Consider the following 114,083-nt stretch of genomic DNA (forward strand, 5'->3'; position numbering starts at 1 on the left):
CCTGTGCATAGCTCGCGTCGAAGCGCCGCACGAAACCGACCATCGCGACCTGCCGCGGGTGCTCACGCGCCGCCGCCTCGACGCGTTCGCAGTCCGGCAGGTCGAGCGCCAGCGGCTTTTCGACGAAGACATGCTTGCCGGCCTGGAGCGCCGCGATGACCTGGTCGGCATGCAGCGAGGTCGGCGTGACCAGCACCACCGCATCGAGCCCCGGGTCGTTCACGAACCGCTCGAAGCTCTCATGCAGGCGGCCCACGCCCAATTGCGAGGCCGCCCGCTGCAGCTCCGCCGGCACCGGGCTGCAGGCCGCCGCCAGGTCGCAATGCCGGGTGCGCAGCGCCAGGTTCTCGGCATGCCGCCAGCCCAGCCGGCCCAGGCCGGCGATGCCGACCCTGAGGCGGGCGCCCATGTCAGCCCAGCCGCACCGGCTGGCCGGTGCGCATGGACTCGGCAGCCGCATCGGCCAGGCGCTGCGCGGCCACGCCGTCTTCCACCGTGGTGCGGAACGGCTTGCCGTCCTGCAGCCGCTCGAAGAAGTGGGTGACCTCGAGCCGGTAGGCCTCGCGGTAGCGCTGCAGGAAGAAATGCTCCGGGTTGTCGTGGCTCGTGCCGGCCGACGTGGCCAGCGTCACCTCGGTGGGCTTGTGGTTGCCGCAGGCGAGCAGGCCCTTGGAGCCCAGCACCTCGAAGCGCTGGTCGTAGCCGTAGGCGGCGCGCCGGGTGGTGTTGATCTGGCACAACCGCCCCTGCTTCGTGCGGATCGTCACCGCCGTGCTGTCCACGTCGCCCGCCTCGGCGATGGCAGGGTCGGTGAGGCACGAACCGGTGGCGCTGAGCCAAACCGCCTCGTCGCCCAGGATCCAGCGGAACACGTCGAAGTCATGGATCAGCATGTCGCGGAAGATGCCGCCGGACTGCCGGATGTAGTCCACCGGCGGCGCGCCGGGGTCGCGGCTGGTGATGACCAGCATCTCGGGCGTGCCGATCTCGCCGGCATCGAGCCTTTCCTTCGCGGCATTGAAGGTCGGGTCGAAGCGGCGCTGGAAGCCGATCATGCAGGCCACGCCGGCCTCGGCCACCGCGCGGGCGCAAGCCTGTGCGCGATCCACCGACAGGTCCACCGGCTTCTCGCAGAAGATGTGCTTGCGCGCCGCCGCGGCCCGGGTGATGAGCTCGCTGTGGGTGGTGGTGGGCGAGGCGATCGCCACCACGTCGATGCTGGCATCGGCGAACACCGCATCGATGCTCGAGGCGACCTGGGCCCCATGGCGGCCGGCGAGTTCGCGCGCGGCGTCGGCCATCGGGTCGCTCACCAGGGCGAGCTCCACCCCGGGCAGGGCGGCAAGGTTGGCGGCGTGGATGCGGCCGATGCGGCCGGCGCCGAAGAGGGCAACGCGTTTCATCTCAAGCGAGCTCCGAAGAAGAACGGGACGACGAGGACGAGCTGGGCTGGTAGTCCAGCTCGAGGTGGTAGGCCAGCGCAATGAACAGGCTCTGCGCCAGGCACATGGTGTTGGTGAGCGAGCGGAAGCCGAAGGTGCTGCTTTCCTGCACCAGCAGCACCGCGCTGGCGTCGCGCGCCACCGGGCTCATGCGGCTGTCGGTGATGGCGATGAGGCGCGCGCCGCGCGCGAGCGCCGTTTCACAGCAGAACTGCGTTTCCTCGGCATACGGCGCGAACGAGACGGCGATCACCACGTCGCCCGGCTTCACGCCGCGCATCTGCCCTTCATGCATGCTGCCGATCGCGGTGACCTGGTGGACCGGCTTGTCGGTGTGCTGCAGCGCATACGCCAGATAGGCGGCCACCGCATACGAACGCCGCGTGCCCAGGATCCACACCGAGGGCGCCTCGGCCAGCAGGTCCACCGCCGCGGTGAAGGCCGAGCTGTGCAGGTCGCGCTGCAGCTCCTGCATGCCGGCGATGCTGCCGCCGATGAATTCGTGCGCGATGTCGGCGCTCGACAGCCGCCCCTGTGCGGTGTCGATCACCTGGCGGATGCGCGCCTGGTAGTTGCGGCTGGGCGCGATCTGCTGCGCGATGCCCTCGCGGAAGATTTTTTGCATCTCGGAGTAGCCGGAGAAACCGAAATGCTTCGCGAAGCGGATCACCGCCGATGGCTGGACCTCGCAGCGCTCGGCCACGTCTTGGATGCGCTCGAGCGCCAGATGGTCGCGATGCCGCTCCACGTAGTTGGCTATCACTTTCAGCTGGCGGCTCAGTTTTTCGTAGTCGGCGCTGATCTTCTTCAGCAGCTCGTCGACCGTGGTGATGGCGGGAGGCGGGGTTCTCATGAGGGCACGCTTGTTCGACCTTGGGCGCCATTGGATCAGAAAAACAGAAAAAACTTTCTACGGGAAATCACGAAAGAACAAAAATTCTCTCGCTTCCTAGAATCCTCCACAGGGTCGCCAGTGCGTGCGTCCCGTGAGGCGAAGTACCCGACCCGACAGACCAGAACACAGGAGACGACATGACTTCGATGCTCTTCAAGCGGCCGGTGCGCACGGCGCTGGCCCTGGCCGTGCTGCTGGCCGCCGCGGGCGGCGCCCAGGCCGCCGGCAAGTACGTGCTGATCAGCCACGCGCCGGACTCGGACTCGTGGTGGAACACGATCAAGAACGCCATCAAGCAGGCCGGCGAGGACTACGGCGTGCAGGTGGACTACCGCAACCCGCCCAGCGGCGACCTCGCCGACATGGCCCGCCTCATCGAGCAGGCGGCCGCCGCCGGCTACGACGGCGTCATCACCACGATCGCCGACTACAACGTGCTGCAGGGCGCGATCAAGAAGGTGACCGACAAGAAGATCCCGCTCATCACCATCAACTCCGGCACCACCGAGCAGAGCGAGAAGCTCGGCGCGCTCATGCATGTGGGCCAGCCCGAATACGACGCCGGCAAGGGTGCCGGCGAGCGCGCCAAGGCCGCAGGCATCAAGAGCTTCCTGTGCGTGAACCACTACGCCACCAACCCGGCCTCGTTCGAGCGCTGCCGCGGCTTTGCAGAAGCCATCGGCGCCGACTACAAGAAGTCCACCCTCGACGCCGGCGACGACCCGACCACCATCGAGTCGAAGGTGTCGGCCTACCTGCGCCAGAACGCTGGCACCCAGGCGGTGCTCACGCTCGGCCCCACCTCGGCCCATCCGACGCTGAAGGTGATCGAGAAGGGCGGCCTGAAGGGCAAGCTCTGGATGGCGACCTTCGACCTTTCCGACGAGATCAGCAAGGGCATCAAGGACGGCACGGTGCAGTTCGCCATCGACCAGCAGCCCTACCTGCAGGGCTACATCCCGGTGGCGGTGCTGGCCACGATGAAGGAAATGAAAGGCGCCGACCAGAAGCGCGTGGCCGACGCGGTGAAGGGCAATGCCAAGGCGAAGAAGCGCTTCGACGAATACGGCCTCGCCCCGGCCTACGGCGCGCGCCACATCGGCTCCGGGCCGGGGTTCGTCACGAAAGACAACATCGGCAAGGTCGAGAAGTACGCGGGGCAGTACCGCTGAAAGTCCCTCAGCAAGCCACCGCTTCCCGTTCGGGCTGAGGTATCGAAGCCCTGCGACAAGCGTTGCGAGCCCTTCGATACGCCTTGGCGTACCTTGCCCTGAGGTATCGAAGGGGTCAGGGCGAACGGAAGTGGTGGTGCACGCGATGCCTGCAATGGCTCGCCCATGAACAGGAGATCCCAATGGCTGCGGTTCCGGCCCATCCTCACGTCGCCATGACGCCTCGCGACAACGCCCCACCCTCCGACGAACGCGTGCGCAGCATCGGCCCGCTGCGCCGCTTCCTGTCGCGCCCGGAGTTCGGCTCCATCTCCGGAGCGGTGCTGGTGTTCGCGCTGTTCGCGGTGACCGCCGGCGACTCCGGCATGTTCAGCGCCGAGGGCGCGATGAACTGGGCCACGGTGGCCGCCTTCCTGGGCCTCATCGCGGTGGGTGCGGCGCTCCTGATGATCGGCGGCGAGTTCGACCTGTCGATCGGTTCGATGATCGGCTTCGCCGGCATGATGCTCGCCATCCCGGCGCTCTACTGGGGCTGGCCGCTGTGGCTGGCCTGCCTGTTCGCCTTCGCGCTGGCCATGGCGCTGGGCTCGCTCAACGGCTACCTCGTCATGAAGACCGGGCTGCCGTCGTTCATCGTCACGCTCGCGTTCTATTTCATCCTGCGCGGCCTGTCGCTGGCCTTGTCGACCCTGCTCACCGGCAAGACCATCATCAGCACCAACGAAGGCGCCACGCTGCGCGAGCTGGCAGCCAACGACGCGGTGTTCTCGGCACTCTTCTCCGGCCATGTGCTCACCGGCCTCTTCAACGACCTGGCGCACTGGGGCTGGATCGCCGCGCGCGACGACGGCACTGCACTCGCGATCGGCGTGCCCAAGGTGGTGGTGTGGTGGGTGGCGCTCACCCTGGCAGGGGCCTTCCTGCTCGCCCGCACCCGCTTCGGCAACTGGATCCTCGCGGTGGGCGGCGACGCCAACGCCGCCAAGAACACCGGCATCCCGGTGGCGCGGGTGAAGATCACGCTGTTCGTGCTGATGGCCGTGTGCTCCACGCTGTTCGCCGTGCTGCAGGTGGCCGACGCGGGCTCCGCGGCCGCGGACCGCGGGCTGCAGAAGGAGTTCGAGGCCATCATCGCCGCGGTGATCGGCGGCTGCCTGCTCACCGGCGGCTACGGCTCGGTGGTGGGCGCCTCGATCGGCGCGCTGATCTTCGGCGTGGTGCAGATCGGCATCGGCTACACCAGCATCGACAACAACTGGTACCGCGTCTTCCTCGGCGCCATGCTGCTGGCTGCGGTGCTGTTCAACAACTTCATCCGCCGCCGCGTCGCGCTAGGCAAGCGTTGAGGACCCGCGATGAGCGAATACATCCTCCAGCTCGAAAACATCAGCAAGTTCTTCGGCTCGGTGATCGCGCTCAACGGCGTGACGCTGCGGCTCAGGCATGGTGAGGTGCACTGCCTGCTGGGCGACAACGGCGCCGGCAAGTCCACCCTCATCAAGACGCTGGCCGGCGTGCACCGCCCCGACAAGGGCGAGTACCTGGTGGACGGCGAGCGGGTGCGCTTCCGCTCGCCGCGCGAGGCGCTCGACCTGGGCATCGCCACCGTCTACCAGGACCTGGCGCTGGTGCCGATGATGAGCGTGGCACGCAACTTCTTCATGGGCCGCGAGCCGCAGAAGAAGCTCTTCGGCCTGCTGCCGGTGATGGACCATGCGCTGGCGGCACACACCGCGGTCGAGAAGCTGGGCGAGATGGGCATCCGGGTGCGTGACGCCGACCAGATGATCGGCACCATGTCCGGCGGCGAGAAGCAGTGCCTGGCCATCGCCCGCGCCATCCACTTCGGCGCGCGGGTGCTGATCCTCGACGAACCGACCGCCGCGCTGGGCGTGAAGCAGAGCGTCAACGTGCTCAAGCTCATCGGCAAGGCACGCGAGCGCGGCATCTCGGTGATCTTCATCACCCACAACGTGAACCACGCCTACCCGATCGGCGACAGCTTCACGCTGCTCAACCGCGGCAAGTCGCTGGGCACCTACGCCAAGGCCGCCATCGGCAAGGACGAGGTGCTCGACATGATGGCCGGCGGCGCCGAGATGCAGAAGCTGATGGGCGAACTGGAAGGGGTGACCATTTGACCTCGCTGAACTTTCCCTCGGGCCGCCGCTTCGACCTCGCCTGCCTCGGCCGGCTGGCGGTGGACCTGTATGCCGAGCAGGTGGGCTGCGGGCTGGAGGACGCCGCCAGCTTCGCCCGGTACCTGGGCGGCTCGTCGGCCAACGTGGCCTTCGGCACTGCCCGGCTGGGCCTTTCGAGCGCAATGATCTCGCGGGTGGGCAACGAGCAGATGGGCCGCTTCCTGCTGGCCACGCTGCAGCGTGAAGGCTGCGACACCTCGCAGGTGCAAGTGGATCCGCAACGCCTCACCGGCCTCGTGCTGCTGGGCCTGAAGGACCGCGACACCTTCCCGCTGCTCTTCTACCGCGAGAACTGCGCCGACATGGCGCTCGACGCCGCCGGCATCGACGAGGGCTTCATCGCGCAATGTCGCGCGCTGGCCGTCACCGGCACCCACCTGTCGACGCCGCAGGTCCGCAAAGCCGCGCACACCGCGCTCGACCATGCGGCGAAACACGGTGTCGTGCGCGTGCTCGACATCGACTACCGGCCGGTGCTGTGGGGCCTCACCGGGCGCGGCGCCGGCGACAACCGCTACGTGCCGGATGCCCGGGTGACGCAGCAGCTGCAGGCATCGCTGCCGCGCTTCGACCTGCTGGTGGGCACCGAGGAGGAATTCCTCATCGCCGGTGGCGTGCCGGGCGACCTGCTCGCCTCGCTGCAGGCGGTGCGGGCCGTCACCCCGGCGGTGCTGGTGGTCAAGCGCGGCGCGCTCGGCTGCAGCGTGATCGAAGGCGCGATTCCCGGGCGCATCGAGGACGCGCCCGCCTTTGCCGGCGAGCGGGTCGAAGTGCTCAACGTGCTGGGCGCGGGCGACGCCTTCCTCGCCGGCCTGCTGGCCGGCCTGCTGCGTGGCCGCGGCTGGGAAGAGTCGGCCCGCATCGCCAACGCCTGCGGCGCGATCGTGGTGTCGCGCCACGGCTGCGCGCCGGCCATGCCGACGCCGGCCGAGCTGGCGCACTGGTTCGGCGGACAGCGCCCGCCGCGGGTGGACAGCGACCGGCAGCTCGCCCACCTGCACCGCGTGACGGCACCACGCGCCAGATGGTCCGAGCTGCAGGTGATGGCCTTCGATCACCGCAGCCAGTTCCACGACCTGGCGCGCAGCCTGGGGGCGGCCGAGGCGCGCCTGCCTGCCCTCAAGCGCCTGCTGGTGCGCGCCGCCGAGCGGGCCGAGACCGAGCTGGGCCTGCAGGGCCGGCTGGGCGTGCTGGCCGACGGCCGCTACGGCGAGGCCGCGCTGCACGATGCCACCGGCCGCGGCTGGTGGGTCGGCCGCCCGATCGAGCTGCCCGGCTCGCGGCCGCTGCGCTTCGACGAGTCCGACTCGGTGGGCAGCGCGCTGCTGCACTGGCCGCGCGAGCAGGTGGTGAAGTGCCTGGTGCACTACCACCCTGACGATCCGGTGATGCTGCGCCTCGAACAGGAAGCGCAGTTGCTGCAGCTGTGGGCCGCCACGCGCGAGAGCGGGCATGAGCTGCTGCTGGAGGTGATTCCGCCACGCACCGGCAGCGGCGACGCCGACGATGCCGTGCTGCGTTCACTGCAGCGCCTGTACAACCTGGGCCTGAAGCCCGAGTGGTGGAAGCTCGCGCCCATGAGCGAAGCCGGCTGGGCCCGGCTCGGCGCGCTGGTCAAGGCCCGCGACCCCCACTGCCGCGGCGCGGTGATCCTGGGGCTCAACCAGCCGATTGCCGAGCTGGTGAAGAGCTTCGCTCTGGCACGCGATCCCGTCGTCAAGGGCTTCATGGTCGGCCGCAGCCTGTGGGCCGGACCCAGCCGCAGCTGGCTGGCCAACGAGATCGACGACGCCACGCTGATCGACGGCGTGCTGCAGAACTTCAGTCAACTGGTGGAAGGCTGGCGCACCAGCCGATCCCCCCTCGCGAGGGCCGCCTGATGAGCAAGACGGTACGAATCACGATGTCCCAGGCGCTGGTGCGGCACCTCGCCGCGCTGCGCGTGGAAACGGCCGACGGCCGGCTGCTGCCCTACTTCGGCGGCGTGTTCTCGATCTTCGGCCACGGCAACGTGGCCGGGATCGGCGAAGCGCTGTCGGCCGAGCGCGAACGGCTCGCCACCTACCGGGCCCACAACGAGCAGGCCATGGCGCATGCCGCCATCGCGTTCGCGAAGGCGCAGTTCCGGCAGCGTGCGATGGCGGTCACCACCTCCATCGGGCCGGGCGCCACCAACCTCGTCACCGCCGCCGCGCTGGCGCATGTGAACCGCCTGCCGGTGCTGCTGCTGCCGGGCGACGTGTTCGCCTCGCGAGCGCCCGACCCGGTGCTGCAGCAGCTCGAGGACTTCCACCACGGCGACCTGTCCGCCAACGACAGCCTGCGGCCGGTGGTGCGCTACTTCGACCGCCTGATGCGGCCCGAGCAGGTCCTGACCGCCCTGCCGCGCGCCCTCCAGGTGATGACCGACCCGGCCCTGTGCGGACCGGTGTGCCTGGCGCTGCCGCAGGACGTGCAGACCGAAGCCTTCGACTGCCCGGAGGACTTCCTGCGCCCGGAGCCGATCCGCCTGCGCCGCCCGCCGCCGGATGCACAGGAACTGGCGCGCGCCGTGCAGCGGCTGCGTGTGGCCCGCAAGCCCGTGGTGGTGGCCGGCGGCGGCGTGCTCTACAGCCAGGCCGGCGCCGCGCTGCGGGCCTTCTGCGAAGCGCACGGCGTGCCGGTGGCCGAGTCGCAGGCCGGCAAGGGCAGCCTGGCCTGGGACCATGCGCTGAACCTCGGCGCGCTCGGCGTCAGCGGTTCGCCCGCAGCCAACGCGATGGCGGCCGACGCCGACCTCGTGCTCGCGGTCGGCACCCGGCTGTCGGACTTCACGACCGGCTCGCATGCGCTGTTCGGCCAGGCTCGTCTGCTCGGCCTGAACGTGCAGCCGCTCGATGCCGGCAAATGGGGCGGCCAGGCGCTGGTGGCCGATGCGGCGGCGGGCCTGGCACAGCTCTCGTCGGCGCTGGGCGGCTGGCAGGCCGACTCGGCCTGGACCGCACGCGCCGAGGCCCTGGCCTCGCAGTGGCGCCAGCGGGTGGCCGCCCTCACCGGCGCTGCCCCTCCGCAGGGCAGCCTGCCCTACGACGCCGAGGTGATCGGCGCGGTGCAGGCCAGCGCCGCCGATTCGCCGCAGCGCGACGTGGTCGTCTGTGCCGCCGGCACGCTGCCGGCCGAGCTGCACAAGCTGTGGCGCACCGGCGCGCCGGGCGGCTACCACATGGAGTACGGCTACTCCTGCATGGGCTACGAGATCGCCGGCGGCCTGGGCGTGAAGCTGGCGCGACCCGAGGCCGAGGTGATCGTGATGGTGGGCGACGGCTCCTACCTCATGATGAACAGCGAGATCGCCACCTCGGTGATGCTGGGCGCCAAGCTCATCGTGGTGGTGCTCGACAACCGCGGCTACGGCTGCATCCACCGGCTGCAGCGCGCCTGCGGCGGCACGCGGTTCAACAACCTGCTGGCCGACTGCGCGGGCGAAGCCGGCGCCGACGTCGAGATCGACTTCGCGGCCCATGCCAGGAGCCTGGGCGCGGTGGCCGAACACGTGGCCGACGTCGCCGGCCTCCAGGCCGCGATGCAACGCGCCCGGGCGGCCGCGCGCACCCACGTGATCGTGATCGACACCTCGCCCGAGCGCACCACCGAAGACGGCGGCGCCTGGTGGGAGGTGGCCGTCCCGGAAGTCTCCGAACGCAGCGAAGTCCGAGCCGCTCGCGACAGCTACATCGCCAACAAGCGCCAGCAGCGCTTCTGAGGAAGCCTTCATGACCTGGAACGTCCGCATCGGCATCAACCCCATTTCCTGGAGCAACGACGACCTGCCCGAACTGGGCGGCGACACCCCGCTCGAGACGGCATTGAGCGAGGGCGCCGAGATCGGCTACGAAGGCTTCGAGCTTGGCAACAAGTTCCCGAAGGAGCCCGGTGCGCTGGCCGACAAGCTCGCCGAGTTCAAGGTGGCCTGCGTGTCGGGCTGGTATTCGGGCTGGCTCGCCGAAGGCGAGCTCGATGCCGAGATCGACCGCTGCGCCGCCCACATGAAGAAGCTGCAGTTCAACGGCTGCAGGGTGGCGGTGTACGGCGAAGTGGCCGGCTCCATCCAGGGGCGCATCGACACACCGCTCGCCAGGCGGCCGGTGTTCACGAGCGATGCCCAATGGCAGGGCTATGCGAAACGCCTCGACGCCTTCGGCGAGCACCTGCAGGCGGCCTACGGCCTCACGCTCGCCTACCACCACCACATGGGCGCCTACGTGCAGGCCCCCGAAGACGTGGACCGCCTGATGGCGGAGACCGACCCGGCGCTGGTCGGCCTGCTGTTCGACACCGGCCATGCCTACTTCGGCGGGGCCAGCGATCCGGTGGCCCTGTTGAAGAAACACGCGAAGCGGGTGGTGCATGCGCACTGCAAGGACGTGCGCGCCGAGGTGGTGGAGATGTCGCGCAACCGGCAGTGGAGCTTCCTGCAGTCGGTGCTCAACGGCGCCTTCACCGTGCCGGGCGACGGCGCGATCGACTTCGCCGCCGTGCTGCAGACGCTGCGGCATGCCGGCTATGAAGGCTGGCTGGTGGTCGAGGCCGAGCAGGACCCGGCGGTGGCGCCGAGCTACCAGTACGCGAAGAAGGGCTACGAGACGCTGCGCGCCTTGGTGGAGAAGCTCTCATGAGTTCGCTGTTGGTGAAAGCCGCGCCGCGGGACCGGCGCATCGTGGAGGTGACGCCGACCTCGGCAGGCTGGCGCTACGTGGGCTTCGAGGCGCTGCGGCTCGCGCCGGGCGAGGAGCACGCGATCGACACCGGCACGCGCGAGCTGTGCCTGGTGGTGCTCACCGGCCAGGTCGACGTGCAGGTGGGTGCCGAGCGCTACACGGCCCTGGGCACGCGCGACAGCGTGTTCGAGCCGGTGTCGCCCGCCGCGCTGTACCTGCCGCCCGGCCGCACGCTGAAGGTCACCGCCGGGCGCGCCAGCGAAGTGGCGCTGTGCACCGCGCCCGCCGAGGGCCGGCACGGGGCCCGGGCCATCGACCCGGCTGCCATGAAGCGCAGCGTGCGAGGCAGCGGCGCCAACACCCGCTACATCTGCGACATCCTGCCGGAGAGCGACCCGCTGGCCGAGCACCTGCTGGTGGTGGAGGTGCTCACGCCGGCCGGGCATTCGTCGAGCTACCCGCCGCACAAGCACGATGCCGACACCAGCGACGAGACCCAGCTCGAGGAAACCTACTACCACCGCCTGAACCCGCCGCAGGGCTTTGCCTTCCAGCGCGTCTACACCGACGACCGCAGCCTCGACGAAGCCATGGCGGTGGAGAACCACGACGTGGTGATGGTGCCCAGGGGTTACCACCCCGTCGTCGCCCCGCACGGCTACGACCTGTACTACCTGAACGTGATGGCCGGCCCGGGCCGGCGATGGCAGTTCAAGAACGACCCGGCGCACGAATGGATGCTGCGCTGAGGGCCGCGGCGCACCGCGGCGGCGCTACAGCTTCGGGATGCGGATGCGGCTCACCATCAGCGAGCCCGACAGCGCGAACAGCAGCACCAGCGGGTGCAGGGTGAAGCCGGCGATCCTGACCGCGCCGAACCACATCTGGTCGCCCAGGGCGCCCTGCCACGCCGCCACCGCCAGGACCATCACCAGCACCAGCGAGGTGGGGATGGGGGTGCCCTCGAAGTACTTCACCTTGTCGCCGCCTTCGGCAAGCTTTTCTGCCGTGACGTTGTAGCGCGCCAGGCGCGACACGCCGCAGGCCACGAAGAACACCAGCACGATGCGGTCGTACAGGCCCTGCATGCCACAGCCGTAGGCGATGGCCGCGGGCGCCACGCCGAAGGAGATGACGTCGGCCAGCGAGTCGAGCTCGCGCCCCATGGCCGAGCTGCGCTGGCGCCAGCGGGCGATGCGGCCGTCGAGCACGTCGAACACAAGCGCCACCGGAATGAGCGCGCAGGCGAAGTAGATGTGCAGCACGTCGCGCGACTGCAGGTACGACATGACCGAAAAGAGGGCGCCCACGCCGCAGAACGCGTTGGCGAGGGTGAACCAGTCCGCGAGGTGGAACTCGCGGATCATCGAGAAGGGTTTCGGGCGGCTGTTCATGGCGGCGAGCATAGTGCAGCAACCGCCGTGCCGCGCCGACCTGTTTCATCGGCGGCGACCTCGCGCAACATGGGACTGAGGGTACAGGGAACACGGCTTGCCGCCCGTGGCTGCCCATCCCTCTGGAGCCGCCATGAAGAAGCCTTCGATTTCGCGCACGCCCGTCGCCGCGGTTTGCGGCAGCTGCGTTGCCGGCCTGCTGCTCGCCCTGCCGCACGGCAGTGCGCAGAATGCCCCCCCGCGGCGCGATGCAGTGCAGGAGGCACAGGCGCCTGCCAGTGCGGTGCCGATCACCCGGCCCGAGCAGCAGAAGCAGCCGCAGGACCGTCCTGATCGCTTCACCGCGCCGAACGCCCAGCCTTCGTCGCCGGCCTTCGCGGCCCAGCCCGATGCCGGCAAGATCACCGGCTTCGACTTCTACCGCGACCCGCTCAACGCGAAGAAGCCGATGCAGACCTTCGAGGAGACAATGGCGGCCGACGTGCGCGACAAGCCGCGGGTGATGGACAGCCACCGGCGCCTGCTCGAAGCGCGCTATGACCTCAAGCCGCGGCTGGACGGCGAGGCCCGCATGTCGCGCGGCAAGCCGCTGCCGGTGGGCCCGACCGCGCGGCTGGCGGCCGGCATGAGCTGGGAGAAGCTCGCCGCCATGGCGCCGGAAGAAATGCGCCGCCAGGGCCTGTTCCCCTACCCTTCGCTGCCGCATCCCAAGCAGGTGACCGGCGGACAGGTGTTCCCGCAGATGCAGATCGACATGTTTCCGCGGCTGCAGCGCTTCGACGTGGACTTCGACCTGCCCGAGGCCTTCCTGCCGGAATTCCCGCCGGCGATCTTCTTGCAGAACCGCCCGGAGCTGGGCGACGTCTCGCGCGGGGAGGTGGTCTCGATCAACAACTTCTACCGGCTCTTCAAGGACCTGCTGACGCCGGTGCAGCTCAACGGCCTGCAATTCCTGCTGACGCCCCTGCCGCAGGAGGAGTTCAACCCGACCGACGACCGCAAGAGCGCACAGCCCAGCCTGGGCGTGGCCTGCTTCGACTGTCACGTCAACGGCCACACGACCGGGCAGTTCCACCTGAACCCCGACACGCGGCCGCAGGAGCGGCGGCTGCGGCTGGACACCACTAGCCTGCGCGGCCTGTTCGCCCAGCAGATCCACGGCTCCAAGCGCAGCCTGCGCTCGGTGGAGGACTTCACCGAGTTCGAATTCCGCACCGCCTACTTCAATGGCGACCCGATCCACGCCATGAAGAAGGGCTTCCCGATCATCGACCGCATCCATGTGAGCCACATGGCGCAGTTCCAGAACATGCTGGACTTCCCGCCCGCGCCCAAGCTGCTGCCGGACGGCCGGCTCGACAAGGCCAAGGCCACCGACCGCGAGGAACGCGGCGAGAAGATCTTCTTCGGCAAGGGACGCTGCGCCAGCTGCCACACGCCGCCGGCCTTCCTGGACCAGCAGATGCACGACCTGCACCTCGAGCGCTTCGTCAATGAACCCGGCGACGGGCCGATGAAGACCTTCACCCTGCGCGGCATCAAGGACAGCCCGCCCTACCTGCACGACGGCCGGCTGCTCACGCTCGAAGACACGGTGGAGTTCTTCAACCTCGTGCTGCAGCTGAAGCTCAGCACCGAGGAGAAGCGCGACCTGGTGGCCTACATGCGGCAGCTGTAGGGCCGGGCAGACCGGCCCGCGCCTTCGCCTTCCTCGTTCAGCCTTCGTCGTCGTTGGCCGCAGGCGCGGCGCCGCGCTCGCCGATGGTGGCGAAGCCGCCCTGCCCTTCGGCGGCGCCCAGGTTGGCCTGGCCCACCGCCCGGCGCAACAGCGTCTCGGCATCGCGCCCGTGCTCGGGGTACAGCGAAAAGCCGATGCTCACCGTGATGCCGACCTCGCGGCCGGTGATGCTGAACGGCCGATGCAGCGCCTGGGCCAGCTTGGCAGCGACGCGCTGGCCGTCGTCGGCGCTGTCGATCCAGGCCAGCAGCACGCCGAACGCGTCGCGTCCGATCGAGGCGACCACGTCGCTGGCGCGCAGCGCCGAGCGCAGGCGCACCGCCGCCTTGCGGCGCAGCACGTTGGCCGACTCGAGGCCCAGCATCGATTCGATGCGGGCCAGCCCGCCCACCCGCAAGGCCAGCAGCGCCATCGGCGCGGGTTCGCGTTCGCGCAGCGCGAACAGGTGGGTCATGTGGTCGAGCAGGCGGGTCTGATTGGGCAGGCCGGTCGACAGGTCGGTGAGCTGGGACTTCTGCGCAAGCTGCTCCAGCGCCTTGCGCTGCACCGCCAGCGCGAGCCGGCGCGAGAGCACCGCGGCGTCGGCCGCCTCGGCGCTCGACAGCAGGTCGGCCACGCCCAGCGGCATCAGCCGCGCGGCCATGGATGGGTCAGGCTCGCCCGCCGCCAAGGCCACGACGACCGCCGATTCGAGCACCGCCTGCGACAGCGCCGGCCAGGCGGCCAGGGCCTCGGCATGCTGTGCGGAAGGCAAGGCAACCAGCACGCAGTCGTGGCGACGCGCCTGCAGGTGTTGCGCCGCCTCGTCGAGCGTGGCGCAGGGCAGCGGGGTGAAGGCGCCCCAATCGGGAACGAGCGCGGGCGCGGCCATGCCGACACACAGGAGGCTCTGGGCAGGGGCGCTCATTCGCAGTCGTTCGGTTCGTGAAGCTACCCGCCGATTAAAGCGCAGCGGGGGCTTGGCGCGCCAGTGCGCGTTGCCGGATCTCCTCGAAATCGGCCGGCCGGCGATGCAGCTCGAGCCGGCTGCCGGCCTTGGCGATCTGGCTGGGGATGTCGTGACCGATCAGCGCCGGCAGCCGCTTCGCCGCGGCGGTGAGCCTGGCGAGGTCCACGCCGGTGTCGTAGCCCATCAGCTGCAGCGCATGCACGATCTCCTCGCTGCAGACGTTGCCGGTGGCGCCCGGCGCATAAGGGCAGCCGCCGATGCCGCCCACCGAGGCGTCGAAGCGGTCGGCGCCGGCGTCGATGGCGGCCAGCACGTTGGCCAGCCCCATGCCGCGGGTGTTGTGGAAGTGCAGCGTGAGCTCGGTGCCCGGCCAGCGTTCTCGGAACGCGGCGATGAGCGCCGCCACCTGCGGCGGGTAGGCCATGCCGGTGGTGTCGCACAGGGTCACGCCGGTGGCGCCCAGCCTTTCGATGTGGCGCGCGCACCAGTCGAGCACCGTGTTGGCCGGCACGTCGCCTTCCATCGGGCAGCCGAACGAACACGACAGCGACACGTTGACCGCCACGCCGGCCGGCCGGCCGAGGGCCGCCACCTCGGACAGCGCGGCGAACGACTGGTCGCGCGTCATGCGCAGGTTGGCCAGGTTGTGGGTTTCGCTGGCCGACATCACCAGGTTGAGCTCGTCGGCCTTCGATTCGATGGCGCGTTCGGCCCCGCGCAGGTTGGGCACCAGCGCGCTGTACACCACGCCCGGCAGGCGCCGGATCTCGCGCAGCACCACCTCCGCATCGCGCAGCGCCGGGATCGCCCTGGGCGAGACGAAGGCGGTGACCTCGATCTTCGCGAGGCCGGCGTCCGACAGCGCGTTCACCAGCGCGATCTTCTCGTCGGTGGGCACGAAGGCCTCCTCCACCTGCAGCCCGTCGCGCGGGCCGACCTCCTGCATGTGGATGCGCTGCCCAGCTCCCTGCCACCGGCCCATCATCCGACCACCTTCCTGCCGCGCAGCGCGGCGATGTCCTGCGCCGAAAAACCGATCTCGCCCAGCACCGCGTCGGTGTCGTCGCCCAGCTTCGGCGCCGGCGAACGCACGCTGCCGGGCGTGCCCATCAGCTTGGGCACGATGCCCGGCACCTCCAGCTCATGTCCGTCGCGCGTGGCCTGCGACAGGATCATGTCGCGCGCACGGTAGTGCGGGTCCTCGACGATGTCCTTGGCGGTGTACACGCGCCCGCAGGGCACCTTGGCTGCGCCGAGCTGCTGCAGCACCGCATCGACCGCTCGCGTGCGCGTCCAGTCCTCGATGGCCGCGTCGATCTCGGCCACCCGCTTCACCCGGCCGGCGTTGTTGGCCAGCCCCGGGTCGCTGCCCAGGTCGTCGCGGCCGATGGCCTGCATGAGCCGCCTGAAGATCGAGTCGCCGTTGCCCGCGACCAGCACCACGCCGTCGGTGCAGCGGTAGGCATTCGACGGCGCGATGCCCGGCAGCGCCGAGCCCGCCGGCTCGCGCACCGCGCCGAAGGCGCTGTATTCGGGGATCAGGCTTTCCATCACGTTGAGCACCGCTTCGGTGAGCGCCACGTCGATCACCTGCCCCTTGCCGCCGTTCACCTTGCGGTGATAGAGCGCGGTCAGCACGCCGATGGTGCCGTGCAGCGCGGCCAGCGTGTCGCCGATGGAGATGCCGCAGCGCACCGGCACCCGCCCCGGCTCGCCGGTCAGGTGGCGCAGGCCGCCCATCGCTTCGCCGATGGCGCCGAAGCCCGGCAGGTCGCGGTAGGGCCCGGTCTGGCCGTAGCCCGAGATGCGCAGCATCACCAGGCCGGGGTTGAGCCGCGAAAGCTCGTCCCAGCCCATGCCCCAGCCTTCGAGCGTGCCGGGGCGGAAGTTCTCGACCAGCACGTCGGCCTGCGCGATGAGCTTGCGTGCGATGTCCTGCCCGGCGCTTTCGCGCAGGTCCAGCGCGATGGAGCGCTTGTTGCGCGACTGCACCTGCCACCACACCGAGGTGCCGTCCTGCAGCATGCGCCAGTTGCGCAACGGGTCGCCGGCGCCCGGCGGCTCGATCTTGATGACCTCGGCGCCGAATTCGCCCAGCGTCTTGCCGACGAAGGGGCCGGCGATGAGCTGGCCCATCTCGACCACACGCAGGCCGGCCAGCGCGCCGGGGCTCAGGTTGGGAAGGTTCATGGTGCAGGGTCCCTGTCGATGACGTTGAGCCGGCTTTGTCTTGCGCGTGCCGGCTGTGCCGCGAATTCTCTGGAGCGGCGGCCCGTGGCGGAATGACCGTGTGGCGGCTGGAGCTTTCACCGAATGCGAAAGCCGTTTCCGGGAAAGCCCGGATGTCGCAGTCAGGGGGTGTCGGCGGCCCCGGAAACGAGGTGGTCGCGCAGCAGCCGCGCCGGCCGCGGCAGGGCCGCGAGGTCGCGCACGCCGATCAGCAGCTCGCGCTCGACCCACGCGTCGGTGAGCTCGATGCGCCGCAGGCCCATCGAGCGCAGGTGGGGCTGCACCGCCGCGTCGGGCAGCACCGCGATGCCCAGGCCGGCGGCCACCATCTGGCACATCGCATCGAAGCTGCGCACGTGAATGCGGATGCGCAGGCTGCGGCCGAGCTGCCCGGTCTCGAGGGCGAGCCGCTGTGCCAGCGAGGTGGCCTGCGACAGGCTCACGAAGTCGTGGTCGGTGGCCTCGGCGAAGGCGATGCGCTCGTGCGCGGCCAGCGGGTGCGAGGCCGGCACCACCAGCACCAGCCGGTCGCGCCGGTAGGTGACGGCCGAAAGGCCGGGCGCCGAGGTGCGCTCGGCAAAGATGCCCATCTCGGCGCGCCCGTCGAGCACCGCGGCCACCACGTCCTGGCTGTCCTGCTCGTGCATCTCGATGCGGATGCCCGGATGGCGCGCCACGAAACCGGCCAGGTCGCCAGGCAGGAACTGGGTGATCGCCGAGGTGTTGGCCCACAGCCGCACCACGCCGACGATGCCGCGCGCATGGTCGGACAGCTCGGCCGCGAGCTGGTCCACGTCGGACAGGATGCGCTGCGCATGCCGGTGCAACGCCTGGCCGGCCAGCGTGAGCGTGACGCCGCGCGAGTGCCGCTCGAGCAGCTCGGCACCCACCGCGGCCTCGAGGTCGGAGATGCGCTTGCTGGCCGCGCCCACCGCCAGGTGCGCGAGCTCGGCGCCCTTGCTGATGCTGCCGCTGCGCACCACCAGGTTGAACAGGTGCAGAGAGACCAGGTCGAGGCGGTGCAGGTTCATCTTGCGCGGGCGGGCATGGCAGGGGTGGTGGCCCCCAGGGGCGGGACGGCGGCGACTTTACGCCGTCGCCGGCTGTCCGGGCCCCGGTCTTGAAACGCCTTCCTCCATCCCTATAATTCCGCGGTGTTAGCACTCGACCAGGTTGAGTGCTAGTGACCCGGACCTGCCGGCCAGAGCACGGGTCAGTGAGCGCAAACAACCGCTCCAGCCACACGTTCCCAAGGATCCTCTACTCAAGGAGATGCAATGAAACTTCGTCCTTTGCACGATCGCGTGATCGTCAAGCGCCTGGAAAACGAAACCAAGACCGCTTCGGGCATCGTGATCCCGGACAACGCCGCCGAGAAGCCCGACCAGGGCGAAGTGCTCGCAGTCGGCCCCGGCAAGCGCAATGACAAGGGCGATTTCGTGGCCCTGAACGTCAAGGTGGGCGACCGCGTGCTGTTCGGCAAGTACAGCGGCCAGACCGTCAAGGTCGATGGCGACGAACTGCTGGTGATGCGCGAAGAGGACCTCTTCGCCGTGGTCGAGAAGTAAGCCCCAGGCGCTTCCTCTGCTCACTCACCAACCAACACTGAATTCGGAGAACTGAACATGGCAGCAAAAGACGTTGTCTTCGGCGGCGAAGCACGTGCCCGCATGGTCGAAGGCGTGAACATCCTGGCCAACGCGGTCAAGGTGACCCTGGGCCCCAAGGGCCGCAACGTGGTGCTCGAGCGCTCCTTCGGCGCCCCCACCGTGACCAAGGACGGCGTGTCCGTGGCCAAGGAAATCGAGCTGAAGGACAAGCTCCAGAACATGGGCGCCCAGATGGTCAAGGAAGTCGCTTCCAAGACCTCCGACAACGCCGGTGACGGCACCACCACCGCCACCGTGCTGGCCCAGGCCATCGTGCGCGAAGGCATGAAGTACGTGGCCGCCGGCATGAACCCGATGGACCTGAAGCGCGGCATCGACAAGGCGGTCACCGCCCTGGTCGAGCAGCTGAAGAAGGCCTCCAAGCCCACCACCACCTCGAAGGAAATCGCCCAGGTCGGCTCGATCTCGGCCAACTCCGACGAATCGATCGGCAAGATCATTGCCGACGCGATGGACAAGGTCGGCAAGGAAGGCGTGATCACGGTCGAAGACGGCAAGTCGCTCGACAACGAGCTCGACGTCGTCGAAGGCATGCAGTTCGACCGCGGCTACCTGTCGCCCTACTTCATCAACAACCCGGACAAGCAGTCGGCCATCCTCGACAACCCGTTCGTGCTGCTGTTCGACAAGAAGATCAGCAACATCCGCGACCTGCTGCCCACCCTGGAGCAGGTGGCCAAGGCCGGCCGCCCGCTGCTGATCGTGGCTGAGGAAGTCGAAGGCGAAGCGCTGGCGACCCTGGTGGTCAACACCATCCGCGGCATCCTGAAGGTCGTGGCCGTCAAGGCTCCGGGCTTCGGCGACCGTCGCAAGGCCATGCTCGAAGACATCGCCATCCTGACGGGCGGCAAGGTCATCGCCGAGGAAGTCGGCCTGACCCTCGAGAAGGTGACGCTGGCCGACCTGGGCCAGGCCAAGCGCGTCGAAGTGGGCAAGGAAAACACCACCATCATCGACGGCGCCGGCGCTGCTGCCGACATCGAGGCTCGCGTCAAGCAGATCCGCGTGCAGATCGAGGAAGCCACCTCCGACTACGACCGCGAGAAGCTGCAGGAACGCGTGGCCAAGCTGGCCGGCGGCGTGGCCGTCATCAAGGTCGGTGCCGCCACCGAAGTCGAGATGAAGGAAAAGAAGGCCCGCGTGGAAGACGCGCTGCACGCCACCCGCGCTGCGGTGGAAGAAGGCATCGTGGCCGGCGGCGGCGTGGCTCTGCTGCGTGCCCGCCAGGCTGCCGGCACCATCAAGGGCGACAACCCCGACCAGGACGCCGGCATCAAGCTGGTGCTCAAGGCCATCGAATCGCCGCTGCGCGAGATCGTGGCCAACGCCGGCGGCGAGCCGAGCGTGGTGGTCAACGCCGTGCTCGGTGGCAAGGGCAACTACGGCTTCAATGCCGCCAACGACACCTACGGCGACATGATCGAGATGGGCATCCTGGACCCGACCAAGGTGACCCGCACCGCGCTGCAGAACGCCGCGTCCGTGGCCTCGCTGATGCTCACCACCGAAGCGATGGTCGCCGAAGCGCCGAAGGACGAGGCCCCCGCAGCCGGCGGCATGCCCGGCGGCATGGGCGGCATGGGCATGGACATGTAAGTCCCGCCTGTCCGTAGCCGGTGTGAAATCCGGCACACGGGCAAGCCATGGAGGGCCGCAGCGATGCGGCCCTTTTCCTTTTCATGGCCACCCATAATTCACGGCATCCCGACGGCCCCCGACATGAACCAGCCCCAGCCCCTGCTGCAACGACATCTCGACGACAGCCTCGCGCACGCCCTGCAGTGGCTGCCGCTGGTCCTGCAGGACACCCAGCAGGCGCTCGTCGCCGGCAACGCGCCGGCCCTGCGCAGCGCCGGCAAGGGACAGCTGGCCGAGGTGGTGGGCGCGCTGCAGAAGCTGCAGCCGCAGCTGGTGCGCCGCACCGTCGACGAGCTGCGCGCCCGCGCCGTCGAGGCCGGCGGCGCAGCGATGGCGCCCAAGGCGCCCGGCGCGTTCTCGCTCGATTCGCTGCAGCTGGTGGACGAGAACCAGGCCGAGCAGGACATCGAGGTCATGCGCATGGTGCAGCTGGCCGAGCTGTCGGCCGAGTGGGAGCTGCGCGAGCTGCAGGCGCGCACCGCCACGCTGCGCGGCGAGCGCGACATCCGCGCTGAAGCGAACCCGCTGCGGCCCGAGATGGTGGCGCGCGCCTTCTGGGAGGCGAGCGGCGAGCTCGGGCTCGCGCCCGAGGCGCGGCTGCTGCTGGTGCGCGCTGCCGGCGAACCCATGGCGCGCGGCTTGCGGGAGGCCTACGCGCAGGGCCTGAAGCGCCTGGAAAGCTGGGGCGTGCAGCCCGCCGCCTACCGCGCCGTCCAGTTGCCCGGCCGCGCCGTACCGCCCAGTGCGGCACCGCCGAACTCCGGCTTCGACCTCACCCGCCCCGGCGCCCTCGACGAGCTGGCCGGCGGCCGCAGCCGCGGCGGCGACGCTGCCGGCGCAGTCCCGCTGTCCGCGGAAGCCGCGGCGCGCCTGAATGCCGCACTCGACCGCGTGCTGGCGCAACTGCCGGCCGGCGATGCCGGCGCAGCCAACCTGATCCGCGCCCACCAGGCGGCGCTCGACGGCGCCGCGCGCAACGATGGTGACCGGCACGTCGTCTCCCTGCTGGCACAGCTGTTCGAAAGCATCCTGAACGACGCCACGCTGCTGCCGGCGGTGCGCCAGCGGCTGGCACGCCTGCAGAAGCCGGTGCTGACCATCGCGTTGCACGACACCCGCCTGCTGGACGACCACAGCCAGCCCAGCTGGCGGCTGATGAACCGCATCGCCTCGCATGTGATGGGCTACAGCGACCCGGCCGACCCGCGGCTGGCGCCCTTCCTCACCGACCTCGACCAGCTGCTCGATCCGCTGGCTGCGGCACGCACGCCGGAAGCCGCGCAGCATGCCGAGGCGCTGGCGCAGCTCGAAGCGATGGCGCTCAAGCACCTGCGCATGGAGCAGCGCGCCGCAGGCTCGTCGATCGAGAAGCTGCGCGCGGCCGAGCGCCGCGAGGAGCTGCAGGCCGCCTACCGGGAGCAGCTGGGCGCGCAGCTCGCGAGCAGCCCGGCGGCGCTCGATGCGTCGCTGCGGCGCTTCCTCGTCGAGACCTGGAGCCTGGTGCTGGCAGAAAGCAGCTTGCGCGACGGCGCGGCTGCGGCCTCCACCGCCCAGTTCGCCCAGACGGTGGATCACCTGCTGGGCAGCCTGCAGCCGCCACGCGGCCCGGACGAACGCAGCCGCCTGGCCGCCTCGGTGGCACCGCTGGTGCAGCGGCTCAAGGACGGCATGGCGCTGATCCGCCTGCCCGATGCCGAGCGCGAAGCCGTGCTGCGGGCCCTGATGGCACGCCACGCCGAACTGCTGAAGGGCGACGCGCCGGCCCGCACGCGCGACCTCACGCCCGAGGAGATCGTGCAGCGCATGCGCGACGAGATGCTCGACGATGCGCCGAGCGGCAGCACGGTCGGCGGCGACTCGCTGCTCGACGTGAGCGCGCTCGAGACCGTGCCGGCCGAGCTGATGTCCGACCCGACCCCGGCCGCGGCCAGGCCCGGCGCCTGGCTCGACCGGGTGAACACCGGCACGTGGTGCCAGCTGGCCCTGCAGGGCGGCTGGACGCCGCTGCGGCTGCTGTGGGTGAGCGAGGCGCGCAACCACTGGCTGTTCAGCAGTGCGCCGGGCGTCATGCATTCGTACACCCGCCGCGCGCTGGAGCGGCTGGCCAGCGAACGGCTCGCGGTGCCGCTGGAAACCCGCAACCTGCTCGAACGCGCGGTCGACGCGCTGCTGGCCGGCGGCCGGGCTGTGTCGCCGCCAGCAAAGGCGTAGCAAGGGGTTACGCCCACATCGCCGAGGCGCGAGGCCTGTGGCAAGGTTGGCCGCTTTGCCGCTTGCTTCATGCCTGCCACCTTCGAGCCGCTGCGCCGCCTGGCGGCGGCGACCTTCATCGCCCTCTCCTGCGCCGCAGTCGCGCCGCTCGCTTGGTGCGGCAGCCCCGCATTGCTGGACCCCGGCAACGCGGCCCTGCGCGACGACCTCGCCTGGCTGGTCGATCGCGGCGCGCTGCAGCTGTCGCTCGGCACCTGGCCGATGACCGTGTCGCTGGTGGAGGACTCGATCGCTCGATGCGACTGCACCGGCCTGTACCCCGAGGACCTGGAAGCGCTGGCCCACGTGAAACGAGCGCTGCAGCGGGCGCGCGCGCGTTCCGTCACTCTCGGGACTCGGCTCAACAGCGCGCGCCATCCGGCGATCGACCCGCTGGTGCCGGCGCGCGGACGCGGGCAGGTGTCGGTGGCCGCGCAAGAGGGCGGCGATGACTGGGCGGTGCGACTGCAGGGCAACGCGGTGGCGCAGCCGCTGGCCGCTTCGGACAGCCGCGCCACGCTCGACGGCAGCTATGCCGCATTCAACGGCCCGGGTCTTGTCGTGGCCCTGGCGGCGGTGGACCGCTGGTGGGGCCCCGGCCAGCATGCCAGCCCCATGCTGTCCAACGCGGCGCCGGCCGTGCCCACGCTGCTGCTGCGGCGTGCGGCCGAAACGCCGTTCGAGTCGCCCTGGCTGAGCTGGGTCGGCCCATGGAGCTACGAGCTTTCGGTCGGGCGCCTGCAGCACTACCGGCCGTCCGGTACCCACACCCTCACGATGCGGCTGAGCGCGCGCCCCCTGTCGGGCCTCGAACTGGGTGCGAGCCGCTACGTCTACTGGGGCGGCGCAGGGCGGCCCACCAGCCTGGGCTCGCTGTGGCGTGCCTTGGCCGGCGACTCCAACGTCGACGATCCGGCCACCGAGACCGACCCCAGCAATGAACTCGCCGGCATCGACATGCGCTGGTCGCCGCCCATCCTGATGGGCCCCAGCCTCTCGATCTACGGCCAGGTCGTCGGCGAAGACGAGGCGAATGCGTCGCCGTCGCACCTGATCGGCACCTTCGGCGTGCAGGCCAAGCAGCCCGTCGCCGGGCACCGGCTCGAGTTCACGCTCGAAGCCAGCGACACCGAGCTTGGCCGCCTGTGGGGCATGGCCGACGGCCGGCACGCGGCGCCGGCCTACCGGCACAGCGCCTACCCCCGAGGCCACTACCACCAGGGCCTGCCGATCGGCGCCTTCTTCGGCGGCGGCGGCCGTTCGCTCGGCGCAGGACTGTCCTGGGTGCCGCCCGACAACGGCCATGGCCTGCGCTTCCATGTGCGCGGCTGGCGGGCCTGGCTGGGCGAGCGCGGCTTCGAGGCCATCAACGCCGCCTATGGCCACAGCGGGCGGCTCGACGGCGCCCTGCTGCGGGTGCAGGGCGACGCTGCGGCCTCGGGGCTGCGCTGGCATGCCGCCCTGTCGGTGCAGCGGTATGCCGCCGGGCCGCGTCGCAGCGTGGGGCTGCAGGCCGGCATCGAACTGCCGATCGACCCAGCCGACTGAAATCGCGCGCGCCCTCGGCAACGCAGAATGCGGGCCTATGCATCCTGCGACCTTCCTGCTTGGCGCCGCCGTCGCCGCCACCCTATGCCTGGCCGGCCCCACGTTTGCCCAACACGCCGCAACCGCCGGCCCCAGCGCCACGACGGCCGCCGCACCGGCGCGGCCGGTGGTGCCGCCGAACCGGCCTCGCATCGGCCTGGTGCTTTCGGGCGGCGGCGCGCGCGGCCTGGCCCATGTGGGCGTGCTCAAGGTGCTGGAGCGGCAGCGCGTGCCGATCGACGTGATCGCCGGCACGTCCATGGGCGCCATCATCGGCGGGCTGTATGCCAGCGGCATGAGCGCCGAGCAGATCGAGCATGAACTGCTCAAGGTGCACTGGGACGGCGTGTTCGCCAGCCGCGTGGAGCGGCAGGAGCTGTCGCAGCGCCGAAAGGAAGAGGACTTCGAAGTCTCGCCGGTGCTCGAGATCGGCATGCGCGACGGCGAGCTGCGCGTGCCGCTGGGCACGCTGTCGAGCCGCGGGCTGGAGGCGCTGCTGCGGCGCTACACGCTGCCGGTGCGCAACATCAGCGACTTCGATGCGCTGCCGATTCCGTTTCGCGCCGTGTCCACCGACATGGAGACCGGCGAAGCGCGGGTGCTGAACAGCGGTGACCTGGCGCTCGCGCTGCGCTCGTCGATGTCGGTGCCGGGCGTGTTCGCGCCCATCGAGGTCAACGAACGCATCCTGGGCGACGGCGGGCTGGTCAACAACCTGCCGGTGGACGTGGCGCGCCAGATGGGCGCCGACATCGTGATAGCGGTCAACATCGGCACGCCGCTGGCACCGCGCGAGACGCTCGGCTCGCTGCTGGGCGTGACCACCCAGATGATCAACATCCTCACCGAGCAGAACGTGCAGCGCAGCCTCAAGACGCTGACCCCGCGCGACGTGCTCCTGGCCCCCAAGCTGGGCGAGCTGACCTCGGGCGACTTCGCCCGCACGCGCGAGCTCATCGCGGCCGGGGAGACGCACACCGAGTCGCGCAGCGGCGAACTGGCGCGCCTGTCGCTGGACCCGGAGGCCTACCTGGCCTGGGCGGCTTCGCGGCCGGCCACCGGCCAGCCGGTGGCGATGTTGAACTTCATCGAGTTCAAGGGCAGCGAGACCACCAACCCGCAGCGTTTCGCCGGGCAGCTCGAAAGCAGGCCCGGCCAGCCCTTCGACACGGCCGCCGCCGAGCGTGACGCGCGCCGCCTGGCCGCCACCGGGGACTACGTGCGCGCCGACTACCACCTCGTCAGCACGCCCGAAGGCGATGGACTGCTGTTCGACCTGGAGGACAAGCCATGGGGCCCGAACTACTTCCGCATCGGCCTGGACATGTTCACCGACTTCCGTGGCCGCAGCGCGTTCAACCTCAAGATCGCCCACAACCGCCACTGGACCGATGCCAACGGCAGCGAGTGGCGCAACCGCATCCAGATCGGCGAGCGGCCACGCTGGTTCACCGAGTGGTACCACCCGATCGGGCAGACCAACGACTGGTTCGTGTCGACCTATGGTGACGCGAGCCGGCGCAGCTACCCGGTCTACACCGACGGCCGCGAGGACGGCCGCTACCGCCATACGGTGGGACGGCTCGGGATCGACCTCGGACAGCCCTGGGGTCGCTGGGGCGAGCTGCGCGGCGGGCTGGTGTACACAGCGCTGCGGGACTCACCCGAGCTGGTGTCATTCTCGAACCCGCAGGCCGACCAGGTGGTCACCAGCCGCGAAACCGGCGTGCGGCTCGCGCTGGCGGTGGACCAGCTCGACTATGCCTACTTCACCCAGAGCGGCTACCGGTTCACGCTGTCGACCGTGCTGGGCCGGCAGAAGCCGTCGAACGGCGAGGAAAAGCGGCTCGTCAACTTCGAAGGCGAAGGAAGCTATGCGCGCACCTTCGGCCGCCACACCTTCAATGTGCTGGGGCGCTGGCAGCAGGCCAACGTGCCCACTGCGGTGGGCCGCGGCCGCTATACCCTGGGCGGCTTCCAGCAGCTGTCGGGCTACCTGCCCGGCCAGGTGGAAGGCAACTACCTCGCCTTCGGACGCCTGAGCTACTACGCGAGGCTCACGCCGCCGGCACTGACGCGCGGTTTCTTTGCCGGCGCCACCGTGGAGGCCGGCAACGCCTGGAGCAGCCGCTCGAGCATGGACGTCGGCGACCTGCGCTACGGCAGCAGCATCTTCCTGGGCGCCGACACCGGCATCGGGCCGCTGTACCTCGGATTCGTGCATGCGCCGCGGGGCGACCACGGCGTGTACCTGTTCCTCGGCCGGCCCTGACCGGAAGAGAGGTCTTCAGCGCACCTTGTCGGTGGCCTGGTTGCGTTCGGCGACGGAACGGCGCAACCAGCGGCGCAGGTGGTCGGCCACGCGGTTGACGACCTCGGCGTCCCAGGCGACCGCGTCGTCGCGTTCGCCGTGGCGCATGAGCGCCTCGCGCAGCCAGCGTTGCAGCTGCTCCACCGGGCGGCCCGCGCTGCGCAGCTGCGTCAGATCGATGCTGGGCACGCTCAGCACCTTGGCCTCTTCTCCCAGCTCCACGTCGCTGGTGATCACGCAGGTGGCGGCGCGCAGCAGGCCCACCCGTTCGAGATAGCCCAGCGACGGCAGCACCACCACCTGCGCGTCGAGCAGCTGCCTGGTCCAGCCACCGCTGTCGATCTGCGCCTGCTCGGCCGCGCTCACCAGCCAGATCACCGGCACCTCGGCCGCCGCGGCACACACCACCTTCATGAGGCTGGTGGTGTCTTCGCCGCTGGCCTGCTGCGCCAGCACGCCGGGCGCGAGCAGCAGGAAACCGGCCGCCGACGGCATGGTCACGTTCTTCATGCCGGCGCGGCGCAGGGTCACTTCCGGCGGCACCAGGTGCTCGGCCAGCTGGCGCAGCACGTTGCCGGCCAGGTCGCCGACGAAATGGATGCGGTCCGACGGCACGCCTTCGCGGTACAGCGCGTAGTGCACGCTGAGGCGGTCGGTGTAGAGCACGTCGGCAATGCGGTCGAGCAGCACCGAGTTGAGCTCGGCACCGGCTTCGCTGCCGACGACCTGTTGCCGGGAGCCGGCGTCGAAACGCGCCAGCGGCAGGCCGCGCTTGCGCGCCACCAGGCTGCAGGCCAGCAGCGCATCGCTCGAGCCCATGGCCAGCACCGCGCGCGGCGCGTACTCGTCGATCACCTGCGAGAAGGCGCACAGCATGCTCGCCGCATGGTCGGCGAAACCATGGCGGCCTGTCGCCACGAACTGCAGGTCGAGGATCGGGAAGTTCAGCACCTCCATCACGTCCTCGACCGAATGCACGCCTTCCTCTGCGCCGGTGTGCACGATCAGGGTGGGCGGCAACGCGTACTGGCGCTTGGCCTCGAGCCCCTGCGCCAGCGCCACCGCCTTCAGGTAGTCGGCCGGCGTCTGGGTGAGCAGCAAGATCGGGTTGGCCAGCTCGGGCAGCGGGCCGCGCACCCGGCGGCGGATCATGTCTTCGGCACCCAGCAGTGCCGCAGCCGGCGGCAGCGCCGTGGCGGCGCTGCGTGCGGGGGCCGCCGGTGCGGCCGGCCCGTTGCTGCTGACCACGCGCGCCACCGGGTTGACCGACTCGCCCACCTCGCCGCGGATCTCGTTGGCGGCGGCGCGTACCGTGGCCTCGTCGACGTTGTTGTCGTTCGACAGGAACGCGCCGAGCAGCAGCCGGTTGCACAGCAGGTTGATGCGGCGTGGAACGCCGGCGGTCCAGCGATGGATCTCCTCGAAGGCGCCCTCGGCAAACGACGGCGTGTCGGTCCAGCCGGCGCGCTTGAGGCGGTGCTCGATGTAGGAGCGGGTCTCGCCCGCATCGAGCGGCCCCAGGTGGCAAGAGGCGATGACGCGCTGCCGGAACTGCTCCATCGACGGCGACTCGAGCATGCGCCGCAGTTCGGGCTGCCCGATCAGGAAGCTCTGCAGCAGCGCGTGCCGCTCGAGCTGGAAGTTCGACAGCATGCGCAGCTCTTCGATCGCCGCCAGGCTCAGGTTCTGCGCTTCGTCGACGATCAGCAGCGCCCGGCGGTTGCTCGCGGCCAGCGCGGTGAGGAAGCCCTCGAGCGAGGCGATCAGCTGCGCCTTCGATGCGCCCTGCGGAGCCGGCACGCCGAAGGCAGTGAGCACGGCCTGCAGCAGCTCGCTGGGGTCGAGCTGGGTGCTCACCACCTGCGCAGCGACGATGTCCTCGCTCTCCAGCCCGGCCAGCATGGTGCGCACCAGCGTGGTCTTGCCGGCGCCGATGTCGCCGGTCACCACGATGAAGCCCTCGCCCTGGTAGACGCCGAACTTCAGGTAGGCGAGTGCATTGCTGTGCCCGCGGCTGTCGAAATAGAAAGCCGGGTCAGGGTTCAGCTGGAAGGGGGGTTCCTTCAGCCCGAAATGAGCTTCGTACATGCGAAACGCCGAGGGAGTGACGGGTCCGCATGCGGGCGGGCCCAAGTTGCGCGAGCTTACCGCCAGCCCGCGACAAACTGCACCCCATCCCCCCGCGAATGAACGAGAAGGAGCCCCGGGCGACCGCCCCTCCGGTTGGGGGGTGGATTTCAGCCGTGGACCAGCCTCGGTGGCTTGCCGCTACGCCGCGGCGCTCGGCGGTGCCGGCACCCAGGCGCGCAGGGTCTGGGCCACGTCCTCGACGCCGGTCTTGTTGAGCGCCGAAAACAGCGTCACGCCCACGTCGGCCTCGTCGGTGGCCACCTCGCCCAGCACCGCCTGCGCATTGCGCAGCGCCTCGGCCGACTCCTTGCGGTTGAGCTTGTCGGCCTTGGTGAGCAGCACCAGGAGCTTCACCTCGCCGGTGCCCACGCGCGGGGCGATGAAGCCCAGCAGCTGGCGGTCCAGGTCGGTGAAGCCGTGGCGGGAATCGACCATCTGCACCACGCCGGCCAGATTGCGGCGCACTTCGAGGTATTCGGCCATCACTTCCTGCCAGCGCAGCTTGGCGGCGCGCTCCACCTTGGCATAGCCGTAGCCGGGCAGGTCGGCCAGCAGCGCCTGTGCGCCCTCCTTCGGCCCCAGCTCGAACAGGTTGACGTGCTGCGTGCGGCCCGGCGTCTTGGAAGCGAAGGCGAGCTGGCGCTGCTGGGTGAGCGTGTTGATCGCGGTGGACTTGCCGGCGTTGGAGCGCCCCACGAAGGCGATCTCGGGCAGCTCGGTGACCGGCAGGTGGTGCAGCTGCGAGCCGGTGGTCAGGAAGCGTGCGGTGTGCATCCAGGCCAGCGCGGCGCGGGCCTCCGGCGAGGGCGTGTGATGTCGGGGGAGCTGGGGGGAGGCGGGCGCGTTCATGGGGCATTGTAAAATCCGCGGGTTTTGCACAAGAACCGCCCAAGCCCACCATGATGAAGATCATCGCCTCCGTGCTCCTGGCTGCCGCCGTGGCGGCCCCGGCTTCTGCCGCCGAGACCAAGCCCGCTGCGAAGCCCGACCTGAAGAAAGGCGAGGCGATCTCCACGCAGGTCTGCGGGGCCTGCCACACCGCCGACGGCAATCGCGGCGCACCGGCCAACCCCATCATCGCGGGCCAGCATCCCGAATACATCGTCAAGCAGCTGTCCGAATTCAAGGCCGGCAAGCGCGTGAACCCGGTGATGCAGGGCTTCGCGGCGCAGCTCAGCGACGACGACATGAAAAACGTCGCCGCCTTCTATGCGAGCAAGAGCGCCAAGCCGGGCTTCGCCAAGAACAAGGACCTGGTGAAGCTCGGCGAGAAGATCTACCGCGGCGGCATCGCCGACAAGCACGTACCCGCCTGCGCCGGCTGCCACAGCCCCACCGGCGCCGGCATCCCGTCGCAATACCCGCGCCTGGCCGGCCAGCATGCCGACTACACCGAGGCCCAGCTGAATGCGTTCCGCCTGGGCGGCCGCAAGAACAACGCCCAGATGAGCACCATCGCCTATGCGATGAACGAACGCGAGATCAAGGCGGTGGCCGACTACATCGCCGGCCTGCGCTGATCGAACGACAAGCGGACCTCCCCCGACAAGAAGGCCGGTTGATTCAACCGGCCTTCTTTTTTTGGTCGCCTGCATGGCGCCTGCACCGCTTCGCTTTCTCGCAGGCCGTTTCGCATCGCAGCGCCAGCCTGCGCATGAGGCCCTTCACCATGCCGTCGGCTCGCCAGTGGGCGGGCCGTCCAGCATGCGGAGAAGGAAGCTTTGTCGAACTCTCTGGAAGGAATCGGCTGGCGTGCCCCTCCAGCACTGAACGCCCCGGGCGCTTCCGAGCGAGGGGCCGAAACGAATGGTGCGCAGGCTCCGCCCTCGAGCGCCTTCGCCGAATTGCGTCGCGCGCCGAAGGCTTCGGCCGACACGGCGGCAATGCGCCTGCGAAGCCCATTGCCTTCGACGTCGAAGCAGCAGGGCCTCACGGCGCCGCCGACCTTGCCTGCGCCGCTGCCGGCGCAGACCAACGATGCCTGGAGCCCCGCGCAGAAGCTGGCCTTCGACCATGCAGGCAAGGCCGGCATGGGCCCGTCGGACGCGATCCAGCTGACCCGGGTGGTGGCCATCAAGGAACAGGTCGACTCGCTGACCGCCAGGCTGCCGGAAATCCGGCTGACCCAGCCGGAGACCGCGAGCCGGATCGAGCAGTTGGCGGCGCTGTTCGACCAGGCGCTGCTGGCCCGCGACGTCTACTACAACGAATCCGTTCCCGGGCTCCTGCCGAAGGGCTGTTCACGCCTGTCCGAGGCAGAGCTTGCAGGGCTGAACCTGAGCCAGAAGGATCTCGTCAACGAGAAGTCGGGGTATTTCGCCGCGGTCTACAAGACCGGCGAAGGCCGCTACCTGCTGGTGAATCGGGGCACGGAGGCCGGCAAGGAGGGGCGCCGGGACTGGGGCGCCAACTTCAAGCAGGGCGTCGGCCTGGGCTCCCACCAGCACACCCAGGCCATGCACGCCGCCAGGCGGATCACGCAGGCAGCACCGGGACAGGTGTCTTTCGCGGGCCACTCGCTGGGCGGCGGCCTGGCCCAGGCGCAGGCGCTGGTCACCGGCCACAAGGCCACGGTGTTCAACGCAGCAGGCCTTCATTCGCGGACGGTGAAGCCCTTCGACACCGATCTGAGCAACGCCAGGAAACTGATCAGCGCCCACAACGTCCGGGGCGAGGTGCTGAGCACCATGCAGGACGCGGCCGGCAAGCTCATGCCTTCGGCCCGCGGAGAGCGCCAGCGGCTGTCCGCCGTGCGCACGCCGCAGGAGGCGGACGGCCTGCAATGGAGCGAAGGAAGGATGGGCCGGCTCAGCGCGGCCAAACACACCGTGGGGCTGCATTCGATGGACAGCGTGATCGCTTCGCTGGGCTGGCAGTTGAACCAGCTGCAGCATGCCACCACCCCATGAGGCCGGCTCACGGGCGTATAGTGGCCCGATCTCCCGAACGCCAGCCGCCATGCCCTACGCACTGCGCACCCGCGACGGCCTGATCGCCAGCCTGCACCGCGAACCCGAGCCGGGCGCCGAATTCCTGCCGCCGGACCATCCCGACGTGATGGCATTCCTGGGCCGCGAAGACCAGGCGAGCAGGTTCGCGAGCATGGACGCCGGGCTGGTGCGCGTGCTCGAAGACCTGGTGGACGTGCTGATCATGCGCAACGTGATCCGCATCACGGACCTGCCGCCCGAGGCGCAGCAGAAGCTGTTCGATCGCAAGCACTTCCGCGACCGCATGCACAAGCACTCGCTGAGGCTGTTCGAAGGCACCAACTTCGGCGCCGACGACGTGATCCACACCGACTTCGGCAACCTGTAAGGTCCGGGCGCTTCCGCACGACAGACGCGGAACCGCCTCGTGCGTCCCGCCTCGAACCGTGACCGTCCCGGAGACCTTGCATGCTGATCCGCCGCCACACCCGCACCGACAACGGCTTCGTCCATCCCGTCCCGTCCGAAATCACGCCCCGCGCCGCCTATGAGCAGCGGCGCGACTTCCTGCGGCTGGCCGCCGGCGGCGCGGCAGGCGCCGCACTGGCCGGCTGGGCCGCCCGCGATGCCTTCGCGCAGGCCACCGCCCGACCCAACAAGCTGGCCGCCCTGCCTGCCACCCGCAGCACGCTGCCCGGCGCCGTGGTGATGGACAAGCAGACCTCCTACCAGGACGTCACCGGCTACAACAACTTCTACGAGTTCGGCACCGGCAAGGAAGACCCGGCGCGCCATGCCGGCTCGCTGAAGCCGCGGCCCTGGACCGTGACCATCGAAGGCGCAGTGAAGAAACCGCAGACGCTCGACCTCGACGCGCTGCAGAAGCTGTCGGCCATGGAAGAGCGCATCTACCGGCTGCGCTGCGTCGAAGGCTGGTCGATGGTGGTGCCTTGGGTCGGGTATTCGCTGGCCGAGCTCATCCGGCGGGTGGAGCCCACCGGCAATGCGAAGTACGTTGAATTCGTGACGCTGGCCGACCGGGCCCAGATGCCCGGCCTGCGTTCCGGCGTGCTGGACTGGCCGTATGTCGAAGGCCTGCGCCTGGACGAGGCGATGAATCCGCTCGCGATGCTGGCCTTCGGCCTCTATGGCGAGGTGCTGCCCAACCAGAACGGTGCGCCGCTGCGGCTGGTGGTGCCCTGGAAATACGGCTTCAAGAGCGGCAAGTCGATCCAGAAGATCCGCTTCGTCGAGAAGGAGCCGCGCACCTCGTGGGCGGCGGCCGCGCCGCAGGAATACGGCTTCTATTCGAACGTGAACCCCAAGGTGGACCACCCGCGCTGGAGCCAGGCCACCGAGCGGCGCATCGGCGAAGACGGCATCTTCGCGCGCAAGCGCCCCACGCTCATGTTCAACGGCTACGAACCGCAGGTCGGCCAGCTCTATGCGGGCATGGACCTGGCCAGGTTCTTCTGAGCGCACGGTGACCAGCGCACCGTCGCGCGGGGCCGCGCCTCGCGCCGCCCCGAAAGGCTCGCTTTCCAAGGCCCTGTTGCATCCGGCGGCCAAGCCGGTGCTGTTCGCGGCGGCGCTGCTGCCTTTCGCCCACCTGCTGTGGGGTGCCTTCGCCGGCACGCTCGGCGCCAACCCGGCCGAGGCCCTGATCCGGGGCACCGGCGACTGGACCTTGCGCCTGCTGTGCGCCACGCTCGCGATCACGCCGCTGCGCCAGTGGACCGGGCTGCATGCGCTGGCGCGCTTTCGGCGCATGCTGGGCCTGTTCACCTTCTTCTACGGCTGCCTGCATTTCCTGGCCTACGGCTGGCTCGACATGGGGTTCGTGCCCTCGGACATCGCCCGCGACATTGCCAAGCGGCCGTTCATCCTGGTGGGCTTTTCCGCGCTCCTGCTGATGCTCCCGCTGGCGGCCACCTCGTTCAACCGGGCTGTGAAGGCGCTGGGCGCGCGGCGCTGGCAGTGGCTGCACCGGCTGGTCTACCTGATCGTGCTGCTGGGCCTGCTGCACTTCTTCTGGATGCGGGCCGGCAAGAACGACTTCGCCGAATGGTCGATCTATGCGGTCGTGGTGGCGGTGCTGCTGGGCTGGCGGCTGCACGCCAGCCGCAGGCGAAACCCTGTGGCGAGCCCCCCATGAGTGTGGTCTAGTGACGCGGGGTGCGTGCCCGCAGAATGCGCCGCTCGGGCACTCCCGCCCCCGCCGAGCATGAGCCAGCCCACGTCTTCACCGGTGCAGACGCCCGAACCACCCACGCCGCCGCCCGCCAACCCGCCTTGCGCCGCGCTGCTGGCCGAGGCCGAGCAGGCGCAGGAGCGGGGCGACCACCGCAGCGGTGTGCGCCTTGCAGAGGCGGCGCTGGCCGCCTGCCCTGCCGGAGATCACCCGCTGCGTGCCGCGGCCTTGCGGCAGCTGGCGCTGCACCGCTGGCGGCTCGGGCTGTTCGAAGACGCCATCCTGGCGGCCCGCGAAGCCCTGTCGCTGCTCGACGCCGGAGAAGACAGCGCCCCGCGCTGCGAGGTGCTGTGCCTCATGGCCATTTCCTACAGCGAGATCGGTCTGCAGGAAGAAGCGCTGAAGCAGGCCACCGCCGCCTTCGAACTGGCGCGCCAGCAGGGCGACCGGCTGTGGATGTCGTGGTCGCTCAACCGCATCGGCACCTGCTACGAAAGGCTGGGCGACCCCGCCCAGGGTGAACGCTTCCTGCTGCAGGCGCTGGGCGAGGCCCAGGCGCTGCAGGACGCGGACACCACCTTGACCGCGCTGAACAACCTGATGGCCACCATGGTGGGCTCGCACTACCTGTTTCGCCGGCGCGGCGACGAAGAGGCCGCGGCGGCCGCGCTCAAGAAGGCCCGCCTGTACGGCACCGAGGCGCTGGCACTGGCGCGCCAGACCGGCGACAGCTACCGGCAGGCGGTCACCGGCGGCAACCTGGGCGAAGTGCTCGGGCTGTCGGGCGACCGGCACGCGGCCTTCGAGCTGCTCGACGGCACCCTGGCGATCGCCCGCGCCCAGGGCTACCGCGCGGTGGAGCTGCGCACGCTGCACAGCTGCGGCGAGGTGCTGACCCGCTGCGGCGACCACGAGCCCGCCATCGAGCTGCTCGAGGCGGCGTTGCGCGAGCTCGAGAACAGCGAACATGAAGCCACCCGCATGCGGGTGCATTCGGCGCTGCACCGCAGCTACAAGGCGCTGGGCCGCTATCGCGAAGCGCTCGACCACTGCGAGACCTACCACGCGCTCGAGCTCAAGCGCGCGGCAGCGCAGCACCAGGCGCAGGCACGGCTGATGGTCAACCGCATCGAGGTCGAGCAGGCCCTGTTGCAAGGCGAACGCGCACGACTCGACGCCGAGCGCCAGCGCCTCAAGGCCACCGAGCTCGAGGCAGAGAAGCACCGGCTCGAGGCCAGCGCCCGCGAACTGCACCGCCACGCGCTGGAGGACCAGCTCACCGGCCTGGCCAACCGCCGCCGGGTCGATCGCGACCTGCCGCAGCTGTTCGGCCGCGCCCGGGAACTCGGCCGCCCGCTCAGCATGGCGGTGGCCGACCTCGACAACTTCAAGTCCATCAACGACACCCACGGCCACCTCGTGGGCGACGAGGTCCTGCGCGCGGCGGCGAAGATCTTCCGCGCCAACACCCGGGGCTCCGACGTGCTCGCGCGTTTCGGCGGCGAAGAGTTCCTGCTGCTGTTCGTCGACACGCCGCTCGCGGTGGCGCAGGAAGTCTGCGAGCGGCTGCGTTCCGAGTTCGAAAGCTACCCGTGGCACGAACTCGCGCCCGGCCTGTCGGTGACCATCAGCCTCGGCCTGTGCGACGCGACGCCGGACCCCGACGCAGCTCAGATGCTGGCACGTGCGGACGGGGCGCTCTATGACGCCAAGCGCGCCGGCCGCAATCGCGTGAAGGTCGACCCGACCTGAACCGGCGAGCCGCGCCGATCAAGCCCATGAACCCATCCGACCGATGACCGACATCAACGACCCGAACCTCGCGCGGCTGCGCAGCCGCCTTTCCCCCCGGACCATCGTGCTGGCCCTTTGTGTGGCCACCGCGGCCGCCTGCGGCAGCGGTGGCGGCGGGGCCGACGCAGGCAGCCCGGCGCCGGGCGGCAGCACCCCGACACCAGCCCCCACCCCCATCCCCACACCGCCCCCTGCGTCGGCCGACCTGGCGCTGTCCCTGCTCAGCGGCACCGGCGGCACTGCCGTGCCGTTCACCGTGGGCCAGGCACTGCGCCAGGGCGACGTGCCCCAGGGCTCGACCGTGCGGGCCGGCAACCTGGCCGGCTTCCAGGCGGCCATCCGGAACCGCTGGCCCGACGGCAGCGCGAAGTACGCGGTGCTGTCGGGCCGCGTCGACCTCACTGCCAACACCTGGCGCAGCCTGGCGCTCACCGTGGCCCCCGAGCCCGCGCCGCAGGCGGCCCTGGCCACCGCCGACCTCAAGGCCACCGGCATCACCGCCTCGGTGCAGTTTTCACCGTACGGCACTGCCGGCTGGAGCGGCGGCGACTGGGACACGCCGTTGCAGACACTGGTGTCGGGCCCAGAGATGTCGTCATGGACGTTCCGCAAGCCCATCGGCAGCGATGCGCACCTGGTCGCCTGGCTCGAAGTGCGCGCCTACAAAGGCGGCCAGGTGGAGGTGCTGCCATGGATCGAGAACGGCTACCTGCGGGTGACCGGCCCCACCGCCAAGCCGGGCACGGCGACCTTCACGCTGGGCGGCACGCAGCGCTTCTCGCAGCCGCTCGAGCTGCTCAACCACCAGCGGGCGGTACTCGCCTCCGGCATCACGCTCACGCACTGGCTGGGCACCGACCCGCAGCTCACCGCGCGCCATGGCACGGCCTACCTCATGGCGTCGAAGCTGGTGCCCAACTACCGCGGCGTCACCGCGGCCGGCAGCCCGCTGTTCAACCGCCAGGCCACCAGCTACACGCCGCTGGCGCAGGCCGACTTCCCCGACGCGATGGGCGCGGCCGGCTACGACCGCTCGATCGGCCTGCTGCCCGAATGGGACGTGGCCTACCTCACCAGCGGCGGCGACCCGCGCGCCTGGCGCACGGTGCTCATCAACGGCCATGCCGCCGGCCGCTACGGCATCCACTTCCGCGACGAAACCACCCACCGGCCGATGCGCTTCTCGAGTTACCCGACGCTGGTGCTGGGCAACGGTTCGGGCGTCAGCGCCATCGGCGGCTCCACCACCAACAGCTACACGCCCAACGCCACCGGCGCATCGCCGCCCAACTACACCAACTCGCACCACCCGTCGATGGGCTACATGGCCTACCTGCTGAGCGGCTGGCACTACTACCTCGAGGAAACCCAGTTCCTCGCCACCGTCCACTACCTGAAGCAGAGCGACAACATCCGCAAGACGACGCAGGGCGTGCTCGAGACCAGCACCGGCGCCAACACCACCCGCGGCGCCGCCTGGGCCTTGCGCACGCTCGCGCAGGCGGCCGCACTCACGCCCGACGGCGACCCGCTGCGCACCGAGTTCGTCAACAGCGTCACTGCCAACATCAACCACTACCACGGCCGCTACGTCGCCACCCCAGGCAACCAGCTCGGCCTCGTTCACCCCTACTCCGACTACGAACCCGGCAACGGCGCCTGGCAGTCGGCCATGTGGATGGACGATTTCTTCACCGGCGCCTTCGGCTACCTGAAGGAGCTGCAGGTGCATGACCCGTCGGTCACCGGCAAGCTCGACGCGTTCCTGGCGTGGAAGTACCACTCGGTGATCGGCCGGCTCGGCGGCAGCGGCGCCGCGGCCTTCAGCTACCGCCAGGCCGCGCAATACACGCTCAACTACGCACCCAGCGAATCGGCCGACTGGTCCGGCGGCGCTGGGCCCTGGTACGCCAGCTGGGGAGAGGTGGCGCGGTCGATGAACCTGCCTACCGAAGGCGAGCCCGGCCAATCGCTCGACACGGGCTACCCCACCGACCCGAGGGGCTACTGGGGCAACCTGATGCCAGCGCTGGCCTATGCGGTGGACCACGGCGCCGCCGGTTCGGCCGAGGCCTGGAACCGGGTGACCTCGGCGTCGAACTTCCCGACACAGGCGGCCGGCTACGACGACGACCCGGTGTGGGGCGTGAAGCCGCGCACGAGGTAGCCGCCCGCGCGCAGCTGCATCACTTGGCCGCCACCGGCTCGCGCCGGTCGCGCGAGGACGCCTTGCCTTCGCCCCGGTCCAGCACCGGCTTCAGGGCCACGCCGGTGTGGCTGCCGGCCTTCACCACGGCCTCGGGCGTGCCGCCCACCACCACCTGGCCGCCGCCGGTGCCGCCTTCGGGGCCAAGGTCGATGACCCAGTCGGCCTCGGCGATCACGTCGAGGTCGTGCTCGATCACCACCACGCTGTGGCCGCCGTCCACCAGGCGGTGCAGCACCCGGATGAGCTTTTCGACATCGGCCATGTGCAGGCCCACCGTCGGCTCGTCGAGCACGTAGAGGGTGTGCGGCGGCTTCTGGCCGCGGCGCGTCACGTCGTCGCGCACCTTCGAGAGCTCGGTGACCAGCTTGATGCGCTGCGCCTCGCCGCCGGACAGCGTGGGCGACGGCTGGCCGAGGGTCAGGTAGCCCAGGCCCACGTCCTTCAGCAGCTGCAGCGGGTGCGCGATGGAGGGCATGGACGCGAAGAACTCCACCGCCTCGTCCACCTCCATCTGCAGCACGTCGCCGATGCTCTTGCCGCGCCAGGTGACGGCCAGCGTCTCCGGATTGAAGCGCGCGCCGTGGCACAGGTCGCACGGCACCTTCACGTCGGGCAGGAAGGCCATCTCGATGGTGCGCATGCCCTGGCCCTCGCAGCCGGGGCAGCGGCCTTCGCCGGTGTTGAAGCTGAAGCGGCCGGCGGCATAGCCGCGGGCCTTGGCCTCCAGCGTTTCGGCGAACAGCTTGCGGATGGTGTCCCAGAAGCCTATGTAGGTGGCCGGGCAGGAGCGCGGCGTCTTGCCGATGGGCGTCTGGTCCACCTCGAGCACCCGGTCCACGCCGTCGAAGCCGGACAGCCGCGTGCAGCCGCTCCAGGCCGGCGCGGTGCCGGCGGCCAGCGCATCGCGGCCGGCCTTGCTGCCTTTCAGCGAAACGGCCGCCTGCACATTGGCCAGCAGCACGTCGCGCGCGAGGGTCGACTTGCCCGAGCCCGACACGCCGGTCACCGCGACCAGCCGCTGCAGCGGCACCCGCACGTCGATGCCGCGCAGGTTGTGCAGAGACGCACCGTGCACCACCAGCCAGGACAGCCCCCTCTCCCCTGCGGGGAGAGGGTTGGGGTGAGGGGGCGACACCTTGCGGCGCGGCTGCAGCGGATGCGTCAGCGGCGCCTGCAGGAAGCGCCCGGTCAGCGAGTCCTCATGGGCGGCCAGCTCCGCGGCCGTGCCCTGGGCGATGACCCGCCCGCCGCGTTTGCCCGCACCGGGCCCGATGTCGATGATGTGGTCGGCGCGGCGGATGGTGTCCTCGTCGTGTTCCACCACCACCAGCGTGTTGCCCTGGTCACCGAGCTTGTGCAGCGCATCGAGCAGGATCTGGTTGTCGCGCGGGTGCAGGCCGATGGTGGGCTCGTCGAGCACGTAGCACACGCCCTGCAGGTTCGACCCCAGCTGCGCTGCCAGTCGGATGCGCTGCGCCTCGCCGCCGCTGAGCGTGGGCGCGGCCCGGTCGAGCGTGAGGTAGCCCAGGCCCACCTCCTCGAGGAAGGACAGCCGGTTGCGGATCTCCGAGATCACGTCGCGGGCGATGGTCGCCTCGCGGCCGTCGAGCTTCTGGCCTTCGATCCAGCGGCGCGCCTCGATCACCGAGCGCGCGGCCACCTGTGCGATGGAATCGCCGCGGAAGCGCACAGCCAGCGACGTGGGGTTGAGCCGCGCGCCATGGCAGGTGTCGCAGGGCGCGTCGACCACGTCCTCGACTTCCGGCTCCCCGAAGGTCTTCTCGCGGCCCTTGTTGTCGTCGTCCTGGACCGAGTCGTCGTAGGCCTTGCGCTGCTCGCGGGTGAGCGTGAGGCCCGTGCCCACGCAGTCGGGACACCAGCCGTGCTTGGAGTTGTACGAGAACATGCGCGGGTCCAGCTCCGGGAAGCTGGTGCCGCATTGCGGACAGGCCCGCTTGGTCGAGAACACCTTGACCCGGCCGATGCGCGAGGTGGGCGCGCCGGCGACCATGGCGCCCTTCAGGCCGTCCAGCGGACCCAGCAGGTGCATCACGCCCTTGCCGTGTTCCAGCGTCTGGGCGAGCAGCTGCCGCAGCTCGGCTTCGTTGTCGGCGCTCACCACGATGTCGCCCACCGGCAGCTCGATGGTGTGCTCCTTGAAGCGGTCGATACGGGGCCACTTGTCGGTGGGCAGGAACTCGCCGTCCACCCGCAGGTGCGAATAGCCGCGCTGCCTGGCCCACTTGGCGAGGTCGGTGTACACGCCCTTGCGGTTGACCACCAGCGGCGCAAGCAGGCCGACATGCTGGCCCTTGTATTCGCGCAGCAGCTGCGCGGCGATGGATTCGGGCGTCTGCGGCTGCACCGGCACGCTCGCGTCAGAGGTGCAGTGCGGGCAGTACTGCACGCCCAGCTTCACGTAGAGCAGCCGCAGGAAGTGGTAGACCTCGGTGGTGGTGGCCACGGTGCTCTTGCGGCCGCCACGCGACAGGCGCTGCTCGATGGCCACCGTGGGCGGAATCCCGTACACCGCATCCACCTCCGGCCGCCCGGCCGGCTGCACGATGCTGCGCGCATAGGCGTTGAGCGACTCGAGGTAGCGACGCTGCCCTTCGTTGAACAGGATGTCGAAGGCGAGCGTGGACTTGCCCGAGCCCGAGACGCCGGTCACCACGCTGAACTTGCCGCGCGGGATGTCCACGCTCATGCCCTTGAGGTTGTGCTCGCGGGCATTGACGATCTGGATCAGCTCGTCGGTCGCACGCTTCGCCTCGTCGCGGCGCGACTTCACGATCGACTGCAGCGGCCGGCCTTCCTCGACGGCCCGGCCCTCGTCGCCCAGCGCCAGGGCATAGTCGCGCAGCGCTTCGCCGGTGAAGGAGGTCGGGTGCGCCTTCAGGTCGTCGGGCGTGCCGGTGGCCACGACCAGCCCGCCCGCTTCGCCGCCTTCGGGGCCCAGGTCGATCAGCCAGTCGCTCGCGCGGATCACGTCGAGGTTGTGCTCGATCACGATGAGCGAGTGGCCGGCATCGAGGAGCTTGCGGAAGGCCCGCATCAGCTTGGCGATGTCGTCGAAGTGCAGGCCGGTGGTCGGCTCGTCGAACAGGAACAGCGTGCCCTTCTTCGCCACTGCCTGCTTCGTCGCCGTGGCGGTCTTGGCCGCCTCGGCCAGGAAGCCGGCAAGCTTCAGGCGCTGCGCCTCGCCTCCCGAAAGCGTGGGCACCGGCTGGCCGAGCTTCACGTATTCGAGGCCCACGTCGGCCAGCGGCTGCAGTGCGCGCACCACCTCACGGTCGTTGGCGAACAGGCGCACCGCGTCGGCCACCGTCAGCTCGAGCACGTCGTTCACGTCGAGCGGCTTGCCGGCACGCTCGACCTTCACGTCGAGGATCTCGGCGCGGTAGCGCTTGCCGTCGCAGTCGGGGCAGCGCAGATACACGTCGGAGAGGAACTGCATCTCCACATGTTCGAAGCCGGAGCCGCCGCAGGTCGGGCAGCGGCCGTCACCGGCATTGAAGCTGAACATGCCGGGGCCGTAGCCGCGCTGCTTCGCAAGCGGCGCCTCGGCGAAAATGGCCCGCAGGGTGTCGAAGGCACCCACGTAGCTGGCCGGGTTGGACCGCGCGGTCTTGCCGATGGGCGACTGGTCCACGAACACCGCATCGCTCAGCCAGTCGGCACCCAGCAGCTGGTCGTGCTCGCCCGGCGACTCGGTGGCCTTGCCGAAATGCCGCGCCAGCGCCGGGAACAGCACGTCCTGCATCAGGGTGCTCTTGCCGGAGCCCGACACGCCGGTCACGCACACCAGGCGCTGCAGCGGGAACTCGACGCTCACGTCCTTCAGGTTGTGCTCGCGCACTCCCTGCAGCAGGAGCTTGGGCGTGTTGCCGTCCACCGGGCGCTGGAAGCCCAGGCCGATGTGGCGGCGGGCCCCCAGATAAGCGCCGGTCAGCGTCTCGGCCGCCTTCAGGTCCTCCGGCGTGCCGTCGAACACGATGCGCCCGCCTTGCGTGCCGGGCCCGGGGCCCAGGTCGAGCACCCGGTCGGCGGCCAGCATGACCGCCGGATCGTGTTCCACCACCACCAGGGTGTTGCCGGCGTCGCGCAGCCGGTGCATCGCCTCGACGATGCGGTTCATGTCGCGCGGGTGCAGGCCGATGCTGGGCTCGTCGAGCACGAACAGCGTGTTGACCAGCGAGGTGCCGAGCGCCGTCGTGAGGTTGATGCGCTGCACCTCCCCGCCCGACAGCGTGCGGCTCTGCCGGTCGAGGGTGAGATAGCCGATGCCCACGTCGCACAGGTACTTGAGCCGGGTGCGGATCTCGCCGAGCAGCAGGCTCAGGGCATCGTCGAGCAGCTTGCCGGGCAGCACGAGTTCGTCGAAGAAGCGCCGCAGCCTGTCGATGGGCAGCAGCATCAGGTCGTGCAGGCACAGGCCCGGCAGGGCCTCCAGCTGCTCGCGGCCGAAGCCCGTGCCCACCGGCGAAAAGCGCCTGGCCGGCGGCAGCACCGCATCGGCGGCCTCCTTCGTGCCCAGGCGCCACAGCAGCGACTCGAGCTTCAGCCGCGCGCCGCCGCAGGCGCCGCAGGGCGTGTAGCTGCGGTACTTGGACAAGAGCACGCGGATGTGCATCTTGTAGGCCTTGCTCTCCAGGTATTCGAAGAAGCGCTTGATGCCGTACCACTGCTTGTTCCACTGGCCCTTCCAGTGCGGCGAGCCGTTGATGACCCAGTCGCGCTGTGCGTCGCTCAGCTGGCTCCAGGCCGTGTCGCGCGGGATGCCGGCCTCGCCCGAATACTTGAGCAGGTCGTCCTGGCACTCCTTCCAGGCCGGCGTCTGCAGCGGCTTGACGGCGCCGGCACGCAGCGTCTTGCGATGGTCCGGAATCACCAGCCCCCAGTCCACGCCGATCACGCGGCCGAAGCCGCGGCAGATCTCGCAGGCTCCGAAGGCCGAGTTGAACGAGAACATCGCCGGCGTGGGCCGCGAATAGCGGGCCTCGCTGTCGGGGCTGTGCAGGCCCGACGAGAAGCGCCACAGCTCGGGCTCGCCCTCTTCCTGCAGCGCATACACGTTCACCCGGCCGCTGCCGCGCTTGAGCGACACCTCCAGCGCCTCGATCACGCGGGCCTTCTCGGTGCCTTCGAGGCGGAAGCGATCGGCCACCACGTCGAGCAGCTTGCGTGGCCCGGCCGGCGTGGCGATCTCGCGCTCGGCCTGCACCCGCGTGTAGCCGCTGGCGGACAGCCATTGCTCCAGTTCTTCGGCCGTGGTGTTGGCCGGCAGCTCGACCGGGAAGGTCACCACCAGCCGCCGGCCGCCGGCAGCACGTGATTGCAGCTCGGCGTAGATGCTCTCGGGGTTGTCCTCCCGCACCGGCTTTCCCGTCTCCTTGTCGTACAGCTGGGCGGCGCGGGCGAACAGCAGCTTCAGGTGGTCGTTCAGCTCGGTCATCGTGCCCACCGTCGAGCGCGAGGTGCGCACCGGGTTGGTCTGGTCGATGGCGATGGCCGGCGGCACACCGTCCACATGGTCGACCGCGGGCCGGTCCATGCGGTCGAGGAACTGGCGCGCATAGGCCGAGAAGGTCTCGACATAACGGCGCTGGCCTTCGGCATACAGGGTGTCGAACACGAGGCTCGACTTGCCCGAGCCGCTCGGGCCGGTGACCACGGTGAGCTCGCCGGTGGCGATGTCGAGGTCGAGGTTCTTGAGGTTGTGCTGGCGCGCGCCGCGGATGCGGATCAGGCCACTGCGGGAAGAGCCGTTAGCCATGGGGGTGCCGGTAGGGCTGGGCGAGGGAGGGGCAGGCATTTTAGGAACCGAAGCCAACCATCCGCTGGCTACGGAAAAGCGTGGAGACAAAACACGGCCGCGACGCGTAAAAACGCCGCCGCCCGTATCACGCCGCGCAAGGCTGTCTCGCGTATTCGTGATGAAAGCCCGCGATTCGGAGCGGAAACAGAGTGTTTCGGTCTTCCATGATGTTTGGCAGCGACAAGATACAAACACTTTTCACCCGGCGGCGCTACCCTGCGCCGTTTCGAAGGAGGGTCCATGCTTCCCCATCGACATGCCCGCGCAGCAGTGGTGATCCCGCTGCTGATCGGGCTGGCAGGATCAGCCACCGCGCAGATCGTCATCGGCCAGACCTCGGGCTTTACCGGCTCGGTCGCAACCGGCGTGAAGGAAAACACCGACGGCGCCAGGCTCTATTTCGATGCGGTGAACGAACGCGGCGGCGTGAACGGCCAGCGGGTGGAACTGGTGTCGCTGGACGACAAGTTCGACCCCAAGCTGGCGGTCGAGAACGCCAGGAAGCTCGTCACCGAAAAGAAGGCCATCGCCCTGTTCCTGAACCGCGGCACGCCGCACTCCGAGGCGATCATGCCGCTGCTCAAGGAGTTCAAGGTGCCGCTGATCGCCCCGTCCACCGGCGCGATGTCCCTGCACAAGCCGGTGCACCCTTACGTCTTCAACGTGCGCGCCACCTACCAGCGTGAATCCGAGAAGGCGGTGCAGCACCTGACCACCATCGGCATCACCCGCATCGGCATCCTGCAGACCGACGACTCCTTCGGCGGCGATGCGGTGCAAGGTGCGTTGAAGGGGCTCGAGAAGGCAAAGCTGGAACCCCTGTTCCTCGAGAAGTTCGACCGGGCGAAGCCCGACCTCGCCAGGATGACCCAGGTGGTCCAGCAGCGCGAGCCGCAGGCGGTGATCTTCATCGGCTCGGCCAACACGGTGGCCGAGGGCACGAAGGCGCTGCGCACGGCCGGCTCGCGGGCGCAGGTGGTCACGCTGTCGAACAATGCGTCCGGCGGTTTCGTGAAGCTGCTGGGCGAACACGGCCGCGGCACCATCGTCACGCAGGTCTTCCCCTACGAGCGGTCGCTGGCGGCGCCCATCGTGAAGGAGGCCGCCGACCTGGCCAAGGACAAGGGGCTCGACGAAGTCACGCCGGCCATGCTGGAAGGCTTTGCCGCGGCCAAGGTGGTGGTCGAAGGCCTGCGCCGCGCCGGCGCCAACCCGACGCCGGGCAAGCTGGTGCAGGCGCTCGAAACCTTCCGCCGCGTCGACATCGGCGGACTGGAAGTCAGCTTCAGCCCGAACGATCATTCAGGCCTGGACTACGCCGACCTGTCGATCATCGGGCCCGAAGGCAAGTTCAGGCGCTAGGGCCTGCGACGCCCGGCAGGGCCGAGGCATCACAACAAGCGAGGAGTACGGAATGAACGCAAGACAAGTGCTTTGGAGCGTGTCGGCAGCGGCCGCCCTGGCCAGCTTCGGCGCCTCGGCGCAGATCGTGGTCGGCCAGACGGCCGGCTTCTCCGGCGTGGTGGCCGCGGGCGTGAAGGAAACGACCGACGGCGCCAGGCTCTACCTCGACTCCGTCAACGAGCAGGGCGGCGTCAACGGCCAGAAGATCGAGCTGGTGTCGCTCGACGACAAGTTCGAGCCCAAGCTGGCCGCCGAGAACGCCAGGAAGCTGATCACCGAGCACAAGGTCATCACCCTCTTCCTGACCCGCGGCACGCCGCACACGCAGGCCATCGTGCCGCTGCTGGCCGAATACAAGGTCCCGCTGGTGGCGCCCTCCACCGGCGCCATGGTGCTGCACCAGCCGGTGAACCCGATGATCTTCAACGTGCGGGCCACCTACCAGCGCGAGGCCGAACGCGCCATCCGCCACCTGAGCCTGATCGGCCTGGAGCGCATCGCCATCCTGCAGGTGGACGACACCTTCGGTGCCGATGCGGTGCAGGGCGCGCAGAAGGGCTTCGAGGCGGTGGGCAAGCAGCCGCTTCTCCTCGAGAAGTTCGACCGGGCCAAGCCCGACTACAGCGTGGCCGCGCCCAAGATCGCCAAGGCCGATGCGCAGGCAGTGCTGTTCATCGGCTCCGGCGCCGCGGTCGCCGACGGCGCCAAGGCGCTGCGCGACGCCGGCTCGCGGGCCCAGATCGTCACGCTGTCGAACAACGCCTCGGGCGGCTTCATCAAGCAGCTGGGCGACAACGCCCGCGGCACCATCGTCACGCAGGTGTTCCCCTACGAGCGCTCGCTGTCGGCACCCATCGTGAAGGAAGCGGTGGACCTGATGCGCGCCAAGGGCGGCGCCGAGGTGTCGCCGGCCATGATGGAAGGCTTTGCTGCCGCCAAGGTGCTGGTCGAGGGGCTGCGCCGCGCCGGCGCCAACCCCACCCGCGAGAAGTTGGTCACGGCACTCAACGGAATCCGCAAGCTGGACATCGGCGGGATGGAAGTAAGCTTCAGCCCCGGCGATCACACCGGCCTGGACTACGCAGACCTTTCCATCATCGGACAGGACGGCAAGTTCCGACGCTAGGCTAGGCCTAGGGCCGCGGAGGTCGCCACCGGGCCGCGTCGCGGCCCGCAGGCTCCACTTCCCGGCATGAACCGATCATCCATCGCCAACAAGACGCAGCCGCTGTCCCTGGCCGGCGGCAGCGGTGGCCACGACAGCGATCACGACGACGCCCAGGCGCGGGCGCGGTACGAGCGTGCGCTGGCCGGTTCGCACGACGGCTTCTGGGAACGCGACCTGCGCACCGGCGTGAGCTGGTATTCGCCCAGCTTCCGGGCGCTGTTCGGCTTCGCGCCGCACGAGCTGCCCAACGACGAGCATGTGCGCGACAGCGTCAACTCGCGCATCCACCCCGACGACGTCGGCTCCTTCCTGGCCGCCAACCAGCATGCCATCGACACCCTCGGCAGCTTCAGCTACGAGGTGCGCTTTCGCGACCGGCACGACCGCTGGCGCTGGGTGCGCGGCAGCGGCAAGGTGTGGGCCGGCCCCGACGGCCGCGCCGCCGTGATCGCCGGCAACACGGCCGACGTGCACGAGGAAAAGATCGCGCAGCAGGCGCTGGCCGTGCTGTCGCGCCGCTTCGAGCGAGCCGTGCTGGCGGCCGACGAAGCCGTGTTCGAACGCACCGTGGGCTCCGACGAGCTGTACGTGTCGGACCGTTTCGCCGAGCTGCTGGGCCGGCTGCCCAGCCAGATGCCGCGCCAGCGCAGCCGGGTGCTCGAGTGGATCCACCCCGAGGACCGCCCGCGCTTCGATGCCGACAACGAAGCCGGCCTCGCGCGGCTGGGCCGCTGGACCATGAACTACCGGCTGCTGTGCAGCGACGGCGACTACCGCTGGTTCCGCGAGCATGCGGTGGCCGAGCGCGACGCAGCCGGGCAGGTGCGGGTGACCGGCGTGATCGCCGACATCCACGAGCAGGTGCTGGCGCATGAGCAGCTGGAGCACCACCAGGACCGGCTCGAGGGCCTGGTGCAGGAACGCACCGCGCGGCTGGAGGCGGCGCTCGCGCTGGCCGAGCAGCAGCGTGCCGAGGCCGACCGCGCCAACCAGGCCAAGTCGCTCTTCCTGGCCCACATGAGCCATGAGATCCGCACGCCGCTCAACGGCGTGCTGGGCCTTACCGAACTCGCGCTGAGCTCCTGCCACGACGACGTGCAGCGCCGCTACCTGCAGCTGGCGTTGCAGTCCGGGCGCTCGCTGCTGCACGTGATCAACGACGTGCTCGACTTTTCCCGCATCGAGGCCGGCAAGCTGGCGCTGCGGGAGCAGCCCTTCGACCTGGCCGACACGGTGGCCGAGGCGATGCGGGGCGTCACCTCCCTGCGCGCCAGCGACGTGCGCTTCATGTACGACTACATCGGCGAGCACACCGCCATGCTCGGCGACGAGACGCGCGTGCGGCAGGTGCTCACCAACCTGCTGGGCAATGCAGTCAAGTTCACGCAGGCCGGGCACGTCACGGTGTCCACGCTGCTGCGCGAGGAGGGCCCGGGCCTCGCGCGTGCCGAGATCGAGGTCAGCGACACCGGCATCGGCATGGACACGGCCACGCTGGGCCGCGTGTTCGACCCCTTCGTGCAGGGTGACGACAGCGTGTCGCGCCGGCACGGCGGCACCGGGCTGGGCCTGTCCATCGCACAGGGCCTGGCGCAGTCGATGGGTGGCTCGATCGAGGCGCGCAGCCAGCCGGGGGCCGGCTCCTGCTTCACCCTGTCGCTGCCGCTGCGGCTCGATCCGGCCGGCGTGCCGTTGCCGCGGCCGGCGCCCGGCGGCCATGCCTGGCTCGTCTATCCGGTCGAGGCCCAGGCCCGCTGGACGCAACGCCGCTTCGTGCGCCTGGGCTGGACCACCCGCACCATGACCAGCCTCGACGAGGCGCTGAACAGCTCCTGCCGCGAGCCGCTGCCCGACCTGGTGATGCTGCCCGGCCACCTGTCGCGCGACACCGAAGGCCTGGCCCGCCTGCGCGCTGCGCTGCCCGAGGTGCAGATCGTCATCGCGATGCGCGCCGACTGGCACCTCAAGACCCTGGAGCAGCTGGCCGGCTCGCTGGCCATCGACATCGCGCTGGCGCCGCTCACGCCGCACGACCTGTTGCGCATCACTGCGCCCAGGGCGGCCGCCCCGGTGCCGGCCGCTGCCGCCGCGGCACCCGAAGCCGGCGCGCCGGCCTGGACGGGCCGCACCGTGCTGCTGGTGGAAGACAACCCGGTGAACCGCCTCATCGGCGAGGAAATGCTCGCGAGCCTCGGCCTGACCGCCGAATCGGTCGACAGCGGCGCGCAGGCGCTGGCCCGCTGCCGCGCGCGCGCCCCCGACCTGATGCTGCTGGACGTGCAGATGCCCGAGATGGACGGCTACGAGACCTGCCGGCGCCTGCGGGCCTGGCAGGTCAGGGGCGAAGTGCGCCGCTTCCCCATCGTGGCGCTCACCGCCCATGCGATGCAGGCCGATCGCGACGCGGCGCGCCGCGCCGGCATGGACGGCTTCCTCACCAAGCCCATCGACCTCGCCACGCTGAGGGCCGAGCTGGAGCGGTGGCTGCAGCACCGATGAGGCCGCGATGAACAAGCTGCTGCTGGCCATCACCCACCTCGCCGCCGTCGGGCTCGGCTTCGCCGCCGGCATCTACCTGCTGCCCATCCTGTCGGCACCCGCAGCGCCTTCGGCCGCCGAACTGGCCCGCGAGTCGAGCGGCGCGCTCTACCAGGGCGAGTTCCGCCGCGACCTGAAGGACAGCGATGCGCTGCACTGGGGCGAAGGCAGGCTGTCGGTGGGCCGCACCAGCATCACCTTCGCCGGCCGGCTCGCACCGGGGCCGGCCTACCGGCTGTACCTGTCGCCCGAGTTCGTCGAGACCGAGGCCGACTTCCTGCGGCTCAAGCCGCGCATGGTGCAGGTGGGCGCCATCGACACCTTCGAGAACTTCATCGTCAGCGTGCCACCCTCGGTGGACGTGGCGCAGTACACCGCCGCCATCGTTTGGTGCGAAGCCTTTTCGCAGTTCATCACAGCGGCGAGGTATCGATGAACGGAAGATCCGTGCCTTTGCGTCATCCAGAAAAAGGAGTTCGTCCAATGCAGCGCCCCGCCCTCGCCTGGCTGGTGCTGGCCGCCGCCTGGTCCTGTGCCGCGTTTGCCCCGGCCGCCGCTCAGTCGCAAGCCACCCCACGCGCAGGCAAGCCGCTGCCTCGGCTGCTGTCGCGGGCCGAGCTGCGCGTCTGCCTGGGCCGCGAGCAGGAACTCAAGCGCCAGCAGGATGCGCTGCAGGCCGCCCACGATGCCCACAACGCCGAGATCGGCTTGCTCTCCGAAGAGGCCCGGCGGCTCGCCGACGAACTCAAGTTGCTGGACCTGGCCAGCGAGCATCAGGTGGACGACTACAACCGGCGCAACGAGGTGCGCAACAAGCAGGTCGAAAAGGCCAACGCCCGTGCCGACGCGCTGCGGCAGACCTCGATCGCCCTGCGCGGCGAGGAAGCCGACTACATGAAGGCTTGCGTCGCGCGACCCTACCTGCTCGATGACCGCGATGCGGTGCTGAAGGAACTGGGCCGCAACAACCGCAAGCGGGAACAGCATCCCGAGCCGGCCAGGACCGACGGCGCGGGCCGCACCGTGGGCGTCTGAGCACGAGCGCTGCTCATGGCTCCAGCACTCCCGTCGCGAAGAACTGCTCCACCAGCACCAGCTGCTCCGGCGTGTTCAGCGCCGGCGCGTGGCCACAGCCGGCGATGGTGACCACCGTCGCGCACGGCCCCCTGGTACGCATGCGCTCGGCCGTTTCGGCCAGCAGCAGGTCGCTGCTTTCGCCGCGCAGGCACAGCACCGGCAGGTCCAGGCTGTCGTAGGCCGGCCACTGGTCGTAGTCGCCGGGGTGGTGCACGAATTGCATCACCATGTTCGGGTCGTAATGCGGCGTCACGCGGCCGTCGGGCAGGCGGCGGGTCGAGGTTTCGGTGAGTCGCTGCCATTGCGCATCGCTCAGCCAGCCGTAGGGCTGGTACACCGTGCGGAAGTACTGCTCGAGCTCGCTCACCCGGTCGAAGGCCGCCGGGCGGCCGGCATAGCTGCGGATGCGTTCGACGGCAGGCGCGGCGAGCTCAGGCCCGATGTCGTTGAGCACCAGGCTGCGCATGCGCCCGCGCAGGTTGCCGGCCGCGCAGGCCAGGCCGATGGCGCCGCCCATCGACGTGCCCAGCCAGTGGAATCGGTCGATGCGCAGCTGGTCCACCAGCGACAGCGCGAGCCGGCTGTAGAACGCGATGCAGTACTCGTTGCGCGGATCGGGGCTCCATTGCGACAGGCCGCGGCCGATGGTGTCGGGACAGATGACGCGGTAGCCGAGCGCCGCCAGATGCTCGGCCGCCTCGTCCATGTCGCGCCCGGTGCGGGCGAGGCCGTGCCACGCCATCACCACCTCGTCCCGGTTGTCGCGCGAGCCCCATTCGGTGTAGTGGATCTCGCGGCCCTCGCAGACGAGGTAGTTGGAGGTGAAGCTCATGGGACCCTTCTTTCTCCTGCCGTTTCTGTGGTCCACGGCGAAGTGACACCCTCGACGTCTGAAACGGAATCACCGGCCTTCACCGCGCAGGCGCGGAGATTCGCGCGGTGAATGAGTTGGGGTTTCACTTCAGTCCGGGACCGCGATCACGCCGCCGGCCGAGACGCTGATGCGGTCGGCCGCGGCTGGCTGCAGGCTCCAGGCCGGCACGTTGGCCGCCGTGATGGCCGGTGCCGCGCCGGGCGTGCCGCCGCGCGGCACGGTGCGCACCACCTGGCTGGGCGGCAGCTTCGCGCCGTGGCGCAGGTGGGCATACATCGCGTCGAGTGCACGGTTGAGGTACACGTGCAGCGGCACGTAGCGCGTGTCGTAGCCCGGCAGCACCGCGGGCAGGCCGATGAAGCCGTCGAAGTGCTGGGCGTTGGTGACCTCGATGTACGACAGCCGGCTGCGCCAGCCCTCGACCTTCCTGTTGAGCGCGGTGTAGGGCCGCGAGGTGTGCGACACCGGCAGCAGCGCGTCGGCCCGGCCATGCACGATGAGCGCGGGCTTGCCGTTCAGGTCGCCCTTGCGGCGGGTTTCGTCGAGGCCGGCCTGCAGCGCGAGGGCCTGTGCACCCGTGCCGGTGAGCAGACCGCGCAGGCACAAGGCGCCGTCGAGGTTGAAGTCCTGCACGCCGGTGGACGCCGAGAACGAGAACAGGTCGCGCAGCGCGAAGCCGGGATTGGCGTTGTTGATGAGCTGCACGCCGGCCGACGGCGGCACGCCGTTGCCGGTGGCGGCCATGGGCGCGAGCTGGGCAGCGGTGACGGGCGTGACCAGCCCCTGCGGCGTGGTGGCCGCGAAGCTGTAGCCGCACAGGTGGTCGGCCACGCTCGCACGCGCCAGCGCGTTGGCGAAGGTCACGCTCACCGCAGGTGCCACCTCGAAGGCAGCGAGCGACGGGTGCAGCACCGCGGACTCCGGCTCCCAGCCGTAGTCGGCCAGCCTGGCCAGCGCATCGTCGGCCTGCGCGGCCAGCGTGTCGCCGGTGAGCAGCCCCTTCGCCTTGAGCGAGGCGCAACGGTTGGCGGCAAACGCGGCCACGACGAAGGCCGATCCGGGTGCGCCGGCCACCTGCGCCGACAAGGCAGCGCAGCTCTGGTAGAGGTTGGCATGGGTAGTGAAGTCGTACAGCGTCTTCGCGCTCACCGGCCGCTCCACCCCGCCGCGGCGCACGCTCACGCCGGGGTTGGCAGGCAGCTCCACCGCGGGCTCCGACACCGCCACGCCGTCGATGAGGTGCAGCCGGTCCTGTTCGGCGGCCGCGATGGCGGCGCCGCCGCCGTTGGAGATGCTCGAGGCGATGACCAGCGTGTTGGCCGGGTGCACGGTGCGCAGCACGAGGCCGGTGTGGCCCAGCGGCAGGCCGTGGCGCTCGTTGAGCACCCAGAACGCGAACTCCACCGCCTGCAGCGTGTAGCGGCCCCAGTCCTTTTCAGGGTTGCGCTGCGAATGCGCATGCTTGAAGGCCAGGCGGTTGGGCGTGGCCGCGTTCACCGCCGCCAGCTGCGCGGCATCGAGCGGCGCGCGGAACTGCGCCGCGTTGCCGGCCGCGGCCGCGCTGGTGCGCACTCCATCGATGAGCGGCACGGTGTCGCTGGCCAGGTCGTGCGGGGCGCTGCCGGTGCCCTTGTCGGTGTAGGCCACCGCGCAGCCGCGCTTCAAGCCCCATTCGCCGGTGCTGATGGCGCCATACACGCCGCGCGATCCGGAGGAGGTGGCTGTGATGATGCAGGGGCGCTTCGGGTCGAAGTGCGCCGGCACCTGCACCATCAGCACCACGTTCTCGCGACCCGATCCATCGTCGGTGAAGGCCAGCACTTCGGTACCGGCGATCCGGCCTTCGCCGGCCGTGGCCACGCCCTCGGCATCGACGTTGGGCCCGTAGAGCGAGCCGTAGCCGCCGGCGGCCGTCATGTCGAGGATGGCGCGGTGACTGCTGTAGATGGCCGCGCGGCGCAGCTCGGCCGCGGTGGGCGCGACCGCGTCGGCGAAGGGCGGCAAGGCGCCGGCCAGGCCGGTCTTGCCGAGGCCGGCAGTGAGCAGGTCGTCGCTCGTGCCGTCGTATTCGGTGCGGCGAACCTCTGCGCTCACGAAGGCGGGCTTGCGGTTGAAGAGGCCGGCCGGGCCGAACCAGTCGGGCCGCGCGGCGGCCAGCCGGTCGTTGCCGGCGGCCGCCTGCGCGGCCTTCAACGTGGCCTCGGGCACGCCGGCCTTCTGCGAAAGCGAAAGGGCTGCGCTGTCGTCGGCCCTTTCGCTGCCGCCGCCGCCACAAGCAGCCAGCAGCGCGCTGGCTGCCAGACCCAGGGCGCACCCCTGCGTTCGAATACCGTGCATCGTTGCCTCCTCGTTGGTTCGTTCGGGTAAGAAGCTCAGCGACCGACGCCGCGCAGCGCGCGCAGGCGGCCCACCACGCCGGTGGGGAAGTAGTAGACGGACAGCACGAACAGCACGCCCAGCCAGAGCAGCCAGCGGTCGGCCGACAGCAGCGCGCCGGCCACCGGCACGCCTTCGAAGGAGGCGCCCGCGAGCTTGAGCAGGTCCTGCAGGTAGCTCTGGGCCAGCACGAACAGCACGCTGCCCACCACCGCGCCATAGATGGTGCCCATGCCGCCGATCACGACGATGAGCAGGATGTCCAGCATGATCTCGAAGGACAGCGAGGTGTCCGGCCCGTTGTAGCGCAGCCAGATCGCCAGCAGCACGCCGCCGAGCGTGGCGAACAGGGCCGACAGCACGTTGCTCAGGGTGCGGTACACCACGGTGCGGTAGCCGATCGCTTCTGCGCGGAAGTCGTTCTCGCGAATGGCCTGCAGCACCCGGCCGAATGGCGAGTTGACGATGCGCAGCATCAGCAGCACCAGTGCCACGGCGACCACGAACAGCAGGTAGTAGCTGATGAGGCGCCCGTCGATCAGCACGCCGAACACCGGGTTCTCGAAGGGCTCGAAGCTCGGGCTCAGCACGGCCGGCAGCTTGAAGGTGAGGCCGTCCTCGCCGCCGGTGAACTCGCTCAGCTGCGAGGCCAGCGTCTGGAAGGCCGAGGCCACGGCGAGCGTGATCATGGCGTAGAAGATCGCCTTCACCCGCAGCGAGAACAGGCCGATCACCAGCGAGAGCACGAGCGACAGCAACAGCGCACCCAGCGTGCCGGCGGCAATGGCGCCCCAGCCCGCACCGAGCCGCGTGGAGGCGATGGCCACGCCGTAGGCGCCGATGCCGAAGAACATGGTGTGGGCGAAGCTCACGATGCCGGTGTAGCCCAGCAGCAGGTCGTAGCTGGCCACCAGCACGATGAAGGTGAGGATCTTGGCCGCGACGTTGAGCGACTTGCTGCCCGGGAAGACGAAGGGCGAAAGCAGCAGCGCGGCGACGATGAACACGAGCAGGACCGCAAGCAGGCGGCTCCTGGGCAGGTCGTGGGAGAGGAGGCGGTTCAGCATGGTCGTCGGCCCGCTCAGCGATTGGTCACGGGATACAGCCCCTGAGGCCGCCACAGCAGGATGGCGACCATGAGCCCGATGTTGGAGAACAGCGCCACCTTGGGCGCGAGGAAGCCGGTGTAGTTGGCCATCAGGCCCACCAGCAGCGCGCCGACGAAACAGCCGAGGGTGGAGCCCAACCCGCCGATGATGATGACGATGAACAGCAGCACGTTCACCTGCGCACCCATCTGCGGCACGACCATCTGCTGGTACAGGCCCCACAGCACGCCGCCCAGGCCGGCCAGCGCCGAGCCCGCCACGAACACACCCACGAACAGCTGGCGGATGCGGTAGCCGAGGCTTTCGACCATCTCGCGGTCCTGCACGCCGGCGCGGATGAGCAGGCCGATCTTGGTGCGGTTGAGCGTCCACAGCAGCGCGATGAGCACCGCCGCGCCGATCACCACCGCGATGAGGCGGTACTTCTCGATGGAGGCGTCGCCCAGCAGCACCGACCCGCGCAGCGCCTGCGGCAGCGGCAGCGGGATCTGCTGCGGCCCCCAGATCACCTTGATGAGCTCCTCGCCGATGATCATGCCGCCCATGGTGATGAGGATCTGCTTCAGGTGCTGGCCGTACACCGGCCGCACCATCAGCCGCTCGAACACCCAGCCGACGGCACCGGCCACCGCCATGGCGACCAGCATCACCGGCAGCAGCGCGGCGAGGTTGAGCCACAGCGACTCGGCTGCGGCCCACGGGCCCAGGAAGGCGAACACGCTGGTGGCGACGAAGGCGCCGAGGGCGATGAACACCCCATGGCCGAAGTTCAGCACGTCCATCAGGCCGAACACGAGCGTGAGGCCGGAGGCGATGATGAAGACGATCATGCCCATGGCCAGGCCGGCGATGGTGAGCGTGAGCCAGGTGGGCACCGAGCCGATGGCCGGCAGCGCCAGCAGCGCGAGCGCCGCCAGCAGCAGCAGCGGCCGGTAGTCGAAGCGGGCCTTGGGCACCGGCGCCGCGGCGGTGCCGCCGCCGGCGGAATCGGTGGGGGTGGTTGCAGCCACGGTGTTCAAGCCGCCTCCTTATTGATGGGCCGCGAGCGACAGCCCCAGCAGCTTGTGCTGCAGGGCTTCGTCCTGCGCCAGTTCGCGCATCGGTCCGCGGTGCACGACGCGGCCGTCGTCCATGACGGCCACGCTGTCGCCCAGCGCGCGCGCCATGGCGAAGTTCTGCTCGACCAGCAGGATGGTGGTCTGCTTGCTCTTGAGCTCGCGGAAGGCGGCGATGAGGTTCTGGATGATCGCGGGCGCGAGGCCCTTGCTCGGCTCGTCGATCAGCAGCAGCTTGCGCGGCTCGACGATGGCGCGCGCCACCGCGAGCATCTGCTTCTGCCCGCCCGAGAGCTTGCCCGCCGGATGGAGCCAGAACTTCTTCAGCGCCGGGAACAGGCTGAAGATCCATTCGAGCCGCCGGGTGTCCATGTCGTCCACCGAGCGCGCGCCGCGCGCGGCCAGCAGCAGGTTTTCCTTGACCGACAGGTCGCTGAAGATGCCCATGCTCTCGGGCACGTAGGCGATGCCGCGCTGCGCGATCTCGGGCGTGACGGCCCGCGCGCCTTCGCCGCCGATGGGCTGGTCGTCGAAGACGATGCTGCCCTGCCTCACCTTCCACAGGCCCATGATCGTGCGCAGCGTGGTGGTCTTGCCGGCGCCGTTGCGGCCCAGCAGCATGGTGACTTGGCCGCGCGGCACCTCGAAGTCGACGCCGTGGAGGATGTGGTACGCGCCGATGTGGGTGTGCACGCCCTGCAGCGTGAGGATCGCGGCGCTCATGCTGCCGCCTCTTCTTCGATCACGCCCATGTAGGCCTGTTGCACCACGGGCAGGGCCATCACGTCGGCCGGCAGGCCGTCGGCCAGCAGTTGCCCGTTGTGCAGCACGATGATGCGGTCGGCCAGCTCGCGCACCACGTCCATCTTGTGCTCGACCAGCAGGATGGTCTTCTCCTTGCGTTGCTTGAGTGCGCGGATGAGGTCCAGGATCACCGGCACCTCGTCCACGCTCATGCCGGCGGTGGGTTCGTCGAACATGTAGACCAGCGGGTCGAGCGCCATCATCAGCGCCACCTCGAGCTTGCGCTGGTCGCCGTGCGGCAGGCTCGACGCGGGTGCGTCGGCCTTGTCGGCCAGGCGAACCGCCTCGAGCACGGCGCGCGCCTCCTCGATCAGCAGCTTGTGGTCGAGCCACACGCTGAGCAGCTTGAGCACACCGCCGTGGCGCGACTGCACCGCCAGGCGCACGTTCTCGAGCACCGACAGGTTGGGGAACAGCTGGGTGAGCTGGAAGGCCCGGCCCAGGCCGCGGCGCGTGCGCAGCGGCGCCGGCAGGCCGGTGATGTCTTCGCCGCCCAGCAGCACACGGCCTTCGCTGGCCGGCAGCTGGCCCGAGACGAGGTTGAAATAGGTCGTCTTGCCTGCACCGTTGGGGCCGACGATGGCGGTGAGCGTGCCCGGGTGGAAGGCACAGCTCACGTGGTCCACCGCCACGTGGCCGCCGAAGCGGACGGTGAGGTCTCGTGTCTCGAGCATGTCAGTTGCAGTTGCCGATGACGTAGTGGTTGGGGCCCGTCTGCTTCAGCGTGGTGGTCGTGAAGGTGTTCCACAGCCCCATGTTCTGGTTCGATCCGTTGGCATAGGCGTAGCCGCCCGACTGGTAGGCCCGGCCGGCCGTGGTGTGCGCATAGTTGCTGGCCGTGTAGCAGATGGCAGCGCTGCCGGTGGTGGTGCCGGTGGCCGGCGCGGACTGCGCGCCTTCGACCCCGCTACCGTTCACGGCACTCACCGTCCAGCTGTAGGTGGTGCCGGCGGCGAGGCCGGTGTCGGTGTGGCTGGTGCCGCCGACCAGCGAGCCGTTGACCTTGCTGCCGCCGCGATAGACGTTGTAGCCGGCTGCGCCGCTCACGGAATTCCAGCTGACGACCATGCTGTTGTTCGTCGCGCCCGAAGTGGCCACGCCGGTGGGCGCCTGCAGCGCATCGCCCCCACCGCCGCCGGAGCCGGACGCGAGGCGATCGACCATGGCCTTGATGGCCGCCACCTGCGTGCCGGCCTTCTGCGCGAAGTTGTTGCCGTACCAGCCGACCCAGTCCCAGCAGCCGTTGGGGTTGGACAGCGAGCCGCTGGCCGTGGTGGGACGCGAGGTGTTGTCCACCCTCGCCTGCGGAAACAGCACGACGATGTTGTTGGTGTCGGCCCAGCGGGTATAGCCGGTGTTCCTGACGAACTGGTCGCCGATGGTGGCGTGGTTCTGCTTGCAGCCGTGCAGGGCCACGTGCAGCTTGCACAGCGTGCCGCTCGCGCAGCTCGAAGGCACGTAGACCCAGCCGGTGGGCGACATACCCGGGTTGCCGTTGATGAACGACGCCTGGTCGAACTCGATGTAGTTGCTCGCCGCCGGCGCGTTGTTGCGCGCGTTCAGCGTGCCGTAGATCCTGCTGAGCACGGCCTTGGCGCCGTCGTAGCCGCAGTTGGCGATGTAGGGAGACACGCTGCTGCCGCAGCTGTTGTTCCCACTCGCATCGAAGTCGGTCGGGAACACGTGCGCCGTGCCCTGGCGTGTGACGTACTCCAGGTTGGCCGCCGCCACGCCGTTGCCGGTGTACTGCGTGTGCAGCGCGTTCATCGGGTTGGGGCCGACGGTGTAGTCGGACGTGCCGACGAACATGTAGACCTTCTGGTTGGCGATGTTGGCCTTGTTGTCGACGGCCGTGCCGCTCCAGTTGTTGATGTCGGCCTGCATCGTGTTCAGCATGGCGCTGCTGATGCTGGCGTTGTACATGCACGCGGTGTAGTTGCTGTGCCCCGCGCACATGTAGGGTCCGGCCGCGAACACACCCACCCCCATGAAGGTGGACGAGTGCGCGATGCCCAGCTGGTTGGCCATGAAGCCGCCGGACGACAGGCCCGAGACGCTGATCCGGGACTTGTCGATGTTGAGCTGGGGCAGCGGCGAAGCGGCCCCGGCCGCCAGTTGCACGCACAGCAGTGCGGCGGCCGCCACGGACCAGGACATGGTTCCACGGAACATGGTTACCTCCTCATCGAGGTTCATGCGGGAACCCCCTCGCGGAGGGGGCTGCGAAGCGAAACGACCGCCGCGCTCAGCGCTGGTTGCGGATCGGCACGCTCATCTCTTCGGCCTTGATTTCGCGCACCAGCTCGGGCACGCCCCAGGGGAAGGCCGGGTCCACCTTGATCTTGAAGTGGTACATCGACTGCATGGCCTGGTGGTCTTCCTTGCGGAAGGTCATGCGTCCCTTCGGCGTGTCGAAGCTCATGCCTTCCATGGTGCTGATGAGCTTGTTGGTGCCGGTGTCGCCGTTGGTCTTCTTGAGTGCCTCGACGATGGCCATGGCGGCCGACATGCCGCCGGCGGTGAAGAAGTCCGGCGGCGACTGGAAGCGCTTGTAGTGCTCGGTGACCAGCCAGTTGTTGGCAGCGTTCTTCGGAATGGCGAAGTAGTAGTAGGTCGCGCCTTCCATGCCCGGGAACTGCTTGAAGTTCGACATCACCGGCAGGATGTTGCCGCCGGTGGCGATCTCGATGCCGTGGCGCTTGAGGTCCAGGTCGGCGATCTTGAACGGGTTGCCGGCACCGGCCCAGACGATCCAGATGACCTTGCGGCCCTGCTTGTCCTTCAGCGCATCGATGAGGCGCTGCGCCCCTGCGGTGAAGTCGGTGGTGTTGGTGGGCAGGTACTCCTCGTGCACGACCTTGGCCTTCCTGATCGACTCCTTGAAGGCCTTCACGCCGTCGCGGCCGAAGGCGTAGTCCTGGGCCAGCGTGGCGATGCTCACGTTGGGCTGGTCGAGGGCCACCGCGTTCGAGATGGCGTCCTGGGAGCTGTTGCGGCCGGTGCGGAAGATGTACTTGTTCCACTTGTCGCCGGTGATGGCGTCGGCGACCGCGGGCTCCACCAGCAGGATCTTCTTGTTCTCCTCGGCCACCGGCAGCAGCGCCAGCGCCACGCCCGAGGAGCTGGGGCCGACCGCGATGTCGGCCTTGTCGTCGGTGTAGGCAGCCTGCAGCAGCGACTTGCCCACGTCGGGCTTGCCCTGGTCGTCCTTTTCGATGACCAGCAGCTTCCTGCCGCCCACCATCATCGTGCCGCCGGTCGCGTATTCGAAGCCCAGCATCAGGCCGGTCTGCGTCTGCTTGCCGTAAGCCTCCAGCGGGCCGGTCTTGCTGTACACGTGGGCGATGCGGACTTCCTTGGCCTGGGCCCGGGCGGCCGGGGCTGCGAGCAATGCGGCGGACGTCGCGGCCGCAATCAATGCGGCCGCGCTGAACAAGCGCTTCATGCGTATGTCTCCTTGTTGGCCCCCGCACATGGCCGGCGGGGTGGTCCGGCTGCATTGCAAGGCGCATGCCCCGGCGCACCACGTCAGTGCAAACCCTGATTCAACGCACCGATCAGCGCTCCGACGCGGGGCCATGGCGCGTGCACCGCATCACGAGCCGCCTCGGACTGCCCGCACTCCAGACATTTGATGCCTTCGATTCAGACGACACATGACTGAATTCAAGACAGCTGGCGTCAGGCACCCAGGTCCGGCCAACGGGCCAGGCGGTCGTAGAGCGCAGCCCGGGAGATCTTCAGCAGCCGCGCTGCGGCGACACGGTTGCCTGCGGTGGCCGCCAGGGCGGCGCGGATGTTGGCGCGCTCGAGCTCCGCCACCTGGTCGGCCAGCGGCCGTACAGGCGCCGCACCGGCCGACTCGCGCGAGGGTGGAGGCGGCCTGGCTTCGTCACGTGCGTCGGCGTGGGGCCACGCCTGCGCCAGCTCGGGAAGAACGCCCGCGAAGTGCCGGGGCGCGAGCCGCAGGTCGTCGCTCATCATGCTGACCTGCTCGAGCACGTTGCGCAGCTCCCGGATGTTGCCGCGCCACGGGTGCAGCCGCAGCGCATCGAAGGCTTCGGCCGACAGCTCCCGGTGCACCAGCCCGCTGCGCCGCGAGATGTCGTCCAGCAGCGCCTCGGCCAGCGCCTCCAGGTCGGCCAACCGGTCGCGCAGTGCGGGCAGGCGGATAGGCACGACGTTGAGCCGGTAGTAGAGGTCTTCGCGGAAGCGCTCCTCGGCCACCAGGCGCGGCAGGTCGCGGCTGGTGGCGGCGATGACCCGCACGTCCACCTTGATGACCTGGTTGGAGCCCAGCGGCTCGACCTCCTGCTCCTGCAGCGCCCGCAGCAGCTTGGCCTGCAGCGCCGGCGGCATGTCGCCGATCTCGTCGAGGAACAGCGTGCCGCCGTCGGCCAGCTTGAACTTGCCGTCGCGGCCCTTGCGGTCGGCGCCGGTGTAGGCGCCGGGGGCCACGCCGAAGAACTCGGCCTCCAGCAGCGTCTCGGGCACGGCGGCGATGTTCACCGTGACGAACGGCCGCGCAGCGCGCGGCGACGCGGCATGGATGGCATGCGCCAGCAGCTCTTTGCCGGTGCCCGTCTCGCCCAGCAGCAGCACCGTGCTGTCGGTCTGCGCCACGCGGCGCGCCTGGCGCTTCACCTCGAGTGCGGCCGGACTCGCGCCGATGAAGCTCGCGATCGTGTACTTGGGCCGGCGCTGCTCGGCCAGCTGCTTGCGGGTTTCGTCGAGCTCGCGAGACAGCCGCGAGAACTTCTTCATCAGTGGCTGCATCGTGCTTTCGGGGTGGGCCATCAGCACCATGCCCAGCGCACCGATGACGTCGCCATGGTCGTCGCGCAGCGGGATGCGGCTCACGAGGAAGGTGCCGGCCTTGTTGGTGAGCAGGTCCACCAGGATGGGCTTGCCGGTGGCGATGACCTCGCGCATCAGCGTGTTGGGCACCACCTCCTCGACCGAGTGGCCGACGAAGTCGCTTTCGCGCTCGAAGCCCAGCGCCGGCAGGAACTGCTTGTAGCCGTCGCTGATCCACACCACCTTGCCGTCGCGGTCGACCAGCATCATGCCTTCGGCCGTGTCGGCGAAGAGCTGGAACATCGAGCGGGCAGCGAGCTGCAGGACGCTGTCGGCGTCCTGGGGTAGCTCGGGGTTGGTTCCGTGGGCTGAAGGCGTGCCGGGCTGCAGAGGCATCGCGCGATGATGCCAGCTGCCGAGCGATCGGCCGCGGCTCGCCCCGTTGTCGCTGCCTCAAGGCCGCAGCGTCTTCTCCAACAACCGTTCGGCGCGGCGCAGGAAGTCGGCTTCGTTGTCAGGATCAACGAAGCCGTGCGCCTCTTGATAGCTGACATCCTCGAGTGCAACACCCTCGCGTTTCGCGGCGCGAACAAATTTCGCGGCGTGATCATGGGGGACCCATTGGTCCAGCAAGCCATGGCCCAGCAGTACGGGCACCTTGATTTCACCGACCCGCTTCAACGGCGATGCGGCAGCCAGCCTCTGCGCATCCCCTTCGCGATCACCGATGAGCACAGGCATCGAATACCGGCGAGTCGCTTGCGTGTGCTTGCTCCACGAAATGCTGTACATCAAGTCAATGTCGGTGATGCCGGCGTAGCTGATGGCGCACTGATACGTGCCCGGATGCGCGATAGGCCCCATCAGAGAGGCGTAGCCTCCGTAGCCGGCCCCCATGATGCAGACCTTCGATGCGTCGGCCAGCTTCTGGCCTGCTGCCCACTGAACGACATCGGCGAGATCATCCTGCATGGCTCGCCCCCATTCCTTGAAGCCGGCTTTGAGATGCCCTTCGCCATAGCCGTCGCTGCCGCGGAATTCGGGCTCCAGCACGCGATAGCCTCGCGAAGCGAGGAACTGCGCCCAGGATTTCCAGTTCAGGCTGGAGCCGCGCTGCCAGGGGCCGCCATGCACAAGCACCACTGTGGGCAACGGTTCGTCGGCCTGCCGTCCTGCGGGGTGCGTCACATACACCGGCAGGGGGAGACCGTCTCGCGCCGAGACGCGATGCATGGTCCTGCGCCCTTGGGTGTTCTCGTCGATCCAGGGGTGCGAAGCACCTATGCGGCTCAAGGAACGCTTGGTCCGGTCATACAGGAAGTACTCACCGGGCTGACGATCCGAACTTGATCGAACCACGATGAATCGAGACCTTGCGCATTCGCCGCAATAGAGCCTGTTGTTGCGACCCGCCGGCAAGGCGGCGTCCACTCCGCGCTGAATGCCCTGCAGGTCAGGATCGAACCAGTAGCTCATCGGACGGTCGACACGAAAGTGGACGCCCAGCAGCCGCTTGGTGCGACTGTCAAGCTCCCCGACGGGTAGCAAGTCGAAGCCCTTGACGGACAACACCGGCTCCGGGTCCAGTTTGCGCGCAGCCTCGTCGAACCTGTAGATCGCTTCAGTGCCGGCGGGCCCTTTCGCCAAAACCAGCGCCCGTCCGTCGCCATCAACAAGCCATGGGTTGAAACCCGCCGGGTCGAAGGCGTCAAAGGCGGCAACTTCCACCCACTTGCTCTGCGCCCCCGGCTCGCGCCAGTAGACATACTGCTTGCCGGCTCGATAAGCCTGCACCATTCGCGGCTCAAGGCGGGCGTCGAGCACCCAGGTGTGCGTTCCCTCCGGCATGCCATGGCTGAGCATGCGCAACATCCCCGTGGAGGTGTTGAGCCTGCCCAGCGAAATCTGCTTGGGGTCGCCGGCGCTGTCGTTCATGACCTGGTAGACAAAGATGTCGTTGCTGCCGTCGCCCGCGATCGAATGCACAGCCCAGCCATAGGGCAAGACCCTCGAGGCGATCTGCGATCCGCCATCGCTGATGGACCAGCGCCACGCAATGAGGTTGCGCTCGTCGGTGCCGTCGTGGTCAACGGCAAAGGTTCCGGCGCGCCCTGACCGCACTTCGACGCTGTCCTCGATCGCTTCGAATATCAGACGATCGTCGGTCACCCAGGTCGCTGAAGTCACTCGTGCATCGGCAAACCCGGCCACGATGCGCGGCTCGCTGATCGGATCCAGATCCATGACGGCGAGCTTGTGCAGACCTTTTGCACCGGGCGCCAGGAAGGCCATGCGCTTGCCTGACGGAGAGAGCGTGACGTCGTCAATGCTGGCCCTTTGGGTGAAGTGCCCAATCGGCAACAGCTCCTCGCGCGCCCAAGCTCCCGTGGTTGCCATCAAAAGGAGCAGCCATGCGAGCCGCACCTTCACGCTACAGATCCAAGTCGCCCCCATTTGCATCCCCTCTTCATGCTGCCGCCACCAGCGAGGTCATCGCGAAACTCTTCAAGCTTCCCTCTTCGTCTTCGCCATTGAGTCACGACGCCGTCCGGCGGCGCGGCGGCAGCATACCGAAGGTCGCTTCCGCCCGCCCCCCCCAATGGGAGGTATCTCGCCGCGCAAGGCAAAAAGGGGCGGCGGTGTTTCCACCGCCGCCCCTGCTTCAGCCTGGACGTATGTGACTGTCGGGCTACTTCGAAGCCGCCGACGCCGCCGCGTCAGGCGCGTGCCCCGAGGCTTCGATGCCGTGCTTCTCACCGCCCATGTCGATGTCGCCGCCGCTCTTCATCAGCACGAACATCGCAAGTGCAGCGAAGGCAACGAATGCGACAAGAATCTTCCACATGGTCGGTGTTCCTTTCTCTTGGTTCTCAGATCAGTCGTGCTTGTAGATGTCCACGTCCTTCGTCTCGCGCACGAACAGCAGGCCGATCACGAAGGTGGCCGCGGCGATGACGATGGGATACCAGAGGCCGTGGTACATGTTGCCGTTGCTGGCCACCATCGCGAAGGCGATCGTGGGCATCAGGCCGCCGAACCAGCCGTTGCCGATGTGGTACGGCAGGCTCATCGAGGTGTAGCGGATGCGGGTCGGGAACAGTTCCACCAGCGCCGCGGCGATCGGGCCGTAGACCATGGTCACGTAGATCACCAGGATGGTGAGGATGGCCACCACCAGCGGCTTGTTGATCTTCGCCGGGTCGGCCTTGGCCGGATAGCCGGAAGCCTTCATCGTGGCAGCGACTTCCTTCTTGAAGGCGGCGATCGCGTCGGCGCTTTCCTTCTCGAACTTGTGGCCGCCGGCGGCGCGGGTGGCGTTGAGGGCCACGAGCTCCTTGTCGCCGATCTTCACGCTGGCCACGGTGCCGGGCGCCGCCGCCACCGAGCTGTAGCTGGCCGAGGCCTGCGCCAGCGTGCGCTTGACGATGTCGCACGAGGTGTGGAAGTCCACGTCACGACCCACCGGGTTGCCCTGGAAGGAGCACTGCGCCGGGTCGGCCGTCACCACGATGGGCACGCTGGCCTGGGCCTTGGCGAGGTCGGGGTTGGCGGCTTCGGTGAGCGCCTTGAACAGCGGGAAGTAGGTCAGCGCGGCCAGCAGCAGGCCGGCCAGGATGATGGGCTTGCGGCCGATCTTGTCCGACAGCGTGCCGAACACCACGAAGAACGGCGTGGCGATCAGCAGCGACAGCGCGACCAGGATGTTCGCGGTGGCCGGGTCGACCTTCAGCACGTTCTGCAGGAAGAACAGCGCATAGAACTGGCCCGAGTACCAGACCACGGCCTGGCCGGCCACGAGGCCCAGCAGCGCCAGGATCACGATCTTCAGGTTCTTCCACTGGCCGAACGACTCGGTCAGGGGCGCCTTGGAGGTCTTGCCCTCGGACTTCATCTTCTGGAAGGCCGGGGATTCGTTCATCGACAGGCGGATCCACACCGAGACAGCCAGCAGCAGGATCGACACGATGAACGGGACACGCCAGCCCCAGTCGGCGAAGGCTTCTTCGCCGAGCGCCGTGCGGGTGCCCAGGATCACCATCAGCGACAGGAACAGGCCCAGCGTCGCCGTGGTCTGGATCCAGGAGGTGTAGGCGCCGCGCTTGCCGTGCGGTGCGTGCTCGGCCACGTAGGTGGCGGCACCGCCGTACTCACCGCCGAGCGCCAGGCCCTGCAGGATGCGCAGGCCGATCAGGATGACCGGAGCGGCCACGCCGATGGAGGCATAGGCGGGCAGCACGCCGACGATGAAGGTCGACAGGCCCATGATCAGGATGGTGACCAGGAAGGTGTACTTGCGGCCGATCATGTCGCCCAGGCGGCCGAACACCAGCGCGCCGAACGGGCGCACGATGAAGCCGGCAGCGAAGGCAAGCAGCGCGAAGATGAATGCGGCGCTCGGATCGAGCGCGCTGAAGAACTGCTTGGCGATGATCGCCGCGAGCGAGCCGTACAGGTAGAAGTCGTACCACTCGAAAACGGTGCCCAGGCTGGAGGCGAAGATGACCTTCTTCTCCTCTGCGGTCATCGGTGCGGCCTTGCCGCCGGCCGATGCCAGGGTGGTTGTGGACATGAGCTTGTCTCCTCGATTTGCTGGCAGCCGCCTGAAGGTAGGGGCGCACGAGACACATACTCGGCGAGGGCTCTGACCTTCGTCTGACGTGAAACCAACGTTTGCTGACATCCAGCCAACAGAGGCTGACAAACTCAGTGCGAACCCTAGGCCGGCGTTTCTCGATGCGAGATGGGAGCGGCCTGGCGGTGACACCCCGGGTAAGTCCCGAGCACCGTGCCGTCAGCGTTTGACCGCCCGCTGCAGGCCCGGCACCGGGGCGCCGGCTTCCTGCCAGTGACGTTCGAACCAGGCATCGCCTCCCAGGCAGGCCGCCAGCATGTCGAGCGAGTCCTGGCCCCAGAACAGCCTGCCGTCGGAAAGCTCGAAGGTAGGCACACCGAACACGCCGCGGGCGATGGCGGCCTCGGTGTTGGCGCGCAGCTGCTGCTTCACTTCCGCACCCTGCGCATCGCGCACCGGCTGCAGCGCCTGCGCAAGCGACGCCAGGCGCTGGGCGTCGCCCGGGTCGGCCCCGCCGCGCCACACATGGCGCAGCACGGTCTCGCAGGCCAGGCGGCTCGGCTGCCCGTCGGCCGCAGCGGCCAGCAGCAGGCGCAGCAGCGGCAGGGGGTTGAAGGGGTGGACCGCCGGCATCTGCAGCGGCACGCCGTGGTGATGCGCGAGCCAGGCGATCTGGCGGAAGGTCCACTCGCGCTTGGGCGGCACTTCGGCCGGCCCGAGCTGGCCCCAGTGCTGCAGCAGCCCGGCAAACAGCACCGGCCGGTACTCGACCAGGTACGAGTGGCCCGCCAGCGCCTGCGGCAGCCGCTCGAACGCCAGGTAGGCGTACGGCGAGATGGGGTCGAAGTGGAAGGTGATGGGCGTCATGTGCGGGGCTTCGGCGGGTCCTCCGGCAGGGCGGCGCGAGCGCGCCGCTCATCGAGCCGCGCCCACACCGCCCGCTTGCCGTCGTCGCTCAGGGTGGACCAGGCCGCGATCTCGTCGAGCGTGCGCAGGCAGCCCTCGCACCAGCCGGTGAGCGGGCTCATGCGGCACACGTTGATGCAGGGCGACGGCACCGGCGGCGTCATTCGGCGACCACGTCGGCCGTGGGCGCGCCCGTCAGCCGCTCCAGGTCGGCCGGGGCCGCCTTGAACACGCCGTTGGGATGGCCGGCGGCCGCCCACACTTCCTCGAAGCGGTAGAGCTCGCGGTCGATCAGCGTCACCGGCGGCGTGGCATGGGCCACCGGCGACACGCCGCCGATGGTGAAGCCGGTGCGCGTCTTCACGAACTCGGGGTCGGCGCGGCCCAGCGCGCCGCCCACCAGTGCGGCGACCTTCTTCTCGTCCACCCGCTTGTCGCCCGAGGTCACCACCAGCACGGCGACGTCGTCGCTCTTGCGGCGGAAGATCACGCTCTTGGCGATCTGCCCGACCGCCACGCCCAGCGCGTCGGCCGCTTCCTGGCAGGTGCGCGCCGACACCTCCAGGTACACCGGTTCATGCGGATGCCCCAGTTCGGCCAGCGCGCGCGACACGCGCACGAAACCCTCGGGGCGGTTGGTCTCCTGCATCGTCTTGCCCTTCCTCGTTCTCGTCTCTTGTTCAGACAGCAGCGGCCGGCCGCTTGGCCAGCACCGCATTGGCCACCCGCGACACGGGCTTGCGGCCCAGCACGTCGGAGATGAACCGGCCGGCATCGACCAGCTTGTCGAGGTCGATGCCGGTCTCGATGCCCAGCCCCTGCATCAGGAACACCACGTCCTCGGTGGCCACGTTGCCGGTGGCGCCCTTGGCATAGGGGCAGCCGCCCAGGCCGGCCACGCTGGCGTCGAAGGTGGCGACGCCCATCTCGAGGCAGGCGTAGACGTTACCCACCGCCTGGCCGTAGGTGTCGTGGAAATGACCGCTCACTTCAGGCAGCGGGTAGTGGCGCAGCGCGCGCTCCATCGCGGCCTGCACCCGCCGCGGCGTGCCCACGCCGATGGTGTCGGCCACGCCCACGTGCTGCACGCCGATCTCCTTCATCAGGCGGGCGACCAGCTCCACGCGGTCGGGGTGGACGTCGCCTTCGTACGGGCAGCCCACCGAGCACGAGATGGCGCCGCGCACCTTGATGCCGGCGGCGCGCGCCGCCTCGACCACCGGCGCGAACCGCTCGATCGACTCGGCGATCGAGCAGTTGATGTTGCGCTGGCTGAAGGCCTCGCTGGCCGCGCCGAACACGACGATCTCGTCCGGCCTCGCGGCAGCCGCGGCCTCGAAGCCCTTCATGTTGGGCGTGAGCACCGAGTAGCGCACGCCGGGCTTGCGCTCGATGCCGGCCATCACCGCCGCGTTGTCGGCCATCTGCGGCACCCATTTCGGGCTCACGAAGCTGGTGGCCTCGATCTCGCGCAGGCCGGCCGCCTGCAGGCGGTGCACCAGCTCGATCTTGTGCACCGTGTCGACCGGCTGCTTCTCGTTTTGCAGGCCATCGCGCGGACCGACGTCGACGATGGTCACCCGGCTGGGTAGCGAAGACATGGATCACCTCTTGGAACTGTCATGTGCCGTGGCCGCTCCGGCGTTGTGCGCACTCTAGCAACCACCACCGAAGGGGCGTGCACCCCCCTCCGAATCCCCCCTCGCCTCCCCCTCGAATGGGGATGGCTGCGGGACGGGGACGCGCCGAAGATTCTCGTCGTTGAGAGAGGACCCCGCCGTGGACCACGCCGCAAACCGCCTTCGCATCGCCACCAAGATCCACTTTGCCGTGAGGCGCTACCTCGGCGAAGGGCTCGACGTGGGCGCCATGCTCAAGGACGCGTCGTACGCCACCGAGGTCCTGTACGTGTGCCGCGGCTCCCGCGACCCTGAACTCTGCGCGCTGGCCGACCAGTTCGAGGCCGCGCCGGCCTTCGAGCGCCCCGCCCCGCAGGACGCCGTCTGGGCGCAGAACACCACCGGCTTCGGCGTGACCCGCCCTGCCGGGCTGGAGCCGATGCGGCCGGTGGCCGCCGCCAGGGTCCATGGCGCGGCCGCCCGCTGGTACCAGGAAGCGCGCCGCTGGTTCGGCTGACACTTCGGCCCGGCCCGCTTCAGGCCGGGGCTGCCGCCTCGAAGTCCAGCAACGCATCGCCTTCGGCCACCTGGTCGCCCACGCCGTAGCGCAGCTCCTTCACCACGCCGTCGGCCGGCGCGGCCAGCGTGTGCTCCATCTTCATCGCCTCCATCACCGCCAGGGGCTGGCCGCGCTTGACGGCTTCGCCGGCCTTCACCAGCAGCGCGATCACCTTGCCCGGCATCGGCGCGGTGACCCGCCCGCCTTCGCTGCCCTCGCCGGCGTGGGCCAGCACGTCGACCTCGGTGACCGTGGCCGAGCCCTGCGGCGCGAACACCGACACGCTTTCGCCCTGCGCATACACGTCGAGCAGCCAGCGGCTGGCGCCGAGCGTCACGTCGTGGCGGCCGTTGCCGCGTGCGCGGGCCTCGAAGGCCTGGCGTTCGCCCCCGCCCACGCCAAGGAACATGCTGCCGTCATGGTGATGCTCCAGCACCACCGCGTGATGCGCGCCCTCGCACTCGATGTCGAACCGGCGGGTGGCGCCGCCGTGGATACGCCAGCCGTCGGTGCGCGACCACGGGTCAGCGGTTTCGCGGTGTCGCTCGGCAGCCAGCGTGTGCGCCACCGCACCCGCTGCGGCACAGGCCAGCGCCAGCGGCGGCTGGCCGAACAGCGCCGCCCGCTCGCGCTCGATCAGCGCGGTGTCGAGATCGGCCTGCGCGAATGAGCGGCTCGCCGCTGCCCGCCGCAGGAAGGCCACGTTGGTGTGCAGCCCGACGATGTGGGTCTGCGCCAGCGCCTGGTCGAGCCGCTGCAAGGCCTGCTCGCGGCTTTCGCCCCAGACGATGAGCTTGGCGATCATCGAGTCGTAGTAGGGCGAGATCGCATCGCCCTCGCGCACGCCGGCATCCACCCGCACAGGCGCCACTTCGAACGAAGCCGCACCGTCCGGCGTGCGATACACCGCGAGCGTCCCGGTGGCCGGCAGGAAGTTGGCCTCCGGGTTCTCGGCGCAGATGCGGGCCTCGATGGCATGGCCGCGGATCTGCAGCGCCTCCTGCTTCACGGGCAGCGGCTCGCCGGCCGCCACCCGCAGCTGCCACTCCACCAGGTCCTGCCCGGTGATCGCCTCGGTGACCGGGTGCTCCACCTGCAGGCGGGTGTTCATCTCCATGAAATAGAAGCGCCCGTCCTGCTCCGCGATGAACTCCACCGTGCCCGCCCCGACGTAGCCGACGGCACGCGCGGCCGCGACGGCGGCTTCGCCCATCTCGCGGCGGCGCTCGGGCGTCATGCCGGGCGCCGGCGCCTCCTCGAGCACCTTCTGGTGGCGGCGCTGCACGGAGCAGTCGCGCTCGAACAGGTAGACACCGTTGCCGTGGGTGTCGAAGAACACCTGGATCTCGATGTGCCTCGGGCGCTGCACATAGCGCTCCACCAGCACCGCGTCGTCGCCGAAGCTATTGATCGCCTCGCGCTTGCATGACGCCAGCGCGGCGGCGAAGTCCTCGGCCTTCTCGACCGCGCGCATGCCCTTGCCGCCGCCGCCGGCACTGGCCTTGATGAGCACCGGGTAGCCGATGCGGTCGGCCTCGCGCTGCAGCAGCGCCGGGTCCTGGTCGGCGCCGTGATAGCCCGGCACCAGCGGCACGCGCGCCTCCTGCATCAGCCGCTTCGACTCGGCCTTCAGGCCCATCGCGCGGATGGCCGAAGGCGGCGGGCCGATGAAGGCGATGCCGGCCTGCGCGCAGGCTTCGGCGAAGTCCTCGTTTTCGCTCAGGAAGCCGTAGCCGGGATGCACCGCCTCGGCGCCGGCGGCCCGGGCCGCCTCCAGGATGCGCTCGGCGCGCAGGTAGCTGTCGCGCGGTGCGGGGCCGCCGATCAGCACCGCCTCGTCGCAGGCCTGCACATGCTTGGCATGCGCATCGGCTTCGGAGTACACGGCCACGGTGCGGATGCCCAGGCGGCGCGCGGTCGCAGCGACGCGGCAGGCAATCTCTCCGCGATTGGCAATGAGGATCTTCTTGAACATCTGTTGTCTCCGCCTCAGGCCGAGGCCGTACCGAACAGCAGGCGCAGCCTGCCCGCCACCAGCTTCAGGAACTTCGCCAGCACCCAGATCAACGCGACCATCGCGACGACCGCGACCACGAGGAACACCAGGAAGGCCGCCGGGTGGGCGAATGCCAGCCACATCGCGCCGGGCACCGCGAGGTCACCGAGCAGCGACATGCCGATGTTCGAGAACGGCTCCGGCGAGGTGTTGATGGCAGCCCGTGTGGTGGCCTTGGCCACATGGCTGGTGGCAGCGAGCCCGCCGCCCAGCAGCCCGGCGATGGCGGCCCAGGTGGCGTTGTCTGCGCCGAACACCGCCGCGGCCAGCGCGGCACCGGCTGGGATGCGGATCACCGTGTGCACCAAGTCCCACAACGAGTCGAGGCCCGGGATCTTGTCGGCAAAGAACTCGACGAACAGCATCGCGCCGCTGGCCGCAAGGAACAGCGGATGCTGCAGCACCTGCAGCCCGTCGGGCAGCTGCACCCAGCCGGCGTAGCCCGCGAGACCGGTGATCAGCAGCACCGCATACAGGCGCAGTCCGCTGGCCCAGCCGAGCGCGGCGGCCAGGGCGACGAGGCTGGTGGTGTCCAGCGCCTGCATGCCGCTCACGCCGACGGCAGCAGCCACGCGGGGCTGCGCTTCTCGAGGAAGGACCGCACGCCTTCGCGGCCTTCGTCGCTGGCGCGGATGTCGGCGATGCGCCTGGCCGTGTCGGCCCGCAGCGCGTCGTCGATGGGGCGGGACGCGAGGTCCTGCACCAGCCGCTTGCAGGCCTTCACCGCCTGCGGGCCGTTGGCCACCAGCGCGGCCACGATCTCGTCGACCCGGGCATCGAGCTGATCGGCACCGACCACCTCGTGCACGAAGCCGAAGGCTGCCGCACGCGTGGCGCTGAACCGCTCGGCCGTGACGAACCAGCGTCGCGCCGCCTGCTCGCCCATCGCCTTGATGACGTACGGGCCGATGGTGGCCGGCAGCAGGCCGAGCTTCGCCTCGCTCAGGCAGAAGTGCACGCCTTCGGCGGCCACCAGCACGTCGCACACCGACGCCAGCCCCACCCCGCCGGCATAGCAGTCGCCATGGATGCGCCCGACCACCGGCAGCGGGCAGCTGTAGATCGCCCAGAGCATGTCGGCCAGGGCCTGCGCGTCGTCGCGGTTCTGCTGCCAGCTGTAGCCGGCCATCGCCTTCATCCACGACAGGTCGGCCCCGGCGCAGAAGGCCTTGCCGTGCCCCCCGAGCACGATGGCGCGCAGCGACGCGTCCTGCCCGAGCTCGCGGAAGGCCGCGGTCAGTTCGGCGATGACGCCGTCGTTGAAGGCGTTGCGCACGTCCGGGCGGTTGAGGAAGACGCGCGCGACGGCGCCCTTGCGCTGGATGTCGAGTGTGACCATGCCGGCCCCCTTCACATGCGGAAGACGCCGAACTTCGTGTCGGGCACCGGCGCATTCAGGCTTGCAGAAAGCCCCAGCGCCAGCACACGCCGCGTGTCGGCCGGGTCGATGACGCCGTCGTCCCACAGCCGGGCGCTTGCGTAGTACGGATGGCCCTGTTCCTCGTACTGCCGGCGGATCGGCGCCTTGAAGGCTTCTTCCTCGTCGGCGCTCCAGGCGCCGCCCCTGGCCTCGACGCCGTCGCGCTTGACGGTGGCCAGCACGCTGGCAGCCTGCTCGCCGCCCATCACCGAGATGCGTGCGTTCGGCCACATCCAGAGGAAGCGCGGGCTGTAGGCGCGGCCGCACATGCCGTAGTTGCCGGCGCCGAAGCTGCCGCCGATGATCACCGTGAACTTGGGCACCTGGGCGCAGGCCACCGCAGTCACCATCTTGGCACCGGCGCGCGCGATGCCTTCGTTCTCGTACTTGCGGCCGACCATGAAGCCGGTGATGTTCTGCAAAAAGACGAGCGGCACCTTGCGCTGGCAGCACAGCTCGATGAAGTGGGCGCCCTTGTTGGCGCTTTCGGCGAACAGGATGCCGTTGTTGGCCACGATGCCCACCGGCATGCCCTCGATGTGCGCGAAGCCGCACACGAGCGTGGTGCCGTAGCGGGCCTTGAACTCGTCGAACTCCGAGGCGTCGACGATGCGCGCGATCACCTCGCGCACGTCGAAGGGCTTGCGGGTGTCGGTCGGGATGACGCCGTGCAGTTCCTCGACCGCGTACTTCGGCGCCCGCGGCTCGATGCACTGCAGCGCAGCCTCCTTGCGCCAGTTCAGCGTGGCCACCACGTTGCGCGCCAGCGCCAGCGCATGGGTGTCGTCGTGGGCCAGGTGGTCGGCCACGCCCGACAGGCGCGTGTGCACGTCGCCGCCGCCCAGGTCTTCGGCGCTCACCACCTCGCCGGTGGCGGCCTTCACCAGCGGCGGGCCGCCGAGGAAGATGGTGCCCTGGTCCTTCACGATGATGGTCTCGTCGCTCATCGCCGGCACATAAGCGCCGCCCGCGGTGCAGGAGCCCATCACCACCGCGATCTGCGGAATGCCCTGCGCACTGAGGTTGGCCTGGTTGTAGAAGATGCGGCCGAAGTGGTCGCGGTCGGGGAAGACCTCGTCCTGGTTCGGCAGGTTGGCGCCGCCCGAGTCCACCAGGTAGATGCACGGCAGCCGGTTCTGCATCGCGATCTCCTGCGCGCGCAGATGCTTCTTCACCGTGAGCGGGTAGTAGGTGCCGCCCTTGACCGTGGCGTCGTTGCACACGATCACGCATTCGACGCCGTTGATGCGGCCGATGCCGGCCACCACGCCCGCGCCGGGCGCCGAGTCGGAACCGTCCTTTTCCTTGTAGACACCCAGCGCGGCCAGCGGCGCGATCTCGAGGAAGGGGGTGCCGGGGTCGAGCAGCATCTCGACCCGGTCGCGCGGCAGCAGCTTGCCGCGGGCGAGGTGCTTGGCACGTGGGGCATCGCCGCCGCCCAGCGCGATCTGCGCCAGCCTGGCGTTGAGGTCATCGACCAGGCCCTGCATCGCAGCGGCATTGGCCTTGAAGTCCTCGGAACGCGGGTTGAGCTTGGAAACCAGGGCGGGCATCGGGTTCGCCTCCTCGGCCATCGGGCGGTGGCCGGTGAATTTACCGGGGTGGCAGCGGTCCGTCACGCACCGCCGCGTCGCCGCAAGGGTAGGTGTCGCCCTGGCGCATTTGGCGCCACAGTGGTTGCAAATCGTGCCATCGCCGGCGAGACTGCCGCGCATGCCCACCCGGACCACCGCAGCCCCGCGCAAGGCCGCCACGCCCATGGCTTTTGTCAGAGCCATCGTGCTGGCCTACGAGAAGTTCGGCCGCGACCCGGCGGCGGCGCTCGCCGAGGCACAAATCACGCCAGCGGCCCTGCGACAGCCGGACGCACGCATCACCCCCGAACAGATGGAGGCGATCTCCGGCGCGGCCATGCTGGAGCTCGACGACGAGGCGCTGGGCTGGTTCTCGCGGCGGCTGCCCTGGGGCAGCTACGGCATGCTGTGCCGCGCCTCCATCACCTCGCCCAACCTCGGCGTGGCGTTGTCGCGCTGGTGCCGCCATCACGCGCTGCTGACCGACGACGTGCTGCTGAGCCTCACGGTGCATGGCGAAACCGCCACGCTGGCCATCGAGGAGCGCCGCCGCCTGGGCGCCTTGCGGGAGTTCTGCCTCGTCACGCTGCTGCGCAACGTGCACGGCTTCTCGAGCTGGTTCATCGACTCTCGCATCGCGCTGCGCGAGGTCGGTTTCCCGTTCGCAGCGCCACCGCACCAGAACGTGTACCCGCTGATGTTCCCCGGGCCGGTGTACTTCAATGCGCCATGCGCCGGCTTCTCGTTCGATGCGCAATACCTGGCGCTGCCGCTCAAGCGCGACGAGCGGGCGCTGCGCACGATGCTGCAGCGCGCGCTGCCCCTGATCGTGCTGCCCTACCGGCGCGACCGGCTGCTGGCGCAGCGGGTGCGCGAGCTGCTGCGCACCCGGGCGGCGGCGATGGGCAATGCCGACGCGCTGGCGCGGGCGCTGCACGTTTCAACGCGCACGCTGCACCGCCAGCTGCACGAAGAAGGCGTGTCGCTGCAGCAGCTGAAGGACGAGGTGCGGCGCGACCAGGCCATGGACCAGCTGCGGCGCAGCGCGCGGCCGGTCAAGCAGGTGGCGCAGGCTGTGGGCTTCGCCAACGAGAAGAGCTTCGCCCGCGCATTCAGGCAGTGGACGGGGCTGTCGCCGAGCGAGTTCAGGCGCCGGGGCTAGCGCCGGCCTCAGTCGCTGGTGGTGACCTTGACGATCTTGCCGCTGCGCGGCTCGAACTCGCAGCGGTACTTGAAGGGCGCCGCGTTCATGCCCGGCGCACGCTGCAAGGCACCCTGCCCTTCGAGGCCGATGCGCTCGTTGGGCGCCGGCTGCAGCCGGCGGGTGTCCGAGCCGAAGGCGATGCGGCCCACCCGCGGGTACTTGTCCTTCAGTGCCGCGGCGGTGGCCGCTTCGCAGGCCTCGGGCGACACATTGGTGAGATCGGGCTGCCAGGGCTGGTCCGACGTCACATCACCCGGGCGCGGGCCGGTTTCGCGGAACATCGCGCCGGTGGTGGCGCCGGTCTTGGCGTTGTAGGTGCAGGTATAGGAGAACGGCACCGTGCCGCCGGCCGATGCACGGTAGCGCCCGGCGCCCTTGACAGCCATCTCGTCGCCTTCGCCGGGCTGCAGCGTCCGCTTGCCGCCCGCGAACTCGATCTCGCGGGCCTCGCGGCCGCGGATGGTGCGCACAGTGTCGGCCACCGCGTCCTCGCAGCGCTCGGCGGCCTTGACGGGGTCCACCGGCTTGGCGGCCGCTTCGGGGGCCGCCGCAGCTTCGACACCGGAAGCTGCGGTGGCGGCCCCGGCGCCTTGCGCCGAAGCCAGCACGCACAGCAGCAGGCCCAGGCCGGTGGCGCGAAGTCGGGTGGTCATGGTGTGTGTGTCCTCGGGGTGGATGCGCGCCGACGTTGTAGCTGTTTTTCGATCCGGCATGCAGGCACCCCGCGGCGTCTCGACTCGCTCAGCAGTTGCCTTTCTTGGCCTGGCCGGGCGGGCAATGCTTGGCGGCAGGCGCGGGCGCGCCGGGGCTGCCGACCACCACCGCGCCATCCGGCGTGTAGACGGCGCAGCCGGTAAACGAAGCAACAACAAGTAGTGCAGCCAGGAGGGATTTCATCGGGGTCTTTCAAAAGAGTGGGGGACGAAAAATTCTAGTCAGTGCCGCAGCGCGCGCCGCCGTGCGGGGGGTCGGGCCGTGCAAACGTCACGAAATGCCGGTCACGCGTGCGGCTGGAACAACGTCGATTCGCCCCAGCCCAGCTGGGCCAGGTCGATCGTGCGGAAGCGGGCGTCGCTGGGCAGCAGGAATTCGTCGAGCTGCGGCGGCTTGATGGAGGTGCCCGCCAGCATGGCATGCACCTGTCCCCGGTGATGGTGCTGGTGCATGAACAGGTGCGTGAGGATGTGCCCCACCTGCTCTCTCGGCTTCCACTCGCCGCGGTCGATCACGACCTCGGCTGCCAGGCGCGGCTCGGCCAGGGCATCGCACCAGGCGATCAGCTCCTCGTCGAAGGCACGCTGGCGCGCTGCCAGTTCGGCCAGCATGGCGGCCGGCCGGAAGCGCTCGGCCTGCGCCAGCATGTCGGCTTCTTCGCGCAGCGCTGCGAGGTAGTAGCGATCCACCAGGAGGACGTGGTTGAGCGTCTCGGCCAGGCTGGGGAAGAAGCTCACCCGCGGCGCGTGGAAGTCGGCCTCCGACAGCGGCGCCATCGCCTCATGCAGCCGGTGGTTGATGAGCCGGTTGGCACGCGCCTGCGTGCGCAGCTGGGCGATCAGCGTGAGGGTCATGGCGTCATGCCGTGCGCGGCGCTCAGAACGGGCCACTCGAGAGCCACCGCTCGAGCTGCGGCTTGCGGTCGTTGCCCCAGAAGAGCTCGCCGTCCACCACGAAGCTGGGCGCGCCGAAGATGCCGGCCGCGATGGCCCGGTCGTTCTCTTCCTTGAGGCGGACCTTCCATTGCGGGTCGTTCCAGGCGGCCTCGGCCGCATCGGCATCGAGCCCGCTGTCGGCGGCCAGCTGGCGCAGCTGGGCCGGGTTGCTGAGCACCACGCCGCGGGCGAAGTAGGCCCGCAGGCCGGCGCGTGCCCAGGCCACCGCCCGCAGCGGGTCCTGCGCCTGCAACCACCAGAACACGCGCGCGGCGTTCTGGGTGGGGATGGGAAATTCATCCGGCTGGCGAAACGGCACGCCCTCGAAACGTGCCGAGCGCGCGAAGTCGTGCAACGCGTAATCGCGCTTGATAGGGTAGGCCACCGGCGGCTTCAGCTCGGCCGCGGCGAAGGTGGCGCCCAGCAGGATGGCATGCCACTCCACCGTGCGGCCGTGGCGTGCGGCCAGCGCCTCGATCCACTCCGATGCGACATAGGAGTAGGGCGACGAGAAGTCGAAATAGAACGCGATGGGGGCTCGGCCCATGGGTTGTCTCCTGCAAGCCGGGCAGTATGCGCCTGCCGGGTCACCCCGCTACTTGTAGAGCAGCTGCGGCAGCCACAGGCCGATCTCGGGGAACAGATACAGCAGCACGATGGCCACCACCTGGATGCCCATGAACGGCAGCATGCCGCCGAAGATCTGGTTCAGCGTCACGTGCGGCGGGCTCACGCCCTTGAGGTAGAAGGCCGCCATCGCGACCGGCGGGCTCAGGAAGGCAGTCTGCAGGTTCAGCGCGACGAGCAGGCCGAAGAACAGCGGGTCCACGCCGAAGTTGTCGAGCAGCGGAATGAAGATGGGCATGAAGATCACGATGATCTCGGTCCATTCCAGCGGCCAGCCGAGCACGAAGATGATGAACTGGCTGAGCACCAGGAATTCGACCTTGCTGAGGTTCATGCCCAGCACCCAGCGCTCCACCAGCTCCTGCCCGCCCAGCAGCGCGAAGGCCGCCGAGAAGATGGCCGAGCCCACGAACAGCCAGCACACCATGGCCGAAGTCTTGGCGGTGAGGAAGACCGACTCCTTGACCATGCCGAAGTTGAGCTGCCGGTAGGCGGCGGCGAGCAGGACGCCGCCGAAGGCGCCCACCGCCGCGGCCTCGGTGGGTGTGGCGAGCCCGAACACGATGGAGCCCAGCACCGCCAGGATCAGGATGACGAGCGGGAAGAAGCTCGCCAGCAGCATCTTGAAGATCTCGAAGCGGGTGAAGCTCAGCAGCCCGTAGAACACGGCCATGGCCAGTGCACCGATGCCCAGGCCGACCCAGTAGCCGGTGGGGGCTGCGCTGGGGACGGCAGCTTCCTGCGACGCCGCCGCCTCTGCCGGCGCCGCGGCTTCGGCGGGTGCGGCCGCTGCGGCCTGGGCCTCGGACGCCTGCGCGCCCGGCGGCTCGTTCAGGGCCTGCGGCTCGGCGGGCGGCTCGGCCAGCCCGGTGTCGGCTTCGCCTTCGGAAGGCGGCTCGGACAAGCCTTCGCCGTCAGGCTCCTGCAGCCCGCCCGGCTCGGCTGGCGCGCCGGGCGCGGCCGCCTCCTCGCCCCCCATCTGCTGCAGCCCGGGCACCGATTCCACCGGCGTCACCCGGGTGGCCAGGTGATGGCCCCACAGGGCCGCCAGCACGAACACCGCCAGCGGCAGCAGCGCGATGCCCAGTTGCCGCAGCAGGTAGCCGGCCGGCACGCCATGGTTGCGCTGGCCCCTGAGCGCCGCCAGCAGGGCCGGCAGGGCGCGCCGCTCGCCGGTGGCGCCGGCCTGCGCGAGCGGCGCCGGCAGCGGCACCGCCCGCTCGGCGGCCGACAGCGGCGGCGCGAGGCCGGGCTTGATCTTCGCGAGGACGACGACGTAGACGATGTACAGCCCCGCGAGCATGAGGCCGGGGAAGAACGCGCCGGCATACAGCTGCACCACCGAGACGCCGGCGGTCGCGCCATAGACGATGAGCAGCACCGACGGCGGAATGAGGATGCCCAGGCAGCCGCCCGCGGTGATGGCACCGGCCGACATCGGGATGCTGTAGCCGGCACGCAACATGGCCGGCAGGGCCAGCAGCCCCATCAGCGTGACCACCGCGCCGACGATGCCGGTGGCGGTGGCGAACACGGCGCAGGTGACCAGCGTGGCCACCGCCAGCGAACCGGGCACGCGGGCCAGCGACAGGTGCAGGCTCTTGAACAGCTTCTCGATCAGGTTGGCCCGCTCGACGAGGTAGCCCATGAAGACGAACAGCGGCACCGAGATCAGCACGTCGTTGGCCATCACCTTGTAGGCCGCCTGCACCATGAGGTCGAGGGTGCGATGCCAGTCCCGGTCGTAGGCGAGCCAGGTGAACAGCATGCCCATGCCCATGAGGGTGAAGGCGGTGGGGAAGCCCAGCATGATGGCCACCACCACCAGCGACAGCATCAGCAGGCCGATGTGGCCGTTGGTGATGACCGGCGCGCTCGCCAGCATGTACACCGCGCCGGCCACGATGAGGGCCATGAGGCCGAAGCCGAACCACAGCTCCTTGCGCAGCGTGAAGGGCGGCCGGGTCATGATCTGCCCTCCTGACGGGCGGCATGGCTGTCGAGCGCGGCGATGTCCTCGTCCTTCACGTGGACCATCTCCTTGAGCTTGTCGACGTCCACTTCCTCGACGTCCTGCTCGCGCGAGGGCCAGGCGCCCTCTCGCAGGCAGATCACGCAGCGCGCGATCTCCACCAGCCCCTGCAGCAGCAGCACCGCGCCTGCCAGCGGGATGACGAACTTGAACGGATACAGCGGCAGCGGGTCCGCATTGAAGGTCTGCTCCCGGATGGCCAGCGACTCCTGCGCGAAGGTCCAGCCGGCCCAGGTGAGCGCCACGATGCCCGGCAGGAAGAACAGGACGTACAGCGTGAGGTCGATGGCCGCCTGCGTGCGCGGGCGGAAGAAGCCGTACAGCACGTCGCCGCGTACATGGCCGTTCTTGGCCAGCGTGTAGGCGCCGGCGGTCATGAACATGGCACCGTAGAGCATGATCTGCGCGTCGAGCACCCAGCCGTGAGGCCGGTTGAGCGCATAGCGCGAGAACACCTCCCAGGTGATCAGCAGCGTGAGGCCGACCACGGTCCACGCAAAGGCCTTGCCCACCCAGGTGGAGAGGCGGTCCACGGCCAGCAGCAGCTTCTGCATGCACGCTCCTCGGGAACGACAAGGGCGCCGCGGTGGGCGCCCTGCGAGACGGAATCAGCCGGTCTTCTTGGCGCCGCGGCCGAAGTAGCGGCTGTAGGCCATGTTGAAGTCGACCATGTAGTCGTTCTGCCACTGCTTGGCCCGCTGCGCGAAGGCCCTCTGCGAATCGAGCACCTTCTTGAACAGCGGGTTCTCGCCGCCCTTCTTGGCCATGATCTCGTCCCAGGCGTCCAGTTGCGCCTTCAGGATCGCATCGGGCGTCTTGTAGAACTTGACGCCGGCCTTCTTGAGCTCCTGGTAGTCCTTGGAGTTGCGGTCGATTGCCTTCCAGCTCATGTCGGCGCTGGCGGCCTGCACGCCGTAGTCGATGATGGCCTTCAGCTCCGCGGGCAGCCCGTCGTACTTGGATTTGTTGAACAGGATCTCGAACTGCTCGCCGCTCTGGTGGAAGCTCTGCAGCATGCAGTTCTTGGCCACGTCGGGAAAGCCCAGCACCCGGTCGCTGGAGGCGTTGTTGAACTCGGCGCCATCGATCAGGCCCCGGTCGAGCGCCGGCACGATCTCGCCGCCGGGCAGCGGGTTCACCGCCGCGCCCATGGCCGAGTACATGTCGACCGCGAGGCCGACGGTGCGGAACTTCATGCCCTTGACGTCGGCCGCCTTGGCGATCGGCTTCTTGAACCAGCCGAAGGGCTGGGTGGGCATCGGGCCGTAGAGGTACGACACCACGTCCATGTTGATGGACTTGTAGATCTCCTCGAGCAGCGCCTTGCCGCCGCCGTAGTAGTGCCAGGCCAGCACCATGTTCGGGTCCATGCCGAAAGCAGGTCCCGAGCCCCACAACGCGAGCGCCGAGTTCTTGCCGTAGTGGTAGGCCACCACGCCGTGGCCGCCGTCGAGCGTGCCCTTGTTCACCGCCTCGAGCAGCTGGAAGGCCGGCACCACCGCGCCGGCGGGCAGCACCTCGATCTTCAGGCGCCCGCCGGCCATGTCGTTCACCTTCTTGGCAAAGTCGTTGGCGTACTCATGAAAGATGTCCTTGGCCGGCCAGGTGCTCTGGAAGCGCAGCGAGGTGGTCTGCGCGTTCGAGACCATCGGTGCGGCCATCGCGCCGGCGCCCACCGCGGTGGCGGAGGCCCGCTTGAGGAAGCGGCGGCGTGCTTGCGGGGTCGGTGTGCTCATGGCGTCTCCTAGGTGCTGGTTTCGCTGGGCTTGTGGACCCCGCAGCCCCGGCTGATCGAGCCCGGGCTGCGAGTGCACACCGATCGTAGACAGCGCAACCTGCCACGCATGAGGCGGAAAACCCGCCCTTGGCGCGCTCAACGCACAAGCTGCGCGATGAGCGCGCATGGGGCGGTGCAGCGAGGGATGGGGCTGCTGCGGCGCAGCAGCTCCGCCACAATCAGCCGGCGAAACCGATGCGGGCCAGCGTCCGCTGCACACTCTCGTTGGCGTGCGCGACGTCGATCTGGATGCCGGGATGCGCAGCGCGCCACACACGGAAGACCTCGTCGGCGAATCCTTGCTGCATGTGCGAGACCCCGGTGAAATCGAACGTGACGGCCTCGAATCGCTCGAGGCCCATGACCAGCCGCTTGCCCTGAGACCTGGACACCAGCGAGCCGTCGGCTTGCTCGAGCAACGCCACGCTCACGACGGTTCTTGTGTCCACGGCAAGAGCAGGCTGGCAACTCAGCCCAGCGCGCGGCCGATGAGGATGCGCTGCACGTCGGAGGTGCCTTCGTAGATCTGGCACACGCGCACGTCGCGGTAGATGCGCTCGACCGGGAAGTCGCTCACGTAGCCGTAGCCGCCGTGGATCTGGATCGCGTCGGAGCAGACCCGCTCGGCCATCTCGGTGGCGTAGAGCTTCGCCATTGCGGCTTCCTTCAGGCACGGAAGGCCGGCGTCCTTCAGGCTGGCGGCATGGTGGATCAGCTGGCGCGCCGCCTCGATGCGGGTGGCCATGTCGGCCAGGCGGAACTGCACCGCCTGGTGTTCGAAGATGGGCTGGCCGAAGGCCACGCGCTCGCGGCTGTAGCGCAGCGCCGCCTCGAAGGCCGCACGTGCCATGCCCACCGCCTGCGAGGCGATGCCGATGCGTCCGCCTTCGAGCCCGGACAGCGCGATCTTCAGGCCCTGGCCTTCTTCGCCGATGAGGTTCTCGGCCGGCACGCGGCAGTTCTCGAACAGGATCTGAGCCGTGTCGCTGGCATGCTGGCCCATCTTGTCCTCGAGCCGCGCCACGCTGTAGCCGGGCGTGTTGGTGGGCACGATGAAGGCGCTGATGCCCTTCTTGCCGGCGGCCTTGTCGGTGACCGCCATCACGATGGCGACGTCGCCGTTCTTGCCGCTGGTGATGAACTGCTTGACGCCGTTGAGCAGGTAGTGGCCGCCGTCCTTCGTGGCGGTGGTCCTGAGGCCGGAGGCCTCGGAGCCGACGTGCGGCTCGGTCAGGCAGAAGGCGCCCAGCATGTCGCCGCGCGCCAGCGGCCGCAGCCAGCGCTCCTTCTGCGCCTCGCTGGCCCAGGCCATGAGGATGGAGCACACCGGACAGTTGTTGACGCTCACGATGGTGGACGTGGCGCCGTCACCCGCGGCGATCTCCTCGAGGATGAGCGACAGGCTCAGGTAGTCGAGGCCCGCGCCGTCCCATTCGGCGGGCACGGCGACGCCGTAGCAGCCCAGCCCGGCCAGGCCCTTGAGCTCCGCAGCCGGGAAGCGGCCGGTCTTGTCCCACTCGGCCGCCTTGGGGGCGATGTTGTCCTGCACGTAGGCGCGCACGGCGTCTTGCACGGCGCGGTGGTCTTCACTGAGCAGCATGTCGCTTCATCTCGCTGATGTTTTCCTGGTAGGCCGTGCATAGCACGACGCGCGGCCCGTGCGGCGTGCGGGCCAGGTTGTAGCCGGTGCAGAAGCGCTGCAGCACGGAGCCGTCGGCGCGGGTGAGGGTCCAGCGCACATTGGCGAACGCGCTGTCGGCGCCCAGCGGCGTGTGCGCCACCATCTCGAAGTCGGCCCGGTGGTATCCGTTGCCTCGATACAGCTCGCACAGCGCGCGATGGTTGGCCCGCATCGGCGCTTCTTCCACCCATTGGGTCAAGGTGGCATGCGCCTCGCCGTCACGCGTGTGCACGATGCCGCTGGGCGTGTGCCACAGCTCGGCCACTGCATCGCCGTCGAGGCGGTTGAAGGCGTCGCGGTAGGCCTCGAAGAAGGCCAGCATCTCGTCGAGATTCATCGGGGACCTTACCAGTCCAGCGGCTGGCCGTCGTGGTTGAGGAAGCGCCCGGTGTCCGCGGGCGAAAGCCGCGCCAGCGTGGCCCGCATGTCGCCCACGCTCTGCTCCACCGGCAGGTCGGCGTTGGCGCCGCCCATGTCGGTGCGCACCCAGCCCGGGTGGAAGGCCACGCAGACGGCGCGCTCGCCCAGCACCAGCGACACGTCCTTGAGCACCGAATTCACCGCCGCCTTGGAGGCGCGGTAGAGCCAGCTGGACGCGCTGGTGCGCAGGCCCATCGAGCCCATGCGCGACGACAGCACGGCGAGCTTGGCGCCGGGCGCGAGCGCGTCGGCCAGCTGCGGGATCACCTGCATGGGGCCGAGCACGTTGGTGCGCATCACCGCGTCGAAGTCGGCAAGGCTGGGCGTTTCGAGCGCCGTGGTGCGCGGGCCGATGACGCCGGCGTTGACGATGGCCACGTCGAAGGCTTCGCCGTCGATGCGCCAGGCGAGGCCGGACACGCTGGCGGCATCGGCCACGTCGAGCGCGAAGCTCTTGCAGCCGATGGCCTGCAGCCTGGCGATGCCTTCGTCGGTGCGCGCCGTCGCGACCACCCGGTCGCCGGCTTCGCGGTACTGCCGCGCGAACTCGAATCCGATGCCGCGCGAGGCGCCGATGATGAGGATGTTCACGAGGTGGTGCTTGGAGATCCGTCGGTGGGCTTCGATACCTCAGCCCGAACGGGCGATTCTTGCCCGCCGTCTGCGTGTGCCCGTTCGCCCTGAGGTATCGAAGGGCTTGCGGCAAGGTGCGCAGGCAGAGGATTTCGCACACCCCAGGCGTGTCGCCGAACCGCGAGCCAGTCTCCGCGGATCAACGCCTCCTTCTTGGTTCGGCTCCAGCCTTTGACCCGTCGCTCGGCAGCGAGCGCCTCTTCGCGCGTTCCGAACTCCTGTGACCAGCACAGCACCACAGGGCGGCGGGTCGCGGTGTAGCCCGGTATCCCGCCGGCCTGGTGCGCGGCGACTCGATGCTCCAGATCTTCGGTGTGCCCTACGTAGTAGGACCTGTCCCGACACTGGAGCATATAGGCGTAGAACGACAGACGGCCCCCTCCGGCAGCGTCAGATCAGCTCGACCGCCATCGCCGTCGCCTCGCCGCCGCCGATGCACAGCGCGGCCACGCCCTTCTTGAGGCCGTGCTTGCGCAGGGCGCCCAGCAGCGTGACCACGATGCGCGCGCCGCTGGCGCCGATGGGGTGGCCGAGCGCCACCGCGCCGCCATGGATGTTGACCTTCTCGTGCGGCAGCTTGTGCTCGTGCATGGCGGCCATGGTCACCGCGGCGAAGGCTTCGTTCACTTCCCACAGGTCTACGTCCCTGGCGGCCCAGCCGGTCTTCCTGAGCACCTTGTCGATGGCGCCCACCGGCGCCACGGTGAACCACTCGGGCGCCTGGGCATGCACCGCATGCGCGACGATGCGCGCCAGCGGCTTCAGGCCGCGCTTGTCGGCGTCGGACTGGCGCATCAGCACCAGGGCCGAGGCACCGTCGGAGATGCTCGACGAGGTGGCGGCGGTGATGGAGCCGTCTTTCTTGAACGCCGGCTTGAGCGCCGGGATCTTGTCGAGCTTGGCCTTGAAGGGCTGCTCGTCCTTGGTGATCTGCACTTCGCCGCCCTTGCCGGCCACCGCCACCGGCGCGATCTCCCAGTCGAAGCTGCCGTCGCTGTTGGCCTTGAGGGCACGTTCGGTGGAGGCGATGGCGAAGGCGTCCTGCGCCTCGCGGCTGAAGCTGTACTTGGCCACGCAGTTCTCGGCGAACACGCCCATCGCCTTGCCGCGCTCGTAGGCGTCTTCCAGGCCGTCGAGGGCCATGTGGTCGTACACGGCCGAGGCGCCGTACTTGATGCCCTTGCGGGCGAACATGAGGTGCGGCGCGTTGGTCATGCTTTCCATGCCGCCGGCCACCACCACCGAGGCGCTGCCTGCGGCCAGCATGTCGTGGGCGAACATCATGGCCCGCATGCCGGAGCCGCACATCTTGCTCAGGGTGACGGCGCCCGCGGAGTCGGGCAGCCCGGCGCGGCGCAGCGCCTGGCGTGCCGGCGCCTGGCCCTGGCCGGCCATCAGGCAGTTGCCCAGGAGCACCTCGTCGACCGCGTCGCCCGGCACGCCGGCGCGTTCGACCGCGGCCTTGATGGCCACCGCGCCCAGCTCCCAGGCGGCGAGCGACGAGAAATCACCCAGCAGGCCGGCGATGGGCGTGCGGGCGGCGGAAACGATGACGATCGGGTCTGCGGACATGAGGCTCTCCTTCACGGGTCGAACGAAGACGGGGATCAGGCCGTTGCCGTTGCGCTGGCCGCGGCAGCGGCGGTCGAACGCCGCTGCCGCTTGAAGCGGCGCTCGGCGTCGTAGGGGAAGACATCGTGCACATGGCCGGCGCGGATGCGTTCCTGGTGGTTCTGCCAGAACGCCGGGTCCAGCAGGTCGGCATGGTGCTTCAGGAACACGTCGCGCACGGTCGGGTTGCCGAGCAGGAAGGGGCCGAAGGTCTCGGGGAAGACGTCCTTCGGGCCCACGCTGTACCAGACCTCGCCGGAAAGCTCTTCCTCCTCGGTGCGCGGCTGCGGCACATGGCGGAAGTTCACGTCGGTGAGGTACTCGATCTCGTCGTAGTCGTAGAACACCACCTTGCCGTGACGGGTGACGCCGAAGTTCTTCCAGAGCATGTCGCCGGGGAAGATGTTCGCGGCCACGAGGTCCTTGATGGCGTTGCCGTATTCGACGACCGCATGCTCGATCTGCTGCGGCGTCGCGTCGTGCAGGTAGATGTTGAGCGGGATCATGCGCCGCTCGATGTAGCAGTGCCTGATGACGAGGTCGTCGCCGTCTTCTTCGACCAGGCTCGGGCAGAAGTGCTTGAGCTCGGCGACCAGTTCTTCCTCGAAACGCTGGCGCGGGAAAGCCACGTCCGAATATTCAAGCGTGTCGGCCATGCGGCCCACCCGGTCGTGCTGCTTCACCAGCAGGTACTTGCCCTTGATCTGCTCGCGGGTGGTGTCCTTCTGCGGCGGGTAGAAGTCCTTGATGACCTTGAAGACGTAGGGGAACGACGGCAGGTCGAACACCAGCATCACCATGCCCTTGATGCCGGGCGCGATGCGGAACTTGTCGCTCGAGTGGCGCAGGTGGAAGAGAAAGTCGCGGTAGAAGATGTTCTTGCCCTGCTTCTGCAAGCCGAGCGTGTTGTAGATCTCCGAACGCGGCTTGCGCGGCATCAGCGAGCGCAGGAAGTGCACGTAGGCGGCCGGGATGTCCATCTCGACCATGAAGTAGGCCCGCGCGAAGCTGAACAGCATCTGCAGGTCGTCTTCGCCGAACAGCGCCGCGTCGATGTAGAGCTGGCGCCGCGAGTTGTGCAGGATCGGCAGCGCGAACGGGATCTCGCGGAAGCCGTTGACGATCTTGCCGACGACGTAGGCGCCCTTGTTGCGGAAGAACAGCGACGACAGCACCTGCACCTGGAAGTTGATGCGCAGGCGCACGTCGCCGAACTGCAGCCGCAGCTCCTTGAGCACCATGTCGATGTCGCGGCCCAGGTCCTCGAACTCCAGCGCCAGCTGGAAGTTGTCGACGATGCGCAGCATCGTCTCGCGCAGGGTCTCGCGCGTGGGGTAGTAGGCGCGATAGGTGGGCAGCGACGCCGGCTCGTCGTTCTCGATGTACTCGGTGGACATCACCGGGCGCACGAAGATGAAGTCGTTGTTGAAGTAGCTGCGGTGCAGGATCTTCGTGGTGACCGAATTGAAGAAGGTCTCGGCGAGCTCGGGCTGCAGGTGGCGCGTGAGCAGTCCGATGTAGTGCAGCTTCACCTGCTGCCACACGTCCATGGGCACGCGGCTCGCGCCGAACTCGTGCTCCAGGCGCTCCACGCATTCGTCGACCCGCTTGTCGTAGAACTCGATGCGCTCGCGCTGCGCGCGCTGCTGCCCGTGCCAGTCGGCCTGCTCGAAGCGCTGCTTGGCCGCCGCGCTCACCTCGCGGAACAGCCGGTAATGGCGGTCGAACCCCTCCAGCATGGCCTGCGCGATGTCGAAGGCGCGCGAGTCGGTGAGCTGGGTGGGGAACATGGCCGTCAGGGGTTGCGGATGTCGAGCAGCGGGGCCGGGCCGGTGTCGGCGCTGTCTTCATAGCGCCGGTGCAGTGCGGCCAGCGCCTGCTCGTAGGCGCGCGGCACGTCCTCGGCCCGGGTCACCGTCATGCGCAGGTCCTTCAGCAGGCCGTTGTGCAGGCCGTACACCCAGCCGTGCACCACCACCTCCTGGCCGCGCTGCCATGCGTCCTGCACCACGGTGGTCTGGCACACGTTGAGCGCCTGTTCGAGCACGTTGAGCTCGCACAGCGCATTGACGCGGCGCGACGGCGCCACGCTGTCGATCCAGTGCTGGTGGCGGTTGCGCACGTCCTGCACGTGGCGCAGCCAGTTGTCCACCAGGCCTACGCGCTGGTCTTCGAGCGCGGCTTTCACGCCGCCGCAGTTGGAATGCCCCACCACGATGATGTGCTTCACCCGCAGGGCGTCGATCGCGAACTGGATCACCGACAGGCAGTTGAGGTCCGAGTGCGCCACCACGTTGGCCACGTTGCGGTGCACGAACAGCTCGCCCGGCAGCAGGCCCACCAGTTCGTTGGCCGGCACGCGGCTGTCGGCGCAGCCGATCCACAGGTATTGCGGTGCCTGCTGCTTGAGCAGTCGCGTGAAGAATCCGGGTTCGCGCGACTCGGTGCGCGCGGCCCATTCCCGGTTGCTGTCGAAGAGTTCCTTGAGGTCTGTGGTCATGTGTGGAGGGCCGCAACGCGTGAGGCGGAGGCGGCCGCCGACAGTGTAGGCGTCAGTCGTTCCACGGCAGTTCCATGGGGGCGCCGAAGGCGCTCGCCTTGTCGGCCACCGCCTGCGGCAGCGGGCAGGCTTTGCGGGCCAGCGTGTCCAGGTGCACGCCCACCAGCCGGGTCAGCGCCGACACCTCGCCGGTGCCGGCATTGCGCATCTCGTGCGCGAAGCGGATCACCTTGCCGCGCGCCTCGAGCACGGTGGAGCGCACCACCACCGTGTCGCCGGCATGCAGCTCGCGCTGGTAGGCGATGCGCTGGTCCACCGCCGCCATGCCGCGCTGGTGCTCGCGCAGCCAGGCCGGGCTCAGACCGAGCATGGTGAACAGCTGCCAGGTGGCCTCGTCGAACTTGCCCACGTACCACATGACGTTCATGTGGCCCATGTGGTCGCAGTGCCACGGGTACACCGTGCCGCGGTAGGTCTCGACCAGGCCGTCGGCCATCACATGGTCTCCGCGAACAGCTCGCGGCCGATCAGCATGCGGCGGATCTCGCTGGTGCCGGCGCCGATCTCGTACAGCTTGGCGTCGCGCCACAGGCGGCCCAGCGGGTATTCGTTGATGTAGCCGTTGCCGCCGAACACCTGGATGCCCTCGCCGGCCATCCAGGTGGCCTTCTCGGCGCACCAGAGGATCACGCTGGCGCAGTCCTTGCGCACCTGGCGCACGTGTTCGCTGCCCAGCGAATCGAGGTTCTTGCCCACCGTGTAGCAGAAGGCGCGCGCGGCCTGCAGCACGGTGTACATGTCGGCCACCTTGCCCTGGATGAGCTGGAACTCGCCGATGCTCTGGCCGAACTGCTTGCGGTCATGGATGTAGGGCACCACGTTGTCCATCACCGCCTGCATGATGCCGATCGGCCCGGCCGCCAGCACCGCCCGTTCGTAGTCGAGCCCGCTCATCAGCACCTTGGCGCCGCCGTTGAGCGCGCCCAGGATGTTCTCCTGCGGCACCTCGACGTTCTGGAACACCAGCTCGCCGGTGTGTGAGCCGCGCATGCCCAGCTTGCTGAGCTTCTGCGCGATCGAGAAGCCCTTCATGCCCTTCTCGATGAGGAAGGCGGTCACGCCGCGCGCGCCCAGCTCGGGCTCGGTCTTGGCATAGACCACGAGCGTGTCGGCATCGGGGCCGTTGGTGATCCACATCTTGCTGCCGTTGAGCAGGTAATAGCCGCCCTTGTCCTCGGCCTTCAGCTTCATGCTGATGACGTCGGAGCCGGCGCCCGGCTCGCTCATCGCGAGCGCGCCCACATGCTCGCCGCTGATGAGCTTCGGCAGGTATTTCTTCTTCTGCGCCTCGTTGCCGTTGCGCTTGATCTGGTTGACGCACAGGTTGGAATGCGCGCCGTACGACAGCCCCACCGAGGCCGAAGCGCGGCTGATCTCTTCCATGGCCACCATGTGCGCCAGGTAGCCCATGTTGGCGCCGCCGTACTCTTCGCTCACGGTGATGCCCAGCACGCCGAGCTCGCCCATCTTGCGCCACAGGTCCATCGGGAACTGGTCGGTCTCGTCGATGGCGGCCGCGCGCGGCGCGATCTCGGCTTGCGCGAAGTCGCGCACCGCGTCGCGCAGCGCGTCGATGTCGTCGCCGAGCATGAAGTTCAGGCCGGGCAGGTTCATGGTTTGTCTCCTTCGATCAGTGTTTGACGTCGTCACGGCCGGTCACCGTCATCACGGTGGCGGTCATGGTCGCGACCAGCTTCTCCTGGCCGTCAGTGTCGAACTGCAGCGCGCGACCGTCCACCACGCTGATGGTGCGGCCGGGCTTGACGACCTGCCCCTCGAAGCGGAAGTGCGGGCCCTTGGCCGGCGCCAGCAGGTTCACCTTGAATTCGATGGTGAGCACCGCGGCATCGGGCGGCATCAGGCTGAAGGCTGCGTAGCCGCAGGCGGAGTCGAGCGCGGTCGACACGATGCCGGCATGCACGAAGCCGTGCTGCTGGGTGTAGGCGCTTCGGTGCGCCATCGCCAGCACCACCCGGCCCGGCGCCACCGCCTCGAGCGACACGCCCAGCGTGGCCATCGCGGCCTGGCGCGCAAGGGAGGCGCGCACGCGTGCTTCGTAGTTGGAATCGGCCGGGTGCATCGGGGACCGCTGAACGTTGACGTTTACGTAAACGTCAATACTAGCAGGCCAGCCGGCACGCGGGCGATGTTCGGGCGGGTTGGTCGGGTATCCGCCGGGCGGTCAGGCGGACTTCTTGCGCTCGTTCTCGGCTTGCGCCAGCAGGCGGCGAGACTCCTTTTCGTGAGCGCGCACTTCGTCGAGCGTCACCTGCAGGTCGGCCATCTGCTGTTCCAGCTGCTCGCGATGGGCCGCCAGCACCACCAGGAACTTCTTGAGCTGCGGCACCGTGTCGCGGGGCGACTCGTACATGTCCACCAGCTCCTTCACCTCGGCGAGGCTCAGGCCCAGCCGCTTGCCGCGCAAGGTGAGCTTCAGGCGCGTGCGGTCGCGGTGGGTGTAGACCCGGTTGCGCCCGTTGGGTCCGTCGCGATCCGGACTCAGCAGGCCGCAGTCTTCATAGAAGCGGATGGCGCGGGTGGTGAGGTCGAACTCGCGCGCCAGTTCGCTGATGGTGTAGGTCGGTGCGGCCCGGGTGGAGTCGGCTGCAACTTGCGAGACAGCGGGGTTGGACATGGCTGCCTAGAATGGGTCGGTTGACGTTTACGTAAATGTAAATCGAAACCACCCCCGTAGCGCCTTCGGCGCTCCCCCTCGAGGGGGCGACGCCGGTGGACCGGCGGAGCCGGATCCACGGCGTCCACTCCCGCTTTGCGTGTCGTGGCAGAGGAGCAGTAATGAATCGACTGGAGCACCAGCTCACGTATCCGTTGGGCGAAACGTTGCCGTCCTCCGGCACGGCGCTCGAGGTGGCGCCCGGGGTGCGCTGGGTGCGCATGGGGCTGCCGTTCGCGCTGGACCACATCAACCTCTGGCTGCTGCGCGACGAGCTCGACGGCCGGGCGGGCTGGACCATCGTCGATTGCGGCATCTCGAACGACGCGACCCGCACCGCCTGGGAGCAGGTGTTCGCCGGGCACCTCGACGGCCTGCCCGTGCTGCGCGTGATCGTCACCCACATGCACCCCGACCACATCGGCCTCGCGTCATGGCTCACCGAGAGGTGGCAGTGCCGCCTGTGGGTCAGCGCCACCGACTACAACGCGGCGCGCCTGGCCACCGCCAGCACCACCGGCTACGGCGGCGACGCGGCGGCCGCGCATTTCGCACGCCACGGGCTGGCCGATCCGGAATCCATAGCCAAGGTGAAGGCGCGGTCGAACTACTACGCATCGATGGTGCCGGCGGTTCCCGCGAGCTTCCGGCGCCTGCTCGACGAGCAGGTGGTGCGCATCGGCGGCCGCGACTGGCGCTGCATCGCCGGCTACGGCCACGCGCCCGAGCACATGAGCCTCTTCTGCGAAGAGCTGCGCGTGATGATCTCGGGCGACATGGTGCTGCCGCGCATCTCCACCAACGTGAGCGTCATCGACGTCGAGCCGGAGGCGGACCCGCTCTCCCTCTACCTCGCGTCGATCGAGCGCCTGCGCGCCCTGCCCGCCGACACCCTGGTGCTGCCGGCCCATGGCCGACCGTTCACCGGCCTGCACACCCGCATCGACCAGCTGCAGGCCCACCATGACGAGCGCTTCGCCGAGGTGATGCAAGCCTGCGCGGCAAGCCCCTGCAGCGCGGCCGACGTGCTGCCGGTGCTCTTCAAGCGCACGCTCGACCTGCACCAGACCACCTTCGCCATGGGCGAGGCGATCGCGCACCTGCATGCGCTGTGGCATGCCGGGCGCCTGCAACGGAAGGTGGATGACGGGGTGTTCCGCTTCTCGCCGGCCTAGGTCTGGCTAGCGCCCCACCGCATCGGCCGCATCCCGCAGACGCTGCGCGCGGTCGGCGCCCGCCGGGTGGGTGGCGAGCCATTCGGGCATGGAGTCGCCATATTTCTCGTCGACACGCTCGAAAAAGTCTGCGAGCCCTTCGACACCGATGCCGCTGTCGACCAGCGCCCTCAGCGCGAAGCCGTCGGCTTCTTCTTCGGCCTCGCGGGAATGGCTGAGCATGCCCAGCAGCGCGGTGGCGTTGCTCGCCACGCTGGAATAGTCGCCCCAGAGCAGGCCGGCAAGCGCCATGTTTCCGAGGCCGCGCACCAGCGAACGGGTCATGTGGCGATGCTGCTGGTGGCCCAGCTCGTGCGCCAGCACGCCCAGCACCACGTCGTCGTCGTGTTCGGCGAAGTCGACCAGCTGGTCGAGCAGCACGATGGTGCCGCCGGGCAGCGCGAAGGCGTTCGGGCTGCCGTCGCGCGAGCGCCGGAACTCCACCCGCACGACCAGCCCGGGGGTTTGCTGGCGAGCCAGCTGCGCGAAGCGGCGAGCCAGTCGCTCGCGCTGCCCCGGGTCCAGCCCGCTGGGGAGGAGGCTGCGGCGGTCCAGGGTCTCGAGCACCTGCGCACCCAGCCGCTGTTCCCATGCCGGCGGCATGCGTTCGACCATCCAGTCGGCGGCCAGCGGCAGCCCGACCAGCCAGCACCAGGCCACCAGGCCCACCAGCAGCAGCAACGCGGCCGCCGACGCCGCCCAGGCGCGCTGCAGCCGCTGCACCAGCCCGGGCCGCACGCCCTGCGCCGCCAAGGCCTCGGCGAAACCGGCCGCTTCGCCCGGCAGCTGCAGGCTCGCACCGTGCGGCAGCATCACCACTTGTGGCGCATGCTGCACCTGCTCGGCCACCCGCAGTTGCGCGAGCGGCCAGGTGCGGGCGCCCGAGGCTCGCAGCAACATCACCAGCTCGCCGCCGTGGAACCAGACGCGTGCCGGCTGGGCATGCGCCACCCGCCCGTCGAAATAGCGCGCATCGAAGACGTGCGAATCGTTGTTCGACATGCCGCTCACCACCCCAGATCGAATCCGAACAGGTCCATCGCACCTTCACCGGCGGCGCCGGCAGGCGAGGCCGTACCGGCGGCCTGGCCGATGCACTCCTCGAAGGGCACTTCGCTGGCCACCGTCATGGCCTCGATGCGCAGCCGCGCCCAGGCCACCTTGGCAAAGGGCCAGTACAGCCCCGCGGTCAGCAGCACCAGCACGACGCTGCGCAGCGCCAGCCTCCAGGCGGCGCCCACCGTGACATCGGTGCGGAACATCAACGGGCCGAAGCTGGTCCGCGCCCACACCGCCCGCTGCGTGCGCACGGCCAGCACCGGCCAGGCCGTCATGAAGAAGCCAAGCCCCACGACCGCGGCCACGACCCAACCCCGCTCGGTGGACGACTCGCCTGCTTGCGTCCACGCAAGCGCCGCGGCGGCAACGCCGGCAACCATGCCGACGAACATGATCATGAAGCCGGCCAGCAGGTAGGTGCCATACAGCGAGCCCAGGGCAGACTCGAAGCTGCTGCACTGCGTGCCGAAGCGGATGTGGCGATGCTGGAAGGCCTTGAGGCGATGGTGCATCCAGGGCCACAGCGCGGAGGTCAGGCCGCTGCACACCAGCAGCCAGTTGGCCGATTCGGTGAGGGCCGCGGCCAGGGTGCTCGAGAGCCAGACGGCCATCACCGGCCCAGCCATGCCATAGGCCTGCCGCAGGCTGGCGTCGAAGCCGAAGGACACGCCGCGCCACCGTGTGTTGGCATAGCGGAAGCGGCTGGCGCCCAGCAGCAGCGCCGGCCCCAGTGCGAACAGCAGCGCCACGCCGGCGAGGCCGAGCGTCAGCGAGAAGTCGAAGCCGAAGGTATAGAGGGCCAGCAGGCCCACGGCGATGCAGCGCCCCCGCAGGATGGCCCAGGGGTCGGCCACGAAGTCGAAGCGGTCACCGAGGAATTCGGTGTTGCGCGCGAAGTAGCGCGCCGCGCGCAGCTTGGCCCAGGCCGAGTACACGCCCAGCGTCAACAGCGACAGCAGCGTGTTGACGACCCAGATGCGAAAGTACTCGGAGCCCGAGCCGTGGAAGCGCAGCCCTGTTTCGTACAACGGCGGCCCTGTGGTCGCTGAAGCCTCCGGCACTGGTGCGCCGGAATGCACGCCGGGCGGCGTGCGATCGTCCTGTTCCTGCATGGATGCCCTCTCTCGGGCGCGCAGTGTGCCTGCCGCTCCCGACGGCGAACATCCCTCTTCGTCGGGTGGCGTGCGGTTGTGCACGCAGCCGGCATGGCGCGCCGTTGCCTTCGCGCCACCGCTGCGCGGCTCACTCGAGTGCGGGGAGCACTTCGTCCTTGAGCCGCCCCCGCGCGGCATCCACGTCGGGGATCACCGAGCGCACCACGTCCCAGAAGCGCGGGCTGTGGTCCATGTGGCGCAGGTGCGCCAGCTCGTGCGCCACCACGTAGTCGATGGTGGGCATCGCGAAGTGCACCAGCCGCCAGTTCAGGCGGATGGAGCCGTCGACGCTGGCGCTGCCCCAGCGGGTTTGCGCCGAACTCAGCGACAGGCGCTTGACGCTCACGCCCAGGCGCTCGGCGAACAGCTGGCAGCGCTCCTCGAACACCCGCTTCGCCTGGCGCTGCAGCCATGACTGCACCGCATCGCGGATCTGCTCGGGCTCGGCGTTGTGCGGCAGGCCCACATGCAGGGTGAGCCTGGGCACGCCGGGCAAGGCGGCGGCATCGGTGTTAAGCACGGCGCCGGCCATCCGCGGGTCGAGCACCACGATCACGGTCTCGCCCAGGAAGGGCAGGCTGGCTCCGTCGCGCCATTCGATGCGCGAGGCCTCATGCTTGCGCGCGCGCTCGCGCTGCTCGGCGAGCTTGTTGCGGATCCACCCGGCACGCTCGAGGAGCGCGGCCTCCACGTCGGCCAGCGTGACCCAGCGCGGCGCCCGCACCGAGAGGCCTTCCGCCCCCACCACCATGCCGATGGTGCGGCGCCGGGCGCGCTGGAATTCGTAACCCACCAGAGCGTCGCCGAGCTGGATCTCGCGATCGGCGCGCGGGTGGCGGAACACGGTGAACGGCGACGCCTGCAGCGCCTTGGGCGACGAAGGAGCCGGGTCGCGGGACGGCTGGGCGGCAGGCGGCGGCATCAAGCCCTGCGGCTCCTCGTCTCCGAAGAGCGGCAGGACGAACTGTGGGGAGTCGGCCTCGAGTGCCCGGCGCGTCATGGGGCGGCAGTATAGAGGCGGGCCATGGCAGACTCCGCGCCTCGACCGGCACACGCTGCCGCATCCGAACGAGAACGAGGAGGGGTCATGGCCGACGGCGCAGAGCCTTTGCACGCTTCGCCGGACGAGCTTCGGCTCGCGCGCCGCACCATGCTGCAGGCGGCATGGATGGCGGTCGTGGCGCTTCCGCTGGCCGGCTGCGGTGGCGGTGGCGGCGGCAGCAGCCCGGCGCCTGCGCCCACTCCACCCTCCCCGCCCACCCCACCCACGCCGCCGGCGCCGCCCGCCTCTGCCTTCACCACCCGCGCGCTGGGGCCCCGCGTCGAAGGCGGCCCGGCCTGGAACGGCTCGCTGCTGGTGAGCGTGGGCAGCGCCATCAGCACTTCCACCGACGCGGCGACGCAGATCTGGAACGAACGCGCCGCACTCGTCAACCTGGACGACGTGGCCTGGGACGGCAAGCTGTTCGTGGCGGTCGGCTTTGCCGGCATGCTCACGTCGCCCGACGGCCTGACCTGGACCCACCGCGCCCTGCCCGCCACGCCGGGCGATCTGAACGCCGCCGCCGGCAACGGCACCACCTGGGTTGCGGTGGGCGACAGCGGCAGCCTGATCAGTTCGCCGGATGGCATCACCTGGACGCTGCGCAGCGCCGGCACCAGCAGCCATCTGCACCGCGTGGTCTGGGCCGGCAGCTTCTTCGTCGCCGTGGGGGCCACCGGCACGGTGCTGACCTCGCCCGACGGCACGGCGTGGACCCTGCGCAGCGCCGGCGTGAGCGACGACTTCATCGGCCTGGGCAGCGACGGCGTGCTGGTGGTGGCCGCCACCGCGGCGGCGACCAACTCGCCCAGCCGCATCCTGACCTCGCCCGACGGCATCAACTGGACGCTGCGCGCCAGCGGCCTGGGCCACTTCCAGGGCTTCGCGCGCGCACCGGGCGGCGGCCGCTGGGTGGCGGTCGGTGCCTACTGCACCGCCCATTCCAGCGATGGCCTCTCCTGGACGCGGGTGGACCTGCCGATGGGCTGGCCCCGGCGCGTGGTGCACACCGGCAACCGCTTCGTCGCGCTCGGCGCCAACGGGGCCAGCCAGCCATCGGTGTGGACCTCGGACGACGGGCAGGCCTGGACGCTGCGCGTCACCAGCATGTCCTGGCGCGCCCTGGCTCGGTCGCCGCAGGGCCGCATCGCCGCGGTGCCGCTGTCCGACCGCAGCGCCGCCAGCTCCGACGGCGGCAGCACCTGGACCTTCGGCACGTCGGTCAGCAGCGGCGGCATCAACCTCTTCCTCGACGTCGTGTGGTCGCAGGCGCTCGGCCGGTTCGCGGCCGTCGTGCAGGTGGCGGCCAACCAGTACCTCTACACCTCCACCGACGGACTGGCGTGGACCGCCGGCAGCTACGTGCCGTTCAACGGCCGGCTGGGTGCCTCGCCCACCCTGCTGGTGGCCGTGGGCGGATCGCTCACCGGCTTCGGTCTCGCCACCACTCCCGACGGCATCACCTGGACGTCCCGCGCGCTGCCGGTGACGACACGGCTCAACGACGTCTTCTGGCTCGGCTCGCGTTTCGTGGCGGTGGGCGTGGGCGGCGTGCTGCTCACGTCCGACGACGGCGCCGCCTGGACACAACGCGCCAGCGGCACGACGCAGGCGCTGCAGGCGGTTGCGTCGTCGCCCACGCGCTGGGTGGCGGTGGGCGATGCCGGCACCGTGCTCACAAGCGACGATGCCGGCCTTTCCTGGACGCCGCGCAGTTCCGGCACGAGCTACGGCCTGGCCGCCGTGGCCTGGACCGGCAGCGCGTTCGTGGCCACGGGCGGCTCGGGGCTGGTGCTGCGCTCGCCGGACGGCGTGAGCTGGACCCGCCTGGACACACCCTGGCAGACCGTGCCCTTCGGCTCGGACGCGATCAACCTCGACGCCGCGCTGTGGCTGGGCGACCGCCTGCTGCTGGCCGGCTCACGCGGCCTGTTCGCGACCGCCGCCCTGGCCTAGCGGGGCATAGGCCTCGGGATCGAGGCGCCGCATCTCGGCTTCGATCCAGGTTTCGATCTCGCGCATCAGCGAGTCGGCATCGCGGCCTTGCGAAGGGATCGGCCTGCCGATGGAAATGTCGATCACGCCCGGCCGCAGCACGAAGGTCTTGCGCGGCCAGCAGCGCGCCGACGTCACCGCGATGGGCACCACCGGCGCGCCGGTGGCCACCGCGAGCCGTGTAGCGCCGCTCTTGTAGACGCCCTGGCTGCCGCGCTGCGTGCGCGTGCCCTCAGGGAACATGATCACCCAGTTGCCGCGCGACATGAACTCGCGGCCCTGCTCGGCCACCCGGGTCCAGGCTTCGGTCCGCTTGCTGCGGTCGATGTGGATCATGTCGAGCCGGCTCATGGCCCAGCCGAAGAACGGGATGTACAGCAGCTCGCGCTTGAACACGTAGCACAGCGGGTGCGACATCAGCGTGGGGAAGGCGAAGGTCTCCCAGGTCGACTGGTGCTTCGGGCACAGGATCACCGGAGCCAGCGGGTCGGCCGACGGCAGGTGCTCCATGCCCTGCACCCGGTAGCGCACGCCGCAGATCACGCGCGCGCCCCAGATCGCCACGCGCAGCCAGCCCGCGCACATCCAGTACACCGGGTTGCCGCGCAGGAAGATCGAGGCTGCCAACACCGCCAGCGCCCACGGCACCACGGTGACCGACATCCACAGCAGGAAGAGGAAGGAACGGACGGGCGCCAGCATCAGCGCAGCTCCCCGGGGCCGCTGTTGGCGGGCGCCGACGTGTCACCACGCGCGCCGGCCTTGGCCCGCCGGTCGCGGGCGATGACGAACTCGGCAAACGCGGCCAGGTCCTTGTGCACCTGGGTGCCGGGCACCTGCTGCAGCAGCTGGGCCACCTGCGTGTCGGTCAGGCGCGCGGCCTTGCCGGTGCGCACGAAATGCGTCTCGCAGCCCACCGCCGCGCCGGCCTGCAGGTCGCGCAGGGAGTCGCCGACGGTAGGCACCTCCCTCAGGTCGACCCCGTAGCGCTCGGAGATCTGCTCGTACAGGCCGGGCAGCGGCTTGCGGCAGGTGCACTGCGCATCGGGCTCGTGCGGGCAGAAGAACACCGCGTCGATGCGGCCGCCGTGGTGGGCCAGCATCTGGTTCATCTTGACGTGCATGGCATTGAGCGCCGCCATGTCGAACAGGCCGCGGCCGATGCCCGACTGGTTGGTGGCGAGCACCACGTGCCAGCCGGCATGGTTGAGCCGCGCCACCGCCTCCAGCGCGCCGGGCAGCGGCACCCACTCGTCGGGCGACTTCACGTAGTCGTCGCGGTCCTCGTTGAGGGTGCCGTCGCGGTCGAGGATGATGAGTTTCATGCGGCGTGCTCGCTGTTGCGCTTCAGGCCGCCAGGCGCGACAGGTCGGCCACGCGGTTCATGGCCCCGTGCAGCGTCGCCAGCAGGCCCAGGCGGTTGGCCCGCAGCGCCGGGTCCTCGGCATTGACCATCACCTGGTCGAAGAAGGTGTCGACCGGCTCCCTGAGCGCCGCCAGCGCCTGCAGCGAGACGGTGTAGTCGCCGCGGTCGAAAGCCGCATCGGCCTCGGGCTTCACCCGTTGCAGCGCCTCGTTGAGCGCCGCCTCGGCGGTCTCCTTGAGCAGCCCGGCATCGACCCGGGCCTCGACCGTTCCTTCGGCCTTCTTCAGGATGTTGCCCACCCGCTTGTTGGCCGCCGCCAGCGACGCGGCCTCCTGCAGCGCGGCGAAGGCACGCACCGCGGCCAGGCGCTTGGGTACGTCGCCCAGGCGGCGGGGCGCGAGCGCCAGCACCGCGTCGACCTCCTGCGCGCTGTAGCCCTGCTCGCGCAGCGAAACGGCCAGGCGGTCGCTGAAGAACGCCTGCAGCGTGGCCTTGGTGTCGGGCTGCAGGGCCACGGTGGCGGCCGGGAAGGCGCCGATCGCCGCGTCGATGAGGTCCGGCAGGTCGAGCGGCAGGTTCTTCTCGGTGAGGATGCGGATCACGCCGAGCGCATGGCGGCGCAGCGCGAACGGGTCCTTGTCGCCGGTGGGCAGCTGCCCGATGCCGAACAGGCCCACCAGCGTCTCGAGCTTGTCGGCCAGCGCCACCACCGTGCCGCTGTGGTTGCGCGGCAGGCCGTCGCCGGCGAAGCGCGGCTTGTAGTGGTCCTCGATGGCGATGGCCACCCCGTCGCGCAGGCCTTCGGCACGGGCGTAGTAGCCGCCCATGATGCCCTGCAGCTCGGGGAACTCGCCCACCATGTCGGTCAGCAGGTCGGTCTTGGCCAGGCGCGCCGCCTGCTGCACCTTGGAGTCGAGCACGTCGAACTCGTCCTTGGCGTCCACGGTGTAGGGCACCGTGGCCATGCGCAGCAGGTTGACCACCGCATGGCCGATCGCACGTACGCGCTCGGCGCGTTCGCCCTGGGTGCCGAGCTTGCCGTGGTAGACCACCTTGTCGAGCCCCGGCACCCGCGATTCCAGCGTCTTCCTGCGGTCCTGGTCGAAGAAGAACTTGGCATCGGCCAGGCGCGGACGCACCACACGCTCGTTGCCGCCGACCACCGCGCTCGCATCGGCCGGACGGATGTTGCTCACGATCAGGAACTTGTTGGTGAGCTTGCCGGCGGCGTCGAGCAGGGGGAAGTACTTCTGGTTGGCCTTCATCGTGAGGATGAGGCACTCCTGAGGCACGTCGAGGAAGGCCGGCTCGAACTGGCCCACCAGCACGTTGGGCCGCTCGACCAGCGCAGTCACTTCATCGAGCAGCGCCGCGTCGTCGATCGGCGTGCCGCCGGCCTTCTCGGCCGCGGCCTTCAGCTGGCGCGAGATCTCGTCGCGGCGCGCCTCGAAGCCGGCGATCACCGCGCCTTCGGCCTCCAGCTGGGCTGCATAGCCGTCGGCGTCGCGCAGCGAGATGCGCTCGACCGCGGCCTCGAACCGATGGCCCTGCGTCTCGCGGCCGCTGGTGAGGCCCAGCGCATACACGCGCACCACGTCGGCGCCGTGCAGCGCCACCAGGCCGTGGGCCGGGCGCACGAAGTTCACGCTGGTCCAGCCGTCCTCGAGCTGGTAGCTCATCACCTTGGGAATCGGCAGCTTCGCCAGCGTCTCGTCGAGCGCCTTCTGCAGGCCTTCGTCGAGCGTGGCGCCCGGGAGCACGCTGTCGAAGAACAGCGCCTCGGCCTTGCCGTCCATCTGGCGCTTGAGCGAGGGCACCGCCTCGGGGCCGGCTCCCAGGGCCGAGAGCTTCTTGAGGAGCGCCTGCGTCGCATGGCCTTGCGCATCGAGGCCCACGCTCACCGGCATGAGCTTCTGCGACACCGGCTTGTCGGCGGCCTTGGCCGCCACGCCGGTGACGTGCACCGCCAGCCGCCGCGGCGACGCGAACGGCGTGACCTGCGCGTCGGCGCCGGCCAGGCCTTGCGCCTTCAGCGAGTCGGCCAGCGTGCCGGCGAACGACTCGCCGAGCTTCTTCAGCGCCTTGGGCGGCAGCTCTTCGACAAACAGCTCCACCAGCAGGTTCTTGGTCGTCGTCGTCATGGTCACGCCACCTTCTCCTTCTTCTTCTCGATCTGCGCGACCACTTCGTCGGCCCAGGCCTTGGGTGCCATCGGGAAGCCCAGCCGCGCGCGGCTGTCGACATAGCTTTGCGCCACCGCCCGCGCGAGGTTGCGGATGCGGCCGATGTAGGCGGCGCGCTCCGTCACGCTGATGGCGCCGCGCGCATCGAGCAGGTTGAAGGTGTGGCCGGCCTTGAGCACCTGCTCGTAGGCCGGCAGCGCCAGCTGCTGCTGCATCAGGTACTGGGCCTGCGACTCATGGCTGCCGAAGGCATGCAGCAGGAACTCGACGTTGCTGTGCTCGAAGTTGTAGGCCGACTGCTCGACCTCGTTCTGCTTGTAGACGTCGCCGTAGCTGAGGCCTTCTGTCCACTTCAGGTCGTAGACGTTGTCCACGCCCTGCAGGTACATCGCCAGGCGCTCCAGGCCGTAGGTGATCTCGCCGGTGATGGGCTTGCATTCGATGCCCCCCACCTGCTGGAAGTAGGTGAACTGGGTCACTTCCATGCCGTTGAGCCAGACCTCCCAGCCCAGGCCCCAGCAGCCGAGCGTCGGGTTCTCCCAGTCGTCCTCGACGAAGCGGATGTCGTTCTTCCTGAGGTCGAAGCCCAGCGCCTGCAGCGAACCGAGATACAGCTCGAGGATGTTGGCCGGCGCCGGCTTGAGCACCACCTGGTACTGGTAGTAGTGCTGCAGCCGGTTGGGGTTCTCGCCGTAGCGGCCGTCCTTGGGGCGGCGGCTCGGCTGCACGTAGGCGGCCTTCCAGGGCTCGGGGCCCAGCGCGCGCAGGAAGGTGGCGGTGTGGCTGGTGCCGGCCCCCACTTCCATGTCATAGGGTTGCAGCAGCGCGCAGCCCTGGGCGTCCCAGTACTGTTGCAGGCGCAGGATGATTTGCTGGAAGGTCAGCATCGGGTGTGCTTTTGGGTGAAGACGAGCCCGCCGGACGGCGGGCTGAGCGGCTGATTTTAGGGGGCGCCCGGCGCCCGGCGACCAGCCCGCCAGGCCCAGGCCACCACGGCCGCCGCCAGCGCCGCCAGCGGCCACAGCGCCAGCCGGCCGGCCCACCAGGCATAGGGCGTCACGCCGCTGGCGCCCTGCACCTGCGCCTCGAGCACGCCGCGGGTGTGGGGAGGCAGCGCATGGGTCACGCGGCCGGTGCGGTCGATCACCACGGTGGCGCCGGTGTTGGTGGCGCGGATCATCGGCACCTGGAACTCCAGCGCGCGCAGCCGCGAGATCTGCAGGTGCTGGTCCACCGCCACCGACTCGCCGAACCAGGCGATGTTGCTGAGGTTGGCAAAGACGGTGGGCGCGCGGGCCGCATCGACGAAGCGCGCGGCCAGCTCCTCGCCGAACAGGTCTTCGTAGCAGATGTTGGGGGCCACCCGCTCGCCCTTCACGGTGAACGAGGGCGCGTTCAGGATGCCGCGGTTGAAGTCGCCCAGCGGCATCTGCATCAGGTCCACGAACCAGCGGAAGCCGAACGGGATGAACTCGCCGAACGGCACCAGGTGGTGCTTGTCGTAGCGGTACACCTCGGTGGCCGAGGGGTTGTCGCGCGACAGCCCGACCGCCGAGTTGGTGTAGCCCGCCTGGAAGCTGCCGAGCGGCACGCCCAGCAGCGCGGCGGTACCGCCGCGCTGGAAGTGCTGCACCAGCATCTCCCAGTAGTCGGGCGGCAGCTGGTCGGGCAGCAGCGGGATCACGGTTTCGGGGCCGACCACAAGATCGCCCCGGGCGGCCAGCAGGGTGCGCCCGTGCCAGACCAGCGTATCGGGCAGGTGGTCGGCGGAGAACTTCTCGTCCTGCGGCACGTTGCCCTGGATCAGGCTGAGCGACAGCGTGCCGGTCGGCTGGGTGAAAGGCACCACCGGCAGCAGCGCCAGCACGCCCAGCACCCCGGCGACCGCCGATCGGCCACGCCAGCCGGGCGTGGCGAACAGCACCGACAGCCAGGCCGCCGCCGCCCCCATGCCGTAGACGCCCACCCAGGGCGCCAGCCACTGCAGCGGCCCTTCGGTGTGGGCATAGCCTGCCGCCACCCAGGGGAAGCCGGTGAAGATCAACCCGCGGGCCAGCTCGGCCAGCAGCCACAAAGCGGCGAACAGAGCGGCGTCACGCCAGGGTCGGCCGCTTCGCAGCCTGACGAAGAGCGCCAGCGCGGCCGCCAGGTACAGCGCCAGGAAGCCGGCCAGCAGCAGCACGGCCAGCGCCGCCAGCCAGGCGGGCAGGTGACCGTAGGTGTGCATGCTGATGAACAGCCACCAGACGCCGCCCACCAGCCAGCCGGTGCCGAACGACCAGCCCAGCACGGCGGCGGCCCGGCGGTTGGCGAGCTGTGCGCAGCGCCAGGCCAGCCCGGCCACGCAGGCCAGCTGCAGCCACCAGAGCACCGCCGGAGCGAAGGCCTGCGCATGCAGTCCGCCCAGCGCCAGGCCGGCCAGGGCTTCCTGCCAGAGCGGCCAGGGCGAGCGCAGCGCCGGCAGCAGGCGCGGCTTCAATGCTGGGACGCCGGTGCGTCGGCAGACTCGGGTGCGGGCGTCACCTTGAACCAGCGCACGGCGCCGCCGCGCGCCAGCATCACGGTGAAGCGCAGGCCGCCGACGTCGACCGCCTCGCCGCGGCGCGGCACGCGGCCGAGTTCCTGTGCGACCAGCCCGCCGATGGTGTCGAACTCGTCGTCCGGGTAGCTGGTACCGAAGACGCCGTTGACCTCGGCGATCGGCGCGTCGCCGGCCACACGGCGGCTGCCGTCGGCCAGGGTGAAGACGGCGCTTTCGCCGTTCTTGTCGTCGAATTCGTCCTCGATCTCGCCGACGATCTCTTCCAGCACGTCTTCGATCGTGATGAGCCCGGCGGTCTTGCCGAATTCGTCGATCACGACGGCCAGGTGGTTGCGATTCGAGCGGAAGTCGCGCAGCAGCTCGTTGAGGTTCTTGGACTCGGGCACGAACACTGCCGGGCGCAGCAGGGTGCGCAGGTTGAGCTCGGGCGCGCGCTGCAGCTTGAGGAGGTCCTTGGCCAGCAGCACGCCGATGATGTTGTCGCGTTCGCCTTCGTAGACCGGAAAGCGCGAATGCCCGGTGCCGATGACGACGCCCAGCAGGTCGTCGTAGGCGGCGTCGATGTCGAGCATGTCCATGCGCCGGGCCGCCACCATGACGTCGCCGGCAGTCATGTCGGCCATGCGGATCACGCCTTCGAGCATGATCCGGGACTCCGGCTCGATCAGCTCGCGCTGCTCGGCATCGGCCAGGGTCTCGATGAGTTCGTCCTTCGAGTCCGGCCCGGGCGAAAGGAATTCGACCAGGCGCTCGAAGAACGTGCGCTTGTCGGCCGCGCGCGGCCGACCAGGATGGGTGTCTGACACGAGGGGGTGTCGGCAGTCGGGAGACCCGCAAGAATACCCCAAGGCCGTGACGGTGCACGCGCGGCGCTACCATCTGCGCCCCCTCGGCCCTGCCCGCAGCCCTGTTCCCGGCATTGCGTGGCTTGACAGCCCGGGGGGCTTGATCAACATTTTCCGCGTCCCCACCTGGACGCTTTCAAGAGCGGCCGCCAACCGAACAGCCATGTCACTCATCCCCGCCACCATCCTCACCGGCTTCCTGGGCTCGGGCAAGACCACCCTGCTCAAGCGCGTGCTCACCGAAGCCCACGGCCAGAAGATCGCCGTGATCGAAAACGAGTTCGGCGAGGAGAACATCGACAACGACATCCTGGTGGCCGACACGAAAGAGCAGATCATCCAGATGAACAACGGCTGCATCTGCTGCACCATCCGCGAGGACCTGCGCTCCACGCTGGCCGACCTGGCCGAAAAGAAGCGCAAGGGAGAGATCGAGTTCGACCGGGTGGTGATCGAGACCACCGGCCTGGCCGACCCGGGGCCGGTGGCCCAGACCTTCTTCATGGACGACGAGATCGCCGAGGTCTACCTGCTCGACTCCATCCTGACGCTGGTGGACGCCAAGCATGCCGAGCAGCAGCTCAACGACCGGCAGGAGGCGCGCCGCCAGGTGGGCTTCGCCGACCAGATCTTCATCAGCAAGACCGACCTCGTTGCCAAGCAGGAGGTGGACGAGCTGATCCACCGGCTGAAGCACATGAACCCCCGTGCGCCGCAGAAGGCAGTGCACTTCGGCGAAGTGCCGCTGTCGGAGGTGTTCGACCTGCGCGGCTTCAACCTCAACGCCAAGCTCGAGATCGACCCGGAGTTCCTGTCGGCCGACGACCACGACCACGGGCATGATCACGATCACGATCACGATCACGACCATGACCACGTGCATGGCGAGCACTGCGACCACCCGCACCACCATGCCCACGACGACGACGTGAAGAGCTTCGTCTTCCGCGCCGACCGGCCGCTCGTGCCCGCCAAGCTCGAGGACTTCCTCGGCGCGATCGTCCAGATCTACGGACCGCGCATGCTGCGCTACAAGGGCGTGCTGAACATGCAGGGTTTCGACCGCAAGGTCGTGTTTCAGGGTGTCCACCAATTGATGGGCAGCGATGTGGGGCCGAAATGGGCCGAAGGAGAGAAACGAACCAGCAAGATGGTGTTCATCGGCGTCGACCTGCCCAAGGACATCCTCCTGCAGGGCCTGGAGCAGTGCCTGGCCTGAGGGGGTTGCGGCTCGCAACGAATTGCCCGGGTCAGCCGGGAAACAACGTGGCTACAATCCGCGCGCCCAAAAGAGCAGGAAGGCGCGCCCCAGCCTGCCGGAGCAGGTATAAAGCCGTTGCGAGGAGACCCCAGTGAGCAAAACCACGGCCCAGCGAGCAACCAGCACCAAACCTGCAGCCAAGCCGGCCGCCAAGAAGGCGACCGCGAGCAGCGCGAGTGCCGCGAAGGCCAAGCCCGCTTCCAAGGCGCCCGCCGAGGCGGCTGCAAAGACCGCTGTCGCCAAGGCTCCAGCGAAGCCGGCTGCCAAACCGGCTCCCAAGGCTGCTCCGGCAGCGCCGGCAGCCAAGGCGGCGCCGGTTCATGCCAAACCCGCCCCTGCGCCTGCACCGGTTGCACCCGCAGCGGCGGCGACCCGACCCGCACCTCTGGGGATACCCAGCCGACCCATGAACACCGTAGTCAACGATTTCCCCAAGCCGACCATCAAGGTGGACCCCAAGCTGGCCAACGTCTGGAAGAGCAAGCCTGGCCGCGAGCTGACCGATGCCGAAGTGTTGGCCATGCCGGACAGCGAGTACATGAACGACAAGCAGCTGGAGTTCTTCCGCACCAAGCTGCAGCGCCAGCGTGAAGACCTGCTCGAGAACGCAGGCGAAACCACCGAACACCTGCGCGAGGACACGTCCATCGTGCCCGACCCGGCCGACCGCGCCACCATCGAGGAAGAGCACGCCCTCGAATTGCGCACCCGCGACCGCGAGCGCAAGCTGCTCAAGAAGATCTCCCAGGCGCTGGCCCGCATCGACGCCGGCGAATACGGCTACTGCGACGAAACCGGCGAGCCCATCGGGCTGGGCCGCCTGATCGCACGGCCTACCGCCACGCTGTCGCTCGAGGCGCAGCAGCGCCGCGAGATGAAGCAAAAGATGTTCGGCGACTGAACCCGGACGGCCTGCACCACTCCAAACGCGTCCAGCCCCAACCGAGCAGCTGATGTCCGATCCCAAAGACGGCGAGAGCTTTTTTCGCAAGGTCGTGAGGTTCGTGGCCAACCCGGCCACGGACTGGGCGGAGCTCAGTTCACGCCCGGATGCGCCGGAAAGCGAGTACGCCAAGTCCGAGCTCAAGGCCATGATCGAGCGCAAGCGTCGCAACGACTTCGTGCGCAAGCGCGAGTTCGACATGCTGCGCAAGGTACGCCGCGAAGGACTGTCCGGCGACGGCCTGGCGGCGCTGGCCGGCTCTTCGAACCTCGATGATTCCGAACCCCGGCTGATGGACGCCCGGGCCGATGCCACCGTCAAGGCCAAGATCGACGAGATCGAGCAGCAGATGGTGGGCGAAGGTTTCGGCACCAGCCGCCACGTACCGGCCCGGCCCTCGTCGTTCTACAACGCGCCGACCCAGCCGGCCGCCATCGGCGAGGCGGCAACCCAGCCGATGGGCCTGTCGGCCGCGGGCCGGCCGGCAGCGCCGGCGGCTGCGCCGACGCCGGCAGCCGCCGTGATGGGCGGCGGCACCTCGCCGCTGTCGCCCTCGCCCATGGCGGGAGACTTCTCCAACCCGTTTGCCGTCGAAGTCAACGAGATCGCCCACGACCCCGAGCTCGACGAGGCGGTGATCGCTTTCGCCAACGCAGATTTCGAGCTGTGTGAGCAATCGCTCTCGTCGCTGGTGGGTGCCGGCGGCAGCCGCTCGCAGCATGCCGAGACCTGGCTGGTGCTGTTCGACCTGTACCGGGCGATCGGCCAGCAGCACAAGTTCGAAAGCCTCGCGCTCGACTATGCCCAGCAGTTCGGCTGGTCGGCACCGCAGTGGTTCTCCTTGCCCAGGCTCGTCGCCGAGGCGGCGGCCGAGGAGAAGCCCGCAACCGGTGGCCCTGCCGCGCCGCGCATCGACGGCTCGATCGGCTGGGTATCGCCCGACGTGGTGGACATGGACGCGGTCGCGCGGCTGCGTTCCCAGACCCTGCAGATGCCGCTGCCGTGGGTGCTCGACTGGAGCGCCGTGAGAAGCGTCGACCCCGAGGCCGCCCACCAGCTCAGCCTGCTGTTCCGCGGCTGGGCTGCCCAGGCCATCGAGATGCGCTGGCTGGGTGGCGAACGCCTGCTCAACGTGCTGGGCGACACAGCGCCGACGGGCGTGCGTGATGCCGACCCGGTGTACTGGCTGCTGCGCCTGGACGCGCTGCGCCTGGCCAACCGCCCCGACCAGTTCGACGAGGTGGCGATCGACTACTGCGTCACCTACGAGGTTTCGCCGCCGTCCTGGGAACCCGCGAAGTGCGTGGTACGGGTGAGCGAAGGCGGCGGCTCTACCGTCGCGCCGGCGTCGTCCGTCATCAGCGACGTGTCCACCGGCTTCGTCGAGTCGCAGATCGTCGACGAAGGCGTGGTGCAGGTGGCCACGGTCGAACTCTCCGGCCAGCTGGTCGGCGACATCGGCCACACGCTCGAGCGACTGCAGGCGCAGCTGGGCAGCGCCACCATCGTCAACGTCACCTGCTCCAAGCTGATCCGGGTCGACTTCATCGCGGCCGGCGACCTGCTCAACTGGGTGCTGGCTCGTCGCGGCGAGAACCGCACCGTCAATTTCGAAGAAGCGCACCGGCTGGTCGCGCTGTTCTACGGCGCGATGGGCATCAACGAACACGCCCGGGTCAAGGTCCGCAACATCTAGCGCCTGCCGGCGGCCGCGTGCGCTGCCGCACAGGGGTTTTGGCAGCCGCGTAAGCTGCACCTCCTGTTGAAGCCTGTCGCTTCAGCCTCAGCTCTCCCCCCTTATGGACATCTACCACGGCACCACCATCGTGAGCGTGCGCCGCGGCCGTCAGGTCGCCATCGGCGGCGACGGCCAGGTCACGCTCGGCAACATCGTCGTCAAGGCATCGGCCCGCAAGGTCCGCAAGCTGTACCGCGACCAGGTGCTCGCCGGCTTTGCCGGCGCCACGGCGGACGCCTTCACGCTGTTCGAGCGGTTCGAGGCCAAGCTCGAGAAGCACCAGGGCCATCTCATCCGCTCGGCCATCGAGCTCACGAAGGACTGGCGCACCGACCGCGTGCTGCGCCGGCTGGAGGCCATGCTGGCGGTGGCCGATGCCGACGCCTCGCTCATCATCACCGGCAACGGCGACGTGCTGGAGCCCGAGCAGGGCATCATCGCCATCGGCTCCGGCGGCGCCTACGCACAAGCCGCAGCCCGCGCCCTGCTCGACCACACCGAGCTGGGGGCGGCGCAGGTGGTGAAGAAGTCGCTCGAGATCGCGGGCGACCTGTGCATCTACACCAACCAGCACCACACGATCGAGACGCTGGGCAGCGACGACAAGGTGGTATCCGCATGAGCACCATGACGCCCCAGGAGATCGTCTCCGAACTCGACCGCCACATCGTCGGCCAGAAGGACGCCAAGCGCGCCGTGGCCATCGCGCTGCGCAACCGCTGGCGCCGCCAGCAGGTCGACGAGCGGCTGCGCGGCGAGATCACGCCGAAGAACATCCTGATGATCGGCCCCACCGGCGTGGGCAAGACCGAGATCGCGCGGCGGCTGGCCCGGCTGGCCGATGCGCCCTTCATCAAGGTCGAGGCCACCAAGTTCACCGAGGTGGGTTACGTCGGCAAGGACGTCGACACCATCGTGCGCGACCTGGTCGACATGGCGGTGAAGCAGGCCCGCGAGGCCGCCGTACGTGCCAACCGCGCGCGCGCCGAAGACGCCGCCGAGGACCGCGTGCTCGACGTGCTGGTGCCGCCGCCGCGCAGCACCGGCTTCGGCATCACCCCGGCCGAATCGCCGCCGGCCGACAACACCGCCCGCCAGGTGATGCGCAAGCGGCTGCGAGAGGGCACGCTGGACGACAAGGAAATCGAGATCGAAGTGGCCGAGCCCCGTGCGGCGCTCGAGATCATGGGCCCGCCCGGCATGGAAGACATGGCCGAGCAGCTGCGCGGCATGTTCGCCAACCTGGGCGGCCCGAAGCGCAAGACCCGCAAGCTCAAGATCGCCGAGGCACTGAAGCTGCTGATCGACGAGGAGGCCGCCAAGCTGGTGAATGAGGACGAGCTCAAGACGCAGGCGGTCAACAACGCCGAGCAGAACGGCATCGTCTTCATCGACGAGATCGACAAGGTCGCCTCGCGCTCTGAAGCCGGCGGCGCCGACGTGTCGCGCCAGGGCGTGCAGCGCGACCTGCTGCCGCTGGTGGAAGGCACCACCGTCAACACCAAGTACGGCATGGTGAAGACCGACCACATCCTGTTCATCGCATCGGGCGCCTTCCACCTGTCCAAGCCGAGCGACCTGATCCCCGAGTTGCAGGGACGCTTTCCGATCCGCGTGGAACTCGGCTCGCTGTCGGTGGACGACTTCGAGGCCATCCTCACCACCACGCATGCGAGCCTGGTGAAGCAGTACCAGGCCCTGCTGGCCACCGAAGGCGTGACGGTCGAGTTCAAGCCGGAGGCGATCCGCCGGCTCGCGCAGATCGCGCACGACGTGAACGAGCGCACCGAGAACATCGGCGCGCGAAGGCTGTCCACCGTGATGGAGCGGTTGCTCGACGAAGTGAGCTTCGACGCTCCGAAGCTCGGCGGCCAGACGGTGGCCATCGACGCCGCCTACGTGGACGGCAAGCTGGGCGACCTGTCGAAGAACGAAGACCTGTCGCGCTACATCCTGTGAGCCGCTAGCGCAGCCCGCGCTGCTGCGCGATGACCAGCAGCCCGTCGAAGATCAGGCTTTCGACCAGTTCGTACTGAATACCCAGGTAAGGCGCGACCTTCCAGCCGGCGCCGCCCGTGATGACGCAGCGCGGCGCGGCGCCGCAGCGCTGCGCGATGCTGCGGTGCATGCGCTCGATGGCGCCGGTGATGGCATAGGTGCCGCCGCTGGTGAGCGCATCGCTGGTGTTGGCCGGAAATTCGGTCACCTCGCCGGTGGGCACGCGCAGGCCGGCGGTGCCGCTTTCGAGCGACCGCAGCATGATGCCGTGGCCCGGCAGGATGAAGCCGCCCAGGAAGTGTCCGTGGGCATCGAGCGCGTCCACCGTCACGGCCGTACCCACCATCACCACCAGCGCCGGGCCCTTGTGGCCGGCGTCGAGCAGGCGCCAGCGGGCGCCGATCAAGGCCACCCAGCGGTCGGTGCCCAGCCGCCCCGGGTGGTCGTAGCCGTTGGTGACGCCGGCTTCACCGGCGGTCGACACCACCCAGCTGGGCGACAGGTCCCACAACTCGAGCTGTTCCTCGACCCGGTGGCGCACCGCGTCGCCGGCAACGCAGCAGCCCAGCATGCTGTCGGGTGCCGCCAGCCTGGCCCACTCGCCGTCGCGATCGGCGTCGGTCAGGTGGTCGATGGTCTCGAGGAAGGCAGCGCCATGCGCCAGCAAGGCGGCACCGGGCTTCGGTGCCGCGTACTGCGCCCACTTCAGGCGCGTGTTGCCGATGTCGATGGCGAGAAAACTCATGGGATGAAGGGCCGCTGCGTCTTGTACCGCCGCGCAGCGGCAACCCGCGGATCAGGCCGGCTGCTGCGTGTAAGGCGCTTCGAATGGTAGGTCCTCGCCGGACAGGCTGCTGCCGAACAGCAGCTCGCGCGCGCGCTGCAGCGTGCGGTCCACGTCAGCCGGCTTGGTGCGCGAACGCTCGACCTTGCTCTGCACCTCGTAAAGCAGGTCAGCCAGTTCCTCACGGCCCTGGGCGCGGCGCACCTTCATCAGCGTGAGGGCGCCGCTGACCGGCGCGGCGGTGCGGATCAGGTCGGCCAGCATTTCGCGTGCGGATTCCAGCAGCAGCGCGGCTTCGTTGGGCGCGCCGGCAGCTACGGGCTGCGGCTGGCCGGCGAGCGGCGCCGGACCATCGACGGATTCCCCGGCCACGTCTTCCTGGGGCGGCGGCTGCGTGAGGCCGGTGGACACCGGAATGTCGACCTCCTCGATCACCGCGGCGATGGGCACCTCCGGCAGCAGCACCAGCCCGAGCACCAGCAGCTCCTCGAAATGCTTGGGCGTGGCACCTGCGTGCTGGGCCAGGCCCATGACCTCGTCGAGCGAGCGGCGGCCATCCACCAGCAGCAGGATGGTGCGGTGCTTCTGGCTGAGGCCGTGCGAACGCCGGGTCAATTCCTGTTGGCCCTCGGGAGTCTTCAGCGGGATCATCGGGGGTACTCGGGTGATTCGGGCTGGGGCCGCATTGTGTAGCCCTTCTCTGCCGGTGACCAGCCGTAACTGCCCGGCTGCAACAGCCGCGCCGGAGGACGGCGGCTCGTGTTAGAAGGCTTTGCGGTTATATTGACGTTTACGTAAACGTCAATTTGAACGACCAAGATCGCCGGCCACCCCTGGGCCGAGGAGACGACATGACCGACCTGTCCGCCGAATTCAAAGCGCTGGCCGAGTACCGGCCGACCCACAAGGTGCGCTTCGTCACCGCCGCGTCGCTGTTCGACGGGCACGACGCGTCGATCAACATCATGCGGCGCATCCTCATGAGCATGGGCGCCGAAGTGATCCACCTGGGGCACAACCGGTCGGTCGACGAGGTGGTGACCGCGGCGCTGCAGGAAGACGTGCAGGGCATCGCGGTGAGCTCCTACCAGGGCGGCCACGTCGAATACTTCAAGTACATGGTGGAGCTGCTGCGCGCGCGCGGCGGCGAGCACATCCAGGTGTTCGGCGGCGGCGGCGGCGTCATCGTGCCGGCGGAAATCCGCGACCTTGCCGACCATGGCGTGCGCATCTTCAGCCCCGAAGATGGCCAGCGCATGGGACTGGCCGGGATGATCGGCGAGATGGTGATGCGCTGCGACCGAGACCTCACCGGCGCCGCGCCGAAGAGGCTCGACGCAATCCGCGGGCATGACGAATCGAATTGGCGGGCGCTGGCGCAGCTGATCACGGCGCTCGAGAACGGCCGCGCCGATGCAGGGTTGAAGGCGGCGCTGCACGACGCGGCCAGCGGCGCGAAGGTGCCGGTGCTCGGCATCACCGGCACCGGCGGCGCCGGCAAGTCGTCGCTGACCGACGAGCTGATCCGCCGGCTGCGGCTCGACCAGGACGACGCGCTGCGCATCGCAGTCATCAGCATCGACCCTTCGCGGCGCAAGAGCGGCGGCGCGCTGCTGGGCGACCGCATCCGCATGAATGCCATCGGGCCGTGGCAGCACGGGCCCAGGGTCTTCATGCGCAGCCTGGCCACCCGCGAGGCCGGCAGCGAGATCAGCGCGGCGCTGCCCGAAGTGATCGCCGCCTGCCGGGCGGCCCGTTTCGACATGGTGATCGTCGAAACCTCGGGCATCGGCCAGGGCGATGCGGCGATCGTGCCGCACGTGGACGTGCCGATGTACGTGATGACGCCCGAATACGGCGCGGCCAGCCAGCTCGAGAAGATCGACATGCTGGACTTCGCCGAATATGTGGCCATCAACAAGTTCGACCGCAAGGGCGCGCTCGACGCCTTGCGCGACGTGAGCAAGCAGGTGCAGCGCAACAAGGAGGCTTTCGGCAGGAAGCCCGACCAGATGCCGGTGTTCGGCACCATGGCCAGCCGCTTCAACGACGACGGCGTGACAGCCCTGTACCAGGCGCTCGCCCCGCGCCTGGCCGAGCTGGGCCTGAAGCTCGCCGAGGGCCGGCTGCCCCGGGTGGACACCCGCCACAGCACCCACCAGACGCCGGTGGTGCCGGCCGCGCGCGTGCGCTATCTGGCCGAGATCGCCGACACGGTGCGCGGCTACAAGGCGCGCGCTCGCGGCGAAGCCCGGCTCGCCCGCGAGGTGCAGCAGCTGAAGGCGTCCGCCCGCATGCTGTCGCGGGCCGGCCGCACCGAGGGCGCGCCCGCTCTGGAGGACCTCGCGGCAGAACGCGAAGGCCGCCTTTCGCCCGACGCCCGCAAGCTGCTCGAGCAATGGCCGCAGATGCAGAAGTCGTATTCGGGCGACGAGTACGTGGTGAAGATCCGCGACAAGGAGATCCGCACCTCGCTCGTGCACACCTCGCTGTCGGGCACCAAGATCCGCAAGGTGGTGCTGCCGCAATACGAAGACCATGGCGAGCTGCTGAAGTGGCTGATGCTCGAGAACGTGCCGGGCAGCTACCCCTACACCGCCGGCGTCTTCGCCTTCAAGCGCGAGGGCGAGGACCCGACCCGCATGTTCGCCGGCGAGGGCGATCCGTTCCGCACCAACCGGCGCTTCAAGCTGCTCTCCGAAGGCATGCCGGCCAAGCGGCTGTCCACCGCATTCGATTCGGTCACGCTGTACGGTCACGACCCGGCCGTGCGGCCCGACATCTACGGCAAGGTCGGCAACTCCGGCGTCTCCATCGCGACGCTGGACGACATGAAGGTGCTCTACGGCGGCTTCGACCTCACCCACCCGGGCACCTCGGTGTCGATGACGATCAACGGCCCGGCGCCGACCATCCTGGCGATGTTCATGAACACCGCCATCGACCAGAACCTCGAGAAGTTCCGCGCCGACAACGGCCGCGACCCCACCGACACCGAGGCGCAGAAGATCCGGGCCTGGGTGCTGGAGAACGTGCGCGGCACGGTGCAGGCCGACATCCTGAAGGAAGACCAGGGCCAGAACACCTGCATCTTCTCGACCGAGTTCTCGCTGAAGGTGATGGGCGACATCGCCGAATACTTCGTGCACCACAACGTGCGCAACTTCTACTCGGTGTCCATCAGCGGCTACCACATCGCCGAAGCCGGGGCGAACCCGATCTCGCAGCTGGCCATGACGCTGTCCAACGGCTTCACCTTCGTGGAGGCCTACCTGGCGCGCGGCATGCACATCGACGACTTCGCGCCCAACCTGTCGTTCTTCTTCAGCAACGGCATGGATCCCGAATACACCGTGCTGGGCCGGGTGGCGCGCCGCATCTGGGCGGTCGCCATGAAGGAGAAGTACGGGGCCAACGAGCGCAGCCAGAAGCTCAAGTACCACGTGCAGACGTCCGGGCGCAGCCTGCATGCGCAGGAGATCGCCTTCAACGACATCCGCACCACGCTGCAGGCGTTGATCGCGGTCTACGACAACTGCAACTCGCTGCACACCAACGCCTACGACGAGGCGATCACCACGCCCACCGAAGAGAGCGTGCGCCGCGCGATGGCGATCCAGCTCATCATCAACCGCGAGTGGGGCCTGGCCAAGAACGAGAACCCCAACCAGGGCGCCTTCGTCATCGACGAGCTCACCGAGCTGGTCGAAGAGGCGGTGCTGGCCGAGTTCGAGCGCATCAGCGAACGCGGCGGCGTGCTGGGCGCCATGGAAACCGGCTACCAGCGCGGCCGCATCCAGGACGAGTCGATGCACTATGAGATGCAGAAGCACACCGGCGAGCTGCCCATCATCGGCGTCAACACCTTCCGCAACCCGCATGGCGATGCAATCCCCGAAGTGCTGGAGCTGGCACGCTCCACCGAAGAGGAAAAGCA

At 69.3% G+C, this 114,083-nt stretch carries 96 protein-coding genes (2 of these 96 cut by a window edge); 35 read left to right on the forward strand and 61 right to left on the reverse strand.

Annotated elements, in window-relative coordinates:
* The 3 genes in view from E8D38_RS01845 to E8D38_RS01855 are tightly spaced (at most 1 nt apart) and all read right to left on the reverse strand, a layout consistent with a single transcriptional unit that may run on beyond the window.
* Positions 1-409, reverse strand: the beginning of a protein-coding gene (locus E8D38_RS01845) for a Gfo/Idh/MocA family oxidoreductase (protein WP_140626016.1). The gene continues 611 nt to the left of window position 1, outside the view; 409 of the gene's 1,020 nt are visible here — the first part of the coding sequence; the start codon lies at positions 407-409; the stop codon falls past the left edge of the window.
* Between the two features lies 1 nt (position 410).
* A complete protein-coding gene (gene iolG, locus E8D38_RS01850) occupies positions 411-1,403 on the reverse strand; it encodes an inositol 2-dehydrogenase (protein WP_140626017.1) in 993 nt (330 codons plus the stop codon).
* Between the two features lies 1 nt (position 1,404).
* Positions 1,405-2,295 (reverse strand): MurR/RpiR family transcriptional regulator, encoded by an 891-nt coding sequence (locus tag E8D38_RS01855; RefSeq protein ID WP_140626018.1) that lies wholly within the window; start codon positions 2,293-2,295, stop codon positions 1,405-1,407.
* A 179-nt stretch (positions 2,296-2,474) separates the two neighbouring features.
* On the opposite strand from E8D38_RS01855, the gene E8D38_RS01860 reads away from it, so the two are divergent.
* From E8D38_RS01860 to iolB, 7 genes are all read left to right on the forward strand, one after another.
* Positions 2,475-3,509 carry a sugar ABC transporter substrate-binding protein gene (locus tag E8D38_RS01860; protein WP_140626019.1) on the forward strand — a complete coding sequence of 345 codons (1,035 nt, stop codon included), beginning with the start codon at positions 2,475-2,477 and terminating at the stop codon, positions 3,507-3,509.
* Positions 3,510-3,691: 182 nt separating this feature from the next.
* Entirely contained in the window at positions 3,692-4,855 is a 1,164-nt protein-coding gene (locus E8D38_RS01865; protein WP_140626020.1) for an ABC transporter permease, read from the forward strand.
* Positions 4,856-4,864: 9 nt separating this feature from the next.
* Positions 4,865-5,650: an ATP-binding cassette domain-containing protein gene (locus tag E8D38_RS01870; protein ID WP_140626021.1), complete on the forward strand. Its 786-nt coding sequence runs from the start codon at positions 4,865-4,867 to the stop codon at positions 5,648-5,650.
* Positions 5,647-7,590, forward strand: a complete 1,944-nt coding sequence (locus E8D38_RS01875) for a bifunctional 5-dehydro-2-deoxygluconokinase/5-dehydro-2-deoxyphosphogluconate aldolase (protein ID WP_140626022.1) — start codon at positions 5,647-5,649, stop codon at positions 7,588-7,590. The genes E8D38_RS01870 and E8D38_RS01875 overlap by 4 nt, the downstream gene beginning before the upstream one ends.
* Entirely contained in the window at positions 7,590-9,452 is a 1,863-nt protein-coding gene (gene iolD / locus E8D38_RS01880; protein ID WP_140626023.1) for a 3D-(3,5/4)-trihydroxycyclohexane-1,2-dione acylhydrolase (decyclizing), read from the forward strand. Before E8D38_RS01875 ends, iolD begins: the two co-directional genes overlap by 1 nt.
* Positions 9,453-9,462: 10 nt before the next feature.
* A complete protein-coding gene (gene iolE, locus E8D38_RS01885) occupies positions 9,463-10,365 on the forward strand; it encodes a myo-inosose-2 dehydratase (RefSeq protein ID WP_140626024.1) in 903 nt (300 codons plus the stop codon).
* Positions 10,362-11,156, forward strand: a complete 795-nt coding sequence (gene iolB / locus E8D38_RS01890; RefSeq protein WP_140626025.1) for a 5-deoxy-glucuronate isomerase — start codon at positions 10,362-10,364, stop codon at positions 11,154-11,156. Before iolE ends, iolB begins: the two co-directional genes overlap by 4 nt.
* 24 nt (positions 11,157-11,180) lie before the next feature.
* Here iolB and pssA read toward each other — a convergent pair whose 3' ends face one another.
* Positions 11,181-11,801: a CDP-diacylglycerol--serine O-phosphatidyltransferase gene (gene pssA, locus E8D38_RS01895; protein ID WP_140626026.1), complete on the reverse strand. Its 621-nt coding sequence runs from the start codon at positions 11,799-11,801 to the stop codon at positions 11,181-11,183.
* 133 nt (positions 11,802-11,934) lie between these two features.
* On the opposite strand from pssA, the gene E8D38_RS01900 reads away from it, so the two are divergent.
* Positions 11,935-13,479, forward strand: a complete 1,545-nt coding sequence (locus E8D38_RS01900) for a hypothetical protein (protein WP_219851614.1) — start codon at positions 11,935-11,937, stop codon at positions 13,477-13,479.
* A gap of 37 nt (positions 13,480-13,516) precedes the next feature.
* Here the strand turns inward: E8D38_RS01900 and E8D38_RS01905 are convergent, their stop codons facing one another.
* The 4 genes from E8D38_RS01905 to E8D38_RS01920 all read right to left on the reverse strand — a co-directional run bounded on the left by E8D38_RS01905 (position 13,517) and on the right by E8D38_RS01920 (position 17,748).
* Entirely contained in the window at positions 13,517-14,446 is a 930-nt protein-coding gene (locus tag E8D38_RS01905) for a GGDEF domain-containing protein (RefSeq protein WP_246099306.1), read from the reverse strand.
* Between the two features lie 34 nt (positions 14,447-14,480).
* Positions 14,481-15,470, reverse strand: coding sequence for a hydroxymethylglutaryl-CoA lyase (locus E8D38_RS01910; RefSeq protein WP_140626027.1), 990 nt, complete (start codon positions 15,468-15,470; stop codon positions 14,481-14,483).
* Complete coding sequence (locus E8D38_RS01915) at positions 15,470-16,678, reverse strand: CaiB/BaiF CoA transferase family protein (protein WP_140626028.1); 1,209 nt, start codon at positions 16,676-16,678, stop codon at positions 15,470-15,472. Before E8D38_RS01915 ends, E8D38_RS01910 begins: the two co-directional genes overlap by 1 nt.
* 161 nt (positions 16,679-16,839) lie before the next feature.
* A complete protein-coding gene (locus tag E8D38_RS01920; protein ID WP_140626029.1) occupies positions 16,840-17,748 on the reverse strand; it encodes a LysR family transcriptional regulator in 909 nt (302 codons plus the stop codon).
* 246 nt (positions 17,749-17,994) lie between these two features.
* On the opposite strand from E8D38_RS01920, the gene groES reads away from it, so the two are divergent.
* The 5 genes from groES (at position 17,995) to E8D38_RS01945 (ending at position 26,134) form a co-directional block, all read left to right on the forward strand.
* Positions 17,995-18,285, forward strand: coding sequence for a co-chaperone GroES (gene groES / locus E8D38_RS01925; RefSeq protein WP_140626030.1), 291 nt, complete (start codon positions 17,995-17,997; stop codon positions 18,283-18,285).
* A 57-nt stretch (positions 18,286-18,342) separates the two neighbouring features.
* Positions 18,343-19,983 carry a chaperonin GroEL gene (groL, locus tag E8D38_RS01930; protein ID WP_140626031.1) on the forward strand — a complete coding sequence of 547 codons (1,641 nt, stop codon included), beginning with the start codon at positions 18,343-18,345 and terminating at the stop codon, positions 19,981-19,983.
* Between the two features lie 123 nt (positions 19,984-20,106).
* Complete coding sequence (locus E8D38_RS01935; RefSeq protein ID WP_181178890.1) at positions 20,107-22,236, forward strand: DUF1631 family protein; 2,130 nt, start codon at positions 20,107-20,109, stop codon at positions 22,234-22,236.
* Between the two features lie 69 nt (positions 22,237-22,305).
* Positions 22,306-23,823, forward strand: a complete 1,518-nt coding sequence (locus E8D38_RS01940) for a capsule assembly Wzi family protein (protein WP_140626033.1) — start codon at positions 22,306-22,308, stop codon at positions 23,821-23,823.
* 37 nt (positions 23,824-23,860) lie between these two features.
* Positions 23,861-26,134, forward strand: coding sequence for a patatin-like phospholipase family protein (locus E8D38_RS01945; RefSeq protein WP_140626034.1), 2,274 nt, complete (start codon positions 23,861-23,863; stop codon positions 26,132-26,134).
* A gap of 15 nt (positions 26,135-26,149) precedes the next feature.
* On the opposite strand, the gene E8D38_RS01950 is transcribed toward E8D38_RS01945, so the two are convergent.
* Entirely contained in the window at positions 26,150-28,261 is a 2,112-nt protein-coding gene (locus E8D38_RS01950; protein WP_140626035.1) for an XrtA/PEP-CTERM system-associated ATPase, read from the reverse strand.
* A 180-nt stretch (positions 28,262-28,441) separates the two neighbouring features.
* Positions 28,442-29,152: a ribosome biogenesis GTP-binding protein YihA/YsxC gene (yihA, locus tag E8D38_RS01955; protein WP_140626036.1), complete on the reverse strand. Its 711-nt coding sequence runs from the start codon at positions 29,150-29,152 to the stop codon at positions 28,442-28,444.
* A 53-nt stretch (positions 29,153-29,205) separates the two neighbouring features.
* Between yihA and E8D38_RS01960 the strand changes: the two genes are divergently transcribed.
* The 7 genes from E8D38_RS01960 to E8D38_RS01990 all read left to right on the forward strand — a co-directional run bounded on the left by E8D38_RS01960 (position 29,206) and on the right by E8D38_RS01990 (position 37,385).
* Positions 29,206-29,823, forward strand: a complete 618-nt coding sequence (locus E8D38_RS01960) for a c-type cytochrome (RefSeq protein ID WP_140626181.1) — start codon at positions 29,206-29,208, stop codon at positions 29,821-29,823.
* A gap of 363 nt (positions 29,824-30,186) precedes the next feature.
* Positions 30,187-31,212, forward strand: a complete 1,026-nt coding sequence (locus tag E8D38_RS01965) for a Tle-like phospholipase domain-containing protein (protein WP_140626037.1) — start codon at positions 30,187-30,189, stop codon at positions 31,210-31,212.
* A gap of 49 nt (positions 31,213-31,261) precedes the next feature.
* Positions 31,262-31,621, forward strand: coding sequence for a hypothetical protein (locus tag E8D38_RS01970; protein ID WP_140626038.1), 360 nt, complete (start codon positions 31,262-31,264; stop codon positions 31,619-31,621).
* Positions 31,622-31,701: 80 nt separating this feature from the next.
* Complete coding sequence (msrP, locus tag E8D38_RS01975; RefSeq protein WP_140626039.1) at positions 31,702-32,709, forward strand: protein-methionine-sulfoxide reductase catalytic subunit MsrP; 1,008 nt, start codon at positions 31,702-31,704, stop codon at positions 32,707-32,709.
* A 7-nt stretch (positions 32,710-32,716) separates the two neighbouring features.
* Positions 32,717-33,388 carry a protein-methionine-sulfoxide reductase heme-binding subunit MsrQ gene (locus E8D38_RS01980; RefSeq protein ID WP_246099307.1) on the forward strand — a complete coding sequence of 224 codons (672 nt, stop codon included), beginning with the start codon at positions 32,717-32,719 and terminating at the stop codon, positions 33,386-33,388.
* Between the two features lie 69 nt (positions 33,389-33,457).
* Positions 33,458-35,176 (forward strand): diguanylate cyclase, encoded by a 1,719-nt coding sequence (locus tag E8D38_RS01985; RefSeq protein WP_140626041.1) that lies wholly within the window; start codon positions 33,458-33,460, stop codon positions 35,174-35,176.
* Positions 35,177-35,219: 43 nt separating this feature from the next.
* Positions 35,220-37,385, forward strand: coding sequence for a hypothetical protein (locus E8D38_RS01990; RefSeq protein WP_140626042.1), 2,166 nt, complete (start codon positions 35,220-35,222; stop codon positions 37,383-37,385).
* Between the two features lie 19 nt (positions 37,386-37,404).
* Here the strand turns inward: E8D38_RS01990 and uvrA are convergent, their stop codons facing one another.
* Complete coding sequence (gene uvrA / locus E8D38_RS01995) at positions 37,405-43,203, reverse strand: excinuclease ABC subunit UvrA (protein ID WP_140626043.1); 5,799 nt, start codon at positions 43,201-43,203, stop codon at positions 37,405-37,407.
* A gap of 282 nt (positions 43,204-43,485) precedes the next feature.
* Between uvrA and E8D38_RS02000 the strand changes: the two genes are divergently transcribed.
* The 5 genes from E8D38_RS02000 to E8D38_RS02020 all read left to right on the forward strand — a co-directional run bounded on the left by E8D38_RS02000 (position 43,486) and on the right by E8D38_RS02020 (position 49,390).
* Complete coding sequence (locus E8D38_RS02000) at positions 43,486-44,607, forward strand: ABC transporter substrate-binding protein (protein WP_140626044.1); 1,122 nt, start codon at positions 43,486-43,488, stop codon at positions 44,605-44,607.
* 52 nt (positions 44,608-44,659) lie between these two features.
* Complete coding sequence (locus tag E8D38_RS02005) at positions 44,660-45,775, forward strand: ABC transporter substrate-binding protein (RefSeq protein ID WP_140626045.1); 1,116 nt, start codon at positions 44,660-44,662, stop codon at positions 45,773-45,775.
* Positions 45,776-45,841: 66 nt separating this feature from the next.
* Complete coding sequence (locus tag E8D38_RS02010) at positions 45,842-48,316, forward strand: PAS domain-containing protein (protein ID WP_140626046.1); 2,475 nt, start codon at positions 45,842-45,844, stop codon at positions 48,314-48,316.
* 7 nt (positions 48,317-48,323) lie between these two features.
* Positions 48,324-48,791, forward strand: a complete 468-nt coding sequence (locus E8D38_RS02015; protein ID WP_140626047.1) for a DM13 domain-containing protein — start codon at positions 48,324-48,326, stop codon at positions 48,789-48,791.
* A gap of 47 nt (positions 48,792-48,838) precedes the next feature.
* Complete coding sequence (locus E8D38_RS02020; RefSeq protein WP_140626048.1) at positions 48,839-49,390, forward strand: hypothetical protein; 552 nt, start codon at positions 48,839-48,841, stop codon at positions 49,388-49,390.
* Positions 49,391-49,403: 13 nt separating this feature from the next.
* On the opposite strand, the gene E8D38_RS02025 is transcribed toward E8D38_RS02020, so the two are convergent.
* From E8D38_RS02025 to E8D38_RS02095, 16 genes are all read right to left on the reverse strand, one after another.
* Complete coding sequence (locus tag E8D38_RS02025; RefSeq protein ID WP_140626049.1) at positions 49,404-50,264, reverse strand: alpha/beta fold hydrolase; 861 nt, start codon at positions 50,262-50,264, stop codon at positions 49,404-49,406.
* A gap of 129 nt (positions 50,265-50,393) precedes the next feature.
* Positions 50,394-52,643: a 3-hydroxybutyrate oligomer hydrolase family protein gene (locus tag E8D38_RS02030; RefSeq protein WP_140626050.1), complete on the reverse strand. Its 2,250-nt coding sequence runs from the start codon at positions 52,641-52,643 to the stop codon at positions 50,394-50,396.
* Positions 52,644-52,678: 35 nt separating this feature from the next.
* Complete coding sequence (locus E8D38_RS02035) at positions 52,679-53,749, reverse strand: branched-chain amino acid ABC transporter permease (RefSeq protein ID WP_140626051.1); 1,071 nt, start codon at positions 53,747-53,749, stop codon at positions 52,679-52,681.
* 14 nt (positions 53,750-53,763) lie between these two features.
* Positions 53,764-54,747 carry a branched-chain amino acid ABC transporter permease gene (locus E8D38_RS02040; protein WP_140626182.1) on the reverse strand — a complete coding sequence of 328 codons (984 nt, stop codon included), beginning with the start codon at positions 54,745-54,747 and terminating at the stop codon, positions 53,764-53,766.
* Between the two features lie 72 nt (positions 54,748-54,819).
* The gene (locus E8D38_RS02045) at positions 54,820-55,569 is read right to left on the reverse strand and encodes an ABC transporter ATP-binding protein (RefSeq protein ID WP_140626052.1); all 750 of its coding nucleotides are present in this window, start codon (positions 55,567-55,569) and stop codon (positions 54,820-54,822) included.
* Complete coding sequence (locus E8D38_RS02050; RefSeq protein ID WP_140626053.1) at positions 55,566-56,324, reverse strand: ABC transporter ATP-binding protein; 759 nt, start codon at positions 56,322-56,324, stop codon at positions 55,566-55,568. The genes E8D38_RS02045 and E8D38_RS02050 overlap by 4 nt, the downstream gene beginning before the upstream one ends.
* 1 nt (position 56,325) lies before the next feature.
* Positions 56,326-57,822 carry an extracellular catalytic domain type 2 short-chain-length polyhydroxyalkanoate depolymerase gene (locus E8D38_RS02055; RefSeq protein WP_140626054.1) on the reverse strand — a complete coding sequence of 499 codons (1,497 nt, stop codon included), beginning with the start codon at positions 57,820-57,822 and terminating at the stop codon, positions 56,326-56,328.
* Between the two features lie 73 nt (positions 57,823-57,895).
* On the reverse strand, positions 57,896-59,095 hold the full coding sequence (locus E8D38_RS02060) for a substrate-binding domain-containing protein (RefSeq protein WP_140626055.1): 1,200 nt from the start codon (positions 59,093-59,095) through the stop codon (positions 57,896-57,898).
* 236 nt (positions 59,096-59,331) lie between these two features.
* Positions 59,332-60,843 (reverse strand): sigma-54 interaction domain-containing protein, encoded by a 1,512-nt coding sequence (locus E8D38_RS02065; protein WP_140626056.1) that lies wholly within the window; start codon positions 60,841-60,843, stop codon positions 59,332-59,334.
* Positions 60,844-60,900: 57 nt separating this feature from the next.
* Positions 60,901-62,877, reverse strand: coding sequence for a S9 family peptidase (locus tag E8D38_RS02070; RefSeq protein ID WP_181178891.1), 1,977 nt, complete (start codon positions 62,875-62,877; stop codon positions 60,901-60,903).
* Between the two features lie 259 nt (positions 62,878-63,136).
* Entirely contained in the window at positions 63,137-63,292 is a 156-nt protein-coding gene (locus E8D38_RS28165; protein ID WP_181178892.1) for a hypothetical protein, read from the reverse strand.
* Between the two features lie 30 nt (positions 63,293-63,322).
* Positions 63,323-65,017: an MFS transporter gene (locus tag E8D38_RS02075; RefSeq protein ID WP_219851616.1), complete on the reverse strand. Its 1,695-nt coding sequence runs from the start codon at positions 65,015-65,017 to the stop codon at positions 63,323-63,325.
* Between the two features lie 222 nt (positions 65,018-65,239).
* Positions 65,240-65,887 carry a 2-hydroxychromene-2-carboxylate isomerase gene (locus E8D38_RS02080; RefSeq protein WP_140626058.1) on the reverse strand — a complete coding sequence of 216 codons (648 nt, stop codon included), beginning with the start codon at positions 65,885-65,887 and terminating at the stop codon, positions 65,240-65,242.
* A complete protein-coding gene (locus E8D38_RS02085) occupies positions 65,884-66,090 on the reverse strand; it encodes a DUF1289 domain-containing protein (RefSeq protein ID WP_140626059.1) in 207 nt (68 codons plus the stop codon). The genes E8D38_RS02080 and E8D38_RS02085 overlap by 4 nt, the downstream gene beginning before the upstream one ends.
* Positions 66,087-66,575, reverse strand: a complete 489-nt coding sequence (locus E8D38_RS02090; protein WP_140626060.1) for a YbaK/EbsC family protein — start codon at positions 66,573-66,575, stop codon at positions 66,087-66,089. The genes E8D38_RS02085 and E8D38_RS02090 overlap by 4 nt, the downstream gene beginning before the upstream one ends.
* A 31-nt stretch (positions 66,576-66,606) precedes the next feature.
* The gene (locus E8D38_RS02095) at positions 66,607-67,527 is read right to left on the reverse strand and encodes a hydroxymethylglutaryl-CoA lyase (protein WP_140626061.1); all 921 of its coding nucleotides are present in this window, start codon (positions 67,525-67,527) and stop codon (positions 66,607-66,609) included.
* 178 nt (positions 67,528-67,705) lie between these two features.
* Between E8D38_RS02095 and E8D38_RS02100 the strand changes: the two genes are divergently transcribed.
* The gene (locus E8D38_RS02100) at positions 67,706-68,062 is read left to right on the forward strand and encodes a hypothetical protein (RefSeq protein WP_140626062.1); all 357 of its coding nucleotides are present in this window, start codon (positions 67,706-67,708) and stop codon (positions 68,060-68,062) included.
* Between the two features lie 19 nt (positions 68,063-68,081).
* Here the strand turns inward: E8D38_RS02100 and E8D38_RS02105 are convergent, their stop codons facing one another.
* From E8D38_RS02105 to E8D38_RS02120, 4 genes are read right to left on the reverse strand one after another with little or no spacing between them, the layout of a single operon-like run.
* Positions 68,082-70,079, reverse strand: coding sequence for an acetyl-CoA carboxylase biotin carboxylase subunit (locus E8D38_RS02105; protein WP_140626063.1), 1,998 nt, complete (start codon positions 70,077-70,079; stop codon positions 68,082-68,084).
* A 14-nt stretch (positions 70,080-70,093) separates the two neighbouring features.
* Complete coding sequence (locus tag E8D38_RS02110) at positions 70,094-70,705, reverse strand: DUF4126 domain-containing protein (protein ID WP_140626184.1); 612 nt, start codon at positions 70,703-70,705, stop codon at positions 70,094-70,096.
* 5 nt (positions 70,706-70,710) lie between these two features.
* Positions 70,711-71,499, reverse strand: coding sequence for an enoyl-CoA hydratase/isomerase family protein (locus E8D38_RS02115; protein ID WP_140626064.1), 789 nt, complete (start codon positions 71,497-71,499; stop codon positions 70,711-70,713).
* 11 nt (positions 71,500-71,510) lie between these two features.
* On the reverse strand, positions 71,511-73,133 hold the full coding sequence (locus E8D38_RS02120; RefSeq protein WP_140626065.1) for a carboxyl transferase domain-containing protein: 1,623 nt from the start codon (positions 73,131-73,133) through the stop codon (positions 71,511-71,513).
* A 160-nt stretch (positions 73,134-73,293) separates the two neighbouring features.
* On the opposite strand from E8D38_RS02120, the gene E8D38_RS02125 reads away from it, so the two are divergent.
* On the forward strand, positions 73,294-74,316 hold the full coding sequence (locus tag E8D38_RS02125) for an AraC family transcriptional regulator (protein WP_140626066.1): 1,023 nt from the start codon (positions 73,294-73,296) through the stop codon (positions 74,314-74,316).
* Positions 74,317-74,324: 8 nt separating this feature from the next.
* Here E8D38_RS02125 and E8D38_RS02130 read toward each other — a convergent pair whose 3' ends face one another.
* The 19 genes from E8D38_RS02130 to E8D38_RS02215 all read right to left on the reverse strand — a co-directional run bounded on the left by E8D38_RS02130 (position 74,325) and on the right by E8D38_RS02215 (position 89,983).
* Positions 74,325-75,011: a hypothetical protein gene (locus E8D38_RS02130; RefSeq protein WP_140626067.1), complete on the reverse strand. Its 687-nt coding sequence runs from the start codon at positions 75,009-75,011 to the stop codon at positions 74,325-74,327.
* An 88-nt stretch (positions 75,012-75,099) separates the two neighbouring features.
* Positions 75,100-75,255 (reverse strand): hypothetical protein, encoded by a 156-nt coding sequence (locus tag E8D38_RS28170; RefSeq protein WP_181178893.1) that lies wholly within the window; start codon positions 75,253-75,255, stop codon positions 75,100-75,102.
* A 101-nt stretch (positions 75,256-75,356) separates the two neighbouring features.
* Complete coding sequence (locus tag E8D38_RS02135) at positions 75,357-75,926, reverse strand: DinB family protein (RefSeq protein ID WP_140626068.1); 570 nt, start codon at positions 75,924-75,926, stop codon at positions 75,357-75,359.
* Between the two features lie 22 nt (positions 75,927-75,948).
* The gene (locus E8D38_RS02140) at positions 75,949-76,554 is read right to left on the reverse strand and encodes a 2-hydroxychromene-2-carboxylate isomerase (RefSeq protein WP_140626069.1); all 606 of its coding nucleotides are present in this window, start codon (positions 76,552-76,554) and stop codon (positions 75,949-75,951) included.
* A gap of 48 nt (positions 76,555-76,602) precedes the next feature.
* Positions 76,603-78,603, reverse strand: a complete 2,001-nt coding sequence (locus E8D38_RS02145; protein ID WP_140626070.1) for a TRAP transporter large permease — start codon at positions 78,601-78,603, stop codon at positions 76,603-76,605.
* A complete protein-coding gene (locus E8D38_RS02150; protein WP_140626071.1) occupies positions 78,600-79,220 on the reverse strand; it encodes a TRAP transporter small permease subunit in 621 nt (206 codons plus the stop codon). Before E8D38_RS02150 ends, E8D38_RS02145 begins: the two co-directional genes overlap by 4 nt.
* A gap of 54 nt (positions 79,221-79,274) precedes the next feature.
* On the reverse strand, positions 79,275-80,402 hold the full coding sequence (locus tag E8D38_RS02155; RefSeq protein WP_140626072.1) for a TRAP transporter substrate-binding protein: 1,128 nt from the start codon (positions 80,400-80,402) through the stop codon (positions 79,275-79,277).
* Positions 80,403-80,622: 220 nt separating this feature from the next.
* On the reverse strand, positions 80,623-80,868 hold the full coding sequence (locus E8D38_RS02160) for an STAS-like domain-containing protein (protein WP_140626073.1): 246 nt from the start codon (positions 80,866-80,868) through the stop codon (positions 80,623-80,625).
* Between the two features lie 44 nt (positions 80,869-80,912).
* Positions 80,913-82,043 carry an acyl-CoA dehydrogenase family protein gene (locus E8D38_RS02165; RefSeq protein WP_140626074.1) on the reverse strand — a complete coding sequence of 377 codons (1,131 nt, stop codon included), beginning with the start codon at positions 82,041-82,043 and terminating at the stop codon, positions 80,913-80,915.
* Positions 82,030-82,461 carry a DUF6841 family protein gene (locus tag E8D38_RS02170; RefSeq protein WP_140626075.1) on the reverse strand — a complete coding sequence of 144 codons (432 nt, stop codon included), beginning with the start codon at positions 82,459-82,461 and terminating at the stop codon, positions 82,030-82,032. Before E8D38_RS02170 ends, E8D38_RS02165 begins: the two co-directional genes overlap by 14 nt.
* Positions 82,462-82,469: 8 nt before the next feature.
* Entirely contained in the window at positions 82,470-83,135 is a 666-nt protein-coding gene (locus E8D38_RS02175) for an SDR family oxidoreductase (RefSeq protein WP_246099308.1), read from the reverse strand.
* Entirely contained in the window at positions 83,132-83,530 is a 399-nt protein-coding gene (locus E8D38_RS02180; protein ID WP_246099309.1) for a GIY-YIG nuclease family protein, read from the reverse strand. The genes E8D38_RS02175 and E8D38_RS02180 overlap by 4 nt, the downstream gene beginning before the upstream one ends.
* A 37-nt stretch (positions 83,531-83,567) precedes the next feature.
* On the reverse strand, positions 83,568-84,749 hold the full coding sequence (locus E8D38_RS02185; protein WP_140626077.1) for an acetyl-CoA C-acyltransferase: 1,182 nt from the start codon (positions 84,747-84,749) through the stop codon (positions 83,568-83,570).
* A 35-nt stretch (positions 84,750-84,784) separates the two neighbouring features.
* Positions 84,785-86,578, reverse strand: coding sequence for a bifunctional isocitrate dehydrogenase kinase/phosphatase (gene aceK / locus E8D38_RS02190; RefSeq protein ID WP_140626078.1), 1,794 nt, complete (start codon positions 86,576-86,578; stop codon positions 84,785-84,787).
* A 5-nt stretch (positions 86,579-86,583) separates the two neighbouring features.
* Entirely contained in the window at positions 86,584-87,288 is a 705-nt protein-coding gene (gene can, locus E8D38_RS02195; protein WP_140626079.1) for a carbonate dehydratase, read from the reverse strand.
* 52 nt (positions 87,289-87,340) lie between these two features.
* Complete coding sequence (locus E8D38_RS02200; RefSeq protein ID WP_140626080.1) at positions 87,341-87,784, reverse strand: acyl-CoA thioesterase; 444 nt, start codon at positions 87,782-87,784, stop codon at positions 87,341-87,343.
* Positions 87,784-88,962, reverse strand: a complete 1,179-nt coding sequence (locus E8D38_RS02205) for an isovaleryl-CoA dehydrogenase (protein WP_140626081.1) — start codon at positions 88,960-88,962, stop codon at positions 87,784-87,786. The genes E8D38_RS02200 and E8D38_RS02205 overlap by 1 nt, the downstream gene beginning before the upstream one ends.
* A gap of 16 nt (positions 88,963-88,978) precedes the next feature.
* Positions 88,979-89,428, reverse strand: coding sequence for a PaaI family thioesterase (locus tag E8D38_RS02210; protein ID WP_140626082.1), 450 nt, complete (start codon positions 89,426-89,428; stop codon positions 88,979-88,981).
* A gap of 102 nt (positions 89,429-89,530) precedes the next feature.
* Complete coding sequence (locus E8D38_RS02215; RefSeq protein WP_140626083.1) at positions 89,531-89,983, reverse strand: MerR family transcriptional regulator; 453 nt, start codon at positions 89,981-89,983, stop codon at positions 89,531-89,533.
* A gap of 161 nt (positions 89,984-90,144) precedes the next feature.
* Here E8D38_RS02215 and E8D38_RS02220 point away from each other — a divergent pair, with 161 nt between their 5' ends.
* Positions 90,145-91,197 carry an MBL fold metallo-hydrolase gene (locus E8D38_RS02220; RefSeq protein ID WP_140626084.1) on the forward strand — a complete coding sequence of 351 codons (1,053 nt, stop codon included), beginning with the start codon at positions 90,145-90,147 and terminating at the stop codon, positions 91,195-91,197.
* 6 nt (positions 91,198-91,203) lie between these two features.
* Here the strand turns inward: E8D38_RS02220 and E8D38_RS02225 are convergent, their stop codons facing one another.
* The 3 genes from E8D38_RS02225 to E8D38_RS02235 form a co-directional block, all read right to left on the reverse strand.
* Positions 91,204-92,238: a M48 family metallopeptidase gene (locus E8D38_RS02225; protein WP_140626085.1), complete on the reverse strand. Its 1,035-nt coding sequence runs from the start codon at positions 92,236-92,238 to the stop codon at positions 91,204-91,206.
* 5 nt (positions 92,239-92,243) lie between these two features.
* Positions 92,244-93,407 carry a YjgN family protein gene (locus E8D38_RS02230; RefSeq protein WP_181178894.1) on the reverse strand — a complete coding sequence of 388 codons (1,164 nt, stop codon included), beginning with the start codon at positions 93,405-93,407 and terminating at the stop codon, positions 92,244-92,246.
* A gap of 130 nt (positions 93,408-93,537) precedes the next feature.
* On the reverse strand, positions 93,538-94,449 hold the full coding sequence (locus E8D38_RS02235) for a M48 family metallopeptidase (protein WP_140626087.1): 912 nt from the start codon (positions 94,447-94,449) through the stop codon (positions 93,538-93,540).
* Positions 94,450-94,536: 87 nt separating this feature from the next.
* Here E8D38_RS02235 and E8D38_RS02240 point away from each other — a divergent pair, with 87 nt between their 5' ends.
* Positions 94,537-96,447 (forward strand): WD40/YVTN/BNR-like repeat-containing protein, encoded by a 1,911-nt coding sequence (locus tag E8D38_RS02240; RefSeq protein ID WP_140626088.1) that lies wholly within the window; start codon positions 94,537-94,539, stop codon positions 96,445-96,447.
* On the opposite strand, the gene E8D38_RS02245 is transcribed toward E8D38_RS02240, so the two are convergent.
* Genes E8D38_RS02245 through E8D38_RS28760 form a run of 6 tightly spaced genes read right to left on the reverse strand, consistent with a single transcriptional unit; the run spans position 96,412 to position 103,383 of the window.
* On the reverse strand, positions 96,412-97,188 hold the full coding sequence (locus tag E8D38_RS02245; protein ID WP_140626089.1) for a lysophospholipid acyltransferase family protein: 777 nt from the start codon (positions 97,186-97,188) through the stop codon (positions 96,412-96,414). The genes E8D38_RS02240 and E8D38_RS02245 overlap by 36 nt on opposite strands.
* Positions 97,188-97,811, reverse strand: coding sequence for a D-glycero-beta-D-manno-heptose 1,7-bisphosphate 7-phosphatase (gmhB, locus tag E8D38_RS02250; RefSeq protein ID WP_140626090.1), 624 nt, complete (start codon positions 97,809-97,811; stop codon positions 97,188-97,190). The genes E8D38_RS02245 and gmhB overlap by 1 nt, the downstream gene beginning before the upstream one ends.
* A gap of 22 nt (positions 97,812-97,833) precedes the next feature.
* Positions 97,834-99,993: a glycine--tRNA ligase subunit beta gene (gene glyS / locus E8D38_RS02255; protein WP_140626091.1), complete on the reverse strand. Its 2,160-nt coding sequence runs from the start codon at positions 99,991-99,993 to the stop codon at positions 97,834-97,836.
* 2 nt (positions 99,994-99,995) lie between these two features.
* On the reverse strand, positions 99,996-100,922 hold the full coding sequence (gene glyQ, locus E8D38_RS02260; protein ID WP_140626092.1) for a glycine--tRNA ligase subunit alpha: 927 nt from the start codon (positions 100,920-100,922) through the stop codon (positions 99,996-99,998).
* A gap of 56 nt (positions 100,923-100,978) precedes the next feature.
* Entirely contained in the window at positions 100,979-102,514 is a 1,536-nt protein-coding gene (gene lnt, locus E8D38_RS28755; RefSeq protein WP_246099311.1) for an apolipoprotein N-acyltransferase, read from the reverse strand.
* The gene (locus E8D38_RS28760) at positions 102,511-103,383 is read right to left on the reverse strand and encodes a CorC family transporter (RefSeq protein ID WP_246099312.1); all 873 of its coding nucleotides are present in this window, start codon (positions 103,381-103,383) and stop codon (positions 102,511-102,513) included. Before E8D38_RS28760 ends, lnt begins: the two co-directional genes overlap by 4 nt.
* A gap of 202 nt (positions 103,384-103,585) precedes the next feature.
* Between E8D38_RS28760 and E8D38_RS02270 the strand changes: the two genes are divergently transcribed.
* The 5 genes from E8D38_RS02270 (at position 103,586) to hslU (ending at position 109,323) form a co-directional block, all read left to right on the forward strand.
* Complete coding sequence (locus E8D38_RS02270; RefSeq protein ID WP_140626094.1) at positions 103,586-104,641, forward strand: CobW family GTP-binding protein; 1,056 nt, start codon at positions 103,586-103,588, stop codon at positions 104,639-104,641.
* A 133-nt stretch (positions 104,642-104,774) separates the two neighbouring features.
* Positions 104,775-105,584: an RNA polymerase-binding protein DksA gene (gene dksA, locus E8D38_RS02275; protein WP_140626095.1), complete on the forward strand. Its 810-nt coding sequence runs from the start codon at positions 104,775-104,777 to the stop codon at positions 105,582-105,584.
* A gap of 52 nt (positions 105,585-105,636) precedes the next feature.
* Positions 105,637-107,322, forward strand: a complete 1,686-nt coding sequence (locus E8D38_RS02280; RefSeq protein ID WP_140626096.1) for a hypothetical protein — start codon at positions 105,637-105,639, stop codon at positions 107,320-107,322.
* 103 nt (positions 107,323-107,425) lie between these two features.
* Positions 107,426-107,986, forward strand: coding sequence for an ATP-dependent protease subunit HslV (gene hslV, locus E8D38_RS02285; protein WP_140626097.1), 561 nt, complete (start codon positions 107,426-107,428; stop codon positions 107,984-107,986).
* Positions 107,983-109,323, forward strand: a complete 1,341-nt coding sequence (gene hslU, locus E8D38_RS02290; protein WP_140626098.1) for an ATP-dependent protease ATPase subunit HslU — start codon at positions 107,983-107,985, stop codon at positions 109,321-109,323. Before hslV ends, hslU begins: the two co-directional genes overlap by 4 nt.
* 4 nt (positions 109,324-109,327) lie before the next feature.
* Here hslU and E8D38_RS02295 read toward each other — a convergent pair whose 3' ends face one another.
* Entirely contained in the window at positions 109,328-110,107 is a 780-nt protein-coding gene (locus tag E8D38_RS02295; RefSeq protein ID WP_140626099.1) for a type III pantothenate kinase, read from the reverse strand.
* Between the two features lie 51 nt (positions 110,108-110,158).
* Positions 110,159-110,797 carry a hypothetical protein gene (locus E8D38_RS02300; RefSeq protein ID WP_140626100.1) on the reverse strand — a complete coding sequence of 213 codons (639 nt, stop codon included), beginning with the start codon at positions 110,795-110,797 and terminating at the stop codon, positions 110,159-110,161.
* 200 nt (positions 110,798-110,997) lie between these two features.
* On the opposite strand from E8D38_RS02300, the gene icmF reads away from it, so the two are divergent.
* Positions 110,998-114,083 carry the 5' portion of a fused isobutyryl-CoA mutase/GTPase IcmF gene (icmF, locus tag E8D38_RS02305; RefSeq protein WP_140626101.1) on the forward strand. 199 nt of this gene lie beyond the right edge of the window, so the window shows 3,086 of its 3,285 coding nt (coding positions 1-3,086); the start codon lies at positions 110,998-111,000; its stop codon lies off the right edge, out of view.

The organism is Methylibium rhizosphaerae, assembly GCF_006386545.1.
Taxonomy (GTDB): domain Bacteria; phylum Pseudomonadota; class Gammaproteobacteria; order Burkholderiales; family Burkholderiaceae_C; genus Pseudorivibacter; species Pseudorivibacter rhizosphaerae.

What these genes read in the sequence shown, in the direction of transcription:
- E8D38_RS02050 (WP_140626053.1), bottom strand. Translation starts at nt 56,324, where the DNA reads ATGCTCGAGACACGAGACCTCACCGTCCGCTTCGGCGGCCACGTGGCG.
- E8D38_RS02080 (WP_140626058.1), bottom strand. Translation starts at nt 65,887, where the DNA reads ATGACGCCCATCACCTTCCACTTCGACCCCATCTCGCCGTACGCCTAC.
- iolB (WP_140626025.1), top strand. Translation starts at nt 10,362, where the DNA reads ATGAGTTCGCTGTTGGTGAAAGCCGCGCCGCGGGACCGGCGCATCGTG.
- E8D38_RS02015 (WP_140626047.1), top strand. Translation starts at nt 48,324, where the DNA reads ATGAACAAGCTGCTGCTGGCCATCACCCACCTCGCCGCCGTCGGGCTC.
- E8D38_RS02060 (WP_140626055.1), bottom strand. Translation starts at nt 59,095, where the DNA reads ATGAAGCGCTTGTTCAGCGCGGCCGCATTGATTGCGGCCGCGACGTCC.
- E8D38_RS02140 (WP_140626069.1), bottom strand. Translation starts at nt 76,554, where the DNA reads ATGGGCCGAGCCCCCATCGCGTTCTATTTCGACTTCTCGTCGCCCTAC.
- E8D38_RS02035 (WP_140626051.1), bottom strand. Translation starts at nt 53,749, where the DNA reads ATGCTGAACCGCCTCCTCTCCCACGACCTGCCCAGGAGCCGCCTGCTT.
- aceK (WP_140626078.1), bottom strand. Translation starts at nt 86,578, where the DNA reads ATGTTCCCCACCCAGCTCACCGACTCGCGCGCCTTCGACATCGCGCAG.
- E8D38_RS01970 (WP_140626038.1), top strand. Translation starts at nt 31,262, where the DNA reads ATGCCCTACGCACTGCGCACCCGCGACGGCCTGATCGCCAGCCTGCAC.
- can (WP_140626079.1), bottom strand. Translation starts at nt 87,288, where the DNA reads ATGACCACAGACCTCAAGGAACTCTTCGACAGCAACCGGGAATGGGCC.
- E8D38_RS02170 (WP_140626075.1), bottom strand. Translation starts at nt 82,461, where the DNA reads ATGAATCTCGACGAGATGCTGGCCTTCTTCGAGGCCTACCGCGACGCC.
- E8D38_RS01910 (WP_140626027.1), bottom strand. Translation starts at nt 15,470, where the DNA reads ATGGGCCGGTGGCAGGGAGCTGGGCAGCGCATCCACATGCAGGAGGTC.
- E8D38_RS01965 (WP_140626037.1), top strand. Translation starts at nt 30,187, where the DNA reads ATGCGCCTGCGAAGCCCATTGCCTTCGACGTCGAAGCAGCAGGGCCTC.
- E8D38_RS01855 (WP_140626018.1), bottom strand. Translation starts at nt 2,295, where the DNA reads ATGAGAACCCCGCCTCCCGCCATCACCACGGTCGACGAGCTGCTGAAG.
- glyQ (WP_140626092.1), bottom strand. Translation starts at nt 100,922, where the DNA reads ATGCTGACCTTCCAGCAAATCATCCTGCGCCTGCAACAGTACTGGGAC.
- hslV (WP_140626097.1), top strand. Translation starts at nt 107,426, where the DNA reads ATGGACATCTACCACGGCACCACCATCGTGAGCGTGCGCCGCGGCCGT.
- E8D38_RS02235 (WP_140626087.1), bottom strand. Translation starts at nt 94,449, where the DNA reads ATGACGCGCCGGGCACTCGAGGCCGACTCCCCACAGTTCGTCCTGCCG.
- E8D38_RS02010 (WP_140626046.1), top strand. Translation starts at nt 45,842, where the DNA reads ATGAACCGATCATCCATCGCCAACAAGACGCAGCCGCTGTCCCTGGCC.
- E8D38_RS02110 (WP_140626184.1), bottom strand. Translation starts at nt 70,705, where the DNA reads ATGCAGGCGCTGGACACCACCAGCCTCGTCGCCCTGGCCGCCGCGCTC.
- E8D38_RS02025 (WP_140626049.1), bottom strand. Translation starts at nt 50,264, where the DNA reads ATGAGCTTCACCTCCAACTACCTCGTCTGCGAGGGCCGCGAGATCCAC.
- E8D38_RS01920 (WP_140626029.1), bottom strand. Translation starts at nt 17,748, where the DNA reads ATGAACCTGCACCGCCTCGACCTGGTCTCTCTGCACCTGTTCAACCTG.
- E8D38_RS02300 (WP_140626100.1), bottom strand. Translation starts at nt 110,797, where the DNA reads ATGATCCCGCTGAAGACTCCCGAGGGCCAACAGGAATTGACCCGGCGT.
- gmhB (WP_140626090.1), bottom strand. Translation starts at nt 97,811, where the DNA reads ATGAAACTCATCATCCTCGACCGCGACGGCACCCTCAACGAGGACCGC.
- E8D38_RS02155 (WP_140626072.1), bottom strand. Translation starts at nt 80,402, where the DNA reads ATGAGCACACCGACCCCGCAAGCACGCCGCCGCTTCCTCAAGCGGGCC.
- E8D38_RS01940 (WP_140626033.1), top strand. Translation starts at nt 22,306, where the DNA reads ATGCCTGCCACCTTCGAGCCGCTGCGCCGCCTGGCGGCGGCGACCTTC.
- E8D38_RS02295 (WP_140626099.1), bottom strand. Translation starts at nt 110,107, where the DNA reads ATGAGTTTTCTCGCCATCGACATCGGCAACACGCGCCTGAAGTGGGCG.
- E8D38_RS01950 (WP_140626035.1), bottom strand. Translation starts at nt 28,261, where the DNA reads ATGTACGAAGCTCATTTCGGGCTGAAGGAACCCCCCTTCCAGCTGAAC.
- E8D38_RS02125 (WP_140626066.1), top strand. Translation starts at nt 73,294, where the DNA reads ATGCCCACCCGGACCACCGCAGCCCCGCGCAAGGCCGCCACGCCCATG.
- E8D38_RS02225 (WP_140626085.1), bottom strand. Translation starts at nt 92,238, where the DNA reads ATGTCGAACAACGATTCGCACGTCTTCGATGCGCGCTATTTCGACGGG.
- E8D38_RS01870 (WP_140626021.1), top strand. Translation starts at nt 4,865, where the DNA reads ATGAGCGAATACATCCTCCAGCTCGAAAACATCAGCAAGTTCTTCGGC.
- E8D38_RS02090 (WP_140626060.1), bottom strand. Translation starts at nt 66,575, where the DNA reads ATGCAGGAGACCAACCGCCCCGAGGGTTTCGTGCGCGTGTCGCGCGCG.
- E8D38_RS02150 (WP_140626071.1), bottom strand. Translation starts at nt 79,220, where the DNA reads ATGCAGAAGCTGCTGCTGGCCGTGGACCGCCTCTCCACCTGGGTGGGC.
- hslU (WP_140626098.1), top strand. Translation starts at nt 107,983, where the DNA reads ATGAGCACCATGACGCCCCAGGAGATCGTCTCCGAACTCGACCGCCAC.
- E8D38_RS01985 (WP_140626041.1), top strand. Translation starts at nt 33,458, where the DNA reads ATGAGCCAGCCCACGTCTTCACCGGTGCAGACGCCCGAACCACCCACG.
- groL (WP_140626031.1), top strand. Translation starts at nt 18,343, where the DNA reads ATGGCAGCAAAAGACGTTGTCTTCGGCGGCGAAGCACGTGCCCGCATG.
- E8D38_RS02005 (WP_140626045.1), top strand. Translation starts at nt 44,660, where the DNA reads ATGAACGCAAGACAAGTGCTTTGGAGCGTGTCGGCAGCGGCCGCCCTG.
- iolD (WP_140626023.1), top strand. Translation starts at nt 7,590, where the DNA reads ATGAGCAAGACGGTACGAATCACGATGTCCCAGGCGCTGGTGCGGCAC.
- glyS (WP_140626091.1), bottom strand. Translation starts at nt 99,993, where the DNA reads ATGACGACGACGACCAAGAACCTGCTGGTGGAGCTGTTTGTCGAAGAG.
- E8D38_RS01945 (WP_140626034.1), top strand. Translation starts at nt 23,861, where the DNA reads ATGCATCCTGCGACCTTCCTGCTTGGCGCCGCCGTCGCCGCCACCCTA.
- E8D38_RS01915 (WP_140626028.1), bottom strand. Translation starts at nt 16,678, where the DNA reads ATGAACCTTCCCAACCTGAGCCCCGGCGCGCTGGCCGGCCTGCGTGTG.
- E8D38_RS02215 (WP_140626083.1), bottom strand. Translation starts at nt 89,983, where the DNA reads ATGTCCAACCCCGCTGTCTCGCAAGTTGCAGCCGACTCCACCCGGGCC.
- E8D38_RS02130 (WP_140626067.1), bottom strand. Translation starts at nt 75,011, where the DNA reads ATGACCACCCGACTTCGCGCCACCGGCCTGGGCCTGCTGCTGTGCGTG.
- E8D38_RS01860 (WP_140626019.1), top strand. Translation starts at nt 2,475, where the DNA reads ATGACTTCGATGCTCTTCAAGCGGCCGGTGCGCACGGCGCTGGCCCTG.
- E8D38_RS02200 (WP_140626080.1), bottom strand. Translation starts at nt 87,784, where the DNA reads ATGGCCGACGGCCTGGTCGAGACCTACCGCGGCACGGTGTACCCGTGG.
- msrP (WP_140626039.1), top strand. Translation starts at nt 31,702, where the DNA reads ATGCTGATCCGCCGCCACACCCGCACCGACAACGGCTTCGTCCATCCC.
- groES (WP_140626030.1), top strand. Translation starts at nt 17,995, where the DNA reads ATGAAACTTCGTCCTTTGCACGATCGCGTGATCGTCAAGCGCCTGGAA.
- uvrA (WP_140626043.1), bottom strand. Translation starts at nt 43,203, where the DNA reads ATGGCTAACGGCTCTTCCCGCAGTGGCCTGATCCGCATCCGCGGCGCG.
- E8D38_RS02105 (WP_140626063.1), bottom strand. Translation starts at nt 70,079, where the DNA reads ATGTTCAAGAAGATCCTCATTGCCAATCGCGGAGAGATTGCCTGCCGC.
- E8D38_RS01865 (WP_140626020.1), top strand. Translation starts at nt 3,692, where the DNA reads ATGGCTGCGGTTCCGGCCCATCCTCACGTCGCCATGACGCCTCGCGAC.
- E8D38_RS02230 (WP_181178894.1), bottom strand. Translation starts at nt 93,407, where the DNA reads ATGCAGGAACAGGACGATCGCACGCCGCCCGGCGTGCATTCCGGCGCA.
- E8D38_RS02145 (WP_140626070.1), bottom strand. Translation starts at nt 78,603, where the DNA reads ATGACCCGGCCGCCCTTCACGCTGCGCAAGGAGCTGTGGTTCGGCTTC.
- E8D38_RS02000 (WP_140626044.1), top strand. Translation starts at nt 43,486, where the DNA reads ATGCTTCCCCATCGACATGCCCGCGCAGCAGTGGTGATCCCGCTGCTG.
- yihA (WP_140626036.1), bottom strand. Translation starts at nt 29,152, where the DNA reads ATGAACGCGCCCGCCTCCCCCCAGCTCCCCCGACATCACACGCCCTCG.
- E8D38_RS02115 (WP_140626064.1), bottom strand. Translation starts at nt 71,499, where the DNA reads ATGGTCACACTCGACATCCAGCGCAAGGGCGCCGTCGCGCGCGTCTTC.
- E8D38_RS01905 (WP_246099306.1), bottom strand. Translation starts at nt 14,446, where the DNA reads ATGAGCGCCCCTGCCCAGAGCCTCCTGTGTGTCGGCATGGCCGCGCCC.
- E8D38_RS02020 (WP_140626048.1), top strand. Translation starts at nt 48,839, where the DNA reads ATGCAGCGCCCCGCCCTCGCCTGGCTGGTGCTGGCCGCCGCCTGGTCC.
- E8D38_RS28170 (WP_181178893.1), bottom strand. Translation starts at nt 75,255, where the DNA reads ATGAAATCCCTCCTGGCTGCACTACTTGTTGTTGCTTCGTTTACCGGC.
- E8D38_RS02065 (WP_140626056.1), bottom strand. Translation starts at nt 60,843, where the DNA reads ATGCCTCTGCAGCCCGGCACGCCTTCAGCCCACGGAACCAACCCCGAG.
- E8D38_RS02165 (WP_140626074.1), bottom strand. Translation starts at nt 82,043, where the DNA reads ATGCTGCTCAGTGAAGACCACCGCGCCGTGCAAGACGCCGTGCGCGCC.
- E8D38_RS02245 (WP_140626089.1), bottom strand. Translation starts at nt 97,188, where the DNA reads ATGCTGGCGCCCGTCCGTTCCTTCCTCTTCCTGCTGTGGATGTCGGTC.
- E8D38_RS02210 (WP_140626082.1), bottom strand. Translation starts at nt 89,428, where the DNA reads ATGCACCCGGCCGATTCCAACTACGAAGCACGCGTGCGCGCCTCCCTT.
- E8D38_RS02135 (WP_140626068.1), bottom strand. Translation starts at nt 75,926, where the DNA reads ATGACCCTCACGCTGATCGCCCAGCTGCGCACGCAGGCGCGTGCCAAC.
- E8D38_RS01935 (WP_181178890.1), top strand. Translation starts at nt 20,107, where the DNA reads ATGAACCAGCCCCAGCCCCTGCTGCAACGACATCTCGACGACAGCCTC.
- E8D38_RS02220 (WP_140626084.1), top strand. Translation starts at nt 90,145, where the DNA reads ATGAATCGACTGGAGCACCAGCTCACGTATCCGTTGGGCGAAACGTTG.
- E8D38_RS02030 (WP_140626050.1), bottom strand. Translation starts at nt 52,643, where the DNA reads ATGCACGGTATTCGAACGCAGGGGTGCGCCCTGGGTCTGGCAGCCAGC.
- E8D38_RS02205 (WP_140626081.1), bottom strand. Translation starts at nt 88,962, where the DNA reads ATGAACCTGCCCGGCCTGAACTTCATGCTCGGCGACGACATCGACGCG.
- E8D38_RS28165 (WP_181178892.1), bottom strand. Translation starts at nt 63,292, where the DNA reads ATGTGGAAGATTCTTGTCGCATTCGTTGCCTTCGCTGCACTTGCGATG.
- E8D38_RS02185 (WP_140626077.1), bottom strand. Translation starts at nt 84,749, where the DNA reads ATGTCCGCAGACCCGATCGTCATCGTTTCCGCCGCCCGCACGCCCATC.
- E8D38_RS02055 (WP_140626054.1), bottom strand. Translation starts at nt 57,822, where the DNA reads ATGTTCCGTGGAACCATGTCCTGGTCCGTGGCGGCCGCCGCACTGCTG.
- iolG (WP_140626017.1), bottom strand. Translation starts at nt 1,403, where the DNA reads ATGAAACGCGTTGCCCTCTTCGGCGCCGGCCGCATCGGCCGCATCCAC.
- E8D38_RS01990 (WP_140626042.1), top strand. Translation starts at nt 35,220, where the DNA reads ATGACCGACATCAACGACCCGAACCTCGCGCGGCTGCGCAGCCGCCTT.
- E8D38_RS02180 (WP_246099309.1), bottom strand. Translation starts at nt 83,530, where the DNA reads ATGCTCCAGTGTCGGGACAGGTCCTACTACGTAGGGCACACCGAAGAT.
- E8D38_RS02085 (WP_140626059.1), bottom strand. Translation starts at nt 66,090, where the DNA reads ATGACGCCGCCGGTGCCGTCGCCCTGCATCAACGTGTGCCGCATGAGC.
- E8D38_RS01960 (WP_140626181.1), top strand. Translation starts at nt 29,206, where the DNA reads ATGAAGATCATCGCCTCCGTGCTCCTGGCTGCCGCCGTGGCGGCCCCG.
- E8D38_RS01900 (WP_219851614.1), top strand. Translation starts at nt 11,935, where the DNA reads ATGAAGAAGCCTTCGATTTCGCGCACGCCCGTCGCCGCGGTTTGCGGC.
- pssA (WP_140626026.1), bottom strand. Translation starts at nt 11,801, where the DNA reads ATGAACAGCCGCCCGAAACCCTTCTCGATGATCCGCGAGTTCCACCTC.
- E8D38_RS02270 (WP_140626094.1), top strand. Translation starts at nt 103,586, where the DNA reads ATGTCACTCATCCCCGCCACCATCCTCACCGGCTTCCTGGGCTCGGGC.
- E8D38_RS02075 (WP_219851616.1), bottom strand. Translation starts at nt 65,017, where the DNA reads ATGTCCACAACCACCCTGGCATCGGCCGGCGGCAAGGCCGCACCGATG.
- E8D38_RS02280 (WP_140626096.1), top strand. Translation starts at nt 105,637, where the DNA reads ATGTCCGATCCCAAAGACGGCGAGAGCTTTTTTCGCAAGGTCGTGAGG.
- E8D38_RS02095 (WP_140626061.1), bottom strand. Translation starts at nt 67,527, where the DNA reads ATGTCTTCGCTACCCAGCCGGGTGACCATCGTCGACGTCGGTCCGCGC.
- E8D38_RS02045 (WP_140626052.1), bottom strand. Translation starts at nt 55,569, where the DNA reads ATGAGCGCCGCGATCCTCACGCTGCAGGGCGTGCACACCCACATCGGC.
- E8D38_RS02240 (WP_140626088.1), top strand. Translation starts at nt 94,537, where the DNA reads ATGGCCGACGGCGCAGAGCCTTTGCACGCTTCGCCGGACGAGCTTCGG.
- E8D38_RS02120 (WP_140626065.1), bottom strand. Translation starts at nt 73,133, where the DNA reads ATGCCCGCCCTGGTTTCCAAGCTCAACCCGCGTTCCGAGGACTTCAAG.
- iolE (WP_140626024.1), top strand. Translation starts at nt 9,463, where the DNA reads ATGACCTGGAACGTCCGCATCGGCATCAACCCCATTTCCTGGAGCAAC.